This window comes from Spirosoma validum, from assembly GCF_014699035.1.
Lineage (GTDB): Bacteria > Bacteroidota > Bacteroidia > Cytophagales > Spirosomataceae > Spirosoma > Spirosoma validum.
Genome location: NZ_JACXAA010000002.1, coordinates 807,399 through 922,741, shown reverse-complemented (window position 1 = coordinate 922,741; position 115,343 = coordinate 807,399). Strand labels below are relative to the sequence as shown.

The following is a 115,343-nucleotide window of genomic DNA, read 5'->3' as shown; positions in this document are numbered from 1 at the left end:
AGGGAGACAACTTCTGTTGAAAGTGATTGAAAATGTATCCATCTGTTTTGTGCAGATTGATGATCAATCGATGGTACTCGTTTCGGAACTGACTTTCCATTGTGTTTGTAATAGCGCTTCAAATGTATAACCAATGTTTGTTTAAACAAATTTCGTTTAAACAGCTAACGCTATACGGGAAATGCATCCAGGAAAATTAGTGATGTATACAGGCTTAGATTAATTCAATTCTATCATCGTATTGAAATAATGCAAATAGAATTTCAACTGTCGAAGCTGAAATTCCTATAATAGAGTATCTATGAATACTATAAAGTTTAATAGGAATTTAATTTTTGCTCAGTACGATAAAGCCTGATTCTGGAGAAAGAAGTACCTAACAGTATTGTGATATTAGGCTTCGTAACTAGTCAGCGGTCCTGAAAGCACACGTACCGACTTTTAAGAAACCCAATATCACTAGGGAATTATAGAGCCTATGAGACGCAGAAGCGTTCAGAGATAATTTATGCAGTATTTACATTACGCGGCTAAATTGATCACTTCGGCGGTTATTCGGCTGTTGGCAGCAATCGAACGGGCAAACGGCAAGTGCCCTTTTGGCGCCATTAGGTACACTTGCCCGCCACTCAGCGAGGCTAATTGGTAAAGTAATTTCAGTTTGGAGACCAGATAGTCCGGATCGGTGGTTTTAAGAATTACTTCAAAATAGGACTTGTGGTCAAACTGTCTTCCGGTCACATCTGGAATAAAGGATTGGCCATCCTGCTGGCGACCATATCCGTTTGGTTTTTGATAGCCTTCTGCGTTAGCCTGAATGTCGCTAAAACCACGAATTCTAGCCCAGTTAGCTACTTGTTCGATATACGCTTGTTTAGTCATAAGTAAAAATATGTAATTAATCCCAGGTAATTACAAAGTCGAACGGGATACATCATTTAAAGACTGTTCTACTTCATCAATTGCCCGTCGGAGGTGCCGGTTCAAATAAACTCGCTGATCATCAATAAAAAAGGCAAGTTCATTGTCAAAATCGCCAGTAAAAAAAGAGCCATTTGCAAAATAACCCGTTCCTTGGTCGAAATATCGATTTAATCGATTGTCTGTCTGCTGACCAATGTTGTCGGCCGTTAAGCCGGGCAGACGGTTGTACATCCATTCGACTAAAGACGTAATATCCTGGATCTTGCCGTTTACGCCAACATCTTTCAGAAACTCTACTCGCTTATCCGCCTGCTGTGCCTGAAGTAGTATTGCATGCACGAGCGTGATCAACTCAATGAATGTTTCTTTCCAGGGGCCATCTTCTGCCGAATCCCGATTGAACACGGGTGAATCCAGCAATACATGTACCCGGGTTAACTGACGTTGTAAGGAGTTGGCATTATCTACCATGTTCATGTGATTTTACTAATGTGAAAGCCTGGGACGTATGTATATGTATGCCCAGACTGATTGAAGCCGTTAGGCCCACCCATCCCTAATTGTGTTAGGTATAATGACCGGACGAAATATTCGCTCGGGTAAACTATGCCAGTTAACAATCTGAATCACCCAAATTAGGATATCCATAAATTGCGTATTGTAATTATTCATATTGCTTTATTGAATTAGTCTGCTTTACTACCAATGGTCATGAAAATTGATGTCGATACGTTACTGGCCAACTGGTCCACTAATCATGTACGTGCCCTCCTGAATGGTGACCTCTAAATTTTTACCAACCCATTGATCAATGTCCAGCCCATTCAGGTTCGCTACCGTAAGATCTAAGCCTTTTGGCAGCAAAGGGCCTTTCTGAATACAGACCGGAAGCCTGGTTTTAAACCCTTCGTTAGTCGGGGTAAATAAGTAATTAAATATGATTGTCATGGCTAGATTGGCGGGATACGCTGTTTGTAAGATTATCTGCGTACTGTTAACGGCCAAACTGAGGAATCAAATCCTGCCGTTTAGCGGCCTGTTCGACCGTTAGATATAAGATCGTACGAGGCATGTCACGCACCAGGTAAGGCTTCTTAGAGGCCTCAAGCAATTGATGGGCAACCAGTTGACGTTCTTTAACCGTTAATTTCGGGGGCATTTTCATAGGGGACGTATTAATAATGAGTAGGTAGTATGATAAGATAAACGCTTCTATTCAGGCTAATCTGTAGCATTAGCAGAAGAGTAAGACACAGCAAAGGGAATCAGGCGAACAGCTCTACCGTAATTAGGGTAGTGATAACAGATAACAACGAGCCTCCATAAAAGCCCGCATAAGGTGCCGATGAAAGAAAATACGGTCACGCCCAACAAAAAAAGTCAGTTCGTTTTCGTAGGTGCAGCGAAAGAATAAACCATTTGGGAAATACCCAGTCCCTACGCCGTAAACATAATTGAGGTTTGGAAAGATAATGGTCAGATTAGGCCGAGCGAGGTTGTTATCACTGCTTACATAAGCAGACTGACGCATCGAATCGAGTAAACTGGTAATGTCCTGCCGCTCATCGTCACTATTTACTTCTTCTGTAAAGTCGATGCGTTTACCAGCGACCAAAGCTTGTCTCACCAGATCACTAACCGCCCCAATTAACGCAATCCAACTGATCTGGCTCTGTTTTATAAAAGGAGTAGCTGGCTTGAAGGCATTGGCCTGGAGAAGATGGGCTATCAGAGCAAGATGCTCAGTTAGTTGCTGCTTTGTCCAGGCGGCATCCGGGGAGTCAATCATAAGCCAGGGCATTTGACTGCCAGTTAGCACGCACACAACAACGTCCTAACTATTATAACGCGTTTGCGCTTAAAAAGATTACAACTCGGAGATATATTTATCGATGGCTTTTTCAAGCTCTTATTTAGTACTTCTACATACGTGCTAAGTTCATCTGTATCGCCTGGAGCGTTTTACCACTAAAATCAAAATACTTTCAAAATCAATAGGATAGGCCAATTAATAAACGTACATTTACTTATTAAATAATCGATTATGCAAGAAGGAACAGTTAAATTTTTCAATGAACTCAAAGGATTTGGGTTTATTAGTCCCAAAGACGCTCAACCAGATATTTTTGTCCACGCATCCGGTCTTATTGATCAGATTCGCCAGGATGATCAGGTTAAGTTCAATGTAATTGAAGGGAAAAAAGGACTTAATGCGGTGGACGTAGAAATTCTTTAATCCCATCTAGGATACATTAAAAAGAAAAACGACAGGCTGATCAGTCTGTCGTTTTTCTTTTGAGCCCTACGCAAGAGACATTGGATAATACGTACTAATGCAGCAATCAGCTTACTAAAAAATGATTATACTTTTTCAAATACCAGCCGATAATGTTCCATCGTCTCCTGCTGGAAACATACCCGATTCGGACTAACCCGAAACACAGCGATTAAATCCTGAAATGCTTTATTGGTCAATAACTTGGGTAACAGCGAGGCATATAGCCAATACTTTTCCAGATTAAAAGCCCGGAATCGCTTCCGCCACTGCCCGATAGTCTCAATATAATCAAGGCGTCCGCTACTTTTCGAAACGAGTTTAAAATGCGGCTGCGCGTTACGAATGACCTGCTCAGGACCATAGGGCAACCACGAACCCGGAAACTGGGCAATCATCAATGCCAGAGCATACGAAGGTGAATCTTTGGGAGCCTTCACAGTGATCTCCTCAAAAGGAATCATGTTTTTCCCAAAAACCATCGTCTGCATATAGAACCGACCACCAACAGGTAACAAGTCGTTTAGTTTTGTAAAAAAATCGGCGTAGACACTGTCCTGCTGCCCTGCCAGATACTGTTCCACCGAGCAGAAATGCTCCATACCACCAATACAACTAACCGCATCGAAGGTACCGTAATCAGCCGGGGTAATCAGCCGACAATCTTTAATGTCTACCGTCAGACCGTTAGCGCGGCAGGCCTCAGCCTGTCCCTGCGAGAGCGTTACCCCACGTCCGTTAGCTCCCCGGTCTTTAATGTATTGAAGAAAAGGTCCCCAGCCACAACCCATATCCAACACCCGCGAACCGGATTTTACCCCCAGACTATCGGCAATAAACTGATGTTTCTGACGCTGAGCCTGTTCCAGAGTAAGCGAAAAATCACCATTGTACATAGCTCCACTATAATCGCCCGTCTGACCCATGCTCAGGCGAAAGATTTTATCAATCGTCGTATACGTAAAATCGAGATCTTGTTGAGAAGCCATGCGTCTAGGAGGATATAAATGAATAAGAGAAGTTCATTAATTGCGATTTATACAGGCTACGTTTCTCACTGCCTGCCCAGGGTCTCTAAAAGACGAAAATGAGAGTAAAGCGCCGAGCCGAAACTGCGATTCTCCAGGTAAGGCAAGCCAAATTCCTGGGCCGTATCTTTAACTATAGCCGTAATGGCCGGATAATGAATATGGCAGACCTTAGGAAACAAATGATGTTCAATCTGGCGATTTAAGCCCCCACAAATAAAGGCGGCCAGCGGTGAACGGGGCGCGAAATTGGCCGTAGTATGCAACTGATGAATCGCCCAGGCTTCCTGCATGTTTCCTTTTTCGTCGGGCAACGGGAACGTAGTGCCTTCTACCGCGTGCGCCAGTTGAAAGACAAGACCCAGCACTAACCCTTCGGCCAGATGCATGACAATGAACCCGATCAGTATTTGCCACCAGGCCAGACTAAGCACCGCAAACGGTAGAATCAAAAAGAAAACGTAGTAAAGCCCTTTAGACATGAATAGCTTAAAGTGCTCACGTCGTGGGTGCGCAGCCGTGTCGTGATGACCAATCCGACTCTTAAAGAATTTGACGTAATCCTTCCGAAATACCCAGGATAGCGACGCCAGTGAATACAAGGGGATCGTATACCATTGCTGATAGCGATGCCAGGGCTGAAGTTTTTCGTTTGGATCCAGTCTGACCAACCCCGGCGCTACCTCAATATCTTCGTCATGGCCCGGTATGTTGGTAAACGTATGGTGAACGATGTTGTGCGTGATTTTCCAGACGTAGGGGTTGGCACCCAATAAATAAAAGCTACCACCTAACAGTTTGTTAACCCAGGGATGGGCCGAAAAAGCACCATGTAACGCATCGTGGGAGACGTTAAAGCCGATGCAGGCCGCAAATACCCCCAGGATAACGGCTAGTCCCAACATTGTCCAGGGACCAAACTGATTGGAGAGAATCAGGCCATAGAATATAGCATAACCAACCAAAAAAAAGAGTGCCTTCGCCCACATAGCACTATTGGCATGAGGAGAAATGGCCTTATCTGTAAAATAGCCATCGACCCGTTGCCGGACTGTAGCAAAAAATGGTGACCGACTTGTATTAGTGAACTTAACTTTGGTTGTCATGTAAGAATAATTAGGTAAATAATTGACCGATTTGTTGTATCTGTCTCAGTTGGGGCAGAGCGAATATGCCTTTTTCGGTAAGAGCATACTCCACTCGGGATGGAATTTCGGCGTATAGAACTCGTTTCATCACGCCCAGGGCTACGAGTGCTTTTAATTCGCCAGCCAGAACCTTCTCACTAACGCCAGGTAATAATTCGCTCAGTTTGGTGTAGCGAAGCGTTTGCTCGCCCAGCACCAGAATAATGTACAGTCGCCATTTGCCGCAGATGACTGACAAGGCGTTATTGATTATTGATAGATCAGGCTCAAAATCGGATTCATGGAAATCGCTTGGTGTCATGGTCAGTAGGCATTTTCTGAACCGAATCAGGGATTAGTCTAAGCCGAGGCAGTAGTGAACCGAGTGTCGCTTTGATGCTGTCACCGCTAGTCGACAACTGGCCTGTAGCTGAAGAACGAGCGAAAAAATACCAACAGACGGTCCCCTTATGAAAATGAAAGATTTAGATGTGTTTGATAAGGATAGCGATTAAGAAACTTAGTTATTTCGTTTAGACAAAGAATGGGGAAATACGTTTGGGCAATGCCGGACAGGCTAAAAAGGGGGAGTTCAAAGATTGTAAGCAAACTCGTTTAGTCACTTACAAAAACAACCATGAAGTTAGCGCGTAAGGAGGATGTGTTCAGAAGACGGGAAGTACTGTCTGCCTTATAACTAACTTAAAGGTAAGTGAGTTCATCATTTGCTTAAATGAGTTCAGATGACAATAAATTGGTGGTTAAATGAAGTACTTTAATAGGATAGGCACGGTATTGCCTAACCTATTAAAGTACAGATTAGTACAGCTGTTGGAGTCTTAGTTGATCGCTCCTACCATATCTTCCGGCTTCACCCATTCGTTGAATTCTTCTTCTGTAAGGTAGCCAAGTTTGAGAGCTGTTTCTTTCAGTGTAGAGCCGTTTTTATGAGCGGTCTGAGCAATTTCAGCGGCTTTGTAATAGCCGATTTTGGTGTTCAGCGCCGTAACGAGCATGAGGGATGAATCGACGTGTTTTTTAATGTTGGCTTCGATTGGTTCGATGCCTTCGGCGCACTTGTCGTTGAACGATACGCATACGTCGCCAATCAAACGAGCCGAGTGAATGAAATTGTAGATCATGACCGGTTTGAATACGTTCAGTTCGAAGTGCCCTGTCATGCCACCAATGTTGATCGCTACGTCGTTACCCATCACCTGGGCCGCTACCATCGTCATCGCTTCACATTGGGTTGGGTTTACTTTACCCGGCATAATCGAAGAACCCGGCTCGTTATCAGGAATGTGTAACTCACCGATACCGGCCCGTGGACCTGATGACAACATCCGAATGTCGTTGCCGATTTTCATCAGGCTGGCGGCTACGGTTTTCAGGGCACCATGGGCTTCAACAATGGCGTCGTGTGCGGCTAGTGCTTCAAATTTATTTTCGGCCGTTATGAATGGCAGGCCCGTCAGATCGGCAATGTGTTTCGCTACGTTCTCCGAATAGTCGGGGGGCGTGTTAATCCCCGTACCAACAGCCGTTCCGCCGAGGGCCAGTTCGCTCAAGTGAGCCAACGTATTATTTATCGCCCGTAGACCGTGGTCGAGTTGCGATACGTATCCCGAAAACTCCTGCCCCACCGTTAACGGCGTCGCATCCATAAAGTGTGTCCGACCGATTTTGACTACGTGCATGAATTGTTTCGACTTAGCTGCCAGCGTATCGCGCAGTTTCGTAATCCCCGGAATCGTTACGTCCAGCAGGATTTTATAGGCCGCAATGTGCATAGCCGTCGGGAACGTATCGTTCGACGATTGTGACTTATTGACATCATCATTCGGATGCAGAAATTTCTTCTCGTCGGTAAGCTGGCCGCCGTGTACTACGTGCCCACGATAGGCCACGACCTCGTTGACGTTCATGTTCGACTGCGTCCCTGAACCCGTTTGCCAAACTACGAGCGGAAACTGATCATCCAGTTTCCCTTCGAGAATTTCATCGCAAACCTGACCGATTAAGTCACTCTTTTCTTGTGGTAATACGCCCGCATCAAGGTTTGTCAGCGCGGCAGCTTTCTTGAGATACGCAAATGCCCGGATGATCTCGCGGGGCATTTTATTAATGTCCTGAGCAATTTTGAAGTTTTCGATCGAGCGCTGGGTTTGGGCGCCCCAATAAACGTTGGCCGGAACCTGTACCTGGCCCATCGTGTCTTTTTCGATGCGGTATTCCATGAATAAATAAGCGAAAGGGTTAATGAACGCGCGACTATTTTTTGCGGGTTGGTTTCATCACACTGTTTCTATTGGCTGCAAAGGTAATGGCAATGAAACAGCGTTGAAACGAATTCCAAATCTTTATTAGCCTATAAAAAAGACGGCTCCCTACACAGGAGCCGTCTGGCTATTTAATTGGTATTTAGACTGCTATAGCGAATTAATTTCTAAAATATGGCCGTACATACAATACGTCTCCATCTATTTTTGCTGCTTTTCTGAATGAATTTCTAGATTCTGAAAAACCATTTCCGTCTTTAAATGCACGACCTGTATTGACAGGGATAAAAATATCATTGGGGTCTCCATAATCTTCCAGCATTAAAAAAGCGTTTTGAAGATTTTTAATTCCCGTAGCTGTTTTTTCACCAGAGTATACAGTAAGCGCACGGTACTTATTATTTTCAACCTGTCCTTCTCCAAGAACAAATATGGTAAAGCAGGTTCCGTTTCCAGATATAAATCCCTTTATATCAAGCCCTACATCACCACCACCATCAGATTTGTAGTCAACCTCTATTTTTAAATCCGTAGTCTGGTTTTTAAATCGGTAAATATAATCGTAGAAGTTATTCGCATTATCGCCCGGTACAGTTGTTTTTGTTTTTATATTCGGTGCCATAAAATAAACCCCTTCAACATTTGTTACCGTTTGTCCTTCACAGACATTTACACCCAACTCTCGGATTTTGTCAATATTATCCTGTGTAATTGCCTTTTTAATGTCGTCGCTGAAATCGCCCGTTGGTGGATCGGTGGATGGCGGTGGTGGAGTCTGATGGTCTGTGCAGCCGTCAAAAGCAAAGGATAACAAAAAAATGGCTGCGTACGAAACGTAGCGGGCACACACATGGTAGATTGGTTGCATAGTTGTGGAAGAATAGTTAAACATAGATTTAAACTCGGGGGTAAAATTCCTGCTTTTCAGATGGTGGGAAAACCCTGTTTACCGTACTGAACGCTCCTCTTTTTCGCCAGACGCATCTAGCGAAAAACCGTAGGTACTCTTGTTAGAATCCCTGCTGCCAGGCCCAACGTAGCAGTTCGACCGTATTCCGAAACCCCAGCGTCTGCTTAATATTACGGAGGTGGGTTTCGGCAGTAGAGGGTTTAATATTTAGATCAGACGCGAATTCCTTCGGCATCATGCCTCTGGCATATTGTCGTAAAACGCTCTGTTCTTTTGGTGTTAACTGGTCAAGGGAAGGCCCGGCCGACTGGGTAGATGTGAATAAGGAGCTGATCAACCGGGGACTGTAATAGAAATGCCCATTTACTACCTGCTGTATAGCTATTTTAATTTCTTCCAGCTTATCTGTTTTTAAAACAAACCCTTCAAGTCGAGTCCGGTGTGCCTGTCGCACGATATCTGGAGAGTTTTCAGCTGTAAACAGAATGACTTTCAGACCGGGATAACGCACTCGAAGCGTCTCAATGGACGCCATACCCGAGAGTTGATCATCAAACCATAGATCTGTAATCAGTATATGGGGCGACGAGATCGTGACCAATTCGGGCACCTCGTTCGGTACAAACGTTTTTCCGACGATGGTTACTTTACTATCTTCTTCCAGCAGGTCCGTCAAAGCATGGATTACAATCGGCTGCTTATCAGCCACTAGTATACGTACCGATTTATCCATAAAACTCATGATTCCGGAAAATGACGTGAATAGCTACGTCCATATATGCTACTGCTTCAATAGAAAGTAACATCTATTCTTCTGCATTTATTGATCTGTAAGTATGTAGCTATTTGTGTCTCGGAAGCAACGGTTCAGTTTCACGTAGTAACGTGGGTATTTCAGCCTACGAATGAAACGCTGAAAAAAGTGGCGTGTAGGTATGTGTATAGTTGGCATTTGGTACTAACATCGCTCCTGCTCGCTGTAACGAAGCGGTCGCAGCACTAGCCTGGAGATGAACCTAGATTTCCTGAAAACAAAGCTGGTCTAAAGGGGTCCAGGTACGTTCTTTCTTCAGGAAATTCACTCCAAATCTTCGGTTGAGCCTGAACTTTACGAAATTTAATGGGTTACTTTTCTCGATTATGCGCATTAATACTAGACATTAAGATATTTCAACTCAATTTAACTACGTATAAACATGGCAAAATCTGCTTTTTTCCTACTCTCAATGATCGCTTTGGCTACAGCTTGTTCCAGCAGTAAAACCGAATCTACGTCAACGACCGTATCGGATAGTACCTCTACCATGAGCACCTCTACAGACTCAACAAGCACAACCGCGACAGGCGACACGACATCAACCATGTCGACTGATACTACGAAAAAGGATTCGATTAAGTAATCGCTGACTCGTCTTATAAACAAAAGGACCCTTGGTAACGAGGGTCTTTTTGTTTATAAATCAACCAACTATTTTTATTCGATACGACTCCCATAGTAACAAAACGCTCAATCTTTTAAGCCGCTAATCGTTCAGTTATTACCGCTGGTTAAACTATTTGACCATTTTTCGGTGCGGCTTTCTTAATTTTATGCTGTCTTTCTAATCTACAGGTGCTAAAGACTATGGGATACGAATCCTGGCTATTCCTCTTTCTGGGCATGATGATAGCGCTACTGTTGTACAATCTTGTGCAATGGAGCCTTTATCGAGAGCGTATCTACGGTTTATACACAATTTACCTGCTAGTCTGGTTAAGCTACTTTTCATTGCGATCCATCGGCAGTTTCCCCGATAATATCACTCATTTTATACGAATTGTTGGGCCGATGGTGGCCTACTACGTGTATTATGATTTTACAATTACGTTTCTGAATCTGCGCGACTACCGTCCTACGTTATTACGTCTGTTTCGAATAGCGCAAGGGGGTTTAATCGCCTACATTCTGCTTGAAATCAGCTTTTGCTTTTTGTCGGATCTTTGGCAAAACCCGGTTCATGAAATTATTCATACGGGTGTACGCTCAGCTCTTGCCGTTCTATCCGGTTATATTATTGTTACGATTTACAAGCGCAAAGATCCCGTCGGACGGTTCTTTATTACGGGCTCCTGCCTGCTGGTGCTGGGTGCGCTAACAGCTATGATTTTAACCATGGCGTTACCTCTAACTGGCCCTAATCTTTTCTGGCGGGAACCGTTGACGTATCTGCAAATTGGCATTGTACTCGAACTCGTCTTTTTTTCAACGGGTTTAGCGTATCGTCATCGCCGTGATATTCACAAAAAGGCACTGGTCGAGCAAGCACTTACCCGTGAGCGAGAACGTCGGCACCGCGATTATTCCGAAGCGGAACAGGTAGTGCAATCGCTTCAGCAAGAGGTAGATGAGATGCATATGCGGGCGCTACAGGCGCAACTAAGTCCGCATTTTCTGTTCAACAGCCTGAATTCGTTATCAGCGCTAATTGCCGACGACCCCTCGAAAGCAGAACGGTTTGTTGACGAACTATCGAGCGTATATCGATATCTGCTTCAGGCTAATGATCGTGAACTGGCATCTCTGGAAACGGAAATGAAGTTCATCAATTCCTACTACCATCTGCTGAGAACACGTTACGGTCAGGGAATTTCCTTAGCGGTTGATATTGACGATGCCTGTCATGAATGCCTGCTCCCACCCTTAACCCTGCAACTGCTGATCGAAAATGCCGTAAAACATAATGTTGTTTCTCCGAATTACCCGTTGACAATTCAGATTTTCACGAAGAACAGCACGGTTCTGGTCGTACGAAATAATCTCCAGCGAAAGGGTATCAACCGGTTTACATCGACTAAAAAGGGGCTTCAGAATATTAACATGAAGTACCGATTACTGAATCAGCCTCCCATTGACATTTACGAATCAGAAGACGCCTTTGACGTACTGGTGCCTTTAATTCCTTCAACGACTCAGGTTCCTTCCTGATCAAACCTCATCTGGATTCTTTACGATTCTCATTTACCCTAAAGCCTGGCCGGAATCAGAATCTCTTCCCCTTTATGAAATAACGGTTAAAATCGGTCGTATTCAGCTACCTATAAACTAGTTGACCCTCTGTTAATTCAAGTGTTCCTGTTATCTTTGAAGGAAAGAGTATACATGCAATCGCCGGTCAACTCGCGACCTAACTGCTTCTTATAGAAACAGCCATTCTCCTGATCGCAGCCAGGCAACGTGTATGCAGTAAATCAAGAAGTTTAGTATGAAGCATGGGTTACTATTAATCTGGTGTTTGGTCGGTGCTCTGACGGTAAACGCGCAAAATCAGTTCGGCAACGAATGGATTCGTCCTGGTCAGAAGTACCTAAAGTTTTCGGTAAATCAGACGGGTGTTTATCGGGTAAGTTATCAGGATATTAAAACTGTCGATCCGTCGTTCGTCCAGACAAATCCAACAAGCTGGCAACTGTTTTTCAGAGGAAAGGAAATGGCCATTCGGGTCGTGGGTGAGAAAGACGGGGTTTTCGACGCGCAGGATTACGTAGAATTTTACGGAGAAGGTAATGATGGTAGTCAGGATACGCTGCTTTACCGTCCTCAGAAGCGGCCTCATCCTTACCAAACGCTATATACCGACGTAACAGCTTATTTTTTAACGAGCGCCCCCGCAACAGCCGGAAAACGGATGCCGGAGCTGAACAACTCAGCTCAAGGCCTTACGCCGGAGAAATTCCACGTCGAAGAAACCGTACGGGCATTTACCAGTGAGTGGACCTTCAATAATCTTATCAATACAGAGCCCTTCATTCAGCAGAGTTATTTCGAGCCAGGCGAAGGTTGGTCTGGTACGTTGCTTACGCAGGATTCGCTTGGCGTTGTTCAGCTAAAATTGGCGGGGCGCGTAACGAACGACTGGCCCATTACGTTGTCGGGCATGATCAATGGTCGCGATAACGCCTACCACCAGGTAGAGGTGCTGTTAAATTCGGCGACTACGCCATTAACTACGCTGGCGTTTACGGGTTATGCAGCGCCGACATTCCAGACCACCGTTAATCCAAGTACGCTTTTAAACGAGCAGCTTACGGTAAACTTCAAAGCAATCCGAAATACGCTGACCAACAATTATTCCATTTCATACGTAAAGCTTTCGTACCCGCAGGCGCTGGATATGGCCGGGCTAACAACCAAGGTATTCCATGTGCTGCCCAATGCGAGTCAACAAGCTCTGATGGCGATCCAGAATGCGCCTACAGGTTCTGTCGCCTATGATATTACGGATAAAGCGAATTGCCGATATTTAACCGTTCAGGGGGGCAACGGCCAGGCGCAGGTTGTTGTAAATGCAGTCGATCGTAACCGAACTATTTTTATTACAAACCAAACAGCGAAACTGCTGTCCATACAGATCCCGCATTTTACGGCTTCGTTTCCAAAAGCGATCGATTATGCCATTATTACCCACGCATCCCTCCGCCAGTCGGCCGCTACGTATGCAACGTACCGGGCATCGGACCAGGGAGGCCATTACACGCCGTTTATTACGGAGACAGATTCGCTCTTCGATCAGTTTAACTATGGCGAGAGAAGTCCGCTGGCACTACGTCGGTTTGCCGACTACATGCGAGCAAATACAGGCATTAAACATCTGCTGCTAATTGGGCGTGCCAATAGCTATCCATATACGGTTAAAACGACCAAAGATGATTTAGTGCCTACCGTGGGATATCCTGGTTCCGATCTCTTGCTGACAGCAGGCCTGGGTAATTATACAATCAACACGCCAGCTATCCCGATCGGCCGACTCAATGTGGTTACTAATGATCAGGTGATTGCCTATCTGGACAAAGTCAAACAGATGGAATCGGCAACGGCGAACGGAATCTGGCGGAAGCACCTCATTCATATCAGCGGGGGGAAGACGCAACCTGAAGCGCAGAGCCTCCGTTCAGCAATGGATAGCTTTGGGGCCATCTTCAATAATGGACAGTTAGGTGGTCAAATCAGTACGTTCAGCAAAAGTCAGTTCGTTCAGGAAGTTGAAAAGATCAACATCGCTCCTATAGTGAACGATGGGGTAAGCATGATTACCTTTTTTGGTCATGCCGGTCCTTCAATTACTGACATGAATTTCGGGTTTGCCTCCCCCGTAGAAAACGGTTTTCGGAATACGAATTATCCACTTATGGTCTTCAATGGCTGCGGAGTAGGCGAAATTTTTTCTAAATACAATACACTCTCGACGGATTGGTTACTGGCCCCTCAGAAAGGAGCGGGTCTCGTATTGGCTCACTCCTATTACAGTTATGAGCAATCAACAACGTGGTATCTTTCACGACTTTATTCTACTCTGTTCACAAACGCAGCCACCCTCGGAATGCCTTTCGGGCAAGTTCAACAGCAATTGAATCAGGCTCTTGAAAAAGAAACGATTGGCCCCTACGAGTCGTCGGTCATGCTGGAAATGGTTTTGCAGGGCGATCCGGCTGTAAGCCTATATCCGCTACCGAATCCTGATTTTTCATTCGCCCAGAAAGGTATTTATATTAAGTCGAACATAGGCGGTGGTTCGATCAAAGGTGGTGATTCCATCCGGATTGTCATGCCGCTGGCCAATATTGGCAAATACGTATCTGGGCAATCTGTAGCCGTATCACTAAAAAAGACAAACGGTGGCACTACTACTAGCTTCCCGCTACGTTTTACCTCATTCCGTTATCGGGATACATTGGTCTATACAATTCCCAGAGAGGCTAATCTGCAGAAATTAGAGGTGATTATCGATCCTGATAACCAGATTGTTGAACTAGACAAAAAGAACAACACGGCCACGCTGGCTATTGACTGGAGTCAGATACAGGGGAGCAGCTATCCGGCCAACGCGTTGCCCGACGTAGTGGCTCCGGCAATCAATGTGTTTGTCAATGGGGTTGTTCGGGAAAACCAGGCCGTCGTGAATACCAATCCGCGCGTAGAAATTTATCTGCTGGATCAGAACGCGCTTTCGGCGAAAGATACCACGGCTATTGACGTGTATCTGAAAACATGTGCAACCTGTGCTCCACAAAAAATTTCCTCGAAGGCCCTGTCTGTATCAGCCGTTTCTGAAAATCAGTTGTTGGTAACGACGAATCTCGCTCTGCAAGCTGGTAGTACGTATCAGCTCATTGTTTTCGGGAAAGATGCTGCTGGCAACCAGACACAGCCGCCTTACGTCCTGGATTTGACTGTAGCCGGGAAAGAAGAAGTGATTACATTTCAGGTCAACCCGAATCCGGCTACGTCATACGCAAACTTTGACCTGATGTTGAACACGCAGGACTATCCTATCGACTCCCGGTTAACAATTTATAGCTTGTCGGGCGCTCAGGTTTATGATGATGCGTTCCCGGCTAATCCAGGCAAAAATTCGTTTCTGTGGCAGGGAGGAGCCCCCGGTATGTATATCTACTCGCTGCGATTAACCTGGAAAGAAGGCCGTACGGAAACGTATCGCGGAAAAATTATCTGGCAGCGGTAATTAATAGATCCTTTTAATAACCAGAAGCGGTCCTTTATAGTCGTTCTAACAATAGATGACTATAAAGGACCGCTTCTGGTTACTGTCGTTTCCTATTTACGGCAAACGATTAGTCGAAAGTAATTCCCATTTCTGTTTTGTACCAGATTCAATAATGGCTTTACCGATGCAAGCGGCCGACGATTGGCAATAGGCCAGGGATACATTCTCACTGTATACTAAGCCAACATTCTGGGCATAAACCCGGCGATATCGTTCCTGATTGACCAATGTTGAGTCATCGGCCCCGAAGACCGAAACGGTACGGTCGAAATTAAGTTTACTAACGGCAAACGTTTTTCCGGCATCCTGATATCGAAGCAACGTATCAGCGTTAGCGTTGTATTCATTAACATTCCAGGAGGTCGTCGTATTGATAGGAAAAACCATGCGCACAATGGGCACGTTGTGTTCCAGACTAACGACTTCCTTGAGGTTTTTGTACACCGTACGGATCGCATTGAGCTGCCATCCAGCCTGTTCCGATCGTTTAACGGATTCTTCGATCAGGTACAATAACTGACCATTCTGTGTATAAGAACTACTGATTTTTTGCTGCAATTGAAAAACGCTCTTTTTCGCGGAGTTCGCGGCAGCATAATTTTCCTGCGTTACCTGGTAAATCCAATAATCGCCGATTTCCAACGGAAAGTAGTTCGAATCGATGTTGGTAGGATCAAGGTTATTTGTCTGGCAACTGACACCAACGCCTACTAAAAGCAGATAGACTATGGCCTTATAGACATAATTTTTTCTAAGCATTTTCTTACCAAGAATGATCGTAGAATCTTTGTGTATATGTTTCTAACCGAAGATACAAAGATAACAGGATTTGCCTGTGCTTTCTGTTACTTTGCATTGACTGATTGTGGAAGCGTTACTCATTGAATTCTGATAGTACAGCTTCTTAATAACTTCATTTTTTAAGACTATTTATGGGCGGAATCGCTGGAATGATTCGATTCGATGGACAGGCTGTAGATTCAACCGATTCGACTAATATAATCAGGCTACTAAAACATCGGGGTAACGTACTGAGTCAGTCAATTGACAACGGTTTGTTCATCGCTTTTGGTGGAACGATTGAAAGCCATCCGAATGCTCCTGTTTTTGCGACCGTCGACGCGGATGTTTTTTCGGCTATGTTTACCGAGCAGCCTTTTACGTCGGGTTATCTTCAGACGGGCGCTACGTCGTTCAACAACCTGAATGCTGATTTCGCGGTAGCGCTCTGGGACGCTCACCAGCAGACGCTTTATTGCGCCCGCGATGCAATGGGGACAAAACCGCTGTACTACGTTCACCAGCCCAACCGTTTTTTTGCCTTTGCCTCTGAAATAAAGGCACTGACCGTACTTCATGAAGTTGCGGTCAAACCTAATAAACATAAATTCAGGGAATACCTTACCTGGCCAACTGTTTACGTTCATTACAGTGCAGAGACTTTTCACGAAACCATTTACAGCGTATTACCCGGTCATTACCTACAGGTAAACTCAAAAACAGTAACTGAACACGCCTACTGGCAACTCGATTTTACTAAGTTCAAGGGGCTTCACGGCATTGACGATTATTCAGCCCTATTCCACGACCAATTTACAGTAGCGATTGACAGTCGGATGCGTGGAAAGAAGTTGGTAGGTTCCCATTTAAGTGGGGGATTAGATTCCTCCTCGGTCAGTTGTGTCGCCCAGTCACTGTTGATTCAACAGCGTCGCCCGACGCTACACACCTTCAACATCGATACGGAACAGGCATTAGCGGAGGAACAGGCTTATGTACAGGCGGTAGTTGATCAATGGCATCCCATTCACCACCGAGTCCACCCGGTAAACGACGTACTGGATTCCGTTCTGAACATACATCATCTCTTCGATCGTCCTGAGCAATTCATTATCCCGTCCAGCTTTCATCTAAGCGTTTCGCTTAAAGCGCAGGAACTTGGCTGCGATATTCTGCTGACGGGCCACGACGGCGACAGTGTGATTACGACCGGTTTCGAATTTCTGGATCAGCTAATTAGTACCGAACAGTGGGATGAGTTTGAACAGGCCAGTCGGCAATTTCTTGCCCCACGCGAACGTAACATTTATACCCTTAGTGACCGTTGGCCGCAGTTAACAGACCAGGCTAAATATGAGAAGTATGTTTTGTCGGTTATTGGTAGCCATTTAAAAAAACAGTTTAGAAAACAGCCGCTCCCGGCTTTTATCACCCAGATGCTCGATCATAAAAAACGGTTTGGGCTTTCCGAATCGGCGATCATGGCCTACGTTTATCAGCGGATCAAGGTGAAGTTTAATCAGCAGACGACGATTGATAATGCGCTGAGCGAAGACTTTAAGCGGGAAGTTCCGCTCAGGCCGCAGCAATCGACCGAACAGCTTGTCAAGTCATTGTCTGCAGAAAATCACGTGGCTGTTGAAGAAATTCTCAACAATACGAATGTCATCTGTAATGAGCAGATGAATCACATTGGTGAATACTACGGTCATACGTATTCGTATCCTTTTTTCGACAAGAACGTAGTAGAACTCGGCTTGGCGACCCCGATGTCTGTCCGTTTTTATGAAGGACGCGGTCGCGGACTGATCCGGCATGGGCTGCGCAACGTTCTGCCGTCAGCCCTTTTATCTCGCTTCACGAAAGCCAACTTTGTTGAATATGGTACGTTAGCTGCGCTACAACTCTATGAAGCGACCCACGATCAATTTTCAGCTGCCAGCCACCCCATCTGGGAAATAATTGACCGGCGTACTTTCTCGAAAATTGTCGCTATTGTCAGCAATCCCCGCTTTCCTTCCAGCCGAAAAACGCGCTATAACTGGTTATTAAGCCGGATTATTTACCTCTCGCTCTGGCTCGGTTCGCTCGAAAAACCGAGTTAACTCACCGATGAGTTGGTAGGAAACGATAGAGCGAGCGAACCGCCCGTACGAAAACAGTAATAAAGCCCAGTTCTTTGGGAACATAAAAAAGGCGATGCCCTACTTTAAACGTAGCGGCCCGAAATACGCGGCTGCTGAAAAAAGTAAGTCCTATTTTCACCTGTCGACCAGTCTGCGTCTGAGCTTTTGCAAAAAAGGTTACCTGGTCCATGATCAATTTACTCAACGCAACCGTCTCAGCCCCTTCCCAGTTTTTTTCGTAAGCGTCTATAAGTCCCTGCACCTTTTCCATCCGGATTAGCTGCTGAACCGATGGGGGCAGTGGTAAATACCAGATCTGCTGACACCAGTGTAATCCTGCTAAAAAGATCGTTTCAAGACCGTATCGACGTAGTTCCTGCATCAGCCACGACCAGTCGATTGTTTTTCCTTTCAACAAGAAATAAAGATCATTCACGAAATAGATAAGCTGCCAGATGTTCGTACCACCGTGGTGCGTGACCAACAGAATAATCTGCCATTCAGTAACCAGAGCGGGTTGGGCCTGTATCTCGTCCAGATCAAATATTTTATAATCTTTATTCAGGCAAATAACCCCCCAGTGCAGATCAACATCAAAATGACTGTTGTTGAAAAATGGCTTGAAGAGGCTTATTTCGTGTAGATCGGCCAGCATGCTGCGTTCGTCATGCTGCTGGTAACGCGTGTGCTTCTGGTTCGTATGATAACCCTGCGATTCTAAAAGATGGACCGTCGGCAAAGCGTCTTCTTTTCGAACCAGTACGTCCAGATCACCGATGGACCGTAAGCCGTTGTCGGGGTAACAGTTTGCCGCCAGATAAACACCTTTTAAGGGTAAGTGCATGATTCCCGCGCTACCCAATAGCTGGTCAAACTGCCGATAATGATGTAGCTTCAGTAAATTATCGGTCGCAATGGCCCGGCAATCGTTCTGTAAATCAGCCAGCAATTTGGAAGGAATGTTGGGAACTTGCTGAAGCACACGGTACAAAAACGGGGCAATCCGATGTCGGTTTGCCAACGCGTAGAGTCGATCCCAGTTTACGGGATGCTGATTTAGAAATTGAGTCAACAGCCCTTTCTTTTCGGCCGTTACGTCTTCCGTACAGGCCATCAATAGCACCACAATTTCGGGAGAGCGACCTGGCTTCATGTAAGCGATGTTATCAGGTAATCGACAAATTCATTCAGTTTCACAAAGTTAGCGGGACGGCTTAATTTGTAAAGCGGTGTTATGCTGGCGATTGCTACGCTTTTCTCGAAATGATCTTTGAGAGACTTACCCTGAAGGATGGCATCAGGAAGCGGAAAATAGCTAAGCAGTTCGATAGGGCTTCGACTCTTAGGAACCTCGCTTATGGCTTCTTCGGACGTATTGACAGCTGTCAGGACAAAAATCTGCTCCAGCAGAACGGCATTTTCCTCAAACAAAACCGACTCGTGCCACGAGAATTTATTGGCTCCTTCCCGAACCTGGTCTAACCCATCTCTCGCGATCTGCAAACCCTCGACGCTTTTCTCCCAAATTTTAATCTGAGAAAAGGCGGGGATTAAGGTTGGTTTACCCGCTTCATTTACGCGAATACAGACCAGATCATCGCTCATAATTCGCACTCCCCTATTGGCAAAAGCCGCTACGGTTGTTGATTTACCAGCCCCTGGTTCACCCACAAAGACAATGCCTTTGTTATTGAGCTGAATAGCGCCCCCATGCAGTAAAAAATAGCCTTTCTGAACTAAGAGCAAGCCAAACGCTTCGCTCATCGTAAACAGCGACAGAAGCCCTTCGTCGGTGATCCTCGTATCCACGACTAATTCATTCCCCCCGGTAGCCATAAAACCCATAAGCGAAGGCCAGTTTAGCCACATTCTGTCGGGTCCTTCCTGAGCAAACTGAGCGTAAAATCCGGCACGATGGAGCTTGGTTTCCTGCCAGGGCGGAGATGGTGGCAAATGGCCCCGTCGAATGGTTAGATCAACCTGAGTCGGTTCTATTTCTTTAAGATAACTAAGCGTAATCTCTGAACCAATCGTTAGCCCGTAGGCTGTGTAATAATGCTTGATTCGATCCATTCTAAAATTGACTCGAAGACGACGTGTCTGTTCGTCAGGGATAATTCTACTAAGTAGACGTTACGTTCGAAACCTACTGATGATTAGATTCTTAACCAATGAGATATATCATGCCATTACTCGGATACGTCGACTAGTTTTTCACGTAGCAGATTGTCCAGAAACGATGTCAGCTCTTGCCAGCAAACGGAAGGTTCTACATCAAATTCTTCGAGTAATTTATCCTGAATTTCCTGAGCAGATATCGTTTCGTTTTCTTTTAGGAGCGACCAAATGAAGCCGCCAACTTCGTTCAGTTCATAATAATTACCCAGTTCATAATTCAATAAAACTGTTTCATTGCCCAGAACAGACGAGGACTGGTTCGGTACGAGTTGAATACGAGACGCAGGTGTAATAGTCATTGATTAAAACGTATACTAAAAATTGATTCACGAATTCCTATTTAACGGCTGAATTTTAGAATTCTGGCAAAGTAGCATCGTGAATTCGACCTATCAAAATTAACGAGGATAAATGCAAAAAGTCCGGTTCGTCAATAACTGCGACGAGCCAGACCTCTAATGGATACAAATTGTTACTGAACGTGATTATGCCTGATGCGGCTGCATGCCATCGCTAATCGAGCCAAGTTTCAGTGTCAACTGCTTTATATTGCCTAAAATCTTCAACTCGGGCTTCTGATAAACCTTCCTGGAAGAAGGAGTCCAGTTGCTTTTAGTATGAATTTCCATGGCGTGTCTATTTCAGATTTTTCTAAGCCTCCAAAAATAGACTGATTTCCTGTAATAACCAACCCTAGAAACGGTTGACATCTCTCGATCAGTTATAAGCAATTATCGTTTAGTGCTAACAAATAATTTTCTTTAATTACCGATATGCAAAAAATAGCAACTTATAGCAAGAAAGTAGTTCTAAGCATAGAACGGAGCAAACCCGTACCCTAACGCTCGTAGCAGCGAATTTCCATAAGAGCTGCCGGTGCAAAATCAGTTTCACCAGCATTCTTTTTCTTAAGATGTATCGTTAAACTGTTCGTCTCAACCGGCTTGTCAAATCGAATCGTGTTGCTGGTCTGATGGTTATGGGATTGACGAAAAATACGTTCTTGCCGGTCATTGCACAGTTCGTACTCCTGAACACAGAAAGGCGCAACCGTTTCGGGATGAATCATGATAACTGATTCCAAAGGATGGTCAAAATCCGTATCGAAGCGAAGTTCAACCCGACTAATTTGCTGTTGGGTGGGCCAACTCAAGGTTAAGGTCGGGTTCTGATCCTCTATGTTCGCTACCCAGGCATTTGGTTGATTCGTAGGACGCTGAACCCCATTACGCACATTCTCCGAACCGAATAACTGGATACCGGGCGTAATACGTAACGCAATATTCTGTCCGGCAGGCCGGCGCTCAGGACACCAGAACTCGAACGTATCGACGCCAATGTCCTCGGTCGGTTCCTGTTTCCCGTAGTTCGAGACAGCCGGGTTAATCTTGTTAAATACAGACAAAACCCCTGTGACACGTAAGGCACTGTACTGCAATTGAATGTGTTCGTTTTTTAGGAACGTAACAAAAACGTAGCCCGGCTCATCCATCTGACTGTTGAATACCAGTTCCACTTCCTGTTTACCTTTTTGCAGGGCCAACGTAAGTGTTTCGAGCGTTACGTCCGGTGTGTGATTGTACGATTTGCTGCTTCGTCTTAGCTCGACCGTTAGCGTTGTTTCACGCTCGGCCGTCACGAAAGCGGTCATCTGGGGAACGGTTCCTACTGGCAAGGGTAACATTTGGGCCGCCGATTGAAGCAAGGGAAGCAGTGGCCCATTCGGTGGTAGCTCATTTAAAATGAACTCGCTGGATATTGATAAGTTGGCGGTTTGTGCAAGATCGTTGGTGTCCTGTAACGTAACGCCGGGGATATGCTGTCCCGTTTTGAGTAACTCCTTCTGTAACGTAATCAGGTGCTCAGGCTCGGTTAAGTCGTGGGGGAGCAGGTCATTATGTGTGCATAATGCAGCGGCCATACCTACTGCCTGCGCTACGTGTGCGCCCGTAGCCATCACTCGCGACGACCCAAACGCTACATGCGAAGCGCTGATGATACGCCCAGCCAGGAACAGATTCGAGATATTACGGCTGTATAAGCAGCGATACGGAATTTGATAAATACCTTTGCTATGCCACTGATTGCAACCCGGCTTCTCTGAAAAAATACCATCGGCGGGGTGTAGGTCAATGCTCCATCCTCCGAAAGCCACAGCGTCAGGATGCATTCGCTGCTCAACAATGTCCTGTTGCCGCAACATGTAATCACCTTCAAACCGACGACTTTCCCGCTTACCCGGAATTTGTCCGACCCATTCGAGTGTCATGGTTTCCGCTTCGGGGAACTGACCGGAATTTTTGATGTAATTCCAGACGCCGTAAACGACTTTCCAAAGCTCCCACTTGATGGTTTCAGTGTCGTGAACGGTGTCTAACCGACCTCCGTATTCAATCCACCAGAGCTGACAGCCATACTCCTGCGCGTTGAAGCGCCGATAGCGTGGAATTTTGGTGATGTCATCCAGTGCATAAGCCGGTGGCACAAATCGCACTGGTCGGCCGGTATCTTTTGTGTAGAAGTATAATGAATGCCCGAGCAATTCGCCGTATTCGGCGGTCGGGGCAAATTTCTCCCCGAATTCTTGCTGGTTTTCGGCACCCATTCGAAAAGCGGCTCCAGCCTGAAAACCAACGATACCATCGCCTGACGCGTCGCAGAACAACGGAGCAACTAAGGCATAAACGGTGCTGTTCTGACTGCAAAAAGCTTTTAAACCGCTAATTGTGTCCAACGCAGATTTCTCGACTTCATAAACGGCGGTGTTCAGTAACAACGTAATGTTGGGTTCCAGCACTACTTTTTCCAGCAGAATGGTATCCAGAATCAGTGGATTACCTTCAGGGTTCCGGTATAAGTTTTCGAGCAATAGCTCGTCGATTACCCCGCCTTCGCGCGCCCAGCGATTGTTGTTGCCCATGTGCGACGTAGCACCCAGCACCCAAAGGCGAACCTCAGACGATGAGTTACCACCCAGTACGGGCCGATCCTGAACCAGTATGACTCGGATACCCGCCCGAGCCGCTGTAATGGCGCAGCATACACCCGATAGTCCTCCGCCCGTCACAATCAGATCGGCAGAATGATGGATGGTTTTCAGAGTGCGTTTATCAGTTGCCTGTTCGCGTATCATTTTTTAAATCAATCGTTTGTGAAAGAATAGAGAAACCTGTGGGCTTAACAATCTCCACAGTTAATGTTTTGTCAAAACCGCGTACTGGAATGGTCATCTCAGCCTGCTGACCCGGTTGCAATTCAGGAATCGGGAAGGTTGACGTAGCTGTTTTGACTACGTAGTTCTTTAAGGCATAAGCCGGAAAATCATTTCGGGCGGTTATTCGAAGTTTCAGCGCATGAACCCCCTCCTCCCCCGGCTCCCAGTTGACTTTTTCAATCGTAACGGGAGCCATACCGGTTTGATGCGCTTTGTACAACGGTCGCTTCGAACGATCCCAACGTACCAGTCCCCACGGGCGCGTTCCATCGGGGTTTGTACCGTCATGCCGACTCAGGTAATCGTTAAATGACCACCACGACGCCCCCACTACGTATGGCAGTTGCCGAATGTCGGCGAGAAATTTTTCGATATGACTGACTTGCCCCGTTTCGCCGTCTTTTCCATCGGCCCGCGTACCGTACTCGCTAATAAAAATGGGTTTATCAGGGTAGAGTGAGTGAATGTGTTTCAGCACATTGGCATGATTACCATACGTATTGGTCGAAACAAAATCGCAGTACTGGCTGGCTTCATCTTCCGGATTTTTCGGTAGGATGTTCAGCCGCATCGACGCGAAGGTGTACAAGCGTGTCGGATCAAGTTCGCGGGCATAAGCAATCATGTCTTTGGTCCACCGTTGCCCGGCAGGCTGTTCTGAAAGATACTCGTTTCCAACACTGTAGGCGATAATACAGGGGTGGTTCCAGTCGCGCTCGACCATCTCACGGAACTGCTGCCGAAATTTCGTGCGGACGGTGTCGTTATCCATTTCTCTCGGCGTCAACTGCCAGTTTCCTGCTTCCGAAATAATCAACATGCCGTTCCGATCGGCCCAGTCGTAGATGGTTTCGGAGGGTGTATAATGTGTCAGTCGATGAAATTCCATGCCCGCTTCTTTCATCAGCCGCAAGTCTTTTTCCACTAACCAGTCCGGCTCCAGCAACCCTAATCCCGGATGATCGACCACACGATTGCCCCCGGCTACTTTAATGGGCTGACCATTGAGCAGTAACTGCGTATTACGTACCTCTACTCGCCGAATGCCAAAATGCGTCTGTACGGTATCCGCTCCGGCAATGACCTGAGCATCATATAGCGTGGGCTGATCAACGCTCCAGAGTTTTACATCGGTGGCTTTCATAACGGCTTCTGCTTCCAGGATTGCCGTTTGATTAGCTGCCATACTTCTCCCCGACTGCTTCCAGGTCAATGGGATAGTCTTTCCGTTCTGCGTAATACGGAAGGCTAGTTTAGGCGTAATGGTCTGCCCACTGGCATTACGTATGCGAGTTTTCATTTTTAACGTAGCCGTGCTTTTCGCCAGCAGTCCGGCGTCCCGGTCGGGCACGGCTTCGATTTTTACGTTCTCTACATACACCTCCGGCTCAACGATCAGGTAAACCGGACGAATCAGTCCACCGTAGTTGATCCAGCCGGGGAAGGGATCATTTGGCTGGCCGTTATCTTTTGCGCCGGGAATGGTGCCTACCCGCCATGTATTGTTATTGACCGAAATGGCGATCGTATTCGATCCTGCTTTCAGGTAAGACGTTACGTCGAAATGGAAGGGCGTATACCCGCCTTCGTGCGTTCCAACTTTCTGATTATTAATCCAGACCGACGTTTCGTAATAAGACGCATCGAAATGAAGTAAAACGCGTTTACCAGTCGTAGGTTGCCAGGGAAACGTTCGGCGATACCAGACCGTCCCGGTATAAAACTGATACCGTGGATCGACTGAAAAACAGTGCGGAACGGTCACTTTATCCAGGCGATTCAGCGGCAGATCTTCCCGATACCATTTATTGACTTCACCAGTGTCCATTGGGTCCATCATAAATAGCCATTCGCCATTCAGCGGAATCGCTTTTGGGTCACGAATGGTGTATTGGGCCTGAACGAAAGGGTTCACCCAGAGAAGTAGAAGGATTATTGGAAGATTTCGTATATGGTTCATGGAGTAGGTCACAATTTCTATCTAAAAGGCAATGAACATGTCTGTCAGTTATTCGAATTGACGAATTTCCTGACTGGGTTCGGCAGAGTTAATTGTACCCGTTGAGCAGCCCGCCACGGGATCAGGGCCGCCAGTAAAATAACTGCACCAATACCTGCCGTGATACTACCCCCCACATCGGCTAATACACTCAACCCGAATAACATCAGAGCGGTAAAAGCCAGCGAACCGGCAATAACCTGTAAGCCAAATCGATTTTGTTTGCGTACTTCCAGAAGCTCTTCAGTGGATTCGGCCTGCGCTTCTTCACGCTTCTGCTGGCGGGCGATCAGATACCGATAATACGCATCTGACCCCTCATTTTTCGATTGAGCTGCCTGTAGGCCCTGCCATAGTTCATAGCCTAACAGTAGTAATAAGGGTAGTCCTACACCAATGATGGTTTCAGCGCTCCGGGTCAATTTAAAATCCAGCAGTAGCGGAGATAATACCTTGAAAAATAGATTAACGGTCAGACTAACACCCGTAATCCAGAGCGTCGCACGACCGGTCAGACGTTTGGAAAATAAAGCCCAGAGTGCAGGAGCTAGTAACGGTCCACCGGAAATTGACGAAATACTGAGTACCACTTCAACAATACCACCCGCAGCCGGAACCAGCAGTGCAATGCCAATCATGCCTAAGCCAAATACCCAGGATGACCCACGCGCCACGCGAATCAGCTGCTTATCTGACGCTGCCGGATTGACAAGCCCTTTGTAGATATCATTCGTAAAAACCGCCGATACTACGTTCAACGCTGTATTAGCGCTGGCCGAGGTAGAGAAATACATGCCCGTCAGCATCAGGCCCAATAAGCCTGGCGGCAACACGAGTTTACAGATCATGAGATACGCATTTTCGGTATCCAGTCCGGTTAAGCCAGGGTTGATGACTTTGTAGATCATCGGCGGCATCATCCAGATGACCGGACTAATGAGGTACAGACCGGCAAACAAAAACGCTACGTTACGCGCCGATTTCGGACTGTCGACGCTGGTATAGCGCTGCACAAACGTCCAGTTACCACCGATGTAGCAAATGTGGTAGATGACAAACGCAGCCACGAACCCGAAAGTGTACTCGCCATTGAGGAGGTTGAAAAAATCGTCCGGTACGTGTTGCGTGAAACTGGTGAATCCGCCCACTTTCTCCAGCGATAACGGCAGCAAAATAAAGACCGCTGCCGACAGAACAACAAACTGCAAAATATCGGTGACCATGACCGCCCAAAGCCCACCCACGGCGGTGTAGGCAATCATGAAAATACCCAATCCAATCGTACAGGGGACTAAGGGTAGGTTCAGTGAAGAACTGACCAATCTGGCAACCGGATACAGCACCGAGCCTTTGATGAACAATGAAACCAGGGTAAAAATGAAAATGTACACTTTCTGAACGGTAGTCCCCAGACGGTCGCGGATAAACTCGGCAGCTGTTAAGGCACCGGTTTGTTTCCAGCGTGGAGCCAGATAAAGACCCGTTATCAGAGCGCCAATGCACATGGTCCACTGGATGGTAATGGCCACCCAGCCGTGCTTGTAGGCGATGCTACCCCAGGCTACGAACGTACCAGCTGAGAAAAAACTCATGAATAGCGATAAGCCACCAATGAACCAGGGTACGGCCTCACCGCCCGCAAAAAAGGATTTCAGATTCCGTCCCGTCCGGGCGAAGAGCAGGCCAATTCCCAGCACAAAAGCGGAAAAAATAACGATGACGGCGGTATCAATGGTCGTATTCAAGTCCTTACAGTCTATTCTTAGCTACTAGAGTCCTTTGTCATCAATCGTCATCACTTCGATGCCGAATCCAGGCAGTTGCTTTGAAAGGGGTTTCCCTTTTTTAGCGGTCACGGTAAAGTTGCTTGGCTGAGCTCGGTTATTCAATAAAATCACGAACAGCTTTCCTCCCTGTATCGCTTTGGCCAACAGATAGTCTACCGATGGATTGTCGAGCTGCACTACGTTTTCACTGATGACCAGCTTCGCTTTCTCTCCATTGACTGTTCCGGGCGCAAACCCATACGTTTGATGAGGGCCCACTTTCGGCGTTACGAAGCCGCGCGGAAAGACGACCTTCCCATTCGATCTTAATTCCGCTTCCGCCAACAGGTAATCGGTTAACCAGCCAATTTGCCACCAGGCATGGTGCGGATAAGGACCGGCGCCCCGATTCATGGCATTCCAATAATACGACGCTACGCTTGTTTTTGGATCAACAAAAGCATCCCGCCCGATAGCGCCCGCGCGGGCCATGTCGGCGAAGATAGGCTCTTTGGTCAGGCCGTACATACGAATGAACATACCCGCGTGACTGCACAACTGAATCGGGCCCCCACGATTGGCCGAACCGAAAATGCCGCCATGCTCAAAGCTCAAACCCGTCTGGCTGATTTCCCAATCTTCGCGCTGAATTCCGTTGACTGTCTTTACAATATGATTAGCAATCGGATGGGTATAAATGGACGTAGTGTAGATTTTGGCAGCTGTAATGGCTCCGGCCCGATAGCGCTCGTCTTTCGTCAGATCATATAAATCCAGCAGAGCCTGCGCCGACTGTCCCGTTGCAAAATCAGGCGCGTAACGAGCATCCCCACAGACCCCTAAGAAACTTCCCGTTTCGATAGCATTTTTCAGAAACCAATCCGCTCCTTTGCGGGCCGCACTTAAGTATTTGGGGTCTTTCAGCAGTCGATACGCTACAATCATCCCGTAGAACGTTGGCCGAACATCCTGAATGTCTTTAAAGATTTCCTTCTCGGAATGACGGTCATAGGCAACGGCCCAATGCCCATCTGGTTTTTGCCAGGTCAGGAGTCGCTCAGCGCCCAGGCGTAATCGTTCTTTTAATTCCGAATTGGTTGGCTCAAACAGGAGCATATTGCCAATGTCGAGCATGGTGTAATAGGTGAGAGCAATGGGTTCGACCACTTCTCCCCACTCTTCTACGAACTTTTTGGATTTGGCTAAATAATACTGCCCTTCAACTGCCCCTTCGAAAAAATTGCTGGCCGTTTCCTGTTGCGCCAGCTTGAAGTTCAGAGCGTAGGGTAATACGTTCTGGGTTAACAACGGATCGTTCGTTGCATTCGCCAACATCCACATCGCGCCATAATCGGAATTCTTCATGGCGTCTTTGTTCGAACCAACAACGCCCCCCAAATACGACTGTGCCCCGATTTTTTTGCCTTCAAACTCCTCAATATTCCACATCGACGTTTTGGGGTCGGTGAGGTAGTGATGCATTTTTTGAATCCGGTCCGTCAGCGATTGTTTGCTTTTCCGTAACGCCAGCGTTTCCTTAAATCGGTAGATGTCATACATGGCATGGTTCAGGGCTTTAAACCAATCCCCGTCAAGCAAACTATACCGAAAAGCATACGTAACGGTTTCGCCGGATTTCAGCGCCGATTTGGGTTCGCCCAGCACCGGATAATACAGCGTCGGGGAAAGCTGCGCTTTACGATTCATATGCGACAGACCGATGTTCCAGTTCGTTTGCGTGCTTTTTTCATTCGCCCACGGATCGCGGGCCAGTCCCGGTTCAGGAATGACCGAGACCGTAATACCATTTTTACCCGTCAGCATCGGGCACAACGTACTGGCGCACCGTTCGCGATAAACGGCGGGGATTGTCGGAATGCCATGCCCATAAGCATAAGCCAGCGCAAAATTTTTCTGAAACAGATTTCCCTGAAAATACCCCGGTACGGTGGCCCAGGCCAGATTTTGCTCGTTCAGCGTTGCCAGAGTTGGGCTAGCCAACGAAAAATAGCCGTCCTTCTTTGGCGTGATCGTCTGTTTAACAAGTATGTCTGAAGCAAATTTCGGATCGAACGTCCATTCCGTACTGACCGTTGCTACGTCGGTTTCCTGTCGAAACACAAGGCTGTTTTTACCCGCTTGCTTTCCTTCTTTCGGGAAAAAGAAAAAAGCCTGACCCGCTTTATTCAACGAAACCGGATTCGTACTCTCGGCCCACTGCGACTCCTGATAATGATATTTCGGACCCGGGAACTCTTCGCCCGTAATCGATTTGAACGTAGTATCCGGCTTTTCTGAAGGCTTCTCGGCAGCATAGAGCAACGTGTTTTCACCGGAAGGCACCGCTACGTTCACCCAGGCTTTCCCTCTACGCACGGCCACTTGTCCGATCACCCAGCCTTTGGGCGTATTTTTCCAGCTAACCTTCACCTGATCGTTGGCAAGCGACAGCATCTGGTCTGTTTGTGCATTTGCTCCCCAGGCAATCAGCCAGCCCAGTAGTAGAGCTATACTCTTTCGCATATAAGCCATTGCAAGCGTTTATAGGTTTTTAGTTTGTAATTGCGTTGAGCGTTTAGGTTGGTACCACGGGCTTCAGCCCGTATAGCGCCTGGCATCCGATACGGGCTGAAGCCCGTGGTACCAACCTAAACGCTCAGTGCTACAGATATTATTTCCAGTCCGGATTCTGTTCGAGTTTCAGGTTGGCATTCAGTTCATCCTGCGGAATCGGGAAATATTTGTTTTTGGCCGTTACGGTTCGCGTTGGATACACACTGTTAACCGCTTTTGGAATCACAGTGAGAAATTTACCCGTGCGGGTAAGGTCGTACCAGCGGTCGCCTTCGGCAAAGAATTCCCAGGCACGCTCCTGAAGTACGGCGTCAATGAACGCGTCTTTGCTCAGGCCAGTCTGTAAATCAGGCAGTCCAGCCCGTTTTCGAACGACGTTGACGTAGCCATAGGCCGTTGACGTAGCACCGTTTAGCCGGGCTTCGGCTTCGGCGGCAATCAGGTATATATCGGCCAGTCGCAAAATGGGGATGTTGGAAATCATACCAACCGTTGTGTTCGGGTCCTGATATTTCTTGATCAACACGCCATCAGTTGTAATAGGCGTAATGTTTCGTTGCGCGATAACCTTCCCGCTCCGATCAACGTAGGTCGTATCGAGTAACTGACGCCGTTTGTCGGCGGCACTAAATGATCGATAGAACGACATATAGGCAAACATTGACCCGAATGTAGTTCTTCCGTATTCAGCACCGGCGCTACCAGCCGGTCCACACAAGCCAACTAGCTGATGCGAACGACTCGGTGCAATTGGGTCCACTTCATACGCCCACAGGTTCTCAACCCGTGCAGCATCTTCCTGATCGTACTTATACACGTTACGTACATCGGGCATGAGCGAATATTTGCCGGACGTAATAACCGCTTGGGCTTTTTCAAGTGCTTTTGCCCAATCTTCGTTATACAGAGCCGCTTTAGCATACAACGCGTTTACCACCTCTTTCGACGGGCGGCCTTTGTCAACCGCCGGATACGATGGTAAGCCAGCTGCGAATGCCTGATCTAAATCGCTGTAAATCTGCTTATAAACGTCTGCTTTCGAGCTTTTACCAACCACCGCATCGGCTTCTGAATAGCTGGGAGTTGTTTTGATAGGCACGTCGCCAAAGTTTTTGGTCAACGCCCATTCGTAGAAGGCACGTAGAAAATACGCTTCTCCAAGGACCTGCTTCTTACGCGTTTCGTCCATATTGGCAGCAGGCACCTTAGCAATGATCCAGTTCGCTTTTTCAATGCCATCATACCCTGATGCCCAAATCTGCTGGGGCGATTCGTTGGTACGCGAATTACTTTTCTGAACCGTGTAATTGACATCATACGTAAAGAGTGTCAGCGTATTACGACCAACCACTCCGCGCGGATACGTCTGATCATCACTAAAATCAGGGACTAAGGTCATGGCCGGGCCACTGTACATATCGGCCAGTGGATCATAAGCCGCAATTAGCCCTTTTTCGGCATCAGCCGCCGTTTTGTAAAAGGCTTCGGTATAGATGGATGAATAAATGGTTTCGTCCAGTTTGCAGCCAGCCAGACAGAGGGCTACGAGTATAGGTATGAGAGTCTTTTTCATGTGCTCAATGATTGACTTGTTGAGTGATTGACTGATTGAATAGCGCTGCCGACGGCAGTCACTTATTCGCTCATTCTATCATTCATCATTACGTTATAGGGTAATTTGCAGACCGCCCAAGAATGACTTCGCTTGGGGATAAACCAGGTTATCAATACCAATCTGCGTGTTTGAACCGGCATAGGTGTTCACTTCCGGATCGAAACCACTGTAGCGAGTCAGGGTGAACAGGTTGTTGGCGCTGACGTACACCCGAAGGTTCTGGATGCCTTTTATACGAGGGAGAGTATAGCCCAGTGTTAGATTCTTACAACGCAGGTACGAGCCATCTTCCACAACATAGTTGCTCACAGGCATACGTCCGCCCTGCGCCGGAGCCGGAAACTCATTGTTCGGATTCGTTGCGGTCCAGCGATTGACCACCCCTTTCAGCATATTCCGTTGCCCCAGTGGCATAGTGAACGAAAGACGGCTGGCGTTATAAATGTCGTTACCCTGTGAACCCGATAAGAACGCACTGAAGTCGAAGTTCTTGAACGACAGGTTGGTTGAGAAACCGTAAATAAAATTCGGATTGGGATTACCGGTAATGATCTGGTCGGCCGCTGAAATGGTGCCATCGCCATTGATGTCTTTTACTTTCTGGCTACCTAACGTACCGCCATAACCGGGCAAAATAGTTTCACCTGTTTGGTTAATCCCGTCGAAAACATACGTTTTAAACAAACCGAGCGGACTTCCAACCTGCAGAATAGAGTAAGCGGTCACAAATCGTTCCTGCGTGGTGCCGCCGTCCAGATCCAGCAATTTATTCCGATTAAACGTAGTGTTGGCTGATACATTCCATTTCAACGCACCGTCCAGAATCCGCGCATTGAGAGCCAGTTCAAGCCCTTTGTTCTCGAGCGACGCAAAGTTGCCTGTGATGGTCCCGTAGCCCGAACTCAGCGGCAACGTTTTTACATAGAGCAGGTCTTTAGTCGTTTTTTTGTAAACATCGACAATAAAGCTGATCCTGTTGTTGAGCAAACCTATGTCTAAACCAACGTTGGTTTGGGCCGAACGCTCCCAACGTAGGTCAGGATTGGCAATGCCCGCTGGGTTGATACCAATCATATACGTGTGGTTAATATTATAGTCACTCCCTGGATTTGGGGCCGAAACCGTCGCCAGCGACTGATAGGGGTCGATACCGGCTGCATTTCCCGTAATACCGTAGCTGGCGCGTACTTTCAGATCGGAAAGCCAGCCAATTGATTTTATAAAGGGCTCTTCTATCATACGCCATCCCGCTGATACGGCTGGAAACACACCATATTTGTGGTTGGCTCCAAAGCGGCTAGACCCGTCGACACGGGCGGTCAGATCCACGAAATACCGATCCTTAAACCCGTAGTTTATACGCCCGAGATAGGAGTCCAGGCGTTGGGTAGTGCGGTTGCTGCTAACGGTTCGAGTCAAGGCTAATTGCAGCGCTTCATTCTGCGTAGCGTCGTTCGGGAAACCTGTCGCACTAATCTGATTTTGATTGTAGTTCTCTGATTGTGTGGCAAATACAGCCGTAGCCTTAAGCGAATGATCTTTCGAGAACGTAGTGTTATAGGTCAGAATACTTTCGTGTAATAAAGCCAGATTATTGGTATTGGTCTTCGATCCAGAACCCGAATTGTCGCTCAAATCGGACTTATTGACAATGGAACGGGGCGAATACGTATCGCGAAGCGTACCCAGCATATCCACGTTGAACGAAGCCCGATAGGTTAGCCCTTTCAACAGATTAATTTCACCGTAAACGTTCGCCAGTGTTCGTCGGATGGCGGTCTGGTTCAAAATAGCCGTGTAATTCAGTGGGTTGATTACCTCACGATATTGGCCATTGGCCTGCTCGCCAAATGGGAAAATAGTGCCGTCTTCACGGTAGGGTTGCAGAGTAGGTGGTGCGCCAACGGCTGCACCCAGAACCGTTGCGTTGACCACCGCAGCATCGCCTATGGTTTGTGAACCTGTCGTAACACCTGAATTAATGACGTAACTACCTAAAATACTGGTTCCAACCTTAACGCGGTCGCTGATTCGATGATCGACGTTCAGGCGAAATGAATACCGTTTGAAGTTCGAATTAATAATAATCCCGTCCTGGTTGAAGTAGTTGCCCGAAAGTGACAACTGCGTTTTTTCGGAACCTCCATTTATCGACAATTGATGGCTTTGAATTGGTGCTTGCCGGAAAATAATAGTCTGCCAGTTTGTTCCTTCGCCGAGCGACGCAGGGTTGGGATAGTAGCTGTTCTTAAAGGTTTCGTTTTCTACCTGAGCAAATTCAGCCGCATTGAGCAAATCCAGTTTTTTGTTGACGGTCTGTACCCCGTAATAACTGTCGAGCGTTACGCGGGTAGCGCCCGTTTTTCCCCGCTTGGTCGTTATCAATACCACACCGTTTGCTGCCCTTGAGCCATAAATAGCCGACGCCGACGCGTCTTTCAGAATCTCTACCGATTCAATGTCATTCGGGTTGATGGTCGATAGCGGGCTGACATTATTGATTTCACCGCTATTATTTGTTCCGTTCGAGATCTGAATCCCGTCAACGACATACAAAGGCTCTGAGTTACCGTTAATCGAGTTGGTCCCTCGAATCCTGACGCTGATACTGCCGCCCGGCGCCCCTGTATTCTGGTTAACCTGTACCCCCGATACGCGCGCCTGCAACCCCTGCGCTACGTTAGCCACAGGCGTCTGAATCAGCTCAGCCGATTTGACCGACGCAATAGCACCCGTCGTTTCGACTTTCCGCTGCGTGCCATAGCCCACCACAACAACCTCATTGAGGGAACGATCGTCGGCTTGCAACGTAATGTCGATCGTGCTTCGAGTCGCAATCGTTACGTCCTGCGATACATAGCCGATATACGAGAAGGTTAATGTAGTCGAACCCGAAGGTACTGTTAGCGTATACTGACCATTGGCGTTGGTAGTAGTACCCTGTTGAGTTCCCTTGACCACAACATTAACGCCGGGTAACCCAATTTTTGTGGTAGCATCGGTGATACGTCCTGTAATTGTTGGCGTACGTGACGATTGCGTCCAGCCGGTCAGAGCGACCAGTACCAGACACGTGATTCCGATCCCGGTTCGGAAGCGTAGAAGATGTTTCATTGGTTAAGCAGCTAACTGCCTGTTCGATTTAGGAATGATGAAATTAGAAAAGTACAAAAGATCCGTAAAACAAACTCACTAATCGTTAATAGCAGCTTTAAACAGTACGTACTCGATATCTACTTTATAATTGTTCAGAAATGCCTGCTTTCTAAACCTCTGATTGATATTACTAGTATATCGGCATTCTACAAAGATTTTCTTGTCTTTTTTTATTGGGAACATTCCCAATATTTTGGGAATGTTCCCAATAAAACCAGTAAAAGCAAAGACTCACCAGCTTATTACACTCAAAATCCAAAGCTAAAAATTAGATAAATCATATTCTTCACCTAAATAGAGAATGCATCAGACAACGATTATTGATATTGCCAAAGCGTTATGTATTTCTAAATCGACCGTATCGCGAGCATTAACAGGGCATCCAAACGTGAACGCAAAGACCCGTGACCGCATACTCGACATGGCCGCGCAAGTTGATTATCAGCGGAATCAGTTAGCCATTTCGTTACTGACAAATCGCACCAGTACAGTCGGGATTATGGTGCCGGAGTTTATCAGTTTTTTCTTTCCTAAGGTCATTATCGGCGCGCAGGAAGAACTCGCTCGCTCGGGCTATAACGTAGTGATTTGCCATTCGAACGAGTCCTATGAAACGGAAGTTGCAAATGCGAAAGCCCTGCTAGCTAGTCGCATAGATGGATTAATTGTTTCGCATACGAAAGAAACCCGCAATTTTGACCACTTCCGAAGTTTTCAGCGCAAAGGAATCCCAGTTGTGTTTTTCAATCGGGTCTGCGAAGACATGGACGTATCAAAAGTAACAGTCGATGATTACCATGGTGCCTTTCAGGCAGTCGAGCATTTGATTCAAACAGGCCGACGTCGAATAGCTCACCTTTCAGGACCTGATACACTGATGAATAGTCGAAGCCGACTCGCTGGCTATCACGATGCTCTGACGAAACATGGACTTCCCATCGCTCCTGAACTTATTATTTCGTACGACCTGAATCTGGACAAGGCCAATATTTATGTTAACCATTTACTTAATTTGCCGAATCCGCCCGATGCTCTGTTTACGATCAACGACCCAACCGCACTCGAAGCGCTAAGCGTTGCAAAGCGTCGGGGCCTCTGCGTTCCTGATGAATTAGCCATTGTCGGTTTTAGTGATGACCCCGTATCAGCCCTGATTGAACCGGGTTTAACCACAGTATCGCAGCCCGTTCATGAGCTTGGCCAGCAGGCCGCTCAGGTCTTGCTCAGGCAATTGTTAACGGAAGACAACACGTTCGTGGCCGAGCGAGTGGTCTTGCCCACTAAACTAATTATCCGCGGTTCAACCGTTCAGACATCCACGAACAGTTATTGATTGGTTTTTAGTTAAAACCCTCTTGATAAACCATGAAGTACAAACTGGTTATTTTCGATTTTGACGGCACCCTGGCCGATTCCTTTCCATACTTTCTAAGTACCATCAATATATTAGCAGAAACCTACAATTTTCCACGAATTGAACCCGAAAACGTTGATCAATTACGGGGTATGGACGCTCGCCAGCTGATGAAAAACGCTCAGTTGCCAGCCTGGAAAGTTCCGCTCATTGCAAATTCATTTATCCGCCTGATGAACAGAGATATTGATCAAATACAACTGTTTAAGGGGATTCCTGAATTACTGAAGCAGTTGTCAGATCACGGAGTCCAGTTAGCCATTGTCAGTTCGAATAGTGAGGAAAATATTCGTAGAGTACTTGGGTCTAAAAATGCATACCTCATTTCGCATTATGGATGTGGTACGTCGCTTTTTGGAAAGCAAAGCAAATTCAGGAAAGCCATAGCAAAAAGTGGTGTTACACCCGGTGAAGTCCTTTGCGTTGGCGACGAAATCCGGGACCTTGAAGCCGCGAAAGAAGCCTCAATTGCGTTTGGGGCCGTTTCCTGGGGATACACACGTGTCGATGCATTAGAAGCGTATCCAGGCGTTGAATTATTTTACCATGCCGACGATATCGTACGTGCCGTACTTGGCAAATAGTCTATGCAAGAACAGTAAACGACATACCCGAAGTGGTATAGATAGGAGTCACGTAGTTTGGCAACTGTCTTTATCAACTAATAATAAAGTTTATCTGGTGCGAATCCATTACGTAATACGTCTGCTTTTGGACTATCGCCATCCCGTACCTTACCAATAAATTATATTGCAGATCCAGGCACGAATACCTCCACGAGAGAAAGATTTTGAAGAGATTGATTGGGAATAGATTTAATGTATGCAAACGAAAAAACCGCCAACATTGCTGAAAGCGGTTTTTACATTATAACTAGTTGATATTCAGGGAGCCAGTGGAGGGATTCGAACCCCCGACGCGCTTGCGCATCCTGATTACAAATCAGGCGGAATCGACCGCTATCCGACACTGGCAACAACTTTACAGCTCGTTTCCGAATTGTGATGCAAAAGTAGTGATTTTGCAGCTTTAGTGCAAGCTGACAAATAAAAAAAGCGAGAAAGAGTATCTGTGTCTGATTAGATCAAGAACCCATTCTCGCTTTTTCACGATCATCTATGCTTGTGCTACGCGAAGCTGATGCCGTAGATCCGCTAATTGCTTTTCAGCATCGGCAATTTTTTTATCGATATCAGCCCGGAGCTTATCGGCATTCTTCGAGCGGGCAAAGAACTCAATATTGTTTCGATACGTAGCAATATCGTTTTCAATAGTCGTAATTCGTCGACGGATATCGCTCTCACGTTTATTGCCTCCATCACGATCGCCACGATAGGAATCCCGGTCCCGGCCTCCTCCGCGCGTGGCTTCGGCTTCACTCTGAAGCATAATACGCTCCTTATCTTTAGCAGGAATTTTACCCGTTGAGCCCACCAATGCATTTACGGCATTGATGTAACGTTTCTGAGTTGTCTGCATGTCCTTCTTCGGAACAAAGCCAATAGCGTTCCATTCTTTCTTGAACTCGTTGAGTTGCGAAAGGTCTGCGTTGGCCGTTGCAGCAGCTTCGATTCGTTCGATAAGCGCAATTTTCTGAGCTAAGTTATCTTCAAACTCGCGTTCTGTTTCCTGATTTTTCGAGCGTTTTTTATTGAAGAATGCGTCGCAGGCGGCTTTAAAGCGGTCGAAAATTGTATTTTTCTGCTTTTCCGGCACCTGACCAATATTCTTCCACTGCCGTTGTAATTCAATGACCGTCTGTGTTACCTCAGGGGACTCCTCTCCGGATGCCAGAATAGCTTCTACTTGTTCGCAGAGATCAATTTTAGCCCGCAGGTTTTCTTCCCGCTTGCTTTCCAACTGTTTGAAAAACTCACCTTTATTATGGAAGAATGTTTTTAAAGCAGCCCAGAACTTCCGGCTTAATTCTTTCCCTTCTTCGCGGGGCATTGGCCCTTTGATAGCGTTCCAGCGGTCCTGCAGGGCCATGACAGCTTTCGTTTTGTCGTTCCAGTCATTGATACTGTTCGACGTAAACGACGTGATGGGAATTAATTCCTCATAAATCGCTGATTTTTCCTCGTAAAGCTGAGCCGATTCTTTACGCTGCTCATTCGTCTGATCCCGACGTTTGTCATACAGTACGTCCAGGGCAGCTTTCATACGGCCCCACAGTACTTCCTGCTCAGCTTTAGGAGCCGGTCCAATGTGTTTATATTCTTCAAACAAAGCGTTGGCTTCGTCGATCGTCTGACGTGTTACGGAGGTTTCTTCCGACGCTTTAGCCATCGCTTCGACCTTCTCAATCACTTCCGTCTTGAGCGTAGTGTTCCGTTTCCGGTCGAGTTCTTTTAATTCAAAATAAATATTTCGATTGCTATAGTAGCGATCAACGAGCGCATGATACGTAGCCCAGAGCGTAGCATTATGGGGCGAGTTCATATTTCCGGCCGCTTTCCATTCGTCCTGAATTTTCTTGAACTCGTTCCAGCTTACTTTTGGATCGCCCGCGCTATTCTCATCGTTTTCGACAAGTTCACGTAAACGAGTCAGCAACTCTGTTTTTGAAGCAAAGTTGGTATCTTTTGCTTTATCAAGATTTTGAAAATACGTATTCTTCTGGCTCTTGATCTGCTTGTAAAGCTCATCGAAGCGCTGAACTAAATCATCGTGTTTATACTCAAAACCCTCTTCAGCGCCCGTATCCGTAACATAAGCCTGTAAGGCAGCCTCCCGCTCGGCCCGTTTCATCTGATCAAACAAAGGCTTAATTTCCTTCAAAATCTGATCGGCTTTCTTGAAATCACCTGGTGTAACCGATGCGACACTGATCGCAGCCATTTGCGTTTCGAGCAAATTGACAAAATCAGCCTTTGAGAACTGACTATAATCAACCGTTGGCTGAGATGTAGTTTCATCTTCAGGCTCAGGCATATCAGCGTATTGTGCCTTTATGTCGTCACCAACCGGTTCTTCAATAATGAGAGCCGGAGTTGCCGGTACGTCAGCATCGGCTGGTAGTTCAGGAGCTACCTGAGAAGCTCCATCAGCAATGGGCGCTTCCGGATCTTCGACAAGCGGAGTCGTAGCTGCTGACTGTATATCCAATGGTGCTTCTGCAAATGAATCGCCGACAACAGCGGGTGATTCTTCTGCAGGCAATTCCGTTGTTGCAACAGGCGTTTCTGTCACAGTCTGTGATTCTGAAGCAGATGCATCAGCTTCAACAGAGTTTATCTCCTGCGTTGTGTCCAAAGATTCTTTGACCAGTTCACCAGTCGTGGGTATATCAGATGATGTATTGTCTACACGAGGTACTCCCGTTTGCTCTTCGACCTGAGGGGCCGTTGGATCTTCCTCCAAAAGTTGGGTGGTTGTATCCTCCACTTTTGGGTCAGGGTCTTTCATCTCAACCAAAGCCGGTTCAGTAGAGTTTTCAGAGGGTTCGGGAGTATGCACTGCCAACGAACCAGTAGCTTCAGTAGAGGTTGCTGGTTGCTGGTTAATTTCCTGTTCTTGGTTTGCCATGTTGGGAACGTACCGATTACTTTTGCAAAAGTACGATTATTATGCGAATTTTTCTGTAGTACAGTTATTGAAAAGCCATTATGGCAACCTTACTGAATGTCAGCATCAATCAGCGATTTACGCAACGAATACACGTTAAGCGGTTTAGATAAAACCGATGTTTTATCAGACCCAATTGCCCAGTTTCGGCGTTGGTTCGATGCGGCTCTCAGTGCCCGTGTTCCCGAACCAAACGCGATGCACGTGAGCACCGTTACTGCCAATGGACGTCCTGACGGGCGAATTGTGCTACTCAAAGACGTATCGGACACTGGCTTTACATTCTATACCAATTACGAAAGTCGTAAGGGAAGAGAACTTACCGATCATCCGTTTGCAACGCTAACCTTCTTTTATCCTGAACTCGAACGCCAGATGCGTATTGAAGGACGCGTTGAGAAAGTAAGCGCTGCAGAATCCGACGCTTATTTCAACAGTCGTCCGCGCGGGAGCCAAATTGGAGCCTGGGTATCGCACCAGAGTTCCGTGATCGACAATCGCGACGTACTGGAAACTCGCCAGCGCGAACTCGAAGCGCAGTTTGCAGGCCAACCGGTACCGCGTCCACCTTATTGGGGTGGTTTTCGAGTTTTACCTGACGTACTGGAATTCTGGCAGGGACGCCCCAGCCGCCTGCACGATCGTATCCGCTATCGAAAAGATGAAAACAACTGGCTGATCGAGCGATTGTCTCCATAGAATTCTAAAGGGGTTTAGGCACAGAGTTCACTAAGAATAAGAAACCTCTATGTACTCTGTGTCTCTGTGGTTAAATCACTTTACGGTAAAAATCGGGAAAGGGTTGCTTTTGAGCGAGAACTTGCTTCTCCCTTTTGTTTATGTCCGGCAGTAAAGCCAAAAAGCCTCAGGCTATTTCCAACCGAACGTTATTTAGTGTCATCTCTGCTTCGTCGGTCGGAACGCTCATCGAGTGGTATGATTTCTATATTTTCGGAAGTTTAGCCGCAATTTTATCTTCGCAGTTTTTCCCGAAAGACAACCCTACAGCTGCGCTCCTGTCTACGCTGGCGACATTTGCGGCTGGGTTTGTTGTGCGACCCTTTGGGGCGCTGGTCTTCGGGCGACTGGGCGATCTGGTTGGCCGGAAATATACCTTTCTGGTAACGCTGGTGCTGATGGGCGGTTCCACCTTCGCAATCGGCCTGATTCCGGGTTACGCAACGATTGGCTTCTGGGCTCCCCTACTCGTCTTGCTGCTACGTTTAATTCAGGGGCTGGCGCTCGGCGGTGAATACGGCGGGGCTGCTACCTACGTAGCAGAATACGCACCCGAAGGTCGACGGGGATATTATACCAGCTTTATTCAGACGACTGCTACGTTAGGTTTATTCGTCTCGTTGGGCGTCATTCTCCTTACACGCGAGTCGCTGGGTGTTGACAAATTTTCGGACTGGGGCTGGCGCGTTCCGTTTCTTCTGTCTATTCTTTTGGTGGCGGTATCCATTGTGATTCGGCTTCGGATGGCCGAGTCGCCTTTGTTTTCGAAATTAAAAACGGAAGGCAATCTCTCGAAAAATCCATTGGCGGAGAGTTTTGGAAAGAAACAAAACCTAAAAATGGTGCTCCTGGCGTTGTTTGGTGCCACCGCCGGGCAGGGCGTTATCTGGTATACGGGGCAGTTCTACGCGCTGTCGTTTATTCAGAAAGCCTGTAATATCGAGTTTGTGCAATCGAACACCATTGTCGCGATTGCCCTTCTGGCCGCTACGCCGTTATTTGTTGTCTTTGGCGGTTTGTCGGACCGTATTGGCCGTAAGGGTATCATGCTGGCTGGGATGGCGCTTGGCGTGTTGACCTATCGTCCGATTTACGACAAAATGTATAGCCTGGCAGATGTAAGCCAGAAGCAGGAGTTTACCGATGCGCAAACGATTAATCGTACATTGGCCAAACAGGAAAATGGCGATTTGATAATGACAATGACGACCACGCATTTTTATGCAGGAGGTCTTGTTGCGAAAGATATTGAGAAAAGCGTAACAAGTTCTAACGCAACAAACGCGCCTACCAAACCGGAAATTACAAAAGCCGTTACGTTGCCCACGGGTAGTTTCTGGTTAATGGTCTTGCTGATATTTGTGCAGGTTGTCTACGTAACGATGGTGTATGGGCCTATTGCGGCTTTTCTGGTCGAGTTATTCCCGACCCGGATTCGATACACATCGATGTCGCTGCCGTATCACATTGGTAACGGTATTTTCGGTGGATTAACGCCCTTCATCGCCACAGCACTCGTCGCTACGGCAACCAAAGCGAATGATGCTGTGCCAGGTTCGGTGGCAAAACCTTATCTCGAAGGCCTTTGGTACCCGATGCTGGTCGCTGGCGTCTGTTTCGTCATTGGATTACTGTATTTAAACAACAAAAGTTACAGCACTGCAGACGATTAACTTTATAAGTGAACAAGCGATTATTTTTCTACCAAGGATTCACTACGTCTGCTATGGCCCCCATTCGTTAACGCACTATTTATTTATGGCTTCACTAAAAAAATACCTCGGCGTTGTATGGATCCTATTGGGTATCTACGCTGGTTACGACCGCATTACAGACAGTCTGATCAAAATCGGCAGCGATAAACTCGAAGACCGCGTATTCGGCTGGGTGGTCCTATGTGTGTTGGTCCCTATCGTTGTGGGTGGACTGATTCTGTTTGGCAAGTACGCTCTCGACGGTGAGTACGATTCTTAAATTCTTAGTACCGAATGAGCGAACCGGAACGCCGAAGTGAAAAAGTGAATAGCTTTGTAGCTGCATATTCATTCACTTATTTGCTCATTCTCTCATCGGACCGGCGTTCCGGTCAATAATTGATTATGCGTATCCGAACCTTTGACGAATACCAGACTGCTTATCAGAAAAGCGTCGAAGACCCTGAAGAATTCTGGGCCGAAATCGCGCAGAACTTTCAATGGCGCAAACCCTGGACCAAAACCCTCCAATGGAACTTCGATGAACCTAACATTAAGTGGTTCGTTGGCGGCAAACTCAACATTACTGAAAACTGTCTCGACCGACACCTTGCCGAACGGGGTGATCAACCCGCTATCATCTGGGAACCCAATGACCCAAACGAAGCGGGTGTTACGTTGACCTACCGGATGCTGCACGACCAGGTTTGCCGGTTCGCCAACGTATTGAAACGTAACGGCGTCGTCAAGGGCGATCGCATTTGTATTTACATGCCGATGGTGCCCGAACTGGCGATTGCCGTACTGGCCTGTGCTCGGATTGGAGCCGTACATTCGGTGGTATTTGGCGGATTTTCGGCGCAGAGCATCGCCGACCGGATCAACGATGCCCAATGTAAAGTCGTCGTTACGGCCGACGGATCGTACCGAGGCAACAAAGAAGTCCCGCTGAAAAATACCGTAGATGATGCGCTGATTGGTTGTCCGAGCGTTCAGCGGGTAATTGTGATGACGCGCACCCGCACCCCAGTTTCGATGCTGAAAGGCCGCGACGTGTGGTGGGAACAGGAACTTAAGCAAGTTACCGCCGACTGCCCAGCCGAAGAAATGGACGCCGAAGACATGCTGTTCATTCTGTACACATCCGGCAGTACAGGCAAACCCAAAGGCGTTGTGCATACGTGCGGAGGCTACATGGTGTATGCGGCCTATACCTTTCAAAATGTATTCCAGTACGAACCGGGCCAGGTATTTTTCTGTACGGCTGACATTGGCTGGATTACCGGCCACAGCTATATCGTTTATGGACCTCTCGCCAGTGGTGCTACGTCAATCATTTTTGAAGGTGTGCCTACCTATCCCGACTGTGGCCGGTTCTGGGACATTACTGATAAGCACAATGTCAATATTCTGTATACTGCGCCAACAGCTATTCGGTCATTGATGGGCTTTGGGTTAGAGAAAGTCGAGAACCACGACCTGAGCAGTTTACAGGTGCTGGGTTCTGTCGGCGAACCAATCAACGAAGAAGCCTGGCACTGGTACGATGATCATATTGGTAAAAATCGCTGCCCAATTGTTGATACGTGGTGGCAAACCGAAACCGGCGGCATTTTGATTTCACCCATAGCTGGTGTTACTAAAACCAAACCGACATATGCTACGTTGCCACTGCCGGGTGTTCAACCGATTCTGGTGGACGAAAACGGTAAAGAAATTGAAGGCAATGGCGTTAGCGGAAACCTGTGCATGAAATTTCCGTGGCCGGGTATCCTGCGCACTACGTATGGCGATCACGAACGTTGCCGTCAAACCTATTTCGCTACGTATCCGGGTCTATACTTTACGGGCGATGGTTGTCTGCGCGATGAAGACGGCTATTACCGCATCACAGGCCGCGTAGACGACGTACTGAACGTATCGGGCCACCGCATCGGCACAGCTGAGGTCGAAAACGCGATTAACATGCACACGGGTGTAGTCGAAAGCGCCGTAGTGGGTTATCCACACGACATCAAAGGCCAGGGTATTTACGCCTACGTCATCACCGACGATCAGCAGCCTTCCGACCATGATGCCGAGCTAACCAAACGCGACATTCTGGCAACCGTTACGCGGGTAATTGGACCTATCGCCAAACCTGACAAAATCCAGTTTGTAACGGGCCTACCTAAAACCCGCTCCGGCAAAATCATGCGCCGAATCCTCCGCAAAATTGCAGAAGGCGACATCAGTAACCTCGGTGATACGTCAACACTGCTTGATCCAGCAGTAGTCGATGATATTAAGGCAGGAGCGATATAAGTTTTAGTTCACAGTTTATAAGTACGCCGGACAGAAACGTCCGGCGTTTTTTTATGCCGTCAAATTGACTCAAAACGCTACTTTTTTTGTTGCAGGGAAAGAAGCAGTCCGGCATTTAGTACGTCCGAATCATCAACTGGCATTGACTGCGGCCTTACCACCAACAAATCTATGCAACTCCTTTACAGTTATTTACGGCGCTATTGGGGCCTGTTGGCACTGGCGCTAATCTTGGCAGCGATCAACCAGATCTTCTCGCTGCTCGATCCGTATATTTTCCGGAAAATCATTGACCAATACGTAGTGAAGCCGGGCGGTAGCCTGCGAACCATCGACTTCTGGGGCTTCCTGAAAAACGGGGCGGGTCTGCTGATTTTGCAGGCGCTTGGCGTGGCGATGGTCAGCCGCATTGCCAAGAATTTTCAGGATTACTACGTCAATGTGATTACGCAGCGGCTGGGAGCACGACTCTATACGGATGGTCTCCGGCATTCGCTCGACTTGCCGTATCAGGTGTTTGAAGACCAGCGGTCGGGGGAGACGCTGGGCAAGTTGCAGAAGGTACGTACCGACGTCGAGAAGCTGATTCAATCGTTTGTCAATGTGCTCTTTACGTCGGTGGTGGGCATCATCTTTGTAATGTGGTATGCCGCTACGGTCTACTGGCCCATAGCTCCGGCTTACTTCCTGACTATTCCGCTGCTGGGTTTTGTGAGTTCGCTACTGAGCAAGAAAATTAAGACGGTTCAGAAAACCATCGTCGCCGAAACCACGGCACTGGCCGGTTCAACGACGGAGAGCTTACGGAACATCGAGTTGGTAAAAAGCCTTGGTTTGGCGCAGCAGGAAACGGAACGACTGAACGCCACAACCGAGAAAATTCTGAAGCTCGAACTCAAAAAAGTGCGCTATATCCGGTCACTGTCGTTTGTGCAGGGTACGTTTGTGAACCTGCTACGTAACGCGATCATGCTGCTTATGCTGTTTCTGGTGGTGCAGGGCAAAATTACGGTGGGTGAGTTTTTCTCGCTGTTCATTTACTCCTTCGCCATCTTCGGACCGTTGCAGGAACTGGGCAATATCATCAACGTATATCGGGAGACGGAAGCGTCATTAGCGAATTTTCAGCAAATTCTGGATACACCCCGCGACGTTAAACCAGCCCTCCCACAACCCGTCAAAGCACTCAAAACACTGGCTTTTGAGGATGTTCATTTCAAACACCTCACCGCCGAAAAACCCGCTCTCGATGGCATTACGTTTGATGCGGAAGTCGGCGAGACTATTGCGTTTGTCGGTCCTAGCGGTTCGGGAAAAACTACCCTCGTGAAGTTGCTGGTCGGTTTGTATAAACCGCTCAGTGGTCAGATATTATACAATGGCATTCCCGGAAATGAAGTAAACCTAGACGAACTTCGGGAGCAAATCGGCTTTGTGACGCAGGATACGCAGCTTTTTGCCGGAACTATCCGCGAGAACCTTCGCTTCGTCGCGCCCAACGCCACTGACGCCGAATGTTTGACAGCCCTGCATCAGGCGGCCGCTGACTCGCTGTTGGCCCGCGCTCCGCAGGGACTCGATACGGTCATTGGCGAGGGTGGTGTGAAAGTATCGGGTGGCGAAAAACAACGGCTGAGTATTGCCCGTGCGCTTCTCCGCAAACCTGCGCTGCTGGTGTTTGATGAAGCGACATCGGCGCTGGATTCGCTGACCGAAGAGGAAATTGGCCGAACGGTACGTGATTTATCCGGTTCGCGCCGACACATTACAATCCTGATTGCCCACCGATTGAGCACAATCCTTCACGCTGATCGGATTTTTGTTCTGGAACAGGGCCACGTCGTGGAGCAGGGGCGTCATGCCGAGTTATTAGAGCGCAAAGGCTTGTACTACGCTATGTGGCGGCAACAAATTGGTGAACGCAAAGAGTTAGTGACTGCCTGATAATAGAACGCAGATTTTATGATTAGTATGTCTGTGGTGTCAGTTTCTAAAAACTGACATGTAAGGTTTCTTAAAACCGAACGATCCAGAAATTAGGTTTTGGGAAACCTCAAACGGTCGGGTTCTGAACCCGACAGCACGAAAAGCGCAAGAGCCGAATCATTCCGACGGATAGTAAAAACATCGCATTCCAACCTTCACGTATAAATAACCTCTCCTACCTATGTTACGCTACCTCATCGGCACAGCCTTTGCAGCTGTATTCCTCTTGAGCAGTTTTCTTATTGACCCCAACCCCGTCGCAAAAACAGCCCGAGAAAATTATCAGACGTACTGTTCTTCCTGCCACGGCGAAAAAGTGGAAGCGTTCGTAGATCGCAAATGGAAGTTCGGCAATACCAAACCTGATTTAGAGAAGAGTATTTCCGAAGGCCATCCTGATCTGGGTATGCCATCCTGGAAAGCAACGCTGAACGCCACTGAAATCGGTGAACTGGCCGACCTGATTACTGAAAGTCTGAAAAACGTCGATCAGTACAAATTCGCCAGCAAACCTACCTCAAACGTCTTTTCGTCCGAAGGGCAGACGGTTAAATTAGATACCGTCGTTTCCGGACTTAGCTCGGCCTGGGGATTGGTTTTTCTACCCAACGAAGAGTTACTGGTTACAGATCGCAACGGCGATATTTACCGGATTGACAAGTCGCGCCAAAAGACCAACGTGACGGGTGGCCCGACCGTATTGGCCGAAGGTCAGGGGGGACTTCTGGACGTAGCGTTGCATCCCGATTTCGCGAAAAATGGTCTTGTCTACTTTTCGTATTCAGCGGTGAAGGACGAAGGTGGTCAGAAATTATCGACTACAGCCATCATGCGGGCCAAATTGGCTGGTGCTACGTTGACTGACCAGAAAGTGATTTTCGAAGCCCTCCCCTATTCCAAAACCCGCCATCACTACGGCTCGCGGATGGCGTTCGACAAAAAAGGCTATCTGTTTTTCTCCGTTGGTGAGCGAGGAAACGAGAAAGAAAACCCGCAATCGAAAGCGAATGATCTGGGTAAAATTCACCGCATTTATGATGACGGACGTATTCCCGAAGACAACCCATTTGCGAAAGAGAAAGGCGCGAAGGCATCCATCTATTCGTACGGCCACCGGAACCCGCAGGGATTGATTGTAACAGCCAGCGGTGAGATTCTAGAACACGAACACGGTCCGCGCGGAGGTGATGAACTCAATCTGATCAAAAAAGGAGCGAATTACGGCTGGCCGGTTATCTGCTACGGCATCAACTACGACGGCAAGCCAATTACGAATCTTACAGCTAAAGAAGGTATGGAGCAGCCACTTACGTACTGGCTTCCGTCTATTGCCCCATCCGGTATTACGTTTGTTGACAGCAATAAGTATCCGGGCTGGAAAGGCAATCTGATGATCGGTTCGCTACGTTTCCAATACCTGAATCGCTGCGTGATGGAAGGCAATAAAATCGTAAAACAGGAAAACGTTCTGAAAAACATCGGTCGTTTACGGAATATCAAGCAAAGCCCCGATGGCTATCTCTACGTATCCGTCGAACAACCAGGCTACGTATTTCGACTGATGCCGGTAGCTCAGTAGAAGGAAAACAATATCGAAAAGCGCTGGATACGTATGTTCAGCGCTTTCTTATTCTTCTAAAATCTCCGCCAGCACGGTTTCAAAACCGACCAGTACGTCTTCACCTGACAATTTCCCGGTAAACGCCCTATGACCTATTATCATCAGCAGTTTCTAAAAATCCGGGAAGAGGTTTATCCAAACGAATATGTATGCAGGCAGATCATTCAGGCAAAACGGTTTATTGACAGCCAGTTTGCTACGTCTATACGCCTGAGCGACATCGCTGAAGCTGCTTTTCTGTCCAAGTTTCATTTCATACGGCTTTTCAAACAGAATTACGGTCAGACACCGTATCAGTACCTGACGATGGTTCGAATTGCACAGGCGAAACGGCTTTTACGTACGGAGAAAACCATCAGGGAAGTTTGCTTCGCCGTTGGTTTTGACAGCGTTAGTTCGTTCACTGCGCTTTTCAAGAAAATAACCGGCGTAACACCGTCGACCTTCCGGAAAAGGCTCGCTACGTAAAAAAGCAATTTTCAAGAAGTGTACAAGCTTCCTCTTTCAGACCTTTGCCAAAAGCGAAGTCCTTCATAATCGGAACCTAAACGCATGAAAATTAAAGTAACCAGCCTGATGGTCAATGACCAGGAGAAAGCCCTGACCTTTTACACCAATGTACTGGGATTCGTCAAAAAGACGGAAATCCCGATGGGCGATCATAAATGGTTGACCGTTGTCTATAGGGAAGAAAAAGATGGTGTCGAGTTATTACTGGAACCGACGGCGTTCCCACCGGCTAAAACGTACCAGAAAGCGCTATTCGACGCGGGAATCCCAGCGACGATGTTCAATGTCGATGATGTTCAGCAGGAGTTCGAACGATTGGCAACAGCAGGTGTCGTGTTTAGCATGAAACCAACTACTATGGGACCTGCCACGATTGCCGTCTTTGATGACACCTGTGGCAATAATATCCAGATCGTTCAGGTTTAGATCGGTTAACCCCTAAATCCCCTGAAGGGGACTTTGCTCATATTTAGACAAAGTCCCCTTCAGGGGATTTAGGGGTTTGTTGACTCGAATAATTTGCCCCCACCCCATTTACAACAACTACGTAACACGCTCAGGCATGAAAAAACTTTTTTCACAAAATATTAGTTGATATATCAACAAGCTATTACATTTGTACCATGGTTATTGACAAAGAAGCAGAACTACGGAAGAAGATATCGGGACGGATGGGTAAGCTGTCCATCTTTACAATTACCCACGTGGGTCATTTGATGGGCAAGAAAGCAAACCGTGAACTGGTCCGTTCGGGCTTTAGCTTACAGCTTGAGCAACTGCCTATTCTGTTCACAATCTACTTTTCGGGCGATGATTTGCCGTCGCAACAGGAGATTGCGAATCTGCTTCACAAGGACAAATCGGGTATTCAACGCTCCATACGCACATTAGAAAGGGATGGCTACCTACGTATCGTCTCCGATGATGTTGATCGGCGTAAGAATCTGATCCAGTTAACACCGGCTGGGCAACTGGTTATCGAGAAGGTTATCCAGACAGCAGAAGGTATTGATAAGCAGGTTACCGACCAGTTACCAGCTGAGGAATTAGATTCCTTTATGACGACGTTACGGAAAATTTCTTCCCTACTAGACAAATAGTATTTTTTTAATTAATTAGTTGATATATCTACAGTAGACACATCAACCTTATTGAAAGTATGAAACATAAAATTGCACTGGGTTTATTTTTTCTGCTGGCACAAAGTGGCTGGGCCCAGTCGACCACCAGCTTTCGGTTAAAGGATTGCATCGACTACGGCCTCCAGCATTTCGGAACGGTACGTATCGCTCAGTATCAGGTTCAAACGGCGGATCAGCAGGCTCGCCAGGCACTGGGCCAGTATTTACCCCAGATCTCAGCGACGGGAACGGCTGTAAACAATATTAAGCTACAGAGAAGTGTCATTCCAGCGGGGGTTTTTGGACCTGAACCGCAAGTATTTATAATCGGACAGAAATACCAGACCAACCTGACTGCGCAGGCCACACAAACGATCTTCGACCGGTCGCTGCTGCTTGGCATTAAAGCGAACAAGCCGAACCAGCAACTGGCCGAGCTGAATACCCGCCAAACCCGTGAGGACATTATCTATAATATCGCCAGCAATTATTATCAGGTTTTCATCGCACAGCAACAGATTGCCCTGCTCCGTGACAACCTTCAGCGGACGCAACAGGTACTCAATATTCTGAAGCTACAACGGGATAATGGGGTTATTCAGCCCGTCGATTATACGCGCACCGAAGTGAGTTACAACAGTACACAGTCGCAGTTGACGCTGGCCGAAAATGATTTGAATCTGGCTTACAATCGCCTGAAGTACCAGATGGGCTTACCAGACGATCAAAATCTGGTCTTGGCTGACTCAACACTGCTGACGCAACTTCCTGTTGTGGAACAGACGCCGTTTGATGCCCAAAGTCTGGTTTCGTTCCAACAGGCTGCCACAAACCTGGAGCTGCAACGATTGCAATTAAAGCGGATTCAGGCTGGTTATATACCCACACTAGGCCTGACGGCTAACTATGGTACTGTCAACCTGGGTGCGCAAACGCTCGATAAACTGTTCAGCAATTTCGTCGGTTTCGGTAGTTTTGGTCTGCGGCTGAGCATTCCTATTTTCGACGGTTTCCAACGCGATGCGCAGGTGAAACAGCAACGGTTAACGGTACTAACCCAGGAAGAACAGCAACGCCTGAACGTAGCGGCTTACCGGCTTCAGTTCAACAACGCTCAATCGCAGATTCAAAAAGCGCAGACGAACGTAACGAACGGCGATCGAAACGTAAAGCTGGCTCAGGAGGTGTACAACATCACGACGCTGCAATACAAACAGGGCGTTAAGTCGCTGACCGATCTGGTTAATGCCGATACGTCCTACCGCCAGTCGCAATCAGACTACATCAATTCGCTCATCAATCTGTATCAGGCTCGTCTTGATCTGGAACAGTCGAGGGGCAACTTACTTAATTTCTATAATCAACTCTAACCGGAGCGCCGGGCCGCCGGAGCGGTCGTTAGCAGGCAATACAATTGAAAGCCATGAAAAAGACAACACTCATTATCATTACGTCCGCCCTGGCCATCGTCGCGCTAATCGGCTTCCGACTAGCGTCGAATAAAGAGAAAATAGATGCTCAGAATAAACCCGTCGTCAACGCGAACGTAGCGATTCCGGTAACGACGGCGCAGGTACAGGAGGGCGCGGTTAGTCAGCAACTGGTCAGGACCGGAAATCTGATTCCGTTTCGCGAAGCCAACATTACGGCTACCACGGCGGGGAAGGTTACGCGCGTCAACTTTAACTTAGGTACGCAGGTTAGCCAGGGGCAGACGCTGGTCGAGTTAGATAACCAGCTCAAAGAACTTTCGCTGCAGGCTACGCAACTCAATATCGACAAGCTGAAGAAAGACGTTACGCGCTACAACACGCTTTTAGCCGGAAACGCCACCACAGAAATTCAGGTGAATGATACTAAATTCAACTACGAAAACGCGGTCAATCAGGCGGAACAAATCAAGAAGCAGATTCAGGATGCCAACGTAAAAGCACCGATCAGCGGACAGATTGTACAAAAAGCGATTGAGCCCGGTGTATACATCACCGTTGGCAGTACGTTAGGTAAGGTCCTGGATGTAGCGCGATTGAAAGTCAACGTACTGGTCAATGAAAGTGATGTGTATCAACTGCACAAAGGTCAATCGGTAAAGGTTACTGCCGACGTATTTCCCGGCCGGACGTTTACTGGACAGATTTCATACATCGCTCCGCAGGGTACTGATGAGCATAATTATCCGGTTGAAATAACAATTGCCAACGCCAGCAGCCTGAAAGCCGGTACGTATGTTAACGTTGATTTCTCGCAGAAATCGAATCAAAAAGCCTTACAGATTCCACGTAATGCGCTGGTCGAAAGTATCAAGAATCCGTACGTCTACGTCGTGGATAACAACGTAGTACATCAACGTAAAATTTCGGTAGGCCGCGACTTTGGCGACACCATCGAAGTATTGGGCGGCTTATCCGCTGGCGACGTCATTGTTACAACCGGTCAGTTGAATCTCAGCGACGGCAAATCTGTGCAGATAACAAAATAAATGAGCGAAAGAGTGAATGAGTGAAAGAGCGGGCCAGCGAAAAGCTGATGTGATCCATTATTTCTCTCTTTTACTCATTCACTCTTTCACTCTTTCACTCATTTACAACCATGTCAATAACCGAAATAGCCATTAAGCGGCCGTTACTGGTAACGACCATTTTCACCGTCCTGATTTTGTTCGGTGTGCTCAGCTACCAGCAATTGTCGTACAATCTGCTGCCAAAATTTGAAGCCAACGTTATTAGCGTCGCTACTACGTATCGGGGTGCTTCGGCCGATGAGGTTGAAACGAACGTAACGAAACGGATTGAAGACGCGCTGTCGTCGCTGGAAGGGCTGGACCGTATGACGGCCACCTCGCAGGAAGGCGCTTCGATTGTGATTATCCAGTTGAAAAACGGGGTCGACGTAACACTGGCGCAACAGGACGCGCAGCGCAAGCTCGAACAGATTATCAACCTCCTGCCCGACGATGTCGACCGCCCGATTCTGAATAAGTTTTCGACGGACGAGATTCCGGTTTTGCGCATGGGCGTAACGGCTAACATGTCGCCTAGCAAGCTGTATGACCTGATCGACGACGACCTGAAACCGCAACTTTCGAACGTAGCGGGGGTTGGTCAGGTGAACGTCATCGGCGGTAGTGAGCGTGAAATTCAGGTAAATGTCAACGCCGAGAAATTACGGGCCTACGGCGTTTCGATTGGTCAGGTCGCGCAGGCTATCAATGCGGCTAACACCAGCTACCCAGCCGGTCAGCTGGAAACGCGGGAGTCGCAGTATTCGATTCGTTTCGATGCTTCCGTCGAAACGGTTAATCGGTTACGTAGTCTGGTCGTTGCCCGCCGGACAGATGGTAGTGAAGTACAACTATCTAACATAGCGGAAGTGGTCGATGCGACGGCGAAACCAACGGCCATCAACCACATCAACGCGCTGCCTTCCATTGGGATGCAGATTCAGAAACAATCGGATGCCAACGCGGTGTCGGTGAGTCAGTTGGTGCGCGCCCGGATCGCTACGCTGGAAAAGCAACATAGCGATGTGAAGCTCAAATTCAACGTTGCCTCCGACCAGTCGACCTATACGCTGGCTTCGGCTCATGCCGTCGTTGACGACCTGTTCCTGGCCGTGCTGATCGTATCCGTTGTGATGTTATTATTCCTGCACAGTTTCCGCTCGTCGCTGTTTGTGCTGGTTGCGTTGCCATCCTCGATCATTCCGACGTTTGTGCTGATGTATCTATCGGGCTTCTCGCTGAACCTGATGACGCTGATGGCGCTCTCGCTCGTTGTTGGTATTCTGGTCGATGACTCGATTGTGGTCTTGGAGAATATCAACCGTCACCTGGAGATGGGTAAGGATCGGGTTACGGCGGCCCTGGAAGGACGTAACGAAATAGGTTTTACGGCGCTGGCGATTACGTTGGTCGACGTTGTGGTATTCATACCATTGGCCATGACGGGCGGATTAATCGGAAACATTCTGCGGGAGTTCTCGTTGGTGGTTGTGTTCTCAACGCTGATGAGCTTACTCGTGTCGTTTACGCTAACGCCCTTGCTCGTATCGCGCTTCGGCAAACAGGAACCGCTGAATCCGAACTCGTTATGGGGTAAACTCAACTTGGGTTTCGAACACATGCTCGACCGTCTCACAGAAGCTTACGGACGTATTCTTGCCAGCGTATTAAGTCATAAGCGCTGGATTTTCCTGGCTGTCATTGCTTTATTGATTGGTTCGATTGCCTTAGTTCCGGCTGGGTTTATTGGGGCTGCCTTTATGCCACAGAGCGACCAGGGCGAAATGAGCGTGCAACTGGAACTGGCGCCAACAGCGTCAATCTATCAGTCCAACGCGGTGTCGCAGCGGGCCGAACAACTGATCATGAAGCACCCGGAAGTAGCGAACGTCTTCACGAACGTTGGGTACACCAGCAGCGGTATTGCTACGTCCTCCAACAGCAACATCGTTGATCTGAACGTAAAGCTGGTGGATAAGAAACAACGTACCGTATCAACCGACGATTTTGGTCAGATACTGAAACGGGATGTCGCTCAGATTCCGGGCGTGAAAGTTACGGTGAGCCCGGTCGGTATTGTGGGGGCCTCACAGGCGCCGATTCAGATTGCGGTGAAAGGAACCAACATGACGACGATCCGTCAGGCGGCTACTCAAATCAAAAATATCGTCGCTACTGTTCCGGGTACGCAGGATGTTAAGTTTTCGGTGAAAGATCCGAAGCCTGAGGTAACCGTACATCTGGACCGCGAAAAAATGGCTCAGTTAGGCATCAGCGCTTCGGACGTAGGGATCGCCTTGCAGAATGCGTTCCGGGGAAATGATCTGTCGAAGTTCAAGCAAAACGGTAATGAATATGACATTCTGGTTAGCCTGGACCGTTTCGACCGTACGAGCTCACAGGATGTTAGCCGGTTGACGTTTGTTAATAATCAGGGCAGAACCTTCGAATTATCGCAGTTCGCCACGGTACAGGAACAGACGGGTGAGAGTGTGCTGGAACGTATCGACCGGCTGTCATCAATCACGATTAATTCGCAGGTTATCGGTCGGCCCGTCGGTACGGTAGGGGCTGATATTCAGGCGAAAGTGGCGAAACTTCAATTACCTGAAGGCATTTCGATTCAGTACTTAGGTCAGTTGCAGCAACAATCGGATGCGTTCGGAAGCCTGGGTTTAGCGTTGGGTATCGCTATCCTACTAGTGTACTTCATCATGGTGGCGCTCTACGAAAGTGTGGTATATCCGTTCGTCGTACTATTCTCGATTCCCGTCGCGTTAATCGGTGCGTTGTTTGCACTGGCGCTGACCATGCAAAGCCTGACAGTATTCTCGATTGTCGGTATGATTATGCTGCTGGGTCTGGTGGCCAAGAACGCGATTCTGATCGTTGACTTTGCCAACCAGTTAAAAGCCGAAGGACACGACGTCATTCACGCGCTGATCGAAGCCGGCAAAGAACGGTTACGTCCGATTCTGATGACAACGCTGGCGATGGTCTTTGGTATGCTGCCATTGGCGCTGGCTAGCGGCTCGGGTGCTGAAACCAAGAACGGGATGGCCTGGGTGATCATCGGCGGGCTGGTCTCTTCCCTCCTGCTGACGCTGCTGGTTGTGCCATCGGTATACTTAGTCATTGACCGAATTATTGCCCGGTTCACAAAGAAAGAAGTGACACCGAAAAAACCACAGGAATTAGAAGTCGCCAAAGCGATAAGTTAACAAAGACGTAACGAAATTGTAGCGCGGTGCTTCAGCCCGCGTAGCCGTAGGCTAAATTGTAGAGCAAGAAAAATCTAACTACAATTTAGCCCACGGCTACGCGGGCTGAAGCACCGCGCTACGTTTGTTGACCAGACATATTTGCTGCGTAAACGTAGGTGACATTCACCCCCATATTTGCTTCATTGACCACTTTTATTCCTGTAAACCTGGAGCTTATTGTACTTTTACAGCTTATCTGGTGCATGGATAATGACCTGGCAAAAAAATCATACGACATCGTTATTGATTGGTATACTCCTGATAGTTCTGCCTGTCTTTTACTTTGTGTATGCAGGTGTTAGCTGGCGTCCGCTAAACCCACACGAGCATCTTGTTCAGAATGGTATAGCTTATCTTTTCTTTCTGCTTTTCTCCTATTTCAACCATACGGTATTCGTACCTCGCTGGTTTCTGGCCAAGCAATACCGTCGATACGCCATCGTAGCCATCAGCTGTGTGTTAGCGGCTGCCTACCTGCCGTATCGAATTGAGCAATGGGTTTTCTTTAAACCACCTTTGGAGAAAACGCCAATGGGCTGGTTCCGACAACTCTTTATGGAAGAAATGATGCTGTCGCGTCCTTTCGAACGGGGATTTCATTCACATCCGGGCGATCACAAGCCTTTTTTTAAGCCCTCCGATAAACAAGCTTCCTCTTTTCCAGACGGCCCTCCTCCGATGGAACGCTCAGGTTTTCACCACGGGGGTCCTTTTACCCTGTTGCTTCCGGTCAAACTGGCCATCTTGTTTCTGCTGGGCAGTGTCAGTACGCTCTTGTCCGTCTCCGTGCAGACATCCAATCGGCTACGAAAAGTTGAGAACGATCAGTTACAGGCCGAATTGCAGCAACTTAAGGCCCAAATCCATCCCCATTTTCTGTTTAATACGCTCAACAGCATTTATGCCCTGGCGATACGTCATGATGAGCGCACGGCGGATACGATTGTTAAACTCTCGGAGTTCATGCGGTATATGATTCGGGATGCTCACCGGGACACCGTCCCGCTGGAAACCGAAATAAAGTACATCGCTAATTACATCGACCTGCAGAAAGCCCGCCTGCAGGATGCCGTTCAGATTGATTACCGGTTGACGGGTGAGATGGATCACTGGCAGATCGCTCCATTACTGCTGTTCTCGTTCATCGAAAATGCGTTCAAATATGGAGTAAGCCCGGAAGAGGACTCGCTAATCACTATTCATCTGGATATTCAGAATAATGAACTGCGTCTGTATGTATTGAACAACAAAGTTCAGATCAGCCAATTTGAAAAATCTACCGGGGTTGGGTTACAGAACGCCCGGGAACGGCTACGACTTCTTTACCCGGCTGCGCATACGTTAATCATCGACGATGCCCTGACCCATTTCAGCGTCAATTTAACCCTCTCTTTATCCTGATGAAAGCCATAGCTCTGGATGATGAACGTCCTGCTCTGGATGTTATCGACGCCTTCTGCCGACGTATCGATTCAGTCGAGCTCGTTCAATTATTCACCCGTACGGGCGAAACGCGTCTTTACCTGGAAACGCATCCGGTTGATCTGCTCTTTCTGGACATCAACATGCCCCGGGAGTCCGGCTTAGCCTTTTACAAAACCATTTCCCAGCAACCCCTGGTTATTTTCACCACGGCGTATAGCGAATTTGCGGCTGAGAGCTATGAGATAGAGGCTGTCGATTATCTGCTCAAACCATATACGTTCGAGCGCTTCGAGAAGGCTGTCCAGCGAGCACAGATACGCTGGCGATCGCAACGACAGACAGATGGGGGCGACGGTGCTGACCAGGTGAATCTATACTTCCGGGTCGATCATGGCTTAGTAAAGATTACAGCGGCAGATATTCTCTTTATTGAAGGCCTGGATAATTACCTGAAAATCCACCTGAGCGGAAGACAACCGCTGGTTTTGCGCCTAACGCTGAAAGCCATACTCGATCAGTTGCCTGCGAAGAACTTTCTTCGCGTTCATCGCTCTTTCATTGTCGCTCTCGACAAAATTCAGGCGATACGTAGTAAGATGATTTTGATTGGGGATGAAGAAATACCCATTGGCAGCAGCTACGAAAAGGATTTTTTCAGCCTTTTCATTCGGTGAAATTCACCCCGACTTTTACCCGGTTTACCACAAAAACGTCCTGTTCACCCCAGAATACAAGTCATCAGCCACACTTTTCTCCAGCGCTTAGCTACGCAAGCGAACTTTGACTAGTTGACGAGGTTGTAACCGCTGGTACGCCAGCCCGGCCAGGCTACAACCTCGTCACTCAAGACAGATAGATGGTAGCCATTGACTCATAAAATCCTTTGTTCACCCCAGCAGGAACCCTATTCACCCCAAAACAATCATTCTTCTCAACGCTCAGCAACGCTTTTGCGTACTGATTGATACGTAATTATACCCGGTTTCTTATCCGCTTACAGTTTATGAAAAGAAGTATTTTGGTTGTTGGTGTTCTGATGTGTCTGGCTTCCGGCAGTTTATATACGCTGGAATCCTGTAAGTCAGATACGACAGATACGGTTACGCCTACTTCGGCGTCCGTTTCGGCCCTTTCCTGCGGTTCCGCTACGTTCTCGGCAGCCGCCGTAAGCGGCACAGCCTATGCCGCCACCGCTACGGTACCTTATACGGGTGGTAACGGAGCTACGTACTCGGCCGGCAGTGCCATTGCCTCGACGGGGATAACCGGCCTCAGTGCTACCTTACAGGCGGGTACGCTGAGTAGCGGTTCGGGTAACCTAACCTATGCCATCAGTGGTACGCCGTCCGGAACTGGCACTGCTACGTTCGCGCTTAGCTTCGGGGGGCAGACCTGCAGTCTGGCGCTAACGGTTAGCTCAACCGGTTCTGGTACAACGACAACAAATTCCAGCACGGTTACTACCGCTCTGTCGGCAACGGCCACAACGAGCAGTTGCAGTTCGACCGGTATCGCCCAGATTGTCTGTTTGACGGAAGCCTTCAAGGCTACTTTATCCAGCATGCAACTAATGGCTACGCAACTCACCTACTCAAAGACCAACGCGCAGAAATGGTCGAATCTGCCAGCGGGTCTTTCGGCTCGTATAGGCATTAATCTCGGCTCGCTCAATACTACCCAGCTAGCGGCTTTCCGTAATCTGATGGTGGCCGTGTTAGCGCTGGGTACAACGAACGAAGGGTACGATGAGATGATCGGCAATTTAGTGGCCGACGACTATCTCAACACGATTGGCGGGGGTTCCGACTACGGGGCGGGTAATTACTATCTTTCTATTCTGGGCACGCCCAGCGCAACGGGCTTATGGTCGATTCTCTTTACTGGTCACCACTATACCCAGCCTTACACCTTTAACGGGGGGAGTATCACGGGAGTCACTCCTGCCTTTCGGGGCGTTGAGCCTCAGGCAGCCGTTACAGCCGCTAATCGCACCTACCAATCTTTTGAGCAGGAGCGGCTGGCGTTTGCGGCCATGCTGACGGGACTAAGTACCACCGAACAGACGACGGCCAAACTATCCAGTACGTTCACCGATCTGGTGCTGGGACCCGGTCAGGATGGCAAGTTCCCATCTACCCGGTCAGGACTACAGGTTGGCAATCTAAGCAGCGACAAACAGGCACTGGTACTGAATGCCATTAAGCTTTATGTCAATGATTTAGACGCTACCACGGCGGCCACGATCCTGGCCAAATACACATCGGAATTAGCCAATACGTACATCGCTTATTCGGGCACGACGGCGATGAGTACCCAAAACGATTACGTGCGGATCGATGGGCCAAACGTGTGGATCGAATTTTCGTACCAGGGCGGAGTGATAATTCGCAACACGCCCCACTCGCACTCCGTCTGGCGCGACCGGACCAGTGACTATGGCGGCAATTAATCGTTCACCGTACCTGATACCCTGTTTACAGACCCAGCTACTCACTCCTGACCATCCAGTCAGGGAAACTGTCTGGCAAGTTGATTGACTGTACTTTGTCTACTTTATTTTCTCATGAAAAAATCAATTTCTTTTGGCTTCTTATTGGCCGTATTGGTGGCCATCTTCTTCGCCTGTCAGGACCATGCCGTAGACCCCGGTACAGGCCCCGGCGGTACAACAGGACCTGGTAGCGGCACAGGCACGATGGGGCCCGGGACTAGTTCAGGGGTTTCGATAGAAGCTTCGTTAACGGTTACGGCCCTCATGTCAAATACGACCAGCACGAACACGACCTGTTCTGGCAGCACTGGCCTGGCGAACGTAGTGTGTCTGACGAATGCCTTCCTGAGTACGCTCGACGCTACGCAAAAAAACACAGCGCAACTGACCTACAGCCTGGCCAACGCCCAGAAATGGTCGAATCTGCCAGCCGGGCTATCCGCTCGGTATGGTGTCAATCTGGCGTCGCTGACGGCAACTCAACTGGCGGCCTTCCGTAACCTGATGGTGGCTGTACTGGCGCTTCATACAGCCAACGAAGGCTATGATGAGATGCTGGGTAATTTAGTGGCCGACAATGTGCTGTATTACGCTGGCGGGGGTACGACCTATGGGGCAGGCAACTTTTATGTCTCCATTTTAGGAACACCCAGTACGTCGGGCCTGTGGGAGATCCTGTTCACCGGTCATCACTACACGCAGCCCTACACCTTCAATGGACCTTCGGGATCAGGCTACACGCCGGCCTTCCGGGGCGTCGAGCCAACGTCTGTTGTTAGTAACACCGCCACTGGTCAGAGCTACCAATCGATGGAACAGGAGCGAGTAGCGTTTGCGGCCATGCTGACGGGCCTAAGCAGTGGAGAACAGACAACCGCCAAACTGTCGTCTACCTTTTCGGATATAGTGCTCGGGCCCGGTCAGGACTGGAAGTTTCCGACGACTAAAGCGGGTCTTCGTGTTGGCGACCTGAGCACCGACAAACAAAAGCTGGTGCAGGAAGCCATCAAGCTCTATGTCAACGATCTGGATGCGACCACGGCGGCTTCAGTACTGGCCAAATACACATCGGAATTAGCCAATACGTACATTGCGTACTCGGGCAGTACAAGCGTAACAGCCCAGAATGATTATATTCGCATTGATGGACCGAGCGTATGGATCGAGTTCTCGTACCAGGGCGGAGTGATCATTCGCAACACGCCCCACCCGCACTCCGTCTGGCGTGACCGAACTACAGATTACGGGGGTACTAAGTAATAAACACCCATGAAACAACTGTTTTTTCCCGTCAGCCGTCCCATCGGATGGCTGATGGTTTTTCTGATAAGCCTACTGGCAACCCTTCTGCCAGACGTAGCCTTCGCTCATCCTATGCCGAATTCGGTGGTGCTGCTGAATGTCCACGCCAATCGGATCGAGGCCGAGATTCAAATTCCCCTGGTCGAATTACAGGCTGCCTACGGACATGCGGTCAACGACTCATCGGCCGGATTGATCGAGCGGCTTGGTCCACAGCTTCGGGCTTATCTCATTCAACACATCCGCCCCCAAACGCCCGACGGACGTCCCTGGAACGTATCGATCAGTGAGTTGGCGGTGCAGGAAACGCAAAATCCAATCAACGGGGTCTATCGTGAATTGACGGCACAGGCTCAACTGGTTCCTCCTGTTGGAGCGGATGTGCGGCAGTTTATATTTTACTATGACGTCGTTTTGCATCAGGTCGTGACGCATAAAATTCTGGTATCAGTCCGGCAGGATTGGGCACGGGGGCAAATCGCTGATGATCAGCCGGTTCAGGTAGGAATTATTTCACTGGATATTGTCAACAACCGTATTCTTCCCCTAAACGTCAATCTGGAATCGGGAAGCACCTGGACGGGCTTTCAGTCCATGCTTAAGCTGGGTATGCGACACATTGCTGAAGGGACCGATCACTTGCTGTTCTTACTAGTACTACTGCTGCCCGCACCTTTGCTGGTTCATGGCGGCACGGTCCGACGATTCAGCTGGGGTAGCTTTGGTGGTGTGCGATATAGCCTGATTCATCTGTTGCAGATTGTAACTGCCTTCACCGTGGGGCATTCCATTACGTTGCTGGCCGGATCGCTGGGGTGGGTACGCTTGCCGTCTCAGCCCGTTGAAATCCTGATTGCCGTATCGATTCTGGTGTCAGCCGTTCATGCGTTACGTCCCTTATTTCCAGGTCGGGAGGCTTGGGTAGCTGCTGGTTTTGGTTTGGTTCATGGCCTGGCGTTTGCTAGTACGCTCGCGAATCTGCAACTGGATGCGGGTCCGATGGCGTTGAGTATCCTGGGTTTCAATCTGGGCATCGAACTCATGCAATTGGTTGTCATTGGCCTGACGGTTCCCTGGCTGATTCTGTTAAGTCGTACTTCGGCTTACCGATATGTACGCATCGCAGGCGCTGTTTTAGCCAGTATTGCTGCCGTTGCCTGGGTCATTGAACGGATCACGGGCCAGAGTAATATACTGACAAAAAGCGTCGAGCAGGTCGCTGGGTACGCACCTTATGTACTTGTGGTACTAGCCCTGTTGGCCTTATTTTTCACCCGCCGAATGAAGCAGGCCAACGTTTGATTCGTTATGAAACCCGTTTTTCTCCTTTTTACTTTTCTCTTCTTTTCTCAGACCGTTTATGCGCACTTGGGAACGCTTACCGGTACGGTGGTCGATGGAACGACCCGCCTTCCACTACGTGGGGTGACCGTACAACTGGTTGGCGTAGAAAAAGCGATGCTGACCGACGAATTAGGGCGTTACCGCTTCGACGGTCTGGCTGCGTCACCCTACAAAGTTGAATTTTCGCACGTTGGCTACGCGCCACTCGTACAGGAAGTTATCATCGGCGATGACCAGACGACGCATATTCAGACGAGTCTGACCGTAGTTCCGGTGACTCTAAGCGCCGTCACCGTGTCGGCACTGAAAGCGCATGATCAGCAGTTGATTAGCAGCCTGGATATTAAACTGAGACCGATTACCAACTCGCAGGAAATCCTACGGCTGGTGCCCGGTTTGTTTATTGGACAGCATGCCGGAGGGGGAAAAGCCGAGCAGATTTTCTTACGGGGGTTTGATTTGGACCACGGTACCGATATTCGCCTGACCGTTGATGGCATGCCGGTCAATATGGTGTCGCACGCGCACGGACAGGGCTATGCTGATCTGCATTTTGTCATTCCGGAACTGGTCGAAGGCGTTGACTTTAAGAAAGGCCCCTACACTACGGACAAAGGTAATTTAGCAACAGCGGGTTGGGCTGATTTTCGAACCCGCACTACGCTGGATCGGTCGTTCATCAAACTGGAGGCTGGTCAATTCAATACGTACCGGGCGGTGGCTGGCCTTGATTTACTGGGCAACGGTCCGGCGTACCGGCGCGGAAAGACGAAAAACCAGTCGGCGTACCTGGCTTCCGAATATTCATACAGCGATTCATACTTCGATAATCCGCAGCATTTCAAGCGCGTTAACGTAGTGGGTAAGTACCACAATCACATTGGCGAGAACACGAACGTAACACTCACGGCTTCGACGTTTTGGAGTCAATGGAATCACTCCGGCCAGATTCCAGATCGGGCCGTTGACTCAGGACTGATCAACTGGTTTGGCTCCATCGACCCAACCGAAGGCGGAGAAACCAGTCGAACGAATGTCAACGCGCAACTAGTGACAATAACCCCGCGTAATCACACCATCAAAAATCAGTTTTTCTACAGCAATTACAACTTTGAACTATATTCCAATTTCACCTTCTTTCTGAACGACACGATCAATGGCGATCAGATCCGGCAGAAGGAACACCGAAATCTGTTTGGCTATAATGGCAGCTATTCCACGCAAGCAAGTGTAGGCAAAACCAGTTGGACAACAACCCTGGGTGCTCAGTATCGTCAGGACGTAACAGACGGGACGGAATTGTCGCATACAAAAAACCGGGTCGAAACCCTGAATCAACTTCAGTTTGGGAACGTCAACGAAATCAATGCGGCTTTGTACGCCGACGAGCTGGTTCAGGTTTCCAGCCGGTTTACTGTCAATGCCGGCGTTCGGGTCGATTATTTCCGTAGCCAGTATGCCGACCAACTAGTCACGCCCGTTGCGACCAAACGGGTCACACAGGCCATCGTATCACCTAAACTGAATTTTTATTACACCATCAATTCAAGAGCGCAGCTTTATCTGAATACGGGTAAAGGATTTCATTCCAACGATGCGCGGGTGGTTACGGCCCAGAATGGTCGGGAGATTTTGCCTGGTGCGTACGGCTCCGATCTGGGCATCATTGTGAAGCCTTTCCCGAAACTGCTCATCAACGCAGCGGCCTGGTACCTGTGGCTGGAGCAGGAATTCGTTTACGTGGGTGACGAAGGTGTGGTGGAGCCCAGCGGACGATCACGTCGGGCTGGCATTGATGTGTCAGCTCGCTATCAACTCACCAAAAGCCTGTTCGCTGATATTGATCTGAACACGGCCAATCCCAGATCGCTAGATGCCGAACCAGGTCGAAACTACTTGCCGCTGGCACCGGTGTTTACGTCAACGGGTGGTTTGTCTTTACAAACGTCGTACGGCCTAAGCGGCTCAGTACGTTACCGATACATGGCGGATCGACCGGCAAATGAGGACAACACGATTATCGCCAAAGGCTATTTCGTTACCGACATGCAGGTGAATTACGCCCGGCATGGATGTGCCAGAAAAAACTACACACTTGGTTTATCGGTGCAGAACCTGCTGAATACACGCTGGAAGGAAACGCAATTCGATACAGAAAGTCGCCTGAAAGGAGAAATCGCTCCGGTCGACGAAATTCACTTTACGCCCGGCACGCCCTTCTTTGCCCGCTTAAGCCTCACGTATTTCTGGTAATTGGCTGATAAGACTATGGTTTCCAATCAGTCTTTATGCTGAAAAATCCGGCTTAGGTCGATGCTTACCTGCCAACTGTCGATTAGGTCGAGTCAGCCGGTTTTTTCTGTTTTGTTTTGCATACGCATTCCCCGAATGAAGCCAAACAGATCCTGTTCGGGATTCAACGACTAACGCTAATTCACCAGACAAGATGTTTAAACCAATAAAGGCGCTGACAATCACCTTCGTTAGTGTTTTGACGGGGCAGATTGCCCTTGCGCAGTCAAGTGATCCGCTGCTTTTTCCTAAAAATGCTTTTACGGTTGAGACGAAGACGGTGAAAACGTTGGGGGGTGAGAAGACGGTAACGTACCGCTCGTACATGCACATTCCCTACGTAGCGAATCCCGTAGACAAAGAGTATCAGAGTCTGAACGTAAGCGTTCCGGTTAAAGTAAACAATGCCGACATTGATGCAATTAACGCACCGATCCTTTTTGTCATTGGCGTTGGTGGATACATGTCGGTCAACAACGTACGCGGACGTAGCTTTGGTCCGGGTGGTGGCCCCGGCGGCAACATGGGCAATGGTCCTGGTGGACCAGGCGGGGGAAACAGACCAAGTGGTCAGCCTGGCGGTCCTGGTGGATTGCCACCTATGGGAATGGGTGGTCCAGGAGGTAATGCCAATAAAACAAGTGGCAAAGCAGATCTGGCGCTGGCTGCTGGATACGTAGTAGTTTCGCCCGGTTGTCGCGGACGAGACAACCAGGCCGCCGACGGTACGTATTATGGCAAAGCCCCGGCGGTGATCGTTGACCTGAAAGCGGCTGTTCGGTACGTCCGGCATAATAAAGGCGTGATACCCGGCAATGTCGACTGGATTGTTTCTACGGGCGTTAGTGCGGGTGGTGCGATGTCGGCACTATTGGGCGCTTCCGGCAATAGTCCGTTGTACGAGCCGTATCTGAAAGAAATTGGCGCGGCCGATGCTCCTGACAATATCTTCGCGATAGCCAGTTTCTGCCCAATTGCGGACCTGGAACATGCCGACGGAGCCTACGAGTGGATGTATGGTACGTCACCACTAAAATCGGGTCTGGTCGATCAGGACCTTTCTAGCCAACTCAAAGCGCTGAATGCACCCTATCAGGCATCCCTGAAGCTCAAGGGCAAAAATGGGTTTGGCACGCTTACCGCTGACAACTACGACCAGTATCTAACAACGTATTACCTGATTCCATCGGCCACTACGTATCTGAACGGGCTAACGGACGAGAAACGGAAAGAGTATCTGGATAAGAATACCTGGATGACGTGGAACGTAAAAAGCGCGTCGTTCTCCTTTGCTGATTACGTAACGCACGTTGGTCGGATGAAAGGCCTGCCTGCTTTCGATGATTTTGACAAGAAACAACCTGAGCCCAGTGAGTTTGGCAATAAAACCATCAATTCCCGACATTTCACCCAGTTCAGTTTGCAGCATAACGACAAGAACGCTACGTTGGATGAGGACGTAAAAAAGCTGGTAAACCTGATGAATCCGATGTATTTCATCGGTCAGAAAAACAAGGGTAGTGCCCAGCATTGGTGGTTCCGTCAGGGTTCGTCCGATGCGCATACATCGCAGACCGTAATGGCCAATCTGGCTACCAGTCTCGAAAATCAGAATAAAAACGTAAGCGCCTTGCTGTACTGGGATGCTGGTCACGGGGCTGACAATGATCCGGAAGATTTTGTTGCCTGGATGGGCAAGATTACGGGCGCATCTAAACCGGCTAACGTTCGCAAATAAGTAACACCCGGCTCGATAAAACCAAGCCCTCAGGTTATACCGCCTAAACGTGTATAATCTGAGGGCTTAGTCTTACTAATATATTTTCTATTCTACTGGATATCCACGCTAAACATGGCCTATTCGTCCGGCTGAGTGATCAACCTGATTGGTTGGCGCCCAGTTAATGTCGTGTTTATTTCGACGTGAGTTGTGTGCTTAACAACGTATCCAGATTTTCCAGTCCAGCCGTAAAGCCTTCTTTGAAGCCCATGTTAATCGTTTGCTCCAGATCGGCAAGCTGGTCATAGGTAATAACAATATTCACGAGGGTAGACTCCCCTTTGTTGGTAAAGGTGTTTTCCCACAGTGAGCGGGGCATATCTGTATTGATCGTCCCGTTTTCGTCGCAGAAGCCGTCAAGGGCCGAAAAGCTTTTTTGAGGCTCAATGGTTTTGAAGTCGGCTTTTGACCAGTGCGTTTCCCCATCCGGCCCGATCATAGCATAGAGCCACGAACCGCCCGGCTTGAAATCCATTGATTTCGTTCGGACATGCCAGGGTTTGGGTGCCCACCACTGATCGAGCAATTCACTTTCGGTCCAGGCTGACCAGACCATCGGTAGTGGTGCATTGAATTCACGTTCTACATTGATCTGCTTGTTGTCTTTGTCAACTACGAAGTTCATGAGGGGTGCTTTGTTCATTTCTGTTCAGTTTTAAGTTTAGTTAATACGTCGTCTAATTGGGCAAAGCGTTTGTCAACCAGCGATTTGAACTGCTGAAGCCACGTATCGATCTGGTCCATTTTGTCAGGATTAATGTGGTAGTAGATCTCCCGACCTTGCTGCTGCTGGTTCAGTAATTCGCATTCCAGTAGGATATGAATATGCTTGGAAACAGCCTGACGACTGCTATCAAAATGCTCTGCCAGTGCGTTGGGTGTCATGGCCTGTGTGGCAATTAAAAGTAAAATGGTCCGCCGGGTTGGATCAGCAATTGCCTGAAAAACGTCTCGTTTCATAACATCGGCCTTTTATGTGCAACTAACTGGTTGCAAATGTACGCGCAACTGATTGATTGCACAAGTGAAAGTCCGAGAATATTTATACTCTCCTGACCTATCTGTTAAGTTGCAGATCGATCAAACTAATCATAACATAAAAACGCTACGTAGTCGGGGTTCATTATCAACCATCGGCTACGTAGCGTTTTTGCTTTAATTCGATATTCGTGTTGGTCGTTATTACGCCAGTGCTTTCCGGGCTTCGCGGTCTGGATCATTGGCCAGCGCGGGGAGGTCGTCAAGAATCATGGTTTCGCCGTTTTGGGGGGTATATGGTTTCCAGGTGGGTAAACCGCCCCCATTCGGATTGCCAGTCTTCACGAAATTGATAAAGGAACCAGCCATCTTTTCCGATAGCGCTCGGGGCCGTTTACCTCCGCCCGTGTGCGTCAGCATCAGGTCGGTGTTGTAGAACCAGAAACAAATATCGTCGCAGTGGAAAGCCCGCATCCGGCCATCGAACAGCGGAGGTTGCCAGCCAAACCACGCTACGTATACAGGCGCCTTTTGCTGGCTCGACTTGGCATTGGCGGTCGCCACAACATTCTTTCGGTTGGATACAATCAGTGCCCAAATCTCGATAGGCCGGGCTTTCGGGAAGTTTTTGGCATAAGCATCCACAATCTCGCCCGATTTATCGCCGAAGCGGGATTTGAGCTTCTCTTTCACTTCAGCCAGCGAAATACCTTCTAAGGAAGCATCGGTCCGGTCTGGATTTTGCTCGTGAAACGTAGAGCAGATCATCAGCGGAATAGCGGCCGAAAAGTGGTTGGGATCGTTGAAAAAAGCACCATCAGCTAAGTAAGTACCGTCACCAACAGGAGAGTATCCTCCCCGCTGGATATTCATCCGTTTCGCTTCGTCGGCCATTTTTTCGACGGCCCGATTGGCGATATCAATGTATTGTCGCCAGGGAATTTGCTGGAGCTTGTCGACCTCACCCGGTTTCAGACCCGCTTCCTCTATTACCTTCAACCCTAGTTTTTCAGCGTACTCTTTGTTGACACCAGCCAGTGAGCTGCCGCTTAAGGCCACCGCCTTATGAAACAGACCCTTCGCAGATGGCATATTCATCAGGGTAGTCACTTTAGCGCCCCCGCCCGACTGCCCAATAATCGTTACGTTGTTCGGATCTCCGCCAAAATTGGCAATGTTCTTTTTCACCCATTCGAGGGCCATAACCATGTCCAGATTGCCGACATTACCAGAAGCTTCTGAACCTCCGGCAGCTTTAAGGTCGGTATACCCCAACGCGCCGAGCCGGTGATTGAGGGAACAGAAGACGACATTACCAAAGCGAGCCAGGTTTTCGCCATGATACCCATCCTGTTCGACAGCATTCCCATTGACGAACCCGCCCCCATGCAACCAGACGACTACGGGCCGTTTCTGAGAATCGAGTGCGGGCGTCCATACGTTCAGTTTCAGGCAATCTTCCGAAACGTCATCGTAGTTCCAGTGGTCTACAAACGACGCATAGGGATTGGCATACCGCTTTTCCATAATCTGGGGAGCTGAGTTTCCCCACCAAATCGCCGGACGAATGTCGGTCCAGGGTGTGGGTTTCTGTGGGGGCATAAACCGGTTTTTACCCGACGTATCAGCCCCGTAGGATACACCTAAAAACTGGTGGATGCCGCGCAGGATGAAACCCCGGACTTTTCCATATTCTGTATTGGCTATGGCGATGTTGTCGCCCACAAACAAAATCTGCTCGTCTCCTGCCCTGGGGACTTTGGGGACCGACAAGTCCGAAGCAGTGACTGCGGGCGATGCGCCTAAAGTAGCCACGCCAACGCCCAGCGATTGAAGGAAATTACGTCTTGACGGTTTCATCGAATGCTTTTGGTAAAGGTTAAAGAAACGTAAAACTAAGCTACTGGTAAAGCATACCCTCTCACTGATTTACTGCATTTTAACCAGGCATTAGACCAGCGAACTGACTTAATCGAAGGGTAAAAATGCGCTGATTGCAGACACAAATCGAACAATAGTCGGACACTATTGGAACATCGCTCAGTAAGCGGCCTGACGAACAGCTATTTTTACAGTTATAGTCGAGTTCAAGAACGAACTGTTTTCGTGTATGAAATATCCTTCGCTTTTACACAGCATTCGTTTAGGGCTACTTTTCATTGGTATACTTGTCAAGCATTAATTCTAAACTCCATCGGTAATCCCGGTGGTTAGTCATTTACCTATGACCCTAACGACCGACGGCGGTTCAGTAAAAGGATTGGATCAGGTCGTTTGTCTGGTCAATGCGTTCAAGGCTACGCCCTCCTTCCAGAGCGTGGACCCCATAGCGCCGATAACGATTAATGGACACACTTACCAGTCGATGAAACAGGAGCGGCAGACAGTTGCTACGTTGTTGAGGAGTCTAAACAATAGTGAACAGGCTGCGGCCAAGCTATCCACTACGTTCCGCGACGTATTGTTCGGAACCTACTGATTCGTGAATTAATCTGATTGGCTCTTTGACAAATTTCTAAACTTTGCCAAAGCTGTAAACTGACTATTAGTTAAACTTTACGGCCTTACTTGCAAATCAATCCACGTGTCACCCTGTCGATTTACTCATCTCGGGACTTTATAGCCTCATACAGATACAAGCCTTTCTGTGTTAATAAGCCGCGCACAAAATGATGCTTGATCGCTACGTCGGAATGATCGTAAGGCGTCTCGCGCTGGCTCTGGTCGGCCCATAACCAGGCGATAACGGTCTCGTCTAAATCGGTTCGATAGAGCCCCTGTTCAATACCCTCATGAAGATTGGCAATCAGGATTGTATTAATGTATTCGGTTCGGAACGACTGAAACAGATGCCATACGGTCGGGTAATGCCGCTCAATATCACGGAGTAAATTTGGGTTTACGGTTCGGCGATAATGACTTAACCGATCCCAGATGAGAAGCGCGCTGGCAATTGGATCAGCAACTTGTTTATGTATCGCGTTGGCTTCCCGCAGGTTTTCGTTCAACTGCGTTTCCAACATCAATCTGACCAGTTCTTCTTTACTGTCAAAGTGCTGATAAACGGTCTTTTTCGAAATTCCCAGTTGCTGAGCAATGTCTTCCAGCCTGACGGTTTTCACACCTAAGTGATTGAATAACTGCCGGGCTTCCGCGATAATTCGTTCTTTCATGTACCTACACTATTTAGCTGTATAATCGTATACGAGCTAAATAGTTAACTAAAAAGACATTTTTCTCTATCGGGATTTCATACGTAGCGAAGCAAACCAATTTCAGGATGGGCTGCTTTATAGCGACCGTACCATTTACAGAGCGGGTATAGCAGAAGAACCAGGCCAAACCATACCATATAGACCAATCCCAGCGAAATACCGGCTCCGGCCGGTCGTCCAAAATTCAACGGACCAGAGGGAATGTCGGCGAACGAATAGCTTTGAAGAAAACTCATCGCCAACATCGACAAATGGACAAGATACCAGTGCAGGATGTAGTAAAACATAGGCACTTTTCCGTAAACCGTCAGCCAGTTTGTGAACGCGTTGTTAACGCCGTCCGCTGCGGCTAGAATCAGGAACATCAGGCCGAGCAGCAACAGATCGTAGAGCAGCGAAGGCGGGTATTTCGTTACGTTGATAAAGGATAGAAACGTAAACAAACCGTCTTTCTGAGGACTCCAGGGAGCCGGATCGCCATATCCATTCAGGAAACGTAGCAGCATGAACACGGCCAGGCAACCTAAACCGATACGTAGCAGCAGGGGCTTTCGCTGCTCCAATGGCTGTTCTATAAGCTGGCCAAAGGCATAGCCAACGAGCATAATACCCAGCCACGGAATGATCGGATACGCAACCAACACGGCAAATGAAGGGCTAATCGCAAAGAACTCGACCCGAAAAAACAAAGCTGCCATAAAACGAGCAGTCGAGTCCGTAAAGGCAGGAATCAGTTGCAGCAGGTTGTGACCAAATACGATAATTAACCCGATAAGGCCCACCCACTTAGCGGGCAATCTTACCAGAAACGAAAGGATAATGAATCCTCCACCAATGGCATAAATCACCTGTAACATCAGAGAGTGAAAGTGAATATCGAACCAAAAAGCGAAGTTGATAACGGTTAATTCGAGCAGAATAAGCACAATACCCCGCTTCAGCAAAAACCGCCGGGCCGATACGCCGTTCCGTTTCCGGAGTGATAAGTAAGCCGATGTTCCCGACAGAAAGACGAACGTTGGGGCACATAAATGTGTAATCCATCGGGTTAGAAATATAGCGGGCGTAGTGGTGGTTAAATCAGCCGGATTCTGAGTCAGCGCGGAAATATGCAGCAGATCGCGAACATGATCCAGCGCCATGATCACCATCACTAATCCGCGCGTTACGTCGATGGTCGTTATTCGGTTCATACCTATCTTATCATTTCTTATACCGACACTGCGTATTATCCGCCTTTACGTAGTACGACTTATAATTCAAGGCTTTCGGGTCCATGCATCCTTTCAGATCCAAAACTTCAATCTGCTTAAAATCAATAGGGTGACTTTCGGCCTGAAGCGCTATGTACCCCTCCCCTAATGCCGTATTGGCGCGACCATTCCAGTAACTGGCCGCTTCAGAACTAAAATGACCTGCACTCCAGTCATGATCCCGGCTGACAAAGCCTCCGCCAACTTCGGGTCGCTCGTAGGTTAATACGGTATCGCTCTCAATGAGCTGGTGCACAACGGAATCACCCAACACGATCGCTTCGGCCGTTACCCACTGATCGCCGTCGTATGTTTTTGAGTCAGAATCAGTACAATGTTCGGGGCGTAATTTGCCGTTCATGTGCACCTGCGTACCGGGTGTACAAAGGTTGCCCGTATGACGCGGCCCCTGCCCTAACCCACCCAGCAGCTGCATTTCCAGAGATACAGGGAATGTTTGTCCCAGCGACAAGCTTTGAGCCGACTGCGAGTGAAGCATGATGCCGCTGTTTCGCACATTCCAGGAATCGCCACCAGGCGTCTGGTTACCCAGGAACCGATATTTAAACCGCACTTTGTAGTACGAATAAGGGGTTTTATAATAAATATGCCCGTACTTCCCATCGAAGGTTTTGTATTGATCGTAAGCAATTCGCAAAACGCCATCGTCGACCCGAAACGTATTTTTATAATTGTCATTCAGCGGCAGACCCGCAATTTTGATGTCCCAGCCGGTAAGGTCTTTGCCATTAAACAACGAAACCCACTCTTCTTTCTGGGCCGCTTTTTGCGCAATTGTTACCGTGACCGAAATAAAAAACAGAAGAGCAACGTAACGTAGTGTTTTCATAAAAGAGGTATGTTTTGTGGGGTAGTATTTCAGGCTTATTTCATCACTTCAACGGTGTTCAGCTCCGGGCCACCACCGTGATTAGCGGAACCGGCAACAATATAGATTTTACTGTCGTAAACCACCGCTTGCGTACCATGACGACCCTGCTGCATTTTTGGGCCCGATGTCCATTTATTGTTTTTCGGATCGAGTGCTTCTGCTTCGTTATGCGCTTGTAGCTGCGTCGTTTCGCCACCAATAATCCAGACCTTGCCTCCCTGCGTTACGGCCGTCGCTCCTGCCCGTTGCGTTGGAATATTAGACGTAGCGGGCAAGGTCGTCCATTTCCCCGTTTTGAAGTCGTACATGTCTACTTCCGCGATGGTCGTTTCCAGCACTTTGTTGATACGTGCCGTCGAGTTTCGTCCACCGGCCAAGTATAACTTATCATCCACGATAGCCGCCGTGATGTGATCACGGGTGCGGGGCGCGTCAGGTAATTTTTTCCAGGTATTGGTTTTGGGATCATACTCATCCAGCCACGCTACGTGCCCATCATAATGCCCGTCGATAATGCCGCAGGCCATATAGATCTTGTCTTTATACACCACAACCCCAGCTGACCCTCGAAGTCGATCTTTCGGAATTTCGGGACCTACGCGCCAGGTTCCTTTTGTCGGATTGTAGATGTAAATGTTCGGAATTGGGGTTTCGTGCGGGTATTTTCCCTGGAAGGCGCCCATGACGTAAAGCTCACCGTTATAGGTTATGGCCTGGAAATGGTTCATCTCGACAGGAGGTTCAGGATGCTGTTTCCAAGCCAGTGTTCTCAGATTTAGCGCTTCGAGTGGCCGCATTCCCCGGCCGCCAACGGCATATAAACTGTCACCGATCAACGTAGCGGCATTTTCATGACGGGTAGCACAGGTATTTTGGGTAGCAACAGGTTGCCAGGTTTGTGCCTGAACCGATAAGACAGTACTCACCATACTGACACAACCAATTAATTTTATCCAGTTTTCCATGTATTGATTCAGACGATTTATTTGGGTTTCTTGCTCGTAAAAGACGTGCTGTTAGGCGTAGTTACTTAGCCTCATAAAACTTAAGGGGCAAAGGCTTAACTAGATTAGAATTGAACGACCAGTCTGCAGGTAACCCAGTTTATGATTTCGGATTACAAGAGGCAGCGGCTTATTCAGTCGTAAATCAGTTACTGGCAGCACCGATTTACGACTTTTTATACGGGTACTATCGTCGAATTCTTTATTTCGGCCATCACAAAAAAGCTGCTGATGTGCAGTGTACCGGGAATGACCGACAGGTGTTCCTGATAGAAATGGTTGTACGTTTCCATATCGCGGCTGACAATCTTGAGTAGATAATCGAACGTGCCTGACACACGATTACACTCCAGCACTTCGGGCAGTTCATGTACTTCGACCTCAAAGGCATTGAACGCATCACGCGTTTGCCGGTCCAGGGTTACCTGACAATAGATCATCATCAGATTGCCCAGCTTTTTTTTATCTAAAATCGTTACGTATCGGTCAATAACGCCCTCGCGTTCGAGCCGCCGGATTCGTTCATGTACGGGCGTTTTCGATAGATTAATCTGCTGGCCAATCTCCTGAATGGTCAGATGAGCGTTCTGTTGTAAAATAGTCAGAATCTTACGGTCAGTAGAATCAATGGGTATCATGACGGATTTTTTACGCTGTACTGTTCTTAAACGTGTATTCGTCAGAACAATTTCCGGCAAATGAGCTAATTCCTAGCTACAATTCCCAAAAAAATAACATCTGTTAGAAAACAATTACGCCTAATTTACCTTTGTAGTATTAAAAACAGTAACCTTCCAAACCTCCACAACCAGTATGGTTATCGGTGTTCCTAAAGAGATAAAAAATAACGAAAACCGCGTCGCACTGACGCCCGCTGGCGTAACTGAGCTTCGCAAGTATGGCCACGTCGTTTACGTACAGGTCAATGCTGGTGAGGGAAGCGGATTTGAGGATGAAGAATACATTGCGGCTGGAGCAATCATGCTCCCAACCATAGAAGACGTCTATGCGATTGCCGAGATGATTATGAAGGTCAAAGAGCCCATCGCTTCTGAATATGACCTGATTAAGGAAAACCAACTGCTATTTACATATTTCCATTTTGCCTCCTCAGAAGAACTGACGCAGGCCATGCTGGCGAAAGGTGCCGTTTGTTTGGCCTACGAAACGGTTGAACGTCCTGATCGCAGCCTACCCTTGCTGGTGCCGATGTCGGAAGTAGCTGGTCGCATGGCGGTTCAGGAAGGGGCGAAATATCTGGAGAAGCCATTGAAAGGCCGGGGTATCCTGCTCGGTGGCGTACCCGGCGTGAAGCCCGCTAACGTACTGATTCTGGGGGGTGGTATTGTGGGAACACAAGCGGCTAAAATGGCGGCTGGTCTGGGCGCACACGTAACAATTATGGACGTAAGCCTGGCCCGGTTGCGGTACCTTTCGGATATCATGCCCCCGAACGTACAGACCATGATGTCGAACGAATACAACATTCGCGAGATGATCAAAGTCTGTGATCTGATTGTTGGAGCGGTTCTGATTCCGGGCGCTAAAGCTCCTCATCTGATTACGCGTGATATGCTGAAGATGATGCGAGCCGGTACCGTACTTGTCGACGTAGCGGTTGACCAGGGTGGCTGTATTGAAACCTGCCATCCAACTACCCACGAAAATCCAACGTATATCATTGACGACGTAGTGCATTACTGCGTAGCGAATATGCCCGGCGCTGTGCCTTATACAAGTACGCTGGCGTTAACGAACGCTACGTTACCCTACGCATTGCAATTGGCCAACAAAGGCTGGCAACAGGCATGTCGCGATAATTCGGATCTCAAACTAGGCTTAAACGTTGTAGATGGCAAAGTTGTCTACAAAGGTGTTGCCGACGCATTTAATCTCCCTCTGACTGACGTAAGCACTGTACTTATTGAAGAAGAGCAAGAGGTTCAATAAATATTACCCATTCATCGACAGACGTGGGCTGCATTCTTCGGAATGTGGCCCTTTTTTTGTTTAATTTATCATATCTTACTGATCAAACAGCAAACGAATGGAACCTCAACTGAAAGAGTCTGTACCAACGCTTTATGAATGGGCGGGTGGCATGGAGAAATTTGAAGCCTGGACGGATTTATTCTATCAGCGCGTCAGAAACGATTCGATTCTGGAGCCCGTCTTTCGGGGTATGGCCCCTGAACATGCTAAACACGTAGCGCATTTTATTGCTGAAGTATTTCGTGGGCCGGCCCAATACAGTGACAACGAAGGCAGCCACTACGCAATGATTCACAAACATTTAGGCAAACATCTGACCGAAACGCAGCGCCGTCGCTGGATCAATCTGATTCTGGACACGGCCGATGATGTGGGGCTTCCCGATGACCCAGAATTTCGTTCGGCAGTGGTTGGGTACCTGGAATGGGGGTCTCGATTAGCGGTGATTAATTCAAAAGAAGAAGCAGTCAACGAGCCGAAGGATGCTCCGATGCCAACCTGGGGATGGGGTGAACCGGGCGGGCCTTATATCCCTTAATTACGGACCTGTTTTATCGTATGCATTGACGTATCAGGTATTCGTAATCAGTAGCTATATACAAATCATAACTTTTCAGCCGAATCACTCGATAAGGCTGACGCATGGGTAATACGTTACGCAGTCCCTGTTTGTCGTTTATAGGAATTACAGCAACGTCGGCTGGCTTGTACTGCTTTCCAGTAGGCCAAATGCCATATTGACGGTGAAAGAAAGGCACTAGAAAATCATAGGAGAATACGTTGGCATCGGAAGGTAACTGATCAGCCAGGCACTTCACGACGTTAAGATCGTCTGACCGAAGCAGAGCCGGATCTTTATCGTCGGCATATTTTCCCTGTAACGTGCGCGCCCAGTTACGTAATGATGGAAAATCAGGGCGAGCCAGATAAAGAACGGGAATCTGACCGAAGAATAAACCAGCTCCTACGAACCAAATCTTCACAGACGAAACCGGTTGTAACCGATCAGAAAATAAACTAATCACCAACGTAAGAAAAGCCGCTGAAAAAGCCCATAGTAAGACAAACCGCGGTGGCCACGTGAGCGACACTAAATAGAACAATGGCTGATTGTAATAGTGAACACTCTGTACAAAATTCAATGCCGTCAGCACAACGACACCGATACCCCACAACAGAAATAAACGACTTCCGGAACGATCCCTCAGCCGACTCATTACCAACCATAAGGTAACTATAACAGGTAGCAGTAACAATCCCGAATGCCCAATAAGCAATAGCATCTGTCGCCAGAATACGGGTTGATTGATGTTATTTTTGAGCAATGTCAACGCAATTTGCAGACGAGGTTCCGCAAAATTATTTTTATAGCCAAGCCAGACCATACCGGCAAAAAAGACGATTATCCAACCGATCGCGATTACCCAGAACCGTCTAGTCCACAGCCATTTCCATAAGGGTAGTCTGGGCCGTTGCCGTATACATTGCAATCCTTCATAGGCTAAATGAATCATAGCCGCCAGAACGGCCCCATCCTCAACGCTTGGCCTGAAGATGCCAGAGAAACGGCAGAACTGGCTCGATAAGCAAGATATCACGAATCTGTTAGACGTGGCTTTCCTTGATGTTGTGCGAACGGGTCGTAAAGTGCTTATGCCGCGCTACGTTCCCCTTATAGCCGGGTTGATGAACCGCTACATAGTCAACTTACCCTTATTAAATCGCTTAGGCCTCTTTACGTTCATCGTTGCCCGGAGCTTACATAAGCTAAAACCTGTTTCAGATTATACGGTTAGTGTAATCGTACCGGCGCGTAACGAAAAAGGGAATATCGAGGAAATTGTTCGCCGTATGCCCCATATGGGTCGTCATACAGAACTCATTTTCGTAGAAGGCAACTCAACGGATGATACATGAACTGAAATTCAGCGGGTTGTTCAGCGCTACAGCAGTCAGGATATAAAGTGTACACAGCAGGAAGGGAAAGGCAAAGGTGATGCCGTTCGGAAAGGGTTCGGCATGGCAACCGGTGATATTCTCATGATTTTGGATGCCGACATGACCGTTCCGCCCGAAGATCTTCCTAAGTTTTTTGAGGCCATTGCTTCCGGAAAAGGCGAATACATCAACGGCACTCGATTAGTATATCCGATGGAAAAAGAAGCCATGCGGCCACTCAATCTGATCGGCAATAAATTCTTTTCTGTTGCATTTTCGTGGCTCCTTAACCAACGTATCAAGGATACACTCTGCGGAACAAAAGTACTGACCAGAGAAAATTATCAACGGCTGATTGCCAATCGTACTTACTTCGGAGATTTCGATCCGTTTGGCGACTTTGACCTGATTTTTGGTTCAGCCAAGCTAAATTTAAAATTCGTGGAAATTCCAATACGTTACCGGGCACGAACTTACGGAGAAACCAATATTTCCCGGTTTAAGCATGGTTGGCTACTCCTCAAAATGACTGTATTCGCTCTGAACAAAATCAAATTTGTTTGACGCAAAATCCACTTCAGAGCTTACAAATTCTGTTCGACCAATGTCTGCCATTCGTCTTCCAACGACCCGTTGAAATACGTTGCACCCGCCCGGCGGTACCAATAATTGGCATTAAAACGGTCACCTTCTTTACGGTGCAAATAAGCATGAAGGCGATCATACACTTGCGTGCCTTCTTTGCTTTGAGCAATGTTGTGAGCCTGTTCCCAATCGCCTTTGGCATCGTACCAGAGTCCTTGCAGAATCGGGTGCAGATTAGCAGGAGGTTGTGGCTGTGTAAGCGTTGCTGTAAACTGATCCAAGGTCATTTTGATTCGGGTTTATTTGGTAGAGCAGCCGTCACGTAAGGCTCATAAGCTGGGGTAACAAAGATCGTATACGTAGTGAGTCGGATAGGTCGATACGGGCGCTTCATTACTCGGGGTAGGCGCTCACCTAGCTTCTGAAAATCGTTATTCGGAATAATGGCCAGATCTGCGTTTTCCCACTGTTTATCGGTCGGCCAGATGTTGTAATGTTTATGAAAAAACGGAATCAGAAAATCGAAGACAAACACGTTGGAATGCGCCGGAATAGTGGTAGATAGTTTCTCAATCACTGCTACGTCTGTTGCAGGTAACAACGGCTCTTTAAACGGATCGAATCGGTGTCGCACTACGTCTTTCAGAATAGAGACCAGCCGAAAATCGGGCCGGGCGTACTGAACAATAGGTAATTGAATGACGAGCAGTAATCCTCCAAGTAGTATAGGTTTCCAGATTGTCACCGGCTTTTCGCCCACGGCAAACAGCGACCAGATGGTCAGGATGTACGTTATCGAGAAGGTATATACCAGTACAAACCGGGGTGGCCAGGTTAACGACACCATGTCGAAAAGCGCATTAGTACCGTAGTAGGTTGCACCCTGCACCCAATTGGAAAGCAGCAGGGCCAACTGTGCTACCATATAGATTAACAGCACACTACCCGCCTGCCGCCAGCCAACCCGATACAGACCATACAGTAACATACCGATAGAAGGTAACAGTAACAGAAAGGTCTGAAATAGGAGAATAAGGTTTTTACGGATAAAGGCCCTATCCTGTAAACCATCACGGATCGCACTTAGCGCCTGTTGTAACCGTGGTTCTGGCTCAGCGGAGTGATTTTTATAAGATAGAAACGCCATCCCCAAGATAAATACAGCTGCCCAGCTACCCAGCACTTTCCAAAATCTTGGCTGAGCTAAAACGCCAAAAATGCTACGTTGCCGGTTCGCAACCAGATACTGGATACTCAAAAAGGCCAGGTGAATGGCTCCTGCCAGTAAAGCTCCATCTTCTTTAACGAGTACGATTAATCCGGCTGTTATCCAGAACCAAATCGTTTGATACGTTAGCAAAGCCAGTATAAACAGCAGTGAGAGCGGAAGATATGTTAACTCCGGATGCCATCCGATACCGGGGTGATCGTTTAGCCAGAACCAGACAGGGCCAGTAAGCAAAACCAGCAGAATCATCCATATAGCCCAAGGTTGCATTTGTCGACTGATATGGCGCAACGTGAGTCCATAGCTCAGCAGTGAGAGGGCTGTCTGGACAACAAAGGCTCCATAGGCTCCACTCAGGTAGATAAGCGGTCCCCACAGTAGCATGGCGTAGTTGTTATGAATTCGGTCGTCATAGCCCCCGATATTTTCGTAGAGCAATGGCCGGTCGTTTATCCAACTGTAGGAAGCCTGCAGGAAGATATACATGTCGTTAAACGTGTAATATAGCCCCTGAAAGCGAATGACTTTAAACCAGAAAAATAAGAGTAGAAACAGGCTGCTCAGGGCAACCGGAACAATCCATTTTGCTCTCATACAGTGAATAAACGGCCATCAGTGGATTGGAATAGGCTCGTTGAAAAGGGCAAACTTACGTAAATACCGGCGTATTGAGCCAGTAACCTCAATCCGTTTCGCTTCTGAACTACACCAATTGAGCATTATAGCCAGTCGCTGCGAAGAATTCCAGTAAGTTGAGCATAAGGTACCGTCACCTGAATAGGACCGACCGCATAAGCCGCAATTTCATAGGGATTGTAATAAAACACTAGCCCTTCCATACTCAAACCAACATTCGCCGGGAGAAAGAAATGACCGTCCCGCAAAAAATAGCCTTGCTCTTCGAGATTAGTATGCGGTGACAGTTCCTGCTGCTTACGAAACGCCTTTTCAACCACGCCCAGCAAGCTTGTTGTGTCCGTAACCATGTCAGCTAGCGTTAGCATTCGTCCGCTGTCCAGATCGAATGTGTAAAACGACAGATTAGAATTTGGATGGGCTCCACCTGTATACGCATACGTATCAAATTTCACGGTCAGGGTTTTCGGTCCGGCATGAACGGTATCGGCTGTGGTTTTCAGTTCCCAGCATCCTCCTAAATGGCCCATGTCTTTTCGCACGGATTCATAATCGGCGGCAAACAGATTGGCGGCTTTGGTCAAATCCTTGTGTGTATCAGGATTTATGGCAACCGTTGCACTATCGAGCCAGCTGACAACACTGCCAGCTGCCAGAGTTTGTAGACTATCATTAATTTTCTGCGCTCCTTTGGTATCGGCTTTCAGCAAAAAATACGAGACTTCTACATTGACACCTGTGTTACGGGTTGTATCACATCGATTAGCCCCAGTGAAGGTGTATTGCTGGCGATCTAAAATAGGTGGCTCTGAGCGAGTGGACTGACAAGCAAAGAAAAAACACGTTGAGATAAGGAAAAAAAATCCAAAATAATACTTCATGAAGAGGAAGCATCTTCCGTTTGATACCCGGAATGAGTTGCTTTATACAGGTTGTGATTGCGTAGTCGGCGTGATTGATCGAATCAACCACCCCTGGTATTACAAACTTAATAAATCTTTGAATCGTATGGCCTGACGACGACTAATTTCAATTTTGTCCCCCCCACGTAGCGTCACCAGCAGTCCACCACTGAACCAGGGTTCTATTTTTTCAATCCATTGCAGGTTGATAATGTGTTTACGATTGGCTCGGAAAAACGTACCTGGGTTGAGTCGGTCCTCAAGGGCATTTAGTGATTTGAGAACCAATGGCTTCTGATCATCGAAATAAAGCCGAACGTAGTTGCCCATCGATTCAAACAACCGTACTTTCCCTAATTTAACGAACCAGCATTTCTCACCATCTTTCACAAATACCTGATCATTTTCGCCCAGAATTTTCGTGGAAATACCCGGCGAGCCCGTGCCCGATGTTTCTGGAATATGCTGCTCCTCCTCTACCCGATGAATGGCTTCCGATAGCCGGGCTAATTCAACGGGTTTAAGCAGGTAGTCGAGTGCGTTAAACTCGAAGGCTTTGATAGCATACTCATCGAAAGCGGTCGTAAAAATGACTTCCGGGGTTTTACCTTCGATGGATTGCAGCAACTCAAACCCGTTTTTACCGGGCATCTGGATATCTAAAAACAACAGATCAGGTTCCAGCTCTTCAATCATTGGTAAGGCTTCGTCGGCATTAGCCGCTTCGCCTATAATCTGAATTTTGGGGAAATTTTCAAGCAACCGACGTAGTTCGTTACGTGCTAACCGTTCGTCGTCAATGATCAGGGTTTTCATATAAAAGTGTAGAATGAATAATGAAGAGTTAAGAGTAAAACAGAGAACAGAAAGTTAATTCTTCACTCTACACTCTTAACTTTTTCGCGTCGGAATATCCCCTCCGACTGGGCGGGAATGGTAATATCGGCACAGACGACCGGCCCGTCGTTCTGCGTGCCATCTTCCTGAAAAATATGAAATTGGGCTTCCGGACCATACAGTAGTTCGAGTCGCTGGGCGGTGTTCGCCAGTCCAAATCCACCTGATGCTTTCTTATCGCCCAAAACGCCTGTATTACGGATCAGAATGTGCAATTTATCCGCTACAATACTCGACCGAACTTCCACAAAGCCGCCTTTAACGGCGGTAGAAACGCCATGTTTGATTGCGTTTTCGACCAGAGTTTGTAGCATCATCGGAGGCACCTGCCAAAAAAGAGTCCGGCCGTCTATGTCAATGTATGAGGTCAGCCGGTCTTCATAGCGGACTTTTTCAAGGGCTAAATAATCTTCTACCGTTTTTATTTCTTCACGCAGTTCGACGGTTTTGCGCCGATCAGCCAATAGGGAGTTTCTCAACAAGTTGGAGAGTTGGGTAATGCCCTGCTGCGCCTTCGTGGGGTTTTCGAAAACTAACGCCCGAATACTATTGAGCGCGTTGAAAACAAAGTGAGGATTCAATTGCGACCGCAACACTTTCGCTTCGGTCTCGCGGATGCTTGTTTTCAGCAAAATTCGCTCAATCTCAGCATTTCGATTTTCCTCAACGTAGTGGTAGGCAGTATAACTGAGCACCCAGGCAAGCATATTTTTTCCCCAGGTAAGCAGATATCCGATCGTAGGCCAGGGTTCTTCGATGAAATATTGCGGAAATAGCCGCCGGTCGATAGGGATATTTACCATCGTCATGATCAGGGCCAACACAAAAACGGACAGTAAGACCCGGGGCGCTAATTGAAAAAAAGGCAACCGCACCCAGTTCCAGCGCCGGATCATGAGCCGATAAAGATGCGTCAGCGTAATACCGAGGAAAATATTGGCAATGGCTAAGTAAAGGGCATCAGGATCAAAGCCGGATTCCAGCACATAAGCCAGGTACTCCACCAAAATCAGGAGCGACCAGCCGAATAGCTGACAAAACCAATATATTTTCTGCTTTGACATTTCCATCGCACACTCCCTACTAGTTACCAGTCCATAAGCGAATATACAGGATTCTTTGCCAAAAGTTCTGGATACTACACCAGTGGAAAAAAAGGAGGAAGGGAGGAAAGAAACCGAAGAGAATCGCTTCTATTTCTTTCCTCCCTCCTGCCTTTATTACGCTATCGCCAATGATAACAAATGAGCGGTGTCGTTGGCTAATTCAATCGTAAATGTTTTCGAATCGTAGTCGTACTGAAGTTTATACAGACAGAGATTGCTATGCTCAAACTGATCCATAGTCGAGAGCGGCTGACCGATCAGCCAACAGAGCAGAATACGGATGGCACGCCCATGCATTGCGATTAGTATGATGTCTTCTTCAGGATGAGAAAGGATAACATCAATGGCTTCCTTCTGGCGAGCGGCAACCTGCTCAGGACTTTCACCCCCGTCGGTTGTGCGGGCCGTATTACCCGACGCCCAGGCTTCAATCAGATCGCGGTAGTATTCATTTTCCAGATTGCCTGGCGCCTTTCCTTCCATAACACCCCAGCTAATCTCGTTGAGGCCAGTCAGTTTTTCGTAAGGCAGCCCCAGTTCAATAAACGACTCAACCGTTTGGTATGTCCGCTTCAATCCTGAGATGTAGATTTTCCTGAAGGGAACATGCTGATAAGCCTGAAAAAACGCCATGGCCTGCGCCCTGCCCATTTCGTTGAGGTCTGAATCAACGCCACTGCCCTGCACCACTCCCCGCCGGTTGAAGTCGGTTTCGCCGTGACGAATCAGATAAATTGTTTTTTGTGTCAAGCGTAGTACGTTGTCTATTGACGTTTTTTTTGAAAATTGAAGCGCAAAATTACACAAAAACGCTTTATCTACCTGTTCTGGGTTACAGATTCCATGTCTGTTGTTTTACCTTTCGGCAGTCTGGTTTACCCGATTGATCATAAAACCGGTAAGCTGGAACAGGATAGATTTTTTAACGTATTATCCCCGATAACCGATGAAAGCTGGCTTCGACCTGACCACTCTTCCCTTTATTCATCTTGACTCCATTAGCAAACACCTCGGCATTGAGTTTATCGAAGCGGGCGAAGGCTACCTGATTGCGCGAATGCCCGTTGATAAACGCACGCATCAGCCATTTGGGATTCTGCACGGAGGTGCCTCGGTTGTGCTGGCCGAAACACTAGGCAGCGTAGCGTCCTGGATGCTGCTGGATAACCCCGATACGCAACGAGCGGTGGGTCTGGAAATTAATGCCAATCATATTCGCTCAGTACGTAGTGGCTGGGTATATGGCCGCTGCACGCCCATTCACGTTGGTCGCACGACGCACGTATGGGACATTCGCATCACTGACGAACAGGAAAAACTGGTGTGCGTGAGTCGGCTGACGATTGCTGTTATTGGTGTACAATGAGCGTTACGTTCATGCGAAAAGCCTGAATGAATCCGTTCAGATTGATTAAATTTGCCTACTCATCGATCAATAGTTTTATGCAAGCCAGTCCTCCACTTTCTAACCTTCAGTTAGAATTACTGAAGGTGTTTTCCCGTAACGTTCCTGACGAAGATCTGAAGGAAATTAAAACTATGCTATCCAACTATTTTGCCCAGAAAGCGGCAAATCTTGCTGATGACGTGTGGGAAGAAGAGGGTTTAACAGAAGAGAAAATGACCGAGTGGCGACAAACCCATTTACGAACGGCTTATAAAGTACGTCAGAAAGGTCATACGCAGTCATGAGAGTAGTTATTGACACCAATCAGCTACTCAGTTCCATATCACCGAAATCAACCTCCCACTGGCTATATCAAGCTATTTTCTCTGGACAATTTACGCTGTGTGTTACAACAGATATTTTAGAAGAGTACGACGAAATTATTGAGTGGGGTTTCCGCAGACGCTCTGTTGCTGACAACGTATTGGAGGCAATAATAAACTCGCCTTTTGTGGAGCAAATTAACGTATCATTCTTTTGGTGGCTGCTCACAGTCGATCCCGACGATAATAAGTTTTCTGACTGCGCATTTGCCGCGGGGGCAGACTATTTGATAACCGAAGATAAACATTTCGATGTGCTCAGGGAGATTGATTTTCCTAAGATCAACGTAGTTAGCTTGGACGAGTTTCACCGGATTTTAAACAGTTAATGTGAAGGATGCTATTTGTCACTGACGAACAGGAAAAGCTGGTGTGCGTGAGTCGGCTGACGATTGCCGTGTTCAGTGGGTAGAAACCAGAGGCTTGTCTTTTTTCAAGAAAACGAACAGGTGGTCTTATGGTTAGTCAACGCGAAGGAGTCTTCAGAGTCAGCCGGAAATATAGGTATGTACGTTGGTTAGGCATATTGCTTGCTTTTTTGTCAACGGTATTCATTCCGTTTATGATAGCCGTTTACAGGCAGCCTTATCCCGATCTCAATTTATTACTGACGTGGTGTTCGATAGCCAGTTTTCTCTGGATAGGACTGCTTGCCGAATTTGGCCGGATAACTTCACGAATTGAGTTAAATACGAATGACTTTATCATTAAGAAGACTGGCCACAACGAAAGACATTATTTATACTCGGATATTCTGGCGTATAACGAACGTGATAATTTCTCCAGAGCAGAATCGTTCAACGAATTAACTGTCTATCTGAAAGGTAACTGGTTCTTTATTCGATCGAATGAATTCAAGGAGTATAACTATTTAAAAGAGCAATTTACGCACTACGGTCAGCCGATTCCGTATCGAAAAGTGCTTAGCCTGGCCGAACGTAATCGATTTCGGTGGCTTATCGGCGGATTAGCCCTTCTGATTTCAGTAAACATCGCTTTTGGGTATATCGCCCATAATCCAGTTACATCAAACCCGGCTCGCCTTACTACGTTCACAGCTATTGTCGATCGGGTCAGCGAAGACCGGCCCAAAGGTTTTCTCAAAGGCGTAGTTATTTCACTACGTACCTATCCGGCCCTTTCGTTTTATATATCCCGTCGCAATTTTAACACACGTCTGGACGGGTTAAAATCTACCATCGCGCCCAACTATCCCATTACGTTGCTCATTCGGGAAAGTGATTACCGAAAAAAAGTAGCAAAGACTGAACCGCTTACCTTTGGGGATAAGTACAGCGATTACAAACAGATTCTGGTTTTTGGCGTCAATCAGGCGGATTCGGTTCAGCTTCAAGCTACTATGCCCGTTCAGGAGTCGACCCGCACAAACCCTACTCTACGTACCATTCTGCTTGGTTTCCTGCTTTTATTCTGCTGGACGGGTTGGGCTTATATTGACAGGCACCAGATTCTTCGAGCCGAATAACCCCCACCCCGCCTACTTTTTCTGTACCTTTGCCACCCAATCGTTGAGATAAAACATCATCAACAACATCAGTATGATTCAGAAAATACGGCGCGAAGATGCTCTTGATTACCACGCCAAAGGGCGTCCGGGCAAGCTCGAAGTCATTCCTTCCAAGGAATACAATACACAGCGCGACCTTTCTCTAGCCTATTCACCCGGCGTAGCGGAACCCTGTCTGGCTATTGAAGCCAACCCCGACGATGCCTTTAAGTATACGACGAAAGGTAATCTCGTAGCCGTTATCAGCAACGGTACGGCGGTGCTGGGTCTGGGCGACATTGGCGCGTTAGCCAGCAAGCCCGTTATGGAAGGAAAAGGCCTGCTGTTCAAGATCTATTCCGATATCGACGTATTTGATATTGAATTGAATACCAAGAATATTGACGAATTCGTCAGAACGGTCAAGATTCTCGAGCCAACGTTTGGCGGGGTGAACCTCGAAGACATCAAAGCGCCTGAATGTTTCGAGATAGAAGAACGGCTTAAGCGTGAGATGAACATTCCGATCATGCACGACGACCAGCATGGCACGGCCATCGTAAGCGGAGCGGCCCTTCTCAACGCACTCGAACTGGTACATAAATCCATTGAAACAGCTCAGTTTGTGATTCTGGGCGCCGGAGCAGCTGCCATTTCGTGCGCTCGTCAGTACGTAGCACTTGGTGCCAGGCACGAAAACATGGTGATGTTCGATGTCAACGGACCCTTAACATCGGATCGAACGGATCTGAATGACATGATGCGCCCATTTGCTACGTCACGACCAATAAAGTCGCTGGCTGATGCCTTTGCCGGGGCCGATGTATTTGTCGGTTTATCAAAAGGAAATATCGTTAGTCAGGATCTTATCCGGTCGATGGCGAAGGATGCAATTGTCTTTGCGATGGCCAATCCAAATCCTGAGATCAGTTACGACGATGCCATGGCCGCCCGGACTGACATCATTATGGCAACGGGGCGTTCAGACTATCCGAACCAAGTCAATAACGTACTGGGTTTTCCCTACATTTTTCGGGGCGCGTTAGATGTACGCGCTACCGAGATCAACGAAGCGATGAAGCTGGCCGCTACGTATGCGCTAGCCGAACTGGCGAAGAAGCCCGTCCCCGATCTGGTCAATCTGGCATACGGTGAATCGAACATGATATTCGGACGTTCGTACATTCTGCCTAAACCGGTTGATCCCCGCTTGCTTGTAACCGTGGCGCCAGCAGTCGCCAGGGCCGCCATAGAATCGGGCGTCGCACGACAGCCAATAACCGACTGGGATGCCTACGAACAGCAACTAGCCCGACGACTGGGGCAGGATAACCAGATTTCGCGGGTTATTTTGTCGAAAGCGAAAGCAAATCCGAAGCGGGTTGTCTTTGCGGATGCTGAAAATTTGAAAGTACTGAAAGCCGCGCAACAGGTTCGTGATGAAGGCATTGCCTATCCAATTCTATTAGGCGAAAAGGCAAAAATTCAGCAGCTCATCCAGGATAATAGTCTTGACCTGGGGCACATTCCGATTCTTGATCCACGTTCACCCGAGCAGGACGAACTGGTTCAACGCTTCGGTGATTTGTATTTCGAGAAACGAAAGCGGAAAGGTGTTAACCCAGCCGAAGCGCGAAAAACGATGAATATTCGCAACTACTTCGGAGCTATGATGGTCGAAACGGGCGAAGCTGATGCGCTGATTTCTGGCCTGACCCGCAGCTATCCTGACACGATTCGCCCTGCTTTGCAGATTATTGGCAAAGAGCCGGGCGTGAAGAAAGTGGCCGGGATGTATATTCTATTGACCAAACGAGGACCGCTCTTTTTCTCCGACACAACGGTTAATTTCAATCCGACGGCCGAAGAAATCGTCGAGATAACCGAATTGACGGCACAAACCATTGAGCGATTCAATGTCAAACCACGTATCGCCTTAGTTACGTACTCAAACTTTGGAAGTGCCCAGGGTGAAGATGCCGGAAAAATGAACCGCGCGGTCGAGATTCTTCAACAAAAGCATCCCGACATGATCGTCGATGGCGAAATTCAGGCGCATTTGGCTTTCGACACGGAGTTACTTCAGGAGAATCACCCCTTTAGCAAGTTAGTTGGGGAGGGTGCTAATACGCTCATTTTCCCCAATTTATCGGCAGCCAACATTGCGTACAACCTCATGCGTGAAGCGGCTGGTTTCGATGCTATCGGGCCTATTCTGCTGGGCATCCGTAAACCCGTCTACGTATTGCAACTAGGCTCATCCGAACGCGAGATTGTTAATATGGTCGCCATCGCAGTAGTCGAAGCGCAAGGAAAATAACAAAAAAGGAGAAAAGGGATAAGGGGAAGAGAGGGAGGAAAGGGTATATCCCTAGTCCCTTTCCCCCCTCTCTTCCCCTTACTCCCCTAATAATATGTCACGAATCTTAACCGGTATTCAATCCAGCGGCCGGCCGCATTTAGGCAATATTCTAGGCGCCATCAAGCCCGCTATTGAATTATCAAAACAAGCTGATAACGAGTCGTTTTTATTCATTGCGGATCTTCATTCCTTAACCACTATCAAGGACGGTCCGACGCGCCGGGAGTTCACGCGGGCGGTAGCCGCTACGTGGCTGGCCTTTGGATTAGACACCCAGAAAAACACATTCTGGCGGCAATCGCGCGTGGCCGAGCATACCGAACTGGCCTGGCATCTGAGTTGCTTCACGCCCATACCGATGCTCAATAACGCTACGTCGTTTAAGGAAAAGTCGGAACGGTCCAGTGGCCCGGTCAATACGGGTTTGTTTGTGTATCCAGTGTTGCAGGCAGCTGATATTTTGCTGTATGACGCTGAAATTATTCCCGTCGGGAAAGATCAGCGGCAACATATCGAAATGACGCGCGACATTGCCAGCGCGTTTAATCGGCAGTATGAGGAAGACGTTTTTGTATTGCCCGAAGCCCGCATCGATGACCGACTGATGACCATTCCCGGCATCGACGGGGCAAAAATGAGCAAGTCCTACAACAATTACATTGATATTTTCCTACCCGAAAACGAGCTATGGAAAGTAATTAAGAAAATCAAATCGGACTCAACACCACTCGAAGAACCTAAGAATCCAGACACGGATATTACGTTCCAGTTGTATTCATTGCTGGCGTCGAATGAGCAGGTACAGGAAATGCGCCGGTTATACGAAGGAGGAAATTACGGGTACGGTACGGCAAAAAAAGCATTCTACGAACTTCTTCTGGCGCAGTTTGCTACCGAACGAGAGCGATATACGTATTACATGACCAACCCTAATGCCCTCGAAGCCGAGCTACAGGCTGGTGAAGCAAAAGCGCGGATCATTGCTGGCCGAACGATTGCGCGGGTGCGGGAGAAACTAGGTTTTAATTAATAGAGCTATTACGTTACTAAAAATCGTGCTAAGTAAGCACAACAGGAGGTACGCCCTGGTTGGCATCTAGGGTAGAAAAATAGCTTCTGGCGTCCGCTTCGCCACGATCGAACATGCTTTTCATTTCGACAGGGTCGAAACGTAACCCACCGGGGCCGCCCCCCAACGGTAGTTTCGGTCGTATAATATGAATCCGACTCGCTGCAAGTCCTTGAAACGGGTTTGCGTGGTTGGGTGGATTAAGGATACGATTGATCTGTGAATCAGGCAGGCCAGCCTCAACCATCGCTTCACGTACGGCTAAAAAATAGTCCGTTCCTCTGCTGACTATATCTGGCACGCGTACGTCATTTAGGTTTACATCATCCGAAAATATGTCGATCGTACGTTGTAATACGCTTATCAAATCCGTCGATTTCAACTCATTCGCGGAGTCCGGTGTTTCTGGCGAGAGAAGAATGGCCAGTATTTCTTCGGCTCCTGCATCCAGAGCAACCTGAATAGCCGCGTACTCTCGAACGCCACCGTCTACGTAGTGACGCGGTGGATCAGCGGGAGCTGACCGTATTTTTACCGGATTAAAAAAGAAAGGCTGGTGAGCCGATGCGAGTACAGCGTCGACAAAATCATTCCGATTGATAATTCGTTGGGTCGTGTAATGAGGAGGATTGGCGGCTAATGGTTGCGTGTTGAACATCCGTAATTCGCCGGTTTGCAGACAAACGGCAGCAACACCAATCTGTTTGCCTGACCCAATAATCTGATTAAAACGAGTGTTGTTAAAAACAGCATCAACCAACGAATCCAGATTGAAACTGTTGAACAAATGCCCGGTGCCGAACAATCCCATGACGTCCTGCATAACCACCAGATTCGGTGCGCTGGTTGGTAGGTAGAATTTCAGGAGCTGGTCCATGTCACCTATGGATGCCAGTGGCACGATCAACGCACCCGTGCTGGTACCGAAGTAAATGTCGAACGAAAAGCGACCGTCAGCAAAAAAATTGGGCCTGCTTTTCAGAAAATTAAGTACGCCTACAGCATAAGCACCTTTGCACCCTCCTCCACTGATTACTAAAGCCTTTTTCATACGAGTTCGATTAAGGGTTATTCGGAAAAGTTGGCGGCTTTTTTTGCGGAATAAAATTATAGCTCAGACCCAATTGCCCCCATGTCGACTGATGTTCGTAATCACGATGGCATTTTATGGACACGCTTGCCTTTTTCGCCAGTTCAACAGCAATACCACCGCCAAAAAGCTTTACATTATTACCGCCCCAGAGGTGTTCGAGAAATACGTTGAGATTTCCAAAAGCGATTCCCTGCGGCAACCCGGCTAATTTTAGTTCGAGCTGCTTGAGTTTATAGGATAGCTTAGGCCCCGCGTACCCAATCCAATGCTCAGACAGTTGATCAGGATAGGTTGTTGTATAAGCACCACCGACCGTAGCGCCTAAACGAAGCTGATGATTGATAAGGGTAAATTGTGGACTTGCCTGAACCGAAAAAAGTGCTTTCGACTGCCGCGACGAGAAACCCAATCCGGCTTCGATCGGCAATACAGGCCGTTTATTAAACTCAGCAAAATCCAGCGCTGAAGAACTTGGCATCAATGGCTGGGCCTTCATTATAGCTGAATTACAGAGTATCAGAATCAATACACCGTATAAACGTGCTGGAGGTAGCATAAATCGAAAAGTCTATAAGTGTTCCTTCAGTCAATGGCATAACCACACTCATTCTGGAATCAAATATCTGCTTATTCAATGCTGCCTACAACAGGAGAAATACGCTACTTTATACGTAAAAATCCTAGATTAATCCTCTGGTTACCAAATCATTAATCACCCCAAAACTTTTTTTATATTGTACAGAATACCAACCCTGTTACGAACCGTTTGACAAACAGGCCATGAGGTAGACGCTGGCGGATTCTGTCCATAATCACTGGACGTAGCGCTCCTGTGAGAGACTAAAAGTCTATAGACTCTATCACGCCATTTTCTCCGTGAGATAGCGCCAGTACCGTTTGGGTACGTGTTGCAGATGCAGTTTTTTGTTTTTGCGCTCCGTTATGTTTGTGCTTTGAAAATAATCTTTCCACAACGTAGTGTACAACAACTCATGGCTATCCAATCCCGTTTCCATGACGTCCTGTTCAGTTAAAGCCCTTGGCTTACTCGCTAAGACGACTTCGCAAATAGTGCTGCCGTTGTAATAGATTCCGTAATCCCGTCGCTCGTCGTAAATGACCCAGGGTTGGTCGGCGTATCGGTCTTTAAAATGCTGGCAGATTAAGGGTAGTACGTTGAAATCGGGATAAATGGTTGCCATAAACAGACCATTCTGATGTTTTTTGAAGCGCACAAAGGCCTCCATCCGATGCTTTTCCCGATGCACTTTCTGAGCGGCCTGCGCCATAGCCAGTACATCGTCGTTCCCATAGTTTTCAGCATAGCCATCCGGGTTACGGAATACGTATTGCGCGTACTTGAACAGGTGTTGAAGAACCTCTGCCTGTTCGGATAGAAATGCTTTGTAAAACCGTTGTTGTCCCTCGACGCCTATTTTCTTCTGCAACCCCAGCCACACGCGCTCAGCCTTTGCCGACTCAGTACGGACACGTACCGACGTGTCGAAAAAACCAGGTTCAAATCGACTTTCTCCCGTCAATTTCACTACGTCCTGTTTCCGCGCAAAGGCCTCGAAAATAGCGGTCAACAGCCCCTGAAAACCACCATCGTATACGTAAACAATCATTAGAATAAACTCAACTGCTGAAATTGATTCTTGAGATACTTGCTTTGACTGGTGCGCAGAATAAGCTGCTTAACTGTCTGCTCATCCCGTTCATTCAGCTGAAACGGGGTATCGACGCAGCGAATGAAATACTGCGCCTTGTTGTACGAAATACCTATCTTTTTTACCTGGTCGATCCGTAGTTTGCCGAATCGCCGGGCGGCCACTATTTTCTGAGCGGACCGGATTCCAATACCCGGCACGCGTAAAATCAGTCGGTACTCCGCTGTGTTAATATCAATCGGAAACAGATGAAAATTACGTAGCGCCCAGCTTAGTTTGGGGTCGACGTCAAGGTCGAGATGTTGATGCGTTTCATTCAGAATTTCCTGTACATCAAAGCCGTACAGACGTATCAACCAGTCTGTTTGGTACAACCGGTTTTCCCGGATCAGTGGTGGCGGGGTGCCGATAATGGGCATTCGGTTGTCGGTACTGATTGGAATATACCCGCTGTAATACACCCGTTTCAGCGAGAAGGCTTTATAATATTGGTCCGCCGTTTGCATAATATCCCGGTCGGTTTCGGCGGTTGCACCAATAACCATCTGTGTGCTTTGCCCGGCGGGAACAAATCGGGGAGTGCTTTTGATCAACTTTCGCTCGTCGTCAAATTGAACAGTTTTCGCCCGAATCACGCCCAGTTCCCGCTTCACTTCCGTATGCGACTTGTCGGGAGCCAGTAGTTTGAGCCCGACTTCGGTTGGCATTTCCAGGTTGATACTCATCCGGTCGGCATACAAACCGGCTTCGGTTACCATGTCCTCACTAGCGCCCGGTATGGTTTTCAAATGGATATACCCGTGGAAATTTTCTTCCAGCCGCAGCTTCTTCACGATACGTAACATACGCTCCATCGTGTAGTCGGCGTCTCTGAAAATTCCGGAACTGAGAAACAACCCTTCGATGTAGTTTCGTCGGTAAAAGTTCATGGTCAGCGACACCACTTCCTCAACCGTGAACGCAGCCCGTTTGATGTCATTACTGGATCGTGAGACGCAGAAGGCACAATCGTAGATGCAGTAATTGGTGAGCAGTATCTTCAGCAGCGATACACAACGACCATCTTCCGTATAGGTATGACAAATCCCGGAACCGGTGTCACCAATGCCTTTTCCGTCATTTTTCCGGTTGCTTCCGCTTGATGTACAGGATACGTCGTACTTAGCGGCATCTGCCAGAATTTTCAGCTTTTCCTGTATTCTTTCTTCCACGTCACTCAGTTTGTTTTTTAGTATACCACGGCTTGTTTAGAAGCTGTTTTCCTTGTTCCAAATTCAGCTTGCAAACGTAGGCTTTATCTGCGTATATTATACAACCAAAATAGTATATATTTTTCTTAAAATATAGTAAGAAAATTTATTTAGCACTTTTTAGAGAATTTATAGATCGTTTTCATATAATTGTGTTCAATACACACTATTCGCTTAACCTATATTTTACCACCGACATATCATGGTTCATTACATCCACTCCAACCGCATTCTGGTCGCTCTGGACTGTATTATATTCGGTTTTGATGGGGAAGAAATAAAATTATTACTCATCAAGCGCAACTTCGAACCGGAGCTTGGTAAGTGGTCATTGATGGGCGGTTTTCTGAACGCAGACGAAGATCTGGAAGCTGCTGCCCACCGAATTCTGTATAACCTGACGGGTCTGGACAACAATTACCTTGAACAACTTCAAACGTTTGGTGCGGTAAAGCGTGACCCCGTCGAACGGACAATTTCTGTTGTCTATTACGCGCTGGTCAACAGCCAGCAGCAGGACCTGAACGCTATTCGAGCGCACAATGCTTACTGGATCAGTCTAAGCGAAAAACCGGATCTGATATTCGACCATGATGCGATGGTTGAGCAGGCGCTACGTCAGCTGCGGTATAAGGCAGCTCTGCATGCTATCGGTTTTGAGTTGATGCCGGAAAAGTTTACAATTCCACAACTGCAGAAAGTATACGAAGCGATTTACACTAAACTCCTCGACCGTCGGAACTTCAGCCGAAAGATCTTATCGACCGATCTGTTGATTGACACGGGTGAAAAGGATACCAACTCGGTGACCAAAAAGGGAAAGTTATACCGGCTCAACACGGAGAAATACCAGAAGTACCTGACAGACTACGTCAGCTTTTTCCCGGAACTGACCCTGTCCTGACGATCCGTGAACAACCATTTCCGTGGGCTTTGGCTTCACCGACCGCATAACGTCATAGACAAGGTAACTCTTTATCGATCCTGGTTGCTAACCCGCGCCGGACAATAAGCAAAAAAAATTATGTTACAGATAAAACGTTGTTCGCTTCTCGCCAGCTTGCTCTTCGCCAGTACGTCGCTTCTCACTCATGCCCAACCGGCGCCCGTTGTACGCGTGAACGTAGCGCAGCCCGTTGCCGACATTCAGCCGACGATGTGGGGCGTATTTTTTGAGGACATCAACTTCGGCGCCGACGGAGGGATTTATGCCGAGATGGTCAAGAACCGCTCGTTCGAGTTTTTCAAACCGCTGATGGGCTGGAAAGTCGATGGGAAGAAACGAACCGAAGGCGACGTACTGATCCAGAATCGGCAGACCCCGTCAGCCAATGCGGGCACTCAGCCGGAGAAAAGCACCAACAACCCGCGTTACGTTCGGATAACCACCAGCAACGCCAGTCAGGGCGACCTGTCTATGACCAATGAAGGATTCAAAGGGATGGGCATCAAACCGGGGCTACGTTACGATTTTTCCGTGTTATATCGGGTACAGTCAGGCAACCTGAAACTTCATGTCGATCTGCTTAATGCCAAGGATGATGTGGTTGGTTCAGGTGTACTGATACCCGAACAATCGGACAAAGGCTGGCATAAACAACAGGTTAGTTTTAAATCGACCGCGGGTGAACAGAAAGGCAAACTCCGTATCTGGTTCGAGGGAACGGGCGTTTTGGATGTAGACATGATTTCGCTGTTTCCCGAAGATACCTGGAAAGGTCGGCCCGGCGGGATGCGGGCGGACATGATTCAGATGCTGGCCGATATGAAACCAGGGTTTGTGCGCTTTCCAGGCGGTTGCATTGTCGAAGGGCATGATTTGGATCAACGCTATCAGTGGAAAAAGACGTTAGGACCTGTTGAAGACCGTCAGTTGATCATTAACCGCTGGAATTTCGAGTTTGCACACCGTCCGGCCCCCGATTATTTTCAGTCGTTTGGCCTGGGCTTCCTGGAGTATTTTCAACTCTGCGAAGACATCGGCGCTGAACCGTTGCCGATTCTGAACTGTGGTATGGCCTGCCAGTTCAACACTGCCGAACTTGTTCCGATGGACCAACTGGACCCGTATGTTCAGGATGCCATCGATCTGATTGAGTTTGCCAATGCCGACGTATCGACCAAATGGGGGAAAGTTCGGGCTGATCTGGGCCACCCCAAGCCGTTTAACCTGAAATTCCTGGGCGTCGGTAACGAAAACTGGGGACCGCAGTACGTTGAACGGCTAGCCGTTTTTCAGAAAGCCCTCAAAGACAAATACCCTACCCTGCGCCTGGTTTGCAGTTCGGGCACTGACCCCAACGGCGAACGCTTCGACTTTCTGAACGGCAAACTACGCGAAATGAAAGCCGACCTGATCGACGAACACTACTACCGCCGACCCGAATGGTTTTTACAGAATGCCAGGCGGTATGATACGTATCCACGTAACGGCTCGAAAGTTTTTGCCGGTGAATGGGCGGCCCAAAGCGACAAGACCGTCAGCGTAGACAACAAGAATAACTGGCAGTGTGCCTTATCGGAAGCCGCGTTTATGACCGGACTCGAACGCAACGCAGCAGTGGTTAACATGGCGTCTTATGCCCCTTTGTTCGCGCACGCCGATGGCTGGCAATGGACACCCGATCTGATCTGGGTCGACAACCTGCGCGTGTATGGCACGCCCAACTACTACGTCCAGAAACTGTATTCACTGAACAAAGGCACGAACGTATTGAGTCTGACGCAGGGTCCGGTCTGGAAGGACAATGAACCCTTAGCAGGGCAGGACAGCCTGTACGCTTCAGCAGCCTGGGACAAAGCGACGAATGAGGTCATTCTAAAAATCGCGAACGTATCCGATAAAGCGCAGGCTCGTACGTTCCAATTCGATGGGGTGAAAAAAGTAGCTGCCAATGGAACGCTAACGCTTCTGAAAAATGAGGCACTCGATGCGGTAAACTCGTTCGAAAACGCGACGAAGGTTAGCCCTGTTGAACAACGTATCCCGGTGGATGTGAAGAAAAAAGCGCTCTCGATGACAGTAGCCCCCCGGTCGTTCTCCGTGATCCGTATCAACGTGCAGAAATAGCTGATGTACCACCAAATTCTTTAAAATCTTATTGTTATAAAAAAATTATTGCTATTTCTCATAGAATAATCCTAAGAATGCACTAGTATTGTGTCAGATAAACACTATTCCTCAACGGGCTATTTTCTAAGTAGTCATCCGCTCTTTAATCGCCATCATTTTTAAGCAGGAAAGTAGATCCATGAACAATCAATACGTTATCGGCATCGATTTTGGCACCGATTCGGTGAGAGCCTTAGTCGTTAACGCGCAGACAGGTGAAACCCTCGGGACGCACGTCCACGAATACGCCCGGTGGAAAAAAGGGCTCTATTGTAACCCGGCCACGTCGCAATTCCGGCAACATCCCCTCGATTATCTGGAAGGACTGGAAGCCACCATAACCGGTGCTTTGGCTAACGCTCCTGACGAGGTTCGGCAGCAGGTTGTTGGCATTTCGATTGATACCACTGGGTCAACACCTTGTGCCGTTGATGAAACCGGATTACCGCTGGCATTACGTCCTGATTTCGCCGAGAACCCCAACGGCATGTTCATTCTCTGGAAAGATCATACGGCCAATGCCGAAGCCGAAGAGATTAATGAGCTGGCGCATCATTGGGATACCGATTACACGAAATACGTCGGTGGTATTTACTCGTCGGAATGGTTTTGGTCCAAGATAGTACGTACGCTACGTGTCGATGAAGCTGTTCGTAACCAGGCCTTTTCCTGGATTGAACACTGCGACTGGGTATCGGCTATGCTTACCGGCAATACCAACCCACTTGCGTTGCGTCGGTCGCGTTGCGCAGCGGGCCACAAAGCACTCTGGCACAGAGAGTTCGAGGGATTGCCCTCTGAAGAATTTCTAACAAAACTCGATCCGTTGCTGGGTGGATTACGAGATCGACTCTTCACCGATACCTATACGTCTGATCAATCAATGGGCCACCTTTCAGCCGAGTGGGCCGAAAAACTGGGGCTTTCGACCGACGTAGTGGTTGGCGTTGGTGCCTTCGACGCGCACATGGGTGCCATTGGTGCCGAGATTGAGCCCTATGCTTTCGTTCGCATTATCGGTACGTCCACCTGCGACATTCTGATGGCCCCAAACGACGAAATTGGTCATCGGCTAATTCGGGGAATTTGTGGTCAGGTCGACGGTTCCGTTGCGCCGGGCATGCTGGGCCTTGAAGCGGGTCAGTCCGCTTTTGGTGATGTGTATGCCTGGTTTGCCCGACTCATAACGGGGCCAGTACGTGATTTACTGGGCGACGAAGCGGCCGATACGTTGAGCCGTCAGCTTATCCCGCATCTCTCTACCCAGGCTGCTACGTTGCCGGTTACCGAGAACGACGTTATTGCGCTCGACTGGATCAACGGCCGTCGAACGCCCGATGCGAATCACACGCTCAAGGCCGCCATTTCAGGATTGAATCTCGGAACGGATTCGCCAAAAATCTTTAAGGCGCTGGTTGAAGCGACCGCGTTTGGCTCCCGTAGCATCGTCGACCGATTTATCCAGGAGGGCGTTCCCATCAAAAAAGTAATTGCCATTGGTGGAGTCGCTAAAAAGTCGCCCTTCGTCATGCAGACGCTCGCCGATGTACTGAACAAACCGATTCAGGTAGCCAGCGCCGATCAGGCCTGTGCTTTAGGCGCTGCGATGTGCGCGGCCGTAGCGGCTGGAGTTCATCCAACAATGGAAGCCGCCCAGCAGGCCATGGGATCGGGCTTTGATGCTGAATATACTCCTCGCCCGGAGCAGTCAGCCATTTATGAAATCTTGTATCAGAAGTACCTGAATATGGGCCAATTCGTTGAAAACAATTCATTCTCACGTCTTAATGTGATGTCAGTTTCTTAAAACTGACATCACGAAGACAGACTGCTTTAGCAGTGATTAAAGACACTACCATAATGCTTAATTTAAAACAGTACGAAGTCTGGTTCATTACGGGTAGCCAGCATTTATACGGGGAAGAGACGCTCAAGCAGGTCGATGCGCATTCACTCATCATTGCTCAATTTCTGGACAAAGCGCCGAAGGTCCCGGTGCGCGTTGTGTTCAAACCGGTTGTCAAAACGCCGGATGAGATTTACGCTATCTGCCAGGAAGCGAATGTAGCCCCCAACTGCGTCGGTATCGTTACGTGGATGCACACGTTCTCGCCCGCTAAAATGTGGATTCGGGGATTGAGCGTACTGAAGAAGCCGATGCTTCATCTGCATACGCAGTTCAACCGCGACATTCCCTGGGGCGACATCGATATGGATTTTATGAACCTCAACCAGTCGGCCCACGGCGACCGGGAGTTCGGGTTTATCATGTCCAGAATGCGGTTGAACCGTAAAGTAGTTGTTGGTTTCTGGCAGCAGGATGACGTTGTGGAAAAAATCGGCTCCTGGACACGTGTTGCCGTAGCAGCTTACGAACTGAAAACGATGAAAGTCGTTCGTTTTGGCGATAACATGCGTCAGGTAGCCGTAACCGATGGCGATAAAGTAGCCGCCGAAATGACGTTCGGGATGTCGGTCAATACGCACGGCATCGGCGATCTGGTAGCGGTTATCAACCAGGTAAGCGACGCCGAAATCGACCAGTTGGTTACGGAATACGCCGACAGCTATACGCTGATGGAATCGCTAAATAAAGGCGGGGCTCAACACAACTCGTTACGTGACGCAGCTAAAATTGAAATCGGGCTACGGGCTTTCCTGAAAGACGGAAATTTCTCCGCGTATACCGATACGTTCGAAGACCTGCATGGCATGACGCAACTGCCCGGCATTGCCTCACAACGCCTGATGGCAGAAGGCTACGGTTTCGGCGGAGAGGGCGACTGGAAAACCTCGGCGATGGTCCGTACCCTGAAAGTAATGGCAGCGGGTTTACCTGGCGGCAATTCGTTCATGGAAGATTATACGTATCACTTTGATCCGGGCAACCCGCTGGTGCTGGGGTCGCACATGCTCGAAATCTGCCCAAGTATCGCGGCCGATAAACCGACGTGTGAGATTCATCCATTAGGCATTGGCGGTAAAGCTGATCCGGTACGATTGGTATTCAATGCGCCAGCAGGTCCGGCCATCAACGTATCGCTGATCGACATGGGCAACCGGTTCCGGCTATTGGTCAACGAAGTCGAAGCGATTGCGGGCACGGAAGCCCTACCTAAATTGCCCGTGGCCCATGCACTCTGGAAACCCCTGCCCGATATGCAAACCGGCTGTGCCGCCTGGATTCTGGCCGGCGGAGCGCACCATACAGTCTACAGCCAAAACCTGACGACAGACCACATCGAAGATTTCGCCGACATTTTCGGTGTAGAACTGGTTGTGATCGATCGGGATACGAAGCTGCGCCAACTAAAAAACGAACTGCGCTGGAGCGAAGCCGCGTACCGGTAAACCTTTCGTAGTCTGGCCGGACTGGCGCACCAGCGGCCACGTCCGGGTGAGGTAACTGTATTTAAACCCGGACGTGGCGCTGGTGCGCCAGCCCGGCCAATCTACAAGTCATGAAGAAACAAATCCTAACCCTTGCCTTTGCCTGTCTCACAGTCTTTGTCTCAGCACAGAACAAAGTGACGATCAACGCTGACGAAGGCAAACACATCATTAGTCGACACATTTACGGCCATTTTGCTGAACATCTCGGTCGATGTGTTTACGACGGCTTTTACGTCGGCGAGAGCAACACCAAGATTCCGAACAAAAACGGCATTCGGCTGGACGTAGTGGCGGCCCTGAAAAAGCTGAAGATTCCAAATCTGCGCTGGCCAGGCGGGTGCTTCGCCGATACGTATCACTGGAAAGACGGCATTGGTCCGAAAGCGAAACGACCTAAAATTGTCAATACGTGGTGGGGTGGGGTTACGGAAGATAATAGCTTCGGTACGCACGACTTCCTGAACATGTGCGAATTGCTGGGTACAGAACCGTATCTGGCCGGTAACGTTGGGAGCGGTACGGTACAGGATCTGAGCGAATGGGTTCAGTACGTTAATTTTCCCAGCAATAGCCCCATGTCGAGCCTTCGACAGCAAAACGGACGCCCAACGCCGTGGAACGTCCGGTATTGGGGCGTTGGCAACGAAGCCTGGGGTTGTGGCGGCAACATGAAAGCTGATTATTACGCCAACATTTTTCGGCAATACAGTACGTTCATGAATTCGCAGGTGGGTAAGGAAAAGATTTTTCGGATAGCGTCGGGCGCCAGCGACAGTGACTACAACTGGACCGAAACACTCATGAAAAACATTCCGGCATCGCTGATGGAAGGCGTTGCGCTGCACCACTATTCCGTGCTTTCGTGGGGCGAAGGCAAGAAAGGGTCGGCCACCCAGTTTACCGATCAGGAGTATTTCAAGACGATGCAGCAGGCGCTCCTCATGGATGAACTGATTGAGAAGCATATCGCCGTTATGGACAAGTACGATGCCGAGAAAAAGATTGCGTTGATCGTCGATGAATGGGGCGGCTGGTATAACGTCGAACCCGGTACGAATCCGGGGTTTCTGTACCAGCAAAATACGATGCGCGATGCCGTACTGGCGGGTGCTACGCTCAACATTTTCCACAAATACTGCGAACGGGTCCGGATGGCGAATCTGGCACAGGCTATCAACGTATTGCAATCGGTTATCCTGACCAAAGGCGACAAAATACTTCTGACGCCAACGTACCACGTACTGGAAATGTACAACGTTCATCAGGACGCGACCATGCTGCCGGTAGATATAAAGTCGGATGATTTCAAGTTAGAGAATGAAAAGCTTCCGGCGGTATCAGTTTCGGCCTCGCGCGATAAAGCCGGGAAAGTACATATTTCGCTGGTCAATATCGATCCAAAAAAAGCACAGGATATTTCTGTCAACCTAAAGGGCTTGAAAACCTCAGGCATGACTGGCCGTATTCTGACATCAGCCGACGTACACGATCACAACACGTTCGAGAATTTAACCAAAATCAAGCCGGTAGCCTTCAACGGGGCCAAACTTTCCGGCGACAATCTGACTGTTACGTTGCCGCCGGTTTCGGTGGTGGTGCTTGAACTTTAATGAGCGAATGAGTGAATTGTGGATGAGTGAATAGTTTGTCTATAACTCATTGATTCACTCATTCATTCGCAATTCACTCGTTAAGACCATGTACACGACCTTAAAAGAAGAATGCTACGAAGCGAACATGCAGCTGCCGAAGCTGGGGCTGGTGTTGTTTACATTTGGGAACGTCAGCGCCGTTGACCGGGAGCGGGGCGTTTTTGCCATCAAACCCAGTGGCGTACCCTACGAAGCACTACGTCCGCAGGACATTGTCATCTGCGATTACGATGCAAAATTAGTTGAGGGCACGATGCGCCCTTCGTCCGACACGAAAACCCACGCGTTGCTCTATAAAACCTGGGAGGATATTGGCGGCATTGTTCATACCCATAGCACGTATGCCGTTTCCTGGGCGCAGGCTGGTTTGGATATTCCCATTTTCGGAACGACCCATGCTGATCATACGCATCAGGACATTCCCTGTGCCCCGGCCCTGACCGACGAGATGATTCAGGGCGATTACGAGCACGAAACGGGCAACCAGATTTTCGATGTCTTTGCTCAAAAGGGTTTATCGCACAAAGAAATGGAAATGGTGCTTTTGCAAAATCACGGTCCGTTTACGTGGGGCAAGACTGCCGAGAAAGCCGTTTATAACTCGGCCGTCCTGGAAGAAATAGCGCGCATGGCTTACCTGACCCTTCAGATCAACGCAGCCACGCCACGCATAAAAGATACGCTTCGTTTAAAACACTACGAGCGAAAACATGGCACGAATGCCTACTATGGACAAGGGTGTTAAGTATTAACGGCTCAACATCATCTTTGCCTATACGTGTCTGCCTGCTTACCTACGCTTGCGCACACTCATCCTTATTATTTCCAAACTCTTCTAGTTCATGAAAGGACTGACCCAATTTTTATCGCTGGCGCTTGTAACGGGCGTATTGACCATGAATTCCTGTACATCCAAGAAAGAAACGACCGAGCAAAAATCAGGTATTGAGAAAGCATCCTATGGCCAGTTAGCCGATGGGCAGACCGCCGATTTGTATACGTTGCGAAACGCGTCGGGTATGACCGCGAAAATCACGAACTACGGCGGCATCCTGGTGGGGTTGACGGCTCCCGACAAAGACGGCAAATTTGAGGACGTTACGCTCGGTCAGGACTCCCTAAGCGCGTATGTAAAGAACAATCCGTATTTCGGCGCACTGATCGGGCGTTATGGCAATCGAATCGCGAAGGGGAAATTTACGCTGGACGGAAAAACGTATTCGCTCGTAACCAACAACATGGGTAACCATCTGCACGGCGGCACGGTTGGCTTCGACAAGGTACTCTGGACCGCTACACCTATCGAGGGGGATGAACCGGCGCTTAAACTTACCTATACGGCGAAAGATGGCGAAGAAGGCTATCCGGGCAATCTGAGCGTAACGGTAACCTATACGCTACAGAAAGACAACGCTCTAAAGATTGACTACCAGGCTACGACCGACAAACCGACAGTTGTTAACCTAACCAATCATACGTATTTTAACCTGACAGGCGGTGCCAAACGCGACATTCTTGATCACGTTCTGACGCTCAATGCCGACCGGTTTATTCCCGTCGACAAAACCCTGATCCCAACCGGCAAGCTACAACCCGTTGCCAACACGCCTTTTGATTTTACGAAACCAACCGTAATCGGTGCCCGTATCAACGATTCGACCGATACGCAGATTAAATATGGTGGAGGCTACGACCACGGCTGGGTACTGAATGGCTCAGGCGACTCGCTGAAACTGGCTGCTACGGTCTACGAACCGACGAGTGGCCGCGTCATGGAAGTCCGTACAACCGAGCCAGCCATCCAGTTTTATACCGGCAATTTCTTGGACGGAAGCGTAATGGGCCGCGAAGGATTTGCCTACAAAAAACGATATGCTCTCTGCCTGGAAACCGAACATTATCCGGATTCGCCGAATCAACCATCGTTCCCAACGACAGTGCTACGTCCTGGCCAGACGTACAAAACAACAACCGTTTACCAGTTCTCGACTAGAAAAGAGTAAACCGTTCTGTCAATAACGCGACGTGGTCGACGTGGGGTCAGGTTCAGAACCTAGCCCACGTCGACCACGTCGCGTTATTGACAGAACGGTCTGTTGGTTTCTTACTTTTTAGTGGTCAGAATAATTCGTCCGTCTGGATACTGGATGTCCGTATTATCCTCGGCCGTGATGAAAACGTCGGTCGGTTCGGAGGTGGTGGTTGCCCGTAAGCTTCCCTGCAACGCTTTACCCGACGGCGTAATCTTCCCTAGCTTTTGTACTGGATCACTTTTAGACTCCGTCCAGACCAGATACGTACTTTTAGCTGGGTCAAGCTTTTGAGGGTCAGCCAGGTTTGATACGCTTACGTTGATCACGTAATTTTTATTCTTGTCTTTTTTCACCGTTACGTTCCCCGATGCCGATGGCACAATCGTGGAATTAGTGAAAGTCATTTTCGGTGTACATGCATTTAGCCCGGCACCTATGAGCAGCGCAAGAGCTATTGAATAGATCGTTTTCATTGATTTTAAAGCTTATTAATCAGTAAACTGAGGAAGTTCTACAGATGTTTGTCTTTTCCACAGACAGTAACCTAATAAGACGAACATTGACGGCTGCTTCGTCTACCCCCTTCTGAATACGTACAACATCAACTGATACTCTTTACCCACATTAACCTATGCGCGTTCAAACGATAGTACTATCCGCGTTAGTAACTATAACGGCCCTGTTGACACTGAAAGCGCAGGACGTACCGTTAATTCCGGTGCATGATCCGGTTATGATTCGGCAGGATAGTACGTATTACGTATTTGCTACGGGCAGAGGCATTCGAGTTTGGTCATCGACAGATCGGGTACACTGGAAAGCAGAGAAACCCGTTTTTGACGTAGCGCCCACCTGGACAACTCAGACGAATCCGGCAACGCGGCAAAATGACTTCTGGGCACCCGACATTACGTACCATAACGGGCGCTATTACCTATTTTATTCGTCGTCGGTGTTCGGCAAAAATTCGTCAGCGATTGGATTGGCAACCAATACGACGCTACGTTCGTCAGATCCTAACTATAAATGGGTCGATCAGGGATTGGTGATTCAGTCCGTACCGGGTCGGGACAACTGGAACGCCATCGATCCGAATTTGCTGATCGATTCAACAGGAAAAGCCTGGCTGACGTTTGGCTCATTCTGGGAAGGCATCAAACTCGTCCGGTTACGCGATGATTTAGCCGGCCCGGCAACCCCGCCCGAGTGGTCGACGCTGGCTAGCCGTCCACGTACCGATACGACAGGAAACAGACAGGCAGGTAACGGCGCTATCGAAGCCCCGTTTTTGTTTCGTAAAAATGGGTTTTACTATTTATTTGTCTCGGTTGACTATTGCTGCCGAGGTCCGAAAAGTACGTATAAAATGATGGTCGGACGCTCGGCCAACATCACCGGCCCCTATGTCGACCGGGACAGTAAATCCATGACGCAGGGTGGTGGAACGCTCGTGCTGGCGGGCGATAAAGACTGGTATGGCGTTGGCCATAATTCAACCTACACGTTTGACGGTAAAGATTACCTGATTTACCACGGCTACGATGCAACCGACAACGGCAAATCCAAACTGCTGATCAAACCACTCCGTTGGGATGCGCAGGGCTGGCCGACGGTCGAACAATAAGTCAATCCTTATACAGGTAAGGGACACTGATTGTATCTGTTTCTATTTCGTTACTGACGTTTAGAGCACGATCCCGGATTTGAATACGATATTTCGTTGGAAAGAATTTATATGGTTGGGTATAAGGATAGAGTTGTTTCAGCTCCAGATCACCTTCAATAGCCCCGGTCCGGCCCTCTCGGCTCAACCGTGGAAATGCGAGGAACGTATTTTCTCCCGTCGACAACTCCTTGTATTGCTTATTCTCCAATCGGAAAGCACGTATCTTATAATTTCCCCAGTTGCCAGCTTGTCGATAGCGATTCATTTCACTGCTGCTAATCGGCAAATCGTTACCTAAATCACCGTTACCGTCGGTGAAGCCGACCGTAATGACCAATGAATCCCGCTTTTGCTGGCCAACACCCGTACCCGCTGCAAGAGTATACCGGCTGATGCCCTTGAACGTAATTTGAGGAGCGTTCGGGTAAGTTGGCTCCGTAAAACAACCAAATACAGACAGACTTATTAGCAGAACAAGCCCATGAAGAAGTACTGTTTTTCGGATTGCGTGTGCCTTGTTCATAGGCTAACTATGGCTTTTTACGACTCTAAAAAATCTTGCTGATCTATAAATCGATCGAATGTCTTTTATGGACTCTATATGGCTAGAAAGGGTTGTGAATGGCAACGCAAATAATAGTAGAATGCTACACGAATCACCCTGGAACATACGCTAATCCAACAGCGAAAAACTTGTCCTGCTCTAATTTGCCATCGCCTAATTCGAGTCCTGTTCATGTTTACTGGATGCTCTATCCTAACGTGAATTATGGTTGGTGAATCTTTTTTAGTACGATGCCGGTAGGCATCTCATGTTTATAGGTGATAAATCCACCCTTTAGGCCGCATGCCGGAGGTATGCAACGATGGCATACCTCCAGCATGCGCATGATAATGAGTCTCTTATGTCTATAAACATATCACGACAGCGGCCGACCGTCCCTTCCGGGTAAATTATCCATAACTCACTTTATCCTATTTCGCACTCAAAACCGACTGTTTGTACTTCGCCGTACGCTCATCCCGAATAACGCCTTTCCAATTGAGGCCGAAACCAAAATCATACGAGTTGCCGTCCGAGTCTACATACGAAGTCATATCGCGGGGAACGTCTTCGGCCTGTGTTTCTACGGTTTTCATGTCGGCAGGCATCTGCATCGGCAATAGAGCTGAGGGTTCATGCACGCCCGTCAGAATATCCATCAACGCCTGATCCTGTACACCAAAATGAGCTAAGATCGCATTGGATTCTTTTTCAAATTCCCGCACAACCGTCGGATTAGAAACTTGCAGGGCCACAATCACCGGCTTACCATTCATTTTAGCGAAGGTTTCCGTTACCATTTTCAGATCGCTGCTGTTAATCGTCTTAGCCGTCTTGCCATTATACGTCCGATTTGTGAATTTCTCCATTGGATCGCCACCGGCCATACTCGGATCACGGGTTCCCTGCGCTGTATAATCACCGTATTGAAGACTAACCGGAACGTAACCCGTACCGCCGGTTTTAACCTCAGCGCTATTGTAACCGCCACCTGAGTTTGGGCTTTGGATAAATACCAGCGCATAATCAGCTTCGGCTGGATTATCCGTTACGGTAAAATACTTCTTCACAATACTCAGATTGACCGGATAATCCAGTTTCTCGGGAATGTCCATGCCCAGAAAATTGCGACCGGCGGGGGTGAAGCGTTTGGGTACGTAAACCGTTTTGCCTTTCGTGAGTGGCAACGCTTTCGCTTTGTTCTTCAACATCACGACCGATTCGAGTTGCGTCTGATAACCCGCCTTCATAAACTCGGGCGTACCAACGGCTTTCTGCGATACCTGCGGATCTAAATACGGATTTTCAAATAAACCCACGCGGAAGATGTTACGTAGTAATCGAACGGCGGATTGTTCAAAGCGAGCCCGCATGGTTGCTTCGCCGTGATCTTTAACGCCCATTTTGTAAGCCTCAATCACTGGCTCCGATTCGTTATTCCCACCGAACTGATCGACGCCATTCATCAGAATTTTGTAATGCCGTTGCGCTACCGATAGTTTTTCAACACCCCACGATTTACCTGTCAGAAATATATCAACCGCTGTTTCATCGGCCGTAATGAGCCAATCGGTACAGACAACGCCATCGTATTTGTATTTGGTACGTAGCAAATCATGGATAATGTATTTACTGTAGCTATTGCCTACGTTTTCGCCATACTTCTTATCCTGATCGAACGAGATGGTATAATATGGCATCACCGCCGATGCCATGCCTGTTTTGCCGTTCAGCTTGAACGCCCCGTTCAGGAAAGGTAGAAAAGCCGTCTCGAAATTCTTTCCCGGATACACAGCGTATTTGCCATAGCCATAGTGTGCATCGCGGCCACCCTCACCCGAGCCACCACCGGGCCAGTGTTTCACCATCGCGTTGACACTATGATAACCCCAGCCTCCCGTAATTTCATTGGCTCCCGTTGACGTCTGAAAACCGTCTATATAAGCGCGGGCCATGTCGGTCGACAGCTTCGGATCTTCGCCAAACGTACCACTCACCCGATTCCAGCGCGGGTCGGTTGCCAGATCAACCTGTGGAGAAAGAGCCGTCGCAATACCTAATGATCGATATTCAGTAGCCGCAATCTGCCCGAAGCGTCGCACTACTTCAGGTTTGAAAGTAGCAGCCAGCCCCAGCGAACCGGGCCACATGGAAATGGTGCCACCTGCACCGGCATTGAATTCAGCATCAGCGCGGGTCCCGTGACGCGGATCTGAACTGCTGTTAATCGGAATACCCAGGCCGATTCCTTCGACCAAGGCCTGTGCGTTGTTGTTCCATTCCGCAGCTGCTTCGGGACTTTGAACCGACGTAATGAGTACGTGTCTCAGGTTGTCTTTATCCAGAAATACCTTTTGCTGATCCGATAAGTCAGCCACTTTAGCCCCACTTTGCGCAAACACTTTACCGCCATACGTACCGGCGAATGGACCGCCCGCTGCCGCCGGAATAGGCTGATGTTTACTATACAGCATTAATCCGGCAATTTGCTCAACCGTCATCTTCGAGGCCAGGTCTTTAGCCCGTTCATCGGCCGATAGTCGCCAGTCTTCGTACTTATCTAGTTTGCCGTTTTTGTTCAGGTCTTTGAATGAAAACCCCTTGTCTGTCAGGATCTTCACGCCCGACGAAGTCGAATAACCAAGCGTCTGCCCGCCTTTGTTTGTGACTTTTACCCAGTTACCAATCTTCGTTTCGTTCCCGTTCTGGCCGAACGTAACGGAGACTGACAGAACGCTTAATAAGCCAATGTAAATGTTCTTTTTCATCATAGTTGTCAGTTATTTTTCAACCCCATAATACTGCTCCCAAAACGCCAACTGAGGTTTCGTTGGCAGCGGTTTACTCTGAATCGTTTTGTCCAGAATGAGTACGTTTTTAGTGGTTGGCTGATAAGCAGGCCAGTTTGGTAAGTTTTTACCATTAGGGTTACCTGTTTTAGCAAAATTTACCCAGTACGATGACATACTGCTGGCCAGTTGCTGATCGACAGGCTCCCAGGGACGGTGTAAGGTATGCAGGTTATCATAAGCATACGCAATCTCGCCGGAATGAAACGCGCCGAATTGCGTCTCAGGCGTATTAGCAGGTACTTTGCGATTGAAGTTGTACACATATACCGGCGATTTTCCGCTCTTGGCCTGCATTCTGGCCCAGGTATAATCCTGAATACCAAAGGATTCGTCCCGGCTACTGGCCCGCTGCGATTGAGCGGCTTCGTCTTCGGTTTTCGCTGGATAGACGTTTAGATACGCATCCGCCTTATCGCCAAATCGTTCTTTTACCTGTTCTCGAAATACCTCGGCTTTGACAGGTGGGCCCGAAACCCGGTCATCTTCGTTCCAGCCAACGATAAGCGGTACGTCATTTTGATGGCCCTTGTTGTAAATGGCATAAATAGATTCCGGTACGACGTATCCATCGACGATTGGCCCACTTAAACCACCTGTTGCTTTCAGGAGTTCGTCGGCGGATTTTTCCCGCAACTCACTGAGCGTGTTAGCGTTTAACGATTTGGAAAACGTAACACCCTGCTGCTCGGCATCCTGCAAGGTTAATTTAGGTCGGATAGGACTGGCTACAAAGCTACCGCCACTTTCAGCAATGGCTCGTTGAAAAAGTCCTTTCGCTAAAGGTGAAGCCGTCAGGAAATTGACCGCAAACGCCCCGGCTGATTGTCCGGCAAGCGTTACGTTGCCGGGATCGCCACCCAGCGCAGCAATGTTTTTCTGCACCCAACGTAGCGCGGCTAGTATATCAAGCAGCGCGTAATTGCCGGATGCGTTATAGCCGGACTCCTTTGTCAGTTCGGGATGTGCCAGGAAACCAAAAACGCCAAGCCGGTAATTAATCGTTACGAACACAATGCCTTTCTTCGCCATCGACTCCCCATCGTAAATAGGGCAGGCTCCTCCCCCACTCCGAAAACCGCCACCCGGAACGTAGACAATGACCGGTCGTTTTTCGGTCGCCGACTTTGTGCCCGTCCACACATTCAGATACAGACAATCTTCGCTGATGGGCGATTCAGGAATCAGAAACTCCGACGACCAGTACATAAACGGCGCAGGTTTCCCCTGCATCGGACTTGGACCAAACGCCTGGCATTTCCGGACACCCGCCCAGTTTGCCACGGGTTGTGGTGCTTTCCAACGCAAATTTCCGACAGGCGGTGCGGCAAACGGAATACCTCTAAAAATCCGGATATCGCCCGTTTTGTTCGTCATCCCTTCAATCTGCCCATTCTCCGTTTTGACAGTTTTCGACTGACCAACAGCGGTAAGAGAAACAAACGCGACGAGTAAGAAAATGAATTGTTTCATAGAAAAATAGGGCGGCTAAAGTAGTTTCTGTTCAGCGACACGTAGCATAACGGGGCCAATCAGACCCGAGTCGAGCAAAGGCGAATCTTTATTGTAGTGTTTCCAGGTTGTGAACGTAACGCGCCCATCGGCAGGTTTGGGCTTTCCATCTTTATACCAGGCAGGCAGCTCAACAATAGCGCCGTTGCTTAGACTAGCAAAACCACCGGCTCCACCACCAGGCGTAAACTTGTCGGGATCAGGCAAATATTCATCCCCGATCAGGCGATTCGGCCAGAGGTTCGTTACCTTGACTTCCAGACTGTTATCCCCCGATTTTACGGCGTCGGTAATATCAATCCGGTACGGGCGTTTCCAGAGCGTGCCTAAATTTTTGCCGTTAACCGTTACGTTCGCCATGACTTCAACCCGACCTAAGTCCAGGAATAACCGTTTATTGGCCGAGAGGACATTGGCCGGTATATTTAGTGTTTTAGTATACGTAGCCGTACCGGAAAAGTGTTTTACACCATCCTGATCGTGGGTATTCAGCGGAAGCAGTTTGGCTAACGTAATGCGGTCAGGCGCACCCAGATTCGGCGGAAAACTCACTTGCCAAGCACCCGTGATTTCCAGCGGCTGATTAATACCGGAAACGGTCAGCGCAGCGTCTTTGCCTGTCTGATCGCGCAGGGCGTATTGGCCATTCTGCCAGAAAAGCAGACCTGGTTTTCCTGCCGATGCAAACGCTACAACCGGTAACGTATCGTTCGTCGGCCGTTCCTGAGCTGCCATCTGCCGGATGCGATCCTCGCTCAATGTTTCGGCCAGCAGCTGAGGTTCGGTCGTATCTCCGTTGTAGAAAGATGCCCCATCACTCAGATACGCCTGTCCTAATCCCGGATGCACAATACTTCCCTCAGCTTTTCCCTGCTGAATGAGTTTACCGTTCACATAAACCGATGGCACACCGTCTTTATAAGCCAGTGCTACGTGGCTCCAGCCTGAAATGGGTGTCGGCGCAGCCATACGGAAGACGGGTTTACCCATAGTACGTTCCCAAATCGCCACACCGTTACGTCCAACAGTTAGCCCGCAGGTCGCATGACCAGCACCGTACAGTTCAGTGCCGGAAGGCGGGTAAATGGCGTAGTAATCGGTCCAGGGATCTTTAACGTGCTCCAGAAATCCATTCGCAGCAAGCATTATATTAAGCTCCGGCTTGGCCCACAGGGTAATCGTAAAGTTATTTGTTACGTCTTTATAAAGTTTCCGGGCTGGCGCTGAGAAGGGTTTCGTACTCAGGAATGTCTCGTTGTTTTTCGTGACCGACTGCAACCGTTTCTGAGCCGAAGAGCGGAAGACAACGAAGAGCGAACCGGCCGGGTCGAACTGTAGCGGAATTCGCGTCTGATCCCCAAGCGTTTCGTAGATCGGGATGAGCGTTGTTTTACCCGTTTCCGCATCCCAAAGCTCAGGCTGTTTGCCCGTTACGCGGAACGTACATACCGTTTCTTCCAGCGCCCGGCGCTGATTGGCCAGAAAGTAAACATGCGCGTCACCAATGCGTCGGTGTATCCACGTAATGGGCGCATCGCCCGAACGAGACGTTACGTCAACATCCGCTTTTATCGCCAGCGTGTTTAGTACGTTCTGGATCGGTTGTCCCCAGAAGACGCGCCCCTTGCCGGAACGATTTTCGGTAACGGACGTACCGTTAATTTGACCCCAGATTTCCGTTGTTAGCTGTTGGAATTCGGCATCACCTTTCGTAAAGCCCCGTAAGCCCAGTGAGCTTGACGGTTTTGAACCAACCAGCACCAGACCAGCCTTCACGAAATCACGTAGTTTACGCAGCAACTCCAGACTAAGTGATTTATGATCCTGCAACACCAATACACGATAGCTCATGCCATCGGGCAAGGTAAGATTGCCGTTCTGGATTCGGGCGCGACGTAGCAGTGTTTCGCCGTTAATCAGGTCATAATCATTATTTTGCGGGGGTGTCGGTGTCAGCTCATGGGGTTCTATTTTTGTATATTCGTTACCTTCCTCACCGGTAAAATAAGCCAGATCGGCCACGAACAATCCCTGCTGCAACAGGCTTTGGCAACGAGCCAGGTAATCCAGCCACGCCCGGCCCTGATTCCACCACGTAACGGTCCGGTCGAAGTGAATACCCCACGGTCCCATCGTCATGCCCGGTCCCGCCGTTGGATGCGGTTGATGTGCATATCGGTGGAAAATAATTCGGTTCAATCCCTGCGTAAACATCTTGTCGCCCAGGGCTTTCATGACAAACGGGTATTCCTGCCAGCGAGCGGATTCGGGTTCGCCCGTAAACGCTTCCGCACCAACAATTTGCGGGCTGGTCGGTGTGCCACCGCCTGCATTTTTTCCATTAATGTGGGCAATGGAAGCGGCTAGTTTGGTGGTTCGGTGCATGGTTAGGTTGTTCTGAAACAGCGATGAAAGTCCGTTCCAGAATTCGCCCATGTTTACGTCGACCCGGGCACCCACCTGCATTTCTTCCATCGGTCCCCGGTCGTAGGGCTCGGTATAGGCAATAATTCCCTGCTGATGACACAAGTCGCGGAAGCGTCCGTAATAATTGTCAGCCATCAGGTCGGACTGCACGCGCCGGAAATCCCAAAGGAATCGCTCTGTTGTATCGACATCGCCAACGATACGTCCTGTCAGTGTTGGGAGGTAATTCAGCAGTGCATAACCGGTACGTTTCTGGAATTCCTGCGGAAACGAGGGTGTCCAGTTTTGCATCCCAACCTCGTAACTGTCGATCAGCAAACCTACTTTTCCTTTCTGCGCCAGCGGCTTCAGCGTTGGCAACAGATTTTCCATCATTTTAGTAAAGTGAAAATCAATGGCTGCGGCATTGTATTTGTCGCATTCTAACCCAATACCCGTGTCGGGCGCCGATCGATTGAGTTCACCTTTTGGCGTGTAACCAACGCGTAGAATCGTCCAGTTGCCCGATGGTGCTTTCCAGGTCAAAACGCCATTTTTATTCATAAACGACGTGACATCAACAAGCGAAGTCGGATTGATAGCCGCCTTGCCGTTGCCATCCTGATCCGCCGATACGCCCATTACGCCGAACGCATTGTTGGTCTTTTTCCGCCAATCGGCAAGTCGAGCCGTTCCCGACAAACGAAGCTGGGCAAAATGCCGGGCACCAGGCGACGTGATGCGAAAGAACTTTGCTTTCGTCGCCGGAAAATCAGCCAGACTAAGCGCATCATCCGGCGAACGTCCGGCACCACTTGTTATTACTTTGCGAAACTGTGTACCATCATCCGATGCTTCGAGCGTGAGCTGCGGACCACCCCCAAATCCACCGCCACCCGATGGTGTTGCGCCAACAGATTTACTCAAAAAAGCAATTGACTTAGCTTCGTAAGGCTCCTTACATTCAAGCAGTACGTAAGCAGGTTGCCCCTCGGCAGCCGGACGTACCGTCACGCCTGCCGATCCTCCAAGTTGGTCAGCCGAAACCGATTCTGTACTTCCACTAGCGGTTATTTTACTGACTAGCGATACCAGGGAGCCTTCGCCGGGGAGCGACGGGAATGCCAGTACAGCTACGTCTCGATAGTGATTCAGTCTGTTTAACGGTTTTGGCAACGTAACGCTTACGGACTGACCGCCCGTTACATAGGCTTCACTCCAGGTCACCTCCTGCATCGCCAGTTCGGGGGTAATCCAGGGGCCGCCACTCGACGACCAACCGGGGCAGTTGTGCATCGTAAACTCTAAACCCAGCCGCTCGGCTTCTTTGATGGTATGCTGTTTCAGACTGAGCCATTCGGGACTTAAATACACGACGGGTCCTTTGGGAATGCCTGTTCCAGCATCGAAATTCTGAAACCCACCCAGGCCGATCTGCTTCATCGCTTCCAGATCGCGCGTGATGCCATCAGCTGTTACGTTGCCGTTCATCCAGTGCCACCAACACTGCGCCCGTGCCGACATCGGCGGATTAACGAAGGCAGCTTCAAACGAGTCAGCCGCCCCAGACTCCAGGGCGGCTTGTTCTGAATTGATCTGAAAAATACCGGATGGCGTAACGACTGCTACTAAGCCAGCCGTGGCGCTATTTTTTAAAAACGTACGTCTTTGCATCAATTAAGGCGTTACCATCACGCCGTTTGTTTTTAATACCTTGCTGAAAAACAGGACATGAAAGGGCAATGAATTTTCCCAATAGTCCCAGGTATGTGCGCCCGGATGTTCGGTATAATCGTGAGGGGTTTGATTGTAGGTAAGCCGCTGATGCAGTTCACGGTTCGGCTCGATCAGGAAATCATTAACCCCACAATCAATGATCAGGGGCAAGCCATTCGCTTTCAGTTTATCGGCCATGTTGACCACCGAATTGGCAGCATACAAATCGGGGGTTGCATTTTTGGGACCTAAAATACGCTCGAAACGAGGAGCGATTTGTTTGGCAAAGTCGGGCGTAATTTTCCAGTGAGTCTGACTCAAATCCAGGGCGCCACTCATGCTTCCGGCTGCACAATACAGATCAGGATGCCGGGCTGACAAGTACAAAGAACCATGTCCGCCCATACTCAGTCCCGTAATAACCCGCCCTTTCCGGTCGCGAATGGTCCGATACGTTTTATCAATTTTCTCGATAACTTCTTTCGTGATATACGTTTCAAATTGATTGTCTTTCTGAAACGGACTGTCAATATAGCCACTCAGGTCTTCGCCCTCGGGGGTTACGATGATCAGATTATACTGATCGGCCAGATTATGCAACAGCATCTTGTCGGGCGTTTTATTCAGCCAGTCGTTGAACTTACCACCACCGCCATGCAGCAGATACAAAACCGGATAGCTCGCCTTACTCTTCGCATAGGAATTAGGCAGCACAACCCCCGCCCGAAGGTTCTTCTGCATAGTAGCGGAGGGAATATCCAGGGTGTCGACTTTAGCCGCAAATGATAAAGTCATCCCGTTTAGCAGGCTGATAAACAGGAGAAAACGTATTGATTTCATAGAAATTTTTGTTTAGAATTCATGCGCCGGACTTTAATCCGGTGCATGAACATCTCACGATTCAAGTTCTACCTTATTTAAACAGCATCGGTACGTATTCATTGAGGTACTGCCGCCAGTTGATCCAGGTGTGCCCCCCCGCGGTTTCCTTATATTGGTATTTAATCTGGTGTTTGTCGAGCAGCGCCAGTGTCTTTTTGTTGGCATCCATCACAAAATCATCTTTACCAATACCAATCCAGAACAGTTTTTTTCCTTTATTGAAGGAGGGGTCGTTTAAAGCTTTGGCGTATTTGGTCTCAGCTTCATCAATGCTCGAACCGAAAAAGCCTGAACTGAATACGCCGACGTAGTCAAATAATTCGGGGCGCGTCAACGTAACGTCCAGCGTTTGAAAGCCACCCATCGACAGACCGGCAATGGCC

At 48.4% G+C, this 115,343-nt stretch carries 95 protein-coding genes and 1 tRNA gene (2 of these 96 cut by a window edge); 44 read left to right on the top strand and 52 right to left on the bottom strand.

Going from position 1 to position 115,343, the window contains the following annotated elements; genetic code table 11:
* From IC230_RS08690 to IC230_RS08665, 6 genes are all read right to left on the bottom strand, one after another.
* Positions 1–100, bottom strand: the 5' end (the start) of a protein-coding gene (locus IC230_RS08690) for a MarR family winged helix-turn-helix transcriptional regulator (protein ID WP_191038573.1). The gene continues 332 nt to the left of window position 1, outside the view; the window shows 100 of its 432 coding nt (coding positions 1–100); it begins with the start codon at positions 98–100; the stop codon falls past the left edge of the window.
* Positions 101–522: 422 nt separating this feature from the next.
* On the bottom strand, positions 523–882 hold the full coding sequence (locus IC230_RS08685) for a hypothetical protein (RefSeq protein ID WP_191038572.1): 360 nt from the start codon (positions 880–882) through the stop codon (positions 523–525).
* A gap of 30 nt (positions 883–912) precedes the next feature.
* Positions 913–1,401 carry a hypothetical protein gene (locus tag IC230_RS08680; protein ID WP_191038571.1) on the bottom strand — a complete coding sequence of 163 codons (489 nt, stop codon included), beginning with the start codon at positions 1,399–1,401 and terminating at the stop codon, positions 913–915.
* A 255-nt stretch (positions 1,402–1,656) separates the two neighbouring features.
* Complete coding sequence (locus IC230_RS08675) at positions 1,657–1,872, bottom strand: hypothetical protein (protein WP_191038570.1); 216 nt, start codon at positions 1,870–1,872, stop codon at positions 1,657–1,659.
* A 46-nt stretch (positions 1,873–1,918) separates the two neighbouring features.
* The gene (locus IC230_RS08670) at positions 1,919–2,089 is read right to left on the bottom strand and encodes a hypothetical protein (RefSeq protein WP_191038569.1); all 171 of its coding nucleotides are present in this window, start codon (positions 2,087–2,089) and stop codon (positions 1,919–1,921) included.
* Between the two features lie 123 nt (positions 2,090–2,212).
* Positions 2,213–2,725: a hypothetical protein gene (locus tag IC230_RS08665; RefSeq protein ID WP_191038568.1), complete on the bottom strand. Its 513-nt coding sequence runs from the start codon at positions 2,723–2,725 to the stop codon at positions 2,213–2,215.
* Between the two features lie 243 nt (positions 2,726–2,968).
* Between IC230_RS08665 and IC230_RS08660 the strand changes: the two genes are divergently transcribed.
* Positions 2,969–3,160: a cold-shock protein gene (locus IC230_RS08660; RefSeq protein ID WP_191038567.1), complete on the top strand. Its 192-nt coding sequence runs from the start codon at positions 2,969–2,971 to the stop codon at positions 3,158–3,160.
* 125 nt (positions 3,161–3,285) lie between these two features.
* Here IC230_RS08660 and IC230_RS08655 read toward each other — a convergent pair whose 3' ends face one another.
* The 7 genes from IC230_RS08655 to IC230_RS08625 form a co-directional block, all read right to left on the bottom strand.
* Positions 3,286–4,188 (bottom strand): SAM-dependent methyltransferase, encoded by a 903-nt coding sequence (locus IC230_RS08655; RefSeq protein WP_191038566.1) that lies wholly within the window; start codon positions 4,186–4,188, stop codon positions 3,286–3,288.
* A gap of 65 nt (positions 4,189–4,253) precedes the next feature.
* Positions 4,254–5,333, bottom strand: a complete 1,080-nt coding sequence (locus IC230_RS08650) for a fatty acid desaturase family protein (protein ID WP_191038565.1) — start codon at positions 5,331–5,333, stop codon at positions 4,254–4,256.
* 10 nt (positions 5,334–5,343) lie between these two features.
* Positions 5,344–5,676 (bottom strand): winged helix-turn-helix transcriptional regulator, encoded by a 333-nt coding sequence (locus tag IC230_RS08645; protein ID WP_191038564.1) that lies wholly within the window; start codon positions 5,674–5,676, stop codon positions 5,344–5,346.
* Positions 5,677–6,193: 517 nt separating this feature from the next.
* Positions 6,194–7,594 carry a class II fumarate hydratase gene (gene fumC, locus IC230_RS08640; RefSeq protein ID WP_191038563.1) on the bottom strand — a complete coding sequence of 467 codons (1,401 nt, stop codon included), beginning with the start codon at positions 7,592–7,594 and terminating at the stop codon, positions 6,194–6,196.
* Positions 7,595–7,796: 202 nt separating this feature from the next.
* Positions 7,797–8,504, bottom strand: coding sequence for a hypothetical protein (locus IC230_RS08635; protein WP_191038562.1), 708 nt, complete (start codon positions 8,502–8,504; stop codon positions 7,797–7,799).
* Between the two features lie 142 nt (positions 8,505–8,646).
* Complete coding sequence (locus IC230_RS08630; RefSeq protein ID WP_191038561.1) at positions 8,647–9,288, bottom strand: LuxR C-terminal-related transcriptional regulator; 642 nt, start codon at positions 9,286–9,288, stop codon at positions 8,647–8,649.
* A gap of 438 nt (positions 9,289–9,726) precedes the next feature.
* A complete protein-coding gene (locus IC230_RS08625) occupies positions 9,727–9,969 on the bottom strand; it encodes a hypothetical protein (RefSeq protein WP_223860434.1) in 243 nt (80 codons plus the stop codon).
* A 201-nt stretch (positions 9,970–10,170) separates the two neighbouring features.
* On the opposite strand from IC230_RS08625, the gene IC230_RS08620 reads away from it, so the two are divergent.
* Both IC230_RS08620 and porU2 read left to right on the top strand, forming a co-directional pair.
* Positions 10,171–11,511: a sensor histidine kinase gene (locus tag IC230_RS08620; protein ID WP_191038560.1), complete on the top strand. Its 1,341-nt coding sequence runs from the start codon at positions 10,171–10,173 to the stop codon at positions 11,509–11,511.
* 277 nt (positions 11,512–11,788) lie between these two features.
* Positions 11,789–15,046 carry a putative type IX secretion system sortase PorU2 gene (gene porU2, locus IC230_RS08615; RefSeq protein ID WP_191038559.1) on the top strand — a complete coding sequence of 1,086 codons (3,258 nt, stop codon included), beginning with the start codon at positions 11,789–11,791 and terminating at the stop codon, positions 15,044–15,046.
* Between the two features lie 96 nt (positions 15,047–15,142).
* Here porU2 and IC230_RS08610 read toward each other — a convergent pair whose 3' ends face one another.
* Positions 15,143–15,847: a hypothetical protein gene (locus IC230_RS08610; protein ID WP_191038558.1), complete on the bottom strand. Its 705-nt coding sequence runs from the start codon at positions 15,845–15,847 to the stop codon at positions 15,143–15,145.
* 173 nt (positions 15,848–16,020) lie between these two features.
* On the opposite strand from IC230_RS08610, the gene IC230_RS08605 reads away from it, so the two are divergent.
* Positions 16,021–17,973, top strand: a complete 1,953-nt coding sequence (locus IC230_RS08605) for an asparagine synthase-related protein (RefSeq protein ID WP_191038557.1) — start codon at positions 16,021–16,023, stop codon at positions 17,971–17,973.
* A 1-nt stretch (position 17,974) separates the two neighbouring features.
* Here IC230_RS08605 and IC230_RS08600 read toward each other — a convergent pair whose 3' ends face one another.
* From IC230_RS08600 to IC230_RS08555, 10 genes are all read right to left on the bottom strand, one after another.
* Positions 17,975–19,147 (bottom strand): nucleotidyltransferase domain-containing protein, encoded by a 1,173-nt coding sequence (locus IC230_RS08600; protein WP_191038556.1) that lies wholly within the window; start codon positions 19,145–19,147, stop codon positions 17,975–17,977.
* A complete protein-coding gene (locus tag IC230_RS08595) occupies positions 19,144–20,067 on the bottom strand; it encodes a serine kinase (RefSeq protein ID WP_191038555.1) in 924 nt (307 codons plus the stop codon). The genes IC230_RS08600 and IC230_RS08595 overlap by 4 nt, the downstream gene beginning before the upstream one ends.
* Before the next feature lie 116 nt (positions 20,068–20,183).
* On the bottom strand, positions 20,184–20,471 hold the full coding sequence (locus IC230_RS08590; protein ID WP_191038554.1) for a PqqD family peptide modification chaperone: 288 nt from the start codon (positions 20,469–20,471) through the stop codon (positions 20,184–20,186).
* 186 nt (positions 20,472–20,657) lie between these two features.
* Positions 20,658–20,801 (bottom strand): hypothetical protein, encoded by a 144-nt coding sequence (locus tag IC230_RS08585; protein ID WP_191038553.1) that lies wholly within the window; start codon positions 20,799–20,801, stop codon positions 20,658–20,660.
* Between the two features lie 209 nt (positions 20,802–21,010).
* A complete protein-coding gene (locus tag IC230_RS08580) occupies positions 21,011–23,305 on the bottom strand; it encodes an FAD-dependent oxidoreductase (RefSeq protein ID WP_191038552.1) in 2,295 nt (764 codons plus the stop codon).
* Positions 23,283–25,346 (bottom strand): glycoside hydrolase family 2 protein, encoded by a 2,064-nt coding sequence (locus tag IC230_RS08575; RefSeq protein WP_191038551.1) that lies wholly within the window; start codon positions 25,344–25,346, stop codon positions 23,283–23,285. The genes IC230_RS08580 and IC230_RS08575 overlap by 23 nt, the downstream gene beginning before the upstream one ends.
* 44 nt (positions 25,347–25,390) lie before the next feature.
* The gene (locus IC230_RS08570) at positions 25,391–27,130 is read right to left on the bottom strand and encodes a sodium:solute symporter family protein (protein ID WP_191038550.1); all 1,740 of its coding nucleotides are present in this window, start codon (positions 27,128–27,130) and stop codon (positions 25,391–25,393) included.
* Positions 27,131–27,154: 24 nt separating this feature from the next.
* Positions 27,155–29,674 (bottom strand): glycerophosphoryl diester phosphodiesterase, encoded by a 2,520-nt coding sequence (locus IC230_RS08565; RefSeq protein WP_394355476.1) that lies wholly within the window; start codon positions 29,672–29,674, stop codon positions 27,155–27,157.
* A gap of 148 nt (positions 29,675–29,822) precedes the next feature.
* The gene (locus IC230_RS08560) at positions 29,823–31,298 is read right to left on the bottom strand and encodes a RagB/SusD family nutrient uptake outer membrane protein (RefSeq protein WP_191038548.1); all 1,476 of its coding nucleotides are present in this window, start codon (positions 31,296–31,298) and stop codon (positions 29,823–29,825) included.
* A 93-nt stretch (positions 31,299–31,391) separates the two neighbouring features.
* Positions 31,392–34,454, bottom strand: a complete 3,063-nt coding sequence (locus IC230_RS08555) for a SusC/RagA family TonB-linked outer membrane protein (RefSeq protein WP_191038547.1) — start codon at positions 34,452–34,454, stop codon at positions 31,392–31,394.
* A 343-nt stretch (positions 34,455–34,797) separates the two neighbouring features.
* Between IC230_RS08555 and IC230_RS08550 the strand changes: the two genes are divergently transcribed.
* Both IC230_RS08550 and IC230_RS08545 read left to right on the top strand, forming a co-directional pair.
* Entirely contained in the window at positions 34,798–35,829 is a 1,032-nt protein-coding gene (locus tag IC230_RS08550; RefSeq protein WP_191038546.1) for a LacI family DNA-binding transcriptional regulator, read from the top strand.
* A 32-nt stretch (positions 35,830–35,861) separates the two neighbouring features.
* Complete coding sequence (locus IC230_RS08545) at positions 35,862–36,494, top strand: HAD-IA family hydrolase (protein ID WP_191038545.1); 633 nt, start codon at positions 35,862–35,864, stop codon at positions 36,492–36,494.
* A gap of 306 nt (positions 36,495–36,800) precedes the next feature.
* On the opposite strand, the gene IC230_RS08540 is transcribed toward IC230_RS08545, so the two are convergent.
* Together IC230_RS08540 and IC230_RS08535 are read right to left on the bottom strand one after the other, a co-directional pair.
* A tRNA-Thr gene (locus IC230_RS08540) sits at positions 36,801–36,884 on the bottom strand.
* Positions 36,885–37,026: 142 nt separating this feature from the next.
* The gene (locus tag IC230_RS08535) at positions 37,027–39,438 is read right to left on the bottom strand and encodes a DUF349 domain-containing protein (protein WP_191038544.1); all 2,412 of its coding nucleotides are present in this window, start codon (positions 39,436–39,438) and stop codon (positions 37,027–37,029) included.
* A gap of 96 nt (positions 39,439–39,534) precedes the next feature.
* Here IC230_RS08535 and pdxH point away from each other — a divergent pair, with 96 nt between their 5' ends.
* The 19 genes from pdxH to IC230_RS08440 all read left to right on the top strand — a co-directional run bounded on the left by pdxH (position 39,535) and on the right by IC230_RS08440 (position 65,806).
* Positions 39,535–40,176, top strand: a complete 642-nt coding sequence (pdxH, locus tag IC230_RS08530) for a pyridoxamine 5'-phosphate oxidase (protein WP_191038543.1) — start codon at positions 39,535–39,537, stop codon at positions 40,174–40,176.
* 140 nt (positions 40,177–40,316) lie between these two features.
* Positions 40,317–41,888, top strand: a complete 1,572-nt coding sequence (locus IC230_RS08525; RefSeq protein WP_191038542.1) for an MFS transporter — start codon at positions 40,317–40,319, stop codon at positions 41,886–41,888.
* 85 nt (positions 41,889–41,973) lie between these two features.
* Positions 41,974–42,189, top strand: coding sequence for a DUF6814 family protein (locus IC230_RS08520; protein ID WP_191038541.1), 216 nt, complete (start codon positions 41,974–41,976; stop codon positions 42,187–42,189).
* A 125-nt stretch (positions 42,190–42,314) separates the two neighbouring features.
* Positions 42,315–44,213 carry an acetate--CoA ligase gene (acs, locus tag IC230_RS08515; RefSeq protein ID WP_191038540.1) on the top strand — a complete coding sequence of 633 codons (1,899 nt, stop codon included), beginning with the start codon at positions 42,315–42,317 and terminating at the stop codon, positions 44,211–44,213.
* A gap of 171 nt (positions 44,214–44,384) precedes the next feature.
* Entirely contained in the window at positions 44,385–46,157 is a 1,773-nt protein-coding gene (locus tag IC230_RS08510) for an ABC transporter ATP-binding protein (RefSeq protein WP_191038539.1), read from the top strand.
* A 223-nt stretch (positions 46,158–46,380) separates the two neighbouring features.
* Complete coding sequence (locus IC230_RS08505; protein WP_191038538.1) at positions 46,381–47,778, top strand: PQQ-dependent sugar dehydrogenase; 1,398 nt, start codon at positions 46,381–46,383, stop codon at positions 47,776–47,778.
* Between the two features lie 129 nt (positions 47,779–47,907).
* Positions 47,908–48,288 carry a helix-turn-helix domain-containing protein gene (locus IC230_RS08500; RefSeq protein ID WP_191038537.1) on the top strand — a complete coding sequence of 127 codons (381 nt, stop codon included), beginning with the start codon at positions 47,908–47,910 and terminating at the stop codon, positions 48,286–48,288.
* An 84-nt stretch (positions 48,289–48,372) separates the two neighbouring features.
* Positions 48,373–48,756 carry a VOC family protein gene (locus IC230_RS08495; RefSeq protein ID WP_191038536.1) on the top strand — a complete coding sequence of 128 codons (384 nt, stop codon included), beginning with the start codon at positions 48,373–48,375 and terminating at the stop codon, positions 48,754–48,756.
* A gap of 197 nt (positions 48,757–48,953) precedes the next feature.
* The gene (locus IC230_RS08490) at positions 48,954–49,430 is read left to right on the top strand and encodes a MarR family winged helix-turn-helix transcriptional regulator (RefSeq protein WP_191038535.1); all 477 of its coding nucleotides are present in this window, start codon (positions 48,954–48,956) and stop codon (positions 49,428–49,430) included.
* Between the two features lie 59 nt (positions 49,431–49,489).
* Positions 49,490–50,821: a TolC family protein gene (locus IC230_RS08485; RefSeq protein WP_191038534.1), complete on the top strand. Its 1,332-nt coding sequence runs from the start codon at positions 49,490–49,492 to the stop codon at positions 50,819–50,821.
* Between the two features lie 53 nt (positions 50,822–50,874).
* Positions 50,875–51,930, top strand: a complete 1,056-nt coding sequence (locus IC230_RS08480; protein WP_191038533.1) for an efflux RND transporter periplasmic adaptor subunit — start codon at positions 50,875–50,877, stop codon at positions 51,928–51,930.
* A gap of 110 nt (positions 51,931–52,040) precedes the next feature.
* Entirely contained in the window at positions 52,041–55,172 is a 3,132-nt protein-coding gene (locus IC230_RS08475) for an efflux RND transporter permease subunit (RefSeq protein ID WP_191038532.1), read from the top strand.
* 252 nt (positions 55,173–55,424) lie between these two features.
* A complete protein-coding gene (locus IC230_RS08470; protein WP_223860431.1) occupies positions 55,425–56,615 on the top strand; it encodes a sensor histidine kinase in 1,191 nt (396 codons plus the stop codon).
* The gene (locus tag IC230_RS08465) at positions 56,615–57,313 is read left to right on the top strand and encodes a LytR/AlgR family response regulator transcription factor (protein WP_191038531.1); all 699 of its coding nucleotides are present in this window, start codon (positions 56,615–56,617) and stop codon (positions 57,311–57,313) included. The genes IC230_RS08470 and IC230_RS08465 overlap by 1 nt, the downstream gene beginning before the upstream one ends.
* 329 nt (positions 57,314–57,642) lie before the next feature.
* Positions 57,643–59,088: a DUF3500 domain-containing protein gene (locus IC230_RS08460; RefSeq protein WP_191038530.1), complete on the top strand. Its 1,446-nt coding sequence runs from the start codon at positions 57,643–57,645 to the stop codon at positions 59,086–59,088.
* A 114-nt stretch (positions 59,089–59,202) separates the two neighbouring features.
* Positions 59,203–60,390, top strand: a complete 1,188-nt coding sequence (locus IC230_RS08455; protein WP_191038529.1) for a DUF3500 domain-containing protein — start codon at positions 59,203–59,205, stop codon at positions 60,388–60,390.
* A gap of 9 nt (positions 60,391–60,399) precedes the next feature.
* Entirely contained in the window at positions 60,400–61,734 is a 1,335-nt protein-coding gene (locus IC230_RS08450) for a HupE/UreJ family protein (RefSeq protein ID WP_223860429.1), read from the top strand.
* A 6-nt stretch (positions 61,735–61,740) separates the two neighbouring features.
* Positions 61,741–64,029 (top strand): TonB-dependent receptor, encoded by a 2,289-nt coding sequence (locus tag IC230_RS08445; RefSeq protein WP_191038528.1) that lies wholly within the window; start codon positions 61,741–61,743, stop codon positions 64,027–64,029.
* A gap of 193 nt (positions 64,030–64,222) precedes the next feature.
* Positions 64,223–65,806, top strand: a complete 1,584-nt coding sequence (locus tag IC230_RS08440) for a subtype B tannase (RefSeq protein WP_191038527.1) — start codon at positions 64,223–64,225, stop codon at positions 65,804–65,806.
* Positions 65,807–65,981: 175 nt separating this feature from the next.
* Here IC230_RS08440 and IC230_RS08435 read toward each other — a convergent pair whose 3' ends face one another.
* From IC230_RS08435 to IC230_RS08425, 3 genes are all read right to left on the bottom strand, one after another.
* Positions 65,982–66,491: an SRPBCC family protein gene (locus IC230_RS08435; RefSeq protein ID WP_191038526.1), complete on the bottom strand. Its 510-nt coding sequence runs from the start codon at positions 66,489–66,491 to the stop codon at positions 65,982–65,984.
* Positions 66,488–66,808: an ArsR/SmtB family transcription factor gene (locus IC230_RS08430; protein WP_191038525.1), complete on the bottom strand. Its 321-nt coding sequence runs from the start codon at positions 66,806–66,808 to the stop codon at positions 66,488–66,490. The genes IC230_RS08435 and IC230_RS08430 overlap by 4 nt, the downstream gene beginning before the upstream one ends.
* A gap of 222 nt (positions 66,809–67,030) precedes the next feature.
* The gene (locus IC230_RS08425) at positions 67,031–68,686 is read right to left on the bottom strand and encodes a carboxylesterase/lipase family protein (protein ID WP_191038524.1); all 1,656 of its coding nucleotides are present in this window, start codon (positions 68,684–68,686) and stop codon (positions 67,031–67,033) included.
* 364 nt (positions 68,687–69,050) lie between these two features.
* Between IC230_RS08425 and IC230_RS08420 the strand changes: the two genes are divergently transcribed.
* Positions 69,051–69,305, top strand: a complete 255-nt coding sequence (locus IC230_RS08420; protein WP_191038523.1) for a DUF3500 domain-containing protein — start codon at positions 69,051–69,053, stop codon at positions 69,303–69,305.
* Positions 69,306–69,426: 121 nt separating this feature from the next.
* On the opposite strand, the gene IC230_RS08415 is transcribed toward IC230_RS08420, so the two are convergent.
* From IC230_RS08415 to IC230_RS08395, 5 genes are all read right to left on the bottom strand, one after another.
* The gene (locus tag IC230_RS08415) at positions 69,427–69,999 is read right to left on the bottom strand and encodes a TetR/AcrR family transcriptional regulator (RefSeq protein ID WP_191038522.1); all 573 of its coding nucleotides are present in this window, start codon (positions 69,997–69,999) and stop codon (positions 69,427–69,429) included.
* A 77-nt stretch (positions 70,000–70,076) separates the two neighbouring features.
* Positions 70,077–71,234, bottom strand: coding sequence for a DUF1624 domain-containing protein (locus IC230_RS08410; protein WP_191038521.1), 1,158 nt, complete (start codon positions 71,232–71,234; stop codon positions 70,077–70,079).
* A 10-nt stretch (positions 71,235–71,244) separates the two neighbouring features.
* Positions 71,245–72,144 carry a 3-keto-disaccharide hydrolase gene (locus tag IC230_RS08405; protein ID WP_191038520.1) on the bottom strand — a complete coding sequence of 300 codons (900 nt, stop codon included), beginning with the start codon at positions 72,142–72,144 and terminating at the stop codon, positions 71,245–71,247.
* A gap of 35 nt (positions 72,145–72,179) precedes the next feature.
* A complete protein-coding gene (locus IC230_RS08400; protein WP_191038519.1) occupies positions 72,180–73,151 on the bottom strand; it encodes a Kelch repeat-containing protein in 972 nt (323 codons plus the stop codon).
* A gap of 215 nt (positions 73,152–73,366) precedes the next feature.
* Complete coding sequence (locus tag IC230_RS08395) at positions 73,367–73,828, bottom strand: Lrp/AsnC family transcriptional regulator (protein WP_191038518.1); 462 nt, start codon at positions 73,826–73,828, stop codon at positions 73,367–73,369.
* Positions 73,829–74,003: 175 nt separating this feature from the next.
* On the opposite strand from IC230_RS08395, the gene ald reads away from it, so the two are divergent.
* A complete protein-coding gene (gene ald, locus IC230_RS08390; protein ID WP_191038517.1) occupies positions 74,004–75,140 on the top strand; it encodes an alanine dehydrogenase in 1,137 nt (378 codons plus the stop codon).
* 97 nt (positions 75,141–75,237) lie between these two features.
* Positions 75,238–75,720: a group II truncated hemoglobin gene (locus IC230_RS08385; protein WP_191038516.1), complete on the top strand. Its 483-nt coding sequence runs from the start codon at positions 75,238–75,240 to the stop codon at positions 75,718–75,720.
* Positions 75,721–75,733: 13 nt separating this feature from the next.
* Here the strand turns inward: IC230_RS08385 and IC230_RS08380 are convergent, their stop codons facing one another.
* Positions 75,734–76,696 (bottom strand): hypothetical protein, encoded by a 963-nt coding sequence (locus IC230_RS08380; RefSeq protein ID WP_191038515.1) that lies wholly within the window; start codon positions 76,694–76,696, stop codon positions 75,734–75,736.
* A 40-nt stretch (positions 76,697–76,736) separates the two neighbouring features.
* Here IC230_RS08380 and IC230_RS33935 point away from each other — a divergent pair, with 40 nt between their 5' ends.
* Together IC230_RS33935 and IC230_RS33930 are read left to right on the top strand one after the other, a co-directional pair.
* On the top strand, positions 76,737–77,099 hold the full coding sequence (locus tag IC230_RS33935; RefSeq protein ID WP_223860428.1) for a glycosyltransferase family protein: 363 nt from the start codon (positions 76,737–76,739) through the stop codon (positions 77,097–77,099).
* Positions 77,100–77,105: 6 nt separating this feature from the next.
* Positions 77,106–77,684 carry a glycosyltransferase family 2 protein gene (locus IC230_RS33930; RefSeq protein ID WP_317171778.1) on the top strand — a complete coding sequence of 193 codons (579 nt, stop codon included), beginning with the start codon at positions 77,106–77,108 and terminating at the stop codon, positions 77,682–77,684.
* Between the two features lie 20 nt (positions 77,685–77,704).
* On the opposite strand, the gene IC230_RS08370 is transcribed toward IC230_RS33930, so the two are convergent.
* The 6 genes from IC230_RS08370 to IC230_RS08345 form a co-directional block, all read right to left on the bottom strand.
* The gene (locus IC230_RS08370) at positions 77,705–77,992 is read right to left on the bottom strand and encodes a hypothetical protein (RefSeq protein WP_191038514.1); all 288 of its coding nucleotides are present in this window, start codon (positions 77,990–77,992) and stop codon (positions 77,705–77,707) included.
* On the bottom strand, positions 77,989–79,527 hold the full coding sequence (locus IC230_RS08365; protein ID WP_191038513.1) for a glycosyltransferase family protein: 1,539 nt from the start codon (positions 79,525–79,527) through the stop codon (positions 77,989–77,991). The genes IC230_RS08370 and IC230_RS08365 overlap by 4 nt, the downstream gene beginning before the upstream one ends.
* A 125-nt stretch (positions 79,528–79,652) precedes the next feature.
* A complete protein-coding gene (locus tag IC230_RS08360) occupies positions 79,653–80,450 on the bottom strand; it encodes a DUF3298 and DUF4163 domain-containing protein (RefSeq protein WP_191038512.1) in 798 nt (265 codons plus the stop codon).
* Positions 80,451–80,549: 99 nt separating this feature from the next.
* Positions 80,550–81,287 carry a LytR/AlgR family response regulator transcription factor gene (locus tag IC230_RS08355; protein WP_191038511.1) on the bottom strand — a complete coding sequence of 246 codons (738 nt, stop codon included), beginning with the start codon at positions 81,285–81,287 and terminating at the stop codon, positions 80,550–80,552.
* 62 nt (positions 81,288–81,349) lie between these two features.
* On the bottom strand, positions 81,350–82,432 hold the full coding sequence (locus IC230_RS08350; RefSeq protein ID WP_191038633.1) for a sensor histidine kinase: 1,083 nt from the start codon (positions 82,430–82,432) through the stop codon (positions 81,350–81,352).
* 156 nt (positions 82,433–82,588) lie between these two features.
* On the bottom strand, positions 82,589–83,224 hold the full coding sequence (locus IC230_RS08345) for a histidine phosphatase family protein (RefSeq protein WP_191038510.1): 636 nt from the start codon (positions 83,222–83,224) through the stop codon (positions 82,589–82,591).
* Between the two features lie 196 nt (positions 83,225–83,420).
* Between IC230_RS08345 and IC230_RS08340 the strand changes: the two genes are divergently transcribed.
* The 6 genes from IC230_RS08340 (at position 83,421) to trpS (ending at position 89,143) form a co-directional block, all read left to right on the top strand.
* Positions 83,421–83,840 (top strand): hotdog fold thioesterase, encoded by a 420-nt coding sequence (locus tag IC230_RS08340; protein ID WP_191038509.1) that lies wholly within the window; start codon positions 83,421–83,423, stop codon positions 83,838–83,840.
* 77 nt (positions 83,841–83,917) lie between these two features.
* Positions 83,918–84,166: a hypothetical protein gene (locus IC230_RS08335; protein WP_191038508.1), complete on the top strand. Its 249-nt coding sequence runs from the start codon at positions 83,918–83,920 to the stop codon at positions 84,164–84,166.
* Entirely contained in the window at positions 84,163–84,573 is a 411-nt protein-coding gene (locus IC230_RS08330; protein WP_191038507.1) for a putative toxin-antitoxin system toxin component, PIN family, read from the top strand. The genes IC230_RS08335 and IC230_RS08330 overlap by 4 nt, the downstream gene beginning before the upstream one ends.
* Before the next feature lie 233 nt (positions 84,574–84,806).
* Complete coding sequence (locus IC230_RS08325) at positions 84,807–85,730, top strand: hypothetical protein (RefSeq protein WP_191038506.1); 924 nt, start codon at positions 84,807–84,809, stop codon at positions 85,728–85,730.
* Positions 85,731–85,803: 73 nt separating this feature from the next.
* Entirely contained in the window at positions 85,804–88,071 is a 2,268-nt protein-coding gene (locus IC230_RS08320; protein ID WP_191038505.1) for an NADP-dependent malic enzyme, read from the top strand.
* A gap of 94 nt (positions 88,072–88,165) precedes the next feature.
* The gene (gene trpS, locus IC230_RS08315; RefSeq protein WP_191038504.1) at positions 88,166–89,143 is read left to right on the top strand and encodes a tryptophan--tRNA ligase; all 978 of its coding nucleotides are present in this window, start codon (positions 88,166–88,168) and stop codon (positions 89,141–89,143) included.
* A 28-nt stretch (positions 89,144–89,171) separates the two neighbouring features.
* Here the strand turns inward: trpS and IC230_RS08310 are convergent, their stop codons facing one another.
* The 4 genes from IC230_RS08310 to IC230_RS08295 form a co-directional block, all read right to left on the bottom strand.
* Complete coding sequence (locus IC230_RS08310; protein ID WP_191038503.1) at positions 89,172–90,233, bottom strand: patatin-like phospholipase family protein; 1,062 nt, start codon at positions 90,231–90,233, stop codon at positions 89,172–89,174.
* Between the two features lie 10 nt (positions 90,234–90,243).
* Complete coding sequence (locus tag IC230_RS08305) at positions 90,244–90,831, bottom strand: hypothetical protein (protein ID WP_191038502.1); 588 nt, start codon at positions 90,829–90,831, stop codon at positions 90,244–90,246.
* Positions 90,832–91,135: 304 nt separating this feature from the next.
* Complete coding sequence (locus tag IC230_RS08300) at positions 91,136–91,903, bottom strand: TIGR03915 family putative DNA repair protein (RefSeq protein ID WP_191038501.1); 768 nt, start codon at positions 91,901–91,903, stop codon at positions 91,136–91,138.
* Complete coding sequence (locus IC230_RS08295) at positions 91,903–93,156, bottom strand: putative DNA modification/repair radical SAM protein (protein ID WP_191038500.1); 1,254 nt, start codon at positions 93,154–93,156, stop codon at positions 91,903–91,905. The genes IC230_RS08300 and IC230_RS08295 overlap by 1 nt, the downstream gene beginning before the upstream one ends.
* Positions 93,157–93,397: 241 nt before the next feature.
* Between IC230_RS08295 and IC230_RS08290 the strand changes: the two genes are divergently transcribed.
* The 7 genes from IC230_RS08290 to IC230_RS08260 all read left to right on the top strand — a co-directional run bounded on the left by IC230_RS08290 (position 93,398) and on the right by IC230_RS08260 (position 103,355).
* Positions 93,398–94,099, top strand: a complete 702-nt coding sequence (locus IC230_RS08290; RefSeq protein ID WP_191038499.1) for an NUDIX hydrolase — start codon at positions 93,398–93,400, stop codon at positions 94,097–94,099.
* Between the two features lie 120 nt (positions 94,100–94,219).
* Positions 94,220–96,265: an alpha-L-arabinofuranosidase C-terminal domain-containing protein gene (locus tag IC230_RS08285; RefSeq protein ID WP_191038498.1), complete on the top strand. Its 2,046-nt coding sequence runs from the start codon at positions 94,220–94,222 to the stop codon at positions 96,263–96,265.
* A 181-nt stretch (positions 96,266–96,446) separates the two neighbouring features.
* Positions 96,447–98,114: a ribulokinase gene (locus IC230_RS08280; RefSeq protein ID WP_191038497.1), complete on the top strand. Its 1,668-nt coding sequence runs from the start codon at positions 96,447–96,449 to the stop codon at positions 98,112–98,114.
* Positions 98,115–98,167: 53 nt separating this feature from the next.
* On the top strand, positions 98,168–99,658 hold the full coding sequence (gene araA, locus IC230_RS08275) for an L-arabinose isomerase (RefSeq protein ID WP_191038496.1): 1,491 nt from the start codon (positions 98,168–98,170) through the stop codon (positions 99,656–99,658).
* Positions 99,659–99,768: 110 nt separating this feature from the next.
* Positions 99,769–101,310, top strand: coding sequence for an alpha-N-arabinofuranosidase (locus IC230_RS08270; RefSeq protein ID WP_191038495.1), 1,542 nt, complete (start codon positions 99,769–99,771; stop codon positions 101,308–101,310).
* Between the two features lie 88 nt (positions 101,311–101,398).
* The gene (locus IC230_RS08265; RefSeq protein ID WP_191038494.1) at positions 101,399–102,097 is read left to right on the top strand and encodes an L-ribulose-5-phosphate 4-epimerase; all 699 of its coding nucleotides are present in this window, start codon (positions 101,399–101,401) and stop codon (positions 102,095–102,097) included.
* Between the two features lie 97 nt (positions 102,098–102,194).
* Entirely contained in the window at positions 102,195–103,355 is a 1,161-nt protein-coding gene (locus tag IC230_RS08260; RefSeq protein ID WP_191038493.1) for an aldose epimerase family protein, read from the top strand.
* Positions 103,356–103,456: 101 nt separating this feature from the next.
* Here the strand turns inward: IC230_RS08260 and IC230_RS08255 are convergent, their stop codons facing one another.
* Positions 103,457–103,858: a hypothetical protein gene (locus tag IC230_RS08255; protein WP_191038492.1), complete on the bottom strand. Its 402-nt coding sequence runs from the start codon at positions 103,856–103,858 to the stop codon at positions 103,457–103,459.
* 158 nt (positions 103,859–104,016) lie between these two features.
* Between IC230_RS08255 and IC230_RS08250 the strand changes: the two genes are divergently transcribed.
* Entirely contained in the window at positions 104,017–105,009 is a 993-nt protein-coding gene (locus IC230_RS08250; RefSeq protein WP_191038491.1) for an arabinan endo-1,5-alpha-L-arabinosidase, read from the top strand.
* Between the two features lies 1 nt (position 105,010).
* Here the strand turns inward: IC230_RS08250 and IC230_RS08245 are convergent, their stop codons facing one another.
* The 6 genes from IC230_RS08245 to IC230_RS08220 form a co-directional block, all read right to left on the bottom strand.
* The gene (locus tag IC230_RS08245) at positions 105,011–105,574 is read right to left on the bottom strand and encodes a hypothetical protein (protein ID WP_191038490.1); all 564 of its coding nucleotides are present in this window, start codon (positions 105,572–105,574) and stop codon (positions 105,011–105,013) included.
* A gap of 452 nt (positions 105,575–106,026) precedes the next feature.
* Positions 106,027–108,366 (bottom strand): glycoside hydrolase family 3 protein, encoded by a 2,340-nt coding sequence (locus IC230_RS08240; protein ID WP_191038489.1) that lies wholly within the window; start codon positions 108,364–108,366, stop codon positions 106,027–106,029.
* A gap of 9 nt (positions 108,367–108,375) precedes the next feature.
* Positions 108,376–109,917: a carboxylesterase/lipase family protein gene (locus IC230_RS08235; protein WP_191038488.1), complete on the bottom strand. Its 1,542-nt coding sequence runs from the start codon at positions 109,915–109,917 to the stop codon at positions 108,376–108,378.
* Between the two features lie 15 nt (positions 109,918–109,932).
* Positions 109,933–114,036 carry a glycosyl hydrolase gene (locus IC230_RS08230; RefSeq protein ID WP_191038487.1) on the bottom strand — a complete coding sequence of 1,368 codons (4,104 nt, stop codon included), beginning with the start codon at positions 114,034–114,036 and terminating at the stop codon, positions 109,933–109,935.
* Between the two features lie 3 nt (positions 114,037–114,039).
* Positions 114,040–114,918: an alpha/beta hydrolase gene (locus IC230_RS08225; protein WP_191038486.1), complete on the bottom strand. Its 879-nt coding sequence runs from the start codon at positions 114,916–114,918 to the stop codon at positions 114,040–114,042.
* Positions 114,919–114,991: 73 nt separating this feature from the next.
* Positions 114,992–115,343: the end of an esterase gene (locus tag IC230_RS08220; protein ID WP_394355478.1), read on the bottom strand. 740 nt of this gene lie beyond the right edge of the window; 352 of the gene's 1,092 nt are visible here — the last part of the coding sequence; the start codon falls outside the window, past its right edge — the gene reads right to left on this strand; its stop codon occupies positions 114,992–114,994.

Bases quoted from the DNA above. Each gene is read 5' to 3' on its own strand.
- IC230_RS08420 (WP_191038523.1), top strand. From the start codon at position 69,051: ATGACCCTAACGACCGACGGCGGTTCAGTAAAAGGATTGGATCAGGTC.
- IC230_RS08600 (WP_191038556.1), bottom strand. From the start codon at position 19,147: ATGAAGCCAGGTCGCTCTCCCGAAATTGTGGTGCTATTGATGGCCTGT.
- IC230_RS08325 (WP_191038506.1), top strand. From the start codon at position 84,807: ATGATAGCCGTTTACAGGCAGCCTTATCCCGATCTCAATTTATTACTG.
- IC230_RS08495 (WP_191038536.1), top strand. From the start codon at position 48,373: ATGAAAATTAAAGTAACCAGCCTGATGGTCAATGACCAGGAGAAAGCC.
- IC230_RS08370 (WP_191038514.1), bottom strand. From the start codon at position 77,992: ATGACCTTGGATCAGTTTACAGCAACGCTTACACAGCCACAACCTCCT.
- IC230_RS08380 (WP_191038515.1), bottom strand. From the start codon at position 76,696: ATGATTCATTTAGCCTATGAAGGATTGCAATGTATACGGCAACGGCCC.
- IC230_RS08395 (WP_191038518.1), bottom strand. From the start codon at position 73,828: ATGATACCCATTGATTCTACTGACCGTAAGATTCTGACTATTTTACAA.
- IC230_RS08475 (WP_191038532.1), top strand. From the start codon at position 52,041: ATGTCAATAACCGAAATAGCCATTAAGCGGCCGTTACTGGTAACGACC.
- IC230_RS08445 (WP_191038528.1), top strand. From the start codon at position 61,741: ATGAAACCCGTTTTTCTCCTTTTTACTTTTCTCTTCTTTTCTCAGACC.
- IC230_RS08685 (WP_191038572.1), bottom strand. From the start codon at position 882: ATGACTAAACAAGCGTATATCGAACAAGTAGCTAACTGGGCTAGAATT.
- IC230_RS08360 (WP_191038512.1), bottom strand. From the start codon at position 80,450: ATGAAGTATTATTTTGGATTTTTTTTCCTTATCTCAACGTGTTTTTTC.
- IC230_RS08490 (WP_191038535.1), top strand. From the start codon at position 48,954: ATGGTTATTGACAAAGAAGCAGAACTACGGAAGAAGATATCGGGACGG.
- IC230_RS08285 (WP_191038498.1), top strand. From the start codon at position 94,220: ATGTTACAGATAAAACGTTGTTCGCTTCTCGCCAGCTTGCTCTTCGCC.
- IC230_RS08620 (WP_191038560.1), top strand. From the start codon at position 10,171: ATGGGATACGAATCCTGGCTATTCCTCTTTCTGGGCATGATGATAGCG.
- IC230_RS08435 (WP_191038526.1), bottom strand. From the start codon at position 66,491: ATGAACAAAGCACCCCTCATGAACTTCGTAGTTGACAAAGACAACAAG.
- IC230_RS08260 (WP_191038493.1), top strand. From the start codon at position 102,195: ATGAAAGGACTGACCCAATTTTTATCGCTGGCGCTTGTAACGGGCGTA.
- IC230_RS08660 (WP_191038567.1), top strand. From the start codon at position 2,969: ATGCAAGAAGGAACAGTTAAATTTTTCAATGAACTCAAAGGATTTGGG.
- IC230_RS08510 (WP_191038539.1), top strand. From the start codon at position 44,385: ATGCAACTCCTTTACAGTTATTTACGGCGCTATTGGGGCCTGTTGGCA.
- IC230_RS08520 (WP_191038541.1), top strand. From the start codon at position 41,974: ATGGCTTCACTAAAAAAATACCTCGGCGTTGTATGGATCCTATTGGGT.
- IC230_RS08535 (WP_191038544.1), bottom strand. From the start codon at position 39,438: ATGGCAAACCAAGAACAGGAAATTAACCAGCAACCAGCAACCTCTACT.
- IC230_RS08635 (WP_191038562.1), bottom strand. From the start codon at position 8,504: ATGCAACCAATCTACCATGTGTGTGCCCGCTACGTTTCGTACGCAGCC.
- IC230_RS08310 (WP_191038503.1), bottom strand. From the start codon at position 90,233: ATGAAAAAGGCTTTAGTAATCAGTGGAGGAGGGTGCAAAGGTGCTTAT.
- IC230_RS08270 (WP_191038495.1), top strand. From the start codon at position 99,769: ATGAAGAAACAAATCCTAACCCTTGCCTTTGCCTGTCTCACAGTCTTT.
- IC230_RS08305 (WP_191038502.1), bottom strand. From the start codon at position 90,831: ATGCTACCTCCAGCACGTTTATACGGTGTATTGATTCTGATACTCTGT.
- IC230_RS08255 (WP_191038492.1), bottom strand. From the start codon at position 103,858: ATGAAAACGATCTATTCAATAGCTCTTGCGCTGCTCATAGGTGCCGGG.
- IC230_RS08595 (WP_191038555.1), bottom strand. From the start codon at position 20,067: ATGGATCGAATCAAGCATTATTACACAGCCTACGGGCTAACGATTGGT.
- IC230_RS08365 (WP_191038513.1), bottom strand. From the start codon at position 79,527: ATGAGAGCAAAATGGATTGTTCCGGTTGCCCTGAGCAGCCTGTTTCTA.
- IC230_RS08610 (WP_191038558.1), bottom strand. From the start codon at position 15,847: ATGCTTAGAAAAAATTATGTCTATAAGGCCATAGTCTATCTGCTTTTA.
- IC230_RS08580 (WP_191038552.1), bottom strand. From the start codon at position 23,305: ATGATACGCGAACAGGCAACTGATAAACGCACTCTGAAAACCATCCAT.
- IC230_RS08280 (WP_191038497.1), top strand. From the start codon at position 96,447: ATGAACAATCAATACGTTATCGGCATCGATTTTGGCACCGATTCGGTG.
- IC230_RS08385 (WP_191038516.1), top strand. From the start codon at position 75,238: ATGGAACCTCAACTGAAAGAGTCTGTACCAACGCTTTATGAATGGGCG.
- IC230_RS08450 (WP_223860429.1), top strand. From the start codon at position 60,400: ATGAAACAACTGTTTTTTCCCGTCAGCCGTCCCATCGGATGGCTGATG.
- IC230_RS08550 (WP_191038546.1), top strand. From the start codon at position 34,798: ATGCATCAGACAACGATTATTGATATTGCCAAAGCGTTATGTATTTCT.
- IC230_RS08675 (WP_191038570.1), bottom strand. From the start codon at position 1,872: ATGACAATCATATTTAATTACTTATTTACCCCGACTAACGAAGGGTTT.
- IC230_RS08500 (WP_191038537.1), top strand. From the start codon at position 47,908: ATGACCTATTATCATCAGCAGTTTCTAAAAATCCGGGAAGAGGTTTAT.
- IC230_RS08630 (WP_191038561.1), bottom strand. From the start codon at position 9,288: ATGAGTTTTATGGATAAATCGGTACGTATACTAGTGGCTGATAAGCAG.
- IC230_RS08555 (WP_191038547.1), bottom strand. From the start codon at position 34,454: ATGAAACATCTTCTACGCTTCCGAACCGGGATCGGAATCACGTGTCTG.
- IC230_RS08355 (WP_191038511.1), bottom strand. From the start codon at position 81,287: ATGAAAACCCTGATCATTGACGACGAACGGTTAGCACGTAACGAACTA.
- IC230_RS33935 (WP_223860428.1), top strand. From the start codon at position 76,737: ATGCCAGAGAAACGGCAGAACTGGCTCGATAAGCAAGATATCACGAAT.
- IC230_RS08400 (WP_191038519.1), bottom strand. From the start codon at position 73,151: ATGGAAAACTGGATAAAATTAATTGGTTGTGTCAGTATGGTGAGTACT.
- IC230_RS08430 (WP_191038525.1), bottom strand. From the start codon at position 66,808: ATGAAACGAGACGTTTTTCAGGCAATTGCTGATCCAACCCGGCGGACC.
- araA (WP_191038496.1), top strand. From the start codon at position 98,168: ATGCTTAATTTAAAACAGTACGAAGTCTGGTTCATTACGGGTAGCCAG.
- IC230_RS08290 (WP_191038499.1), top strand. From the start codon at position 93,398: ATGGTTCATTACATCCACTCCAACCGCATTCTGGTCGCTCTGGACTGT.
- IC230_RS08545 (WP_191038545.1), top strand. From the start codon at position 35,862: ATGAAGTACAAACTGGTTATTTTCGATTTTGACGGCACCCTGGCCGAT.
- IC230_RS08560 (WP_191038548.1), bottom strand. From the start codon at position 31,298: ATGAAAAAGACTCTCATACCTATACTCGTAGCCCTCTGTCTGGCTGGC.
- IC230_RS08300 (WP_191038501.1), bottom strand. From the start codon at position 91,903: ATGATTGTTTACGTATACGATGGTGGTTTTCAGGGGCTGTTGACCGCT.
- IC230_RS08470 (WP_223860431.1), top strand. From the start codon at position 55,425: ATGACCTGGCAAAAAAATCATACGACATCGTTATTGATTGGTATACTC.
- IC230_RS08240 (WP_191038489.1), bottom strand. From the start codon at position 108,366: ATGATGAAAAAGAACATTTACATTGGCTTATTAAGCGTTCTGTCAGTC.
- IC230_RS08680 (WP_191038571.1), bottom strand. From the start codon at position 1,401: ATGAACATGGTAGATAATGCCAACTCCTTACAACGTCAGTTAACCCGG.
- ald (WP_191038517.1), top strand. From the start codon at position 74,004: ATGGTTATCGGTGTTCCTAAAGAGATAAAAAATAACGAAAACCGCGTC.
- pdxH (WP_191038543.1), top strand. From the start codon at position 39,535: ATGTCAGCATCAATCAGCGATTTACGCAACGAATACACGTTAAGCGGT.
- IC230_RS08525 (WP_191038542.1), top strand. From the start codon at position 40,317: ATGTCCGGCAGTAAAGCCAAAAAGCCTCAGGCTATTTCCAACCGAACG.
- IC230_RS08250 (WP_191038491.1), top strand. From the start codon at position 104,017: ATGCGCGTTCAAACGATAGTACTATCCGCGTTAGTAACTATAACGGCC.
- IC230_RS08230 (WP_191038487.1), bottom strand. From the start codon at position 114,036: ATGCAAAGACGTACGTTTTTAAAAAATAGCGCCACGGCTGGCTTAGTA.
- IC230_RS08245 (WP_191038490.1), bottom strand. From the start codon at position 105,574: ATGAACAAGGCACACGCAATCCGAAAAACAGTACTTCTTCATGGGCTT.
- IC230_RS08665 (WP_191038568.1), bottom strand. From the start codon at position 2,725: ATGCCCTGGCTTATGATTGACTCCCCGGATGCCGCCTGGACAAAGCAG.
- IC230_RS08485 (WP_191038534.1), top strand. From the start codon at position 49,490: ATGAAACATAAAATTGCACTGGGTTTATTTTTTCTGCTGGCACAAAGT.
- IC230_RS08605 (WP_191038557.1), top strand. From the start codon at position 16,021: ATGGGCGGAATCGCTGGAATGATTCGATTCGATGGACAGGCTGTAGAT.
- IC230_RS08330 (WP_191038507.1), top strand. From the start codon at position 84,163: ATGAGAGTAGTTATTGACACCAATCAGCTACTCAGTTCCATATCACCG.
- IC230_RS08415 (WP_191038522.1), bottom strand. From the start codon at position 69,999: ATGAAAGAACGAATTATCGCGGAAGCCCGGCAGTTATTCAATCACTTA.
- IC230_RS08440 (WP_191038527.1), top strand. From the start codon at position 64,223: ATGTTTAAACCAATAAAGGCGCTGACAATCACCTTCGTTAGTGTTTTG.
- IC230_RS08655 (WP_191038566.1), bottom strand. From the start codon at position 4,188: ATGGCTTCTCAACAAGATCTCGATTTTACGTATACGACGATTGATAAA.
- IC230_RS08645 (WP_191038564.1), bottom strand. From the start codon at position 5,676: ATGACACCAAGCGATTTCCATGAATCCGATTTTGAGCCTGATCTATCA.
- IC230_RS08670 (WP_191038569.1), bottom strand. From the start codon at position 2,089: ATGAAAATGCCCCCGAAATTAACGGTTAAAGAACGTCAACTGGTTGCC.
- IC230_RS08265 (WP_191038494.1), top strand. From the start codon at position 101,399: ATGTACACGACCTTAAAAGAAGAATGCTACGAAGCGAACATGCAGCTG.
- IC230_RS08465 (WP_191038531.1), top strand. From the start codon at position 56,615: ATGAAAGCCATAGCTCTGGATGATGAACGTCCTGCTCTGGATGTTATC.
- IC230_RS08565 (WP_394355476.1), bottom strand. From the start codon at position 29,674: ATGCGAAAGAGTATAGCTCTACTACTGGGCTGGCTGATTGCCTGGGGA.
- IC230_RS08425 (WP_191038524.1), bottom strand. From the start codon at position 68,686: ATGAAACCGTCAAGACGTAATTTCCTTCAATCGCTGGGCGTTGGCGTG.
- IC230_RS08650 (WP_191038565.1), bottom strand. From the start codon at position 5,333: ATGACAACCAAAGTTAAGTTCACTAATACAAGTCGGTCACCATTTTTT.
- IC230_RS08455 (WP_191038529.1), top strand. From the start codon at position 59,203: ATGAAAAAATCAATTTCTTTTGGCTTCTTATTGGCCGTATTGGTGGCC.
- IC230_RS08235 (WP_191038488.1), bottom strand. From the start codon at position 109,917: ATGAAACAATTCATTTTCTTACTCGTCGCGTTTGTTTCTCTTACCGCT.
- IC230_RS08405 (WP_191038520.1), bottom strand. From the start codon at position 72,144: ATGAAAACACTACGTTACGTTGCTCTTCTGTTTTTTATTTCGGTCACG.
- IC230_RS08480 (WP_191038533.1), top strand. From the start codon at position 50,875: ATGAAAAAGACAACACTCATTATCATTACGTCCGCCCTGGCCATCGTC.
- acs (WP_191038540.1), top strand. From the start codon at position 42,315: ATGCGTATCCGAACCTTTGACGAATACCAGACTGCTTATCAGAAAAGC.
- IC230_RS08575 (WP_191038551.1), bottom strand. From the start codon at position 25,346: ATGAACCATATACGAAATCTTCCAATAATCCTTCTACTTCTCTGGGTG.
- IC230_RS08590 (WP_191038554.1), bottom strand. From the start codon at position 20,471: ATGACTATTACACCTGCGTCTCGTATTCAACTCGTACCGAACCAGTCC.
- IC230_RS08350 (WP_191038633.1), bottom strand. From the start codon at position 82,432: ATGTCAAAGCAGAAAATATATTGGTTTTGTCAGCTATTCGGCTGGTCG.
- IC230_RS08410 (WP_191038521.1), bottom strand. From the start codon at position 71,234: ATGAACCGAATAACGACCATCGACGTAACGCGCGGATTAGTGATGGTG.
- IC230_RS08335 (WP_191038508.1), top strand. From the start codon at position 83,918: ATGCAAGCCAGTCCTCCACTTTCTAACCTTCAGTTAGAATTACTGAAG.
- porU2 (WP_191038559.1), top strand. From the start codon at position 11,789: ATGAAGCATGGGTTACTATTAATCTGGTGTTTGGTCGGTGCTCTGACG.
- IC230_RS08225 (WP_191038486.1), bottom strand. From the start codon at position 114,918: ATGAAATCAATACGTTTTCTCCTGTTTATCAGCCTGCTAAACGGGATG.
- IC230_RS08460 (WP_191038530.1), top strand. From the start codon at position 57,643: ATGAAAAGAAGTATTTTGGTTGTTGGTGTTCTGATGTGTCTGGCTTCC.
- IC230_RS08585 (WP_191038553.1), bottom strand. From the start codon at position 20,801: ATGGAAATTCATACTAAAAGCAACTGGACTCCTTCTTCCAGGAAGGTT.
- IC230_RS08505 (WP_191038538.1), top strand. From the start codon at position 46,381: ATGTTACGCTACCTCATCGGCACAGCCTTTGCAGCTGTATTCCTCTTG.
- IC230_RS08340 (WP_191038509.1), top strand. From the start codon at position 83,421: ATGAAAGCTGGCTTCGACCTGACCACTCTTCCCTTTATTCATCTTGAC.
- trpS (WP_191038504.1), top strand. From the start codon at position 88,166: ATGTCACGAATCTTAACCGGTATTCAATCCAGCGGCCGGCCGCATTTA.
- fumC (WP_191038563.1), bottom strand. From the start codon at position 7,594: ATGGAATACCGCATCGAAAAAGACACGATGGGCCAGGTACAGGTTCCG.
- IC230_RS08320 (WP_191038505.1), top strand. From the start codon at position 85,804: ATGATTCAGAAAATACGGCGCGAAGATGCTCTTGATTACCACGCCAAA.